The sequence below is a fragment of the Rhizobium sp. BK316 genome (genome assembly GCF_014193695.1).
In the GTDB taxonomy this organism is placed as follows: domain Bacteria; phylum Pseudomonadota; class Alphaproteobacteria; order Rhizobiales; family Rhizobiaceae; genus Rhizobium.
The window spans coordinates 898,008-1,012,091 of the sequence record NZ_JACHZR010000001.1; the positions used below are offsets into that span (position 1 = coordinate 898,008).

111 protein-coding genes (1 of these 111 cut by a window edge) are annotated in these 114,084 nt (G+C 60.3%); 65 read left to right on the top strand and 46 right to left on the bottom strand.

Translation table 11 applies throughout. From position 1 onward, the window contains the following. Positions 1–27 precede the first annotated feature (27 nt). From FHT87_RS03970 to FHT87_RS03995, 6 genes are all read left to right on the top strand, one after another. Complete coding sequence (locus tag FHT87_RS03970) at positions 28–912, top strand: helix-turn-helix domain-containing protein (protein ID WP_183725606.1); 885 nt, start codon at positions 28–30, stop codon at positions 910–912. A gap of 162 nt (positions 913–1,074) precedes the next feature. Continuing rightward, a complete protein-coding gene (locus tag FHT87_RS03975) occupies positions 1,075–3,237 on the top strand; it encodes a TonB-dependent siderophore receptor (protein ID WP_183725608.1) in 2,163 nt (720 codons plus the stop codon). 94 nt (positions 3,238–3,331) lie between these two features. Beyond that, positions 3,332–4,111, top strand: coding sequence for an ATP-binding cassette domain-containing protein (locus tag FHT87_RS03980; RefSeq protein ID WP_183725609.1), 780 nt, complete (start codon positions 3,332–3,334; stop codon positions 4,109–4,111). 3 nt (positions 4,112–4,114) lie between these two features. Continuing rightward, complete coding sequence (locus FHT87_RS03985) at positions 4,115–4,990, top strand: ABC transporter substrate-binding protein (protein ID WP_183725610.1); 876 nt, start codon at positions 4,115–4,117, stop codon at positions 4,988–4,990. Further along, positions 4,983–6,971, top strand: a complete 1,989-nt coding sequence (fhuB, locus tag FHT87_RS03990) for a Fe(3+)-hydroxamate ABC transporter permease FhuB (RefSeq protein WP_183801006.1) — start codon at positions 4,983–4,985, stop codon at positions 6,969–6,971. The genes FHT87_RS03985 and fhuB overlap by 8 nt, the downstream gene beginning before the upstream one ends. Then, on the top strand, positions 6,968–8,017 hold the full coding sequence (locus FHT87_RS03995) for a DUF2218 domain-containing protein (protein ID WP_183799626.1): 1,050 nt from the start codon (positions 6,968–6,970) through the stop codon (positions 8,015–8,017). The genes fhuB and FHT87_RS03995 overlap by 4 nt, the downstream gene beginning before the upstream one ends. Positions 8,018–8,024: 7 nt before the next feature. On the opposite strand, the gene mmsB is transcribed toward FHT87_RS03995, so the two are convergent. The 7 genes from mmsB to FHT87_RS04030 form a co-directional block, all read right to left on the bottom strand. Further along, on the bottom strand, positions 8,025–8,906 hold the full coding sequence (gene mmsB / locus FHT87_RS04000; RefSeq protein ID WP_183799629.1) for a 3-hydroxyisobutyrate dehydrogenase: 882 nt from the start codon (positions 8,904–8,906) through the stop codon (positions 8,025–8,027). Positions 8,907–8,915: 9 nt separating this feature from the next. Further along, on the bottom strand, positions 8,916–10,511 hold the full coding sequence (locus FHT87_RS04005; RefSeq protein WP_183799632.1) for a GMC family oxidoreductase N-terminal domain-containing protein: 1,596 nt from the start codon (positions 10,509–10,511) through the stop codon (positions 8,916–8,918). Between the two features lie 110 nt (positions 10,512–10,621). Next, complete coding sequence (locus tag FHT87_RS04010; protein WP_183799635.1) at positions 10,622–11,611, bottom strand: branched-chain amino acid ABC transporter permease; 990 nt, start codon at positions 11,609–11,611, stop codon at positions 10,622–10,624. 1 nt (position 11,612) lies between these two features. Further along, positions 11,613–12,500, bottom strand: coding sequence for a branched-chain amino acid ABC transporter permease (locus FHT87_RS04015; RefSeq protein ID WP_183799638.1), 888 nt, complete (start codon positions 12,498–12,500; stop codon positions 11,613–11,615). Positions 12,501–12,504: 4 nt separating this feature from the next. Beyond that, complete coding sequence (locus FHT87_RS04020) at positions 12,505–13,206, bottom strand: ABC transporter ATP-binding protein (protein ID WP_183799641.1); 702 nt, start codon at positions 13,204–13,206, stop codon at positions 12,505–12,507. Further along, positions 13,206–13,991 carry an ABC transporter ATP-binding protein gene (locus tag FHT87_RS04025; RefSeq protein ID WP_183799645.1) on the bottom strand — a complete coding sequence of 262 codons (786 nt, stop codon included), beginning with the start codon at positions 13,989–13,991 and terminating at the stop codon, positions 13,206–13,208. Before FHT87_RS04025 ends, FHT87_RS04020 begins: the two co-directional genes overlap by 1 nt. A 3-nt stretch (positions 13,992–13,994) precedes the next feature. Continuing rightward, positions 13,995–15,206, bottom strand: a complete 1,212-nt coding sequence (locus tag FHT87_RS04030) for an ABC transporter substrate-binding protein (protein WP_183799648.1) — start codon at positions 15,204–15,206, stop codon at positions 13,995–13,997. A gap of 251 nt (positions 15,207–15,457) precedes the next feature. Between FHT87_RS04030 and FHT87_RS04035 the strand changes: the two genes are divergently transcribed. Next, positions 15,458–16,411: a LysR family transcriptional regulator gene (locus tag FHT87_RS04035; protein ID WP_183799651.1), complete on the top strand. Its 954-nt coding sequence runs from the start codon at positions 15,458–15,460 to the stop codon at positions 16,409–16,411. Here the strand turns inward: FHT87_RS04035 and FHT87_RS04040 are convergent, their stop codons facing one another. Further along, positions 16,412–16,750 carry a cupin domain-containing protein gene (locus FHT87_RS04040; protein WP_183725626.1) on the bottom strand — a complete coding sequence of 113 codons (339 nt, stop codon included), beginning with the start codon at positions 16,748–16,750 and terminating at the stop codon, positions 16,412–16,414. 202 nt (positions 16,751–16,952) lie between these two features. On the opposite strand from FHT87_RS04040, the gene FHT87_RS04045 reads away from it, so the two are divergent. The 4 genes from FHT87_RS04045 (at position 16,953) to FHT87_RS04060 (ending at position 20,671) form a co-directional block, all read left to right on the top strand. Further along, positions 16,953–18,140, top strand: coding sequence for an acyl-CoA dehydrogenase (locus FHT87_RS04045; protein WP_183725628.1), 1,188 nt, complete (start codon positions 16,953–16,955; stop codon positions 18,138–18,140). 96 nt (positions 18,141–18,236) lie between these two features. Further along, the gene (locus FHT87_RS04050; RefSeq protein WP_183725630.1) at positions 18,237–18,695 is read left to right on the top strand and encodes a DUF4126 family protein; all 459 of its coding nucleotides are present in this window, start codon (positions 18,237–18,239) and stop codon (positions 18,693–18,695) included. Next, positions 18,695–20,056 (top strand): FAD-containing oxidoreductase, encoded by a 1,362-nt coding sequence (locus FHT87_RS04055; RefSeq protein WP_183799655.1) that lies wholly within the window; start codon positions 18,695–18,697, stop codon positions 20,054–20,056. The genes FHT87_RS04050 and FHT87_RS04055 overlap by 1 nt, the downstream gene beginning before the upstream one ends. A 45-nt stretch (positions 20,057–20,101) precedes the next feature. Beyond that, on the top strand, positions 20,102–20,671 hold the full coding sequence (locus FHT87_RS04060; protein WP_183799658.1) for a DedA family protein: 570 nt from the start codon (positions 20,102–20,104) through the stop codon (positions 20,669–20,671). 7 nt (positions 20,672–20,678) lie between these two features. Here the strand turns inward: FHT87_RS04060 and FHT87_RS04065 are convergent, their stop codons facing one another. Then, positions 20,679–21,719, bottom strand: coding sequence for an NAD(P)-dependent alcohol dehydrogenase (locus tag FHT87_RS04065; protein WP_183799660.1), 1,041 nt, complete (start codon positions 21,717–21,719; stop codon positions 20,679–20,681). A 240-nt stretch (positions 21,720–21,959) separates the two neighbouring features. Here FHT87_RS04065 and FHT87_RS04070 point away from each other — a divergent pair, with 240 nt between their 5' ends. From FHT87_RS04070 to FHT87_RS04115, 10 genes are all read left to right on the top strand, one after another. Next, positions 21,960–22,160, top strand: a complete 201-nt coding sequence (locus FHT87_RS04070) for a hypothetical protein (protein ID WP_183799662.1) — start codon at positions 21,960–21,962, stop codon at positions 22,158–22,160. A 75-nt stretch (positions 22,161–22,235) separates the two neighbouring features. After that, a complete protein-coding gene (locus FHT87_RS04075; protein ID WP_183725638.1) occupies positions 22,236–22,598 on the top strand; it encodes a copper resistance protein CopC in 363 nt (120 codons plus the stop codon). 393 nt (positions 22,599–22,991) lie between these two features. Continuing rightward, complete coding sequence (locus tag FHT87_RS04080) at positions 22,992–23,081, top strand: K(+)-transporting ATPase subunit F (RefSeq protein WP_007825856.1); 90 nt, start codon at positions 22,992–22,994, stop codon at positions 23,079–23,081. A 52-nt stretch (positions 23,082–23,133) separates the two neighbouring features. Then, positions 23,134–24,837 (top strand): potassium-transporting ATPase subunit KdpA, encoded by a 1,704-nt coding sequence (gene kdpA / locus FHT87_RS04085; protein WP_183799664.1) that lies wholly within the window; start codon positions 23,134–23,136, stop codon positions 24,835–24,837. Positions 24,838–24,847: 10 nt separating this feature from the next. Beyond that, positions 24,848–25,003, top strand: a complete 156-nt coding sequence (locus FHT87_RS04090; RefSeq protein ID WP_183799666.1) for a hypothetical protein — start codon at positions 24,848–24,850, stop codon at positions 25,001–25,003. 45 nt (positions 25,004–25,048) lie between these two features. Then, on the top strand, positions 25,049–27,109 hold the full coding sequence (gene kdpB, locus FHT87_RS04095; RefSeq protein WP_183799668.1) for a potassium-transporting ATPase subunit KdpB: 2,061 nt from the start codon (positions 25,049–25,051) through the stop codon (positions 27,107–27,109). A gap of 12 nt (positions 27,110–27,121) precedes the next feature. Beyond that, on the top strand, positions 27,122–27,691 hold the full coding sequence (gene kdpC, locus FHT87_RS04100; RefSeq protein ID WP_183725646.1) for a potassium-transporting ATPase subunit KdpC: 570 nt from the start codon (positions 27,122–27,124) through the stop codon (positions 27,689–27,691). Between the two features lie 64 nt (positions 27,692–27,755). Further along, a complete protein-coding gene (locus tag FHT87_RS04105; RefSeq protein WP_183799670.1) occupies positions 27,756–30,467 on the top strand; it encodes a sensor histidine kinase KdpD in 2,712 nt (903 codons plus the stop codon). Beyond that, positions 30,464–31,156, top strand: a complete 693-nt coding sequence (locus FHT87_RS04110; protein ID WP_183799673.1) for a response regulator transcription factor — start codon at positions 30,464–30,466, stop codon at positions 31,154–31,156. Before FHT87_RS04105 ends, FHT87_RS04110 begins: the two co-directional genes overlap by 4 nt. Positions 31,157–31,184: 28 nt before the next feature. Further along, positions 31,185–31,640, top strand: coding sequence for a PTS sugar transporter subunit IIA (locus FHT87_RS04115; RefSeq protein ID WP_183725651.1), 456 nt, complete (start codon positions 31,185–31,187; stop codon positions 31,638–31,640). A gap of 90 nt (positions 31,641–31,730) precedes the next feature. Here FHT87_RS04115 and FHT87_RS04120 read toward each other — a convergent pair whose 3' ends face one another. Further along, on the bottom strand, positions 31,731–32,762 hold the full coding sequence (locus FHT87_RS04120; protein WP_183799675.1) for a porin: 1,032 nt from the start codon (positions 32,760–32,762) through the stop codon (positions 31,731–31,733). 355 nt (positions 32,763–33,117) lie between these two features. Between FHT87_RS04120 and FHT87_RS04125 the strand changes: the two genes are divergently transcribed. The 5 genes from FHT87_RS04125 to FHT87_RS04145 all read left to right on the top strand — a co-directional run bounded on the left by FHT87_RS04125 (position 33,118) and on the right by FHT87_RS04145 (position 37,896). Beyond that, positions 33,118–34,143: a sulfate ABC transporter substrate-binding protein gene (locus tag FHT87_RS04125; protein ID WP_183799678.1), complete on the top strand. Its 1,026-nt coding sequence runs from the start codon at positions 33,118–33,120 to the stop codon at positions 34,141–34,143. A gap of 8 nt (positions 34,144–34,151) precedes the next feature. After that, a complete protein-coding gene (cysT, locus tag FHT87_RS04130) occupies positions 34,152–35,009 on the top strand; it encodes a sulfate ABC transporter permease subunit CysT (RefSeq protein WP_183725657.1) in 858 nt (285 codons plus the stop codon). Further along, the gene (cysW, locus tag FHT87_RS04135) at positions 34,999–35,877 is read left to right on the top strand and encodes a sulfate ABC transporter permease subunit CysW (protein ID WP_183725659.1); all 879 of its coding nucleotides are present in this window, start codon (positions 34,999–35,001) and stop codon (positions 35,875–35,877) included. Before cysT ends, cysW begins: the two co-directional genes overlap by 11 nt. Before the next feature lie 10 nt (positions 35,878–35,887). Then, positions 35,888–36,928 carry a sulfate/molybdate ABC transporter ATP-binding protein gene (locus FHT87_RS04140; protein WP_183725661.1) on the top strand — a complete coding sequence of 347 codons (1,041 nt, stop codon included), beginning with the start codon at positions 35,888–35,890 and terminating at the stop codon, positions 36,926–36,928. Between the two features lie 158 nt (positions 36,929–37,086). Then, positions 37,087–37,896, top strand: coding sequence for a cell wall hydrolase (locus tag FHT87_RS04145; RefSeq protein ID WP_183725663.1), 810 nt, complete (start codon positions 37,087–37,089; stop codon positions 37,894–37,896). 79 nt (positions 37,897–37,975) lie between these two features. Here FHT87_RS04145 and pepT read toward each other — a convergent pair whose 3' ends face one another. From pepT to FHT87_RS04185, 8 genes are all read right to left on the bottom strand, one after another. Further along, on the bottom strand, positions 37,976–39,208 hold the full coding sequence (gene pepT / locus FHT87_RS04150; protein WP_183799680.1) for a peptidase T: 1,233 nt from the start codon (positions 39,206–39,208) through the stop codon (positions 37,976–37,978). A gap of 106 nt (positions 39,209–39,314) precedes the next feature. Beyond that, complete coding sequence (locus FHT87_RS04155) at positions 39,315–40,067, bottom strand: metallophosphoesterase (RefSeq protein ID WP_183799683.1); 753 nt, start codon at positions 40,065–40,067, stop codon at positions 39,315–39,317. A gap of 72 nt (positions 40,068–40,139) precedes the next feature. After that, on the bottom strand, positions 40,140–41,198 hold the full coding sequence (ugpC, locus tag FHT87_RS04160) for a sn-glycerol-3-phosphate ABC transporter ATP-binding protein UgpC (protein ID WP_183799686.1): 1,059 nt from the start codon (positions 41,196–41,198) through the stop codon (positions 40,140–40,142). A 4-nt stretch (positions 41,199–41,202) separates the two neighbouring features. After that, on the bottom strand, positions 41,203–42,033 hold the full coding sequence (locus FHT87_RS04165; RefSeq protein WP_183799689.1) for a carbohydrate ABC transporter permease: 831 nt from the start codon (positions 42,031–42,033) through the stop codon (positions 41,203–41,205). A gap of 3 nt (positions 42,034–42,036) precedes the next feature. Then, a complete protein-coding gene (locus FHT87_RS04170; RefSeq protein WP_183799692.1) occupies positions 42,037–42,972 on the bottom strand; it encodes a sugar ABC transporter permease in 936 nt (311 codons plus the stop codon). A 94-nt stretch (positions 42,973–43,066) separates the two neighbouring features. After that, positions 43,067–44,326: a sugar ABC transporter substrate-binding protein gene (locus FHT87_RS04175; protein ID WP_183799695.1), complete on the bottom strand. Its 1,260-nt coding sequence runs from the start codon at positions 44,324–44,326 to the stop codon at positions 43,067–43,069. Positions 44,327–44,361: 35 nt separating this feature from the next. Beyond that, complete coding sequence (locus FHT87_RS04180; RefSeq protein WP_183799698.1) at positions 44,362–45,528, bottom strand: PLP-dependent transferase; 1,167 nt, start codon at positions 45,526–45,528, stop codon at positions 44,362–44,364. After that, positions 45,525–46,247, bottom strand: a complete 723-nt coding sequence (locus FHT87_RS04185; RefSeq protein ID WP_183799701.1) for a FadR/GntR family transcriptional regulator — start codon at positions 46,245–46,247, stop codon at positions 45,525–45,527. Before FHT87_RS04185 ends, FHT87_RS04180 begins: the two co-directional genes overlap by 4 nt. A gap of 371 nt (positions 46,248–46,618) precedes the next feature. Here FHT87_RS04185 and FHT87_RS04190 point away from each other — a divergent pair, with 371 nt between their 5' ends. The 4 genes from FHT87_RS04190 (at position 46,619) to FHT87_RS04205 (ending at position 51,274) form a co-directional block, all read left to right on the top strand. After that, positions 46,619–48,127, top strand: a complete 1,509-nt coding sequence (locus FHT87_RS04190) for an alpha-N-arabinofuranosidase (protein ID WP_183799704.1) — start codon at positions 46,619–46,621, stop codon at positions 48,125–48,127. A 58-nt stretch (positions 48,128–48,185) separates the two neighbouring features. Beyond that, positions 48,186–49,460 carry an extracellular solute-binding protein gene (locus tag FHT87_RS04195; protein WP_183799707.1) on the top strand — a complete coding sequence of 425 codons (1,275 nt, stop codon included), beginning with the start codon at positions 48,186–48,188 and terminating at the stop codon, positions 49,458–49,460. Between the two features lie 90 nt (positions 49,461–49,550). Continuing rightward, positions 49,551–50,435: a sugar ABC transporter permease gene (locus FHT87_RS04200; protein WP_183725685.1), complete on the top strand. Its 885-nt coding sequence runs from the start codon at positions 49,551–49,553 to the stop codon at positions 50,433–50,435. Then, complete coding sequence (locus FHT87_RS04205; RefSeq protein ID WP_183725687.1) at positions 50,432–51,274, top strand: carbohydrate ABC transporter permease; 843 nt, start codon at positions 50,432–50,434, stop codon at positions 51,272–51,274. Before FHT87_RS04200 ends, FHT87_RS04205 begins: the two co-directional genes overlap by 4 nt. Before the next feature lie 51 nt (positions 51,275–51,325). On the opposite strand, the gene ugpC (FHT87_RS04210) is transcribed toward FHT87_RS04205, so the two are convergent. Then, on the bottom strand, positions 51,326–52,402 hold the full coding sequence (gene ugpC, locus FHT87_RS04210; protein ID WP_183725689.1) for a sn-glycerol-3-phosphate ABC transporter ATP-binding protein UgpC: 1,077 nt from the start codon (positions 52,400–52,402) through the stop codon (positions 51,326–51,328). Between the two features lie 308 nt (positions 52,403–52,710). Here ugpC (FHT87_RS04210) and FHT87_RS04215 point away from each other — a divergent pair, with 308 nt between their 5' ends. After that, entirely contained in the window at positions 52,711–53,637 is a 927-nt protein-coding gene (locus tag FHT87_RS04215; protein ID WP_183725691.1) for an ArsR family transcriptional regulator, read from the top strand. A gap of 190 nt (positions 53,638–53,827) precedes the next feature. On the opposite strand, the gene queE is transcribed toward FHT87_RS04215, so the two are convergent. From queE to msrA, 4 genes are all read right to left on the bottom strand, one after another. After that, a complete protein-coding gene (gene queE, locus FHT87_RS04220; protein ID WP_246699557.1) occupies positions 53,828–54,556 on the bottom strand; it encodes a 7-carboxy-7-deazaguanine synthase QueE in 729 nt (242 codons plus the stop codon). Then, entirely contained in the window at positions 54,553–54,909 is a 357-nt protein-coding gene (queD, locus tag FHT87_RS04225; RefSeq protein ID WP_183725695.1) for a 6-carboxytetrahydropterin synthase QueD, read from the bottom strand. The genes queE and queD overlap by 4 nt, the downstream gene beginning before the upstream one ends. Beyond that, complete coding sequence (queC, locus tag FHT87_RS04230; protein WP_183799713.1) at positions 54,909–55,619, bottom strand: 7-cyano-7-deazaguanine synthase QueC; 711 nt, start codon at positions 55,617–55,619, stop codon at positions 54,909–54,911. The genes queD and queC overlap by 1 nt, the downstream gene beginning before the upstream one ends. A gap of 309 nt (positions 55,620–55,928) precedes the next feature. Continuing rightward, entirely contained in the window at positions 55,929–56,438 is a 510-nt protein-coding gene (msrA, locus tag FHT87_RS04235; RefSeq protein ID WP_183725699.1) for a peptide-methionine (S)-S-oxide reductase MsrA, read from the bottom strand. Positions 56,439–56,758: 320 nt separating this feature from the next. Between msrA and FHT87_RS04240 the strand changes: the two genes are divergently transcribed. Next, positions 56,759–57,757 carry an aminoglycoside phosphotransferase family protein gene (locus FHT87_RS04240; protein ID WP_183799717.1) on the top strand — a complete coding sequence of 333 codons (999 nt, stop codon included), beginning with the start codon at positions 56,759–56,761 and terminating at the stop codon, positions 57,755–57,757. On the opposite strand, the gene FHT87_RS04245 is transcribed toward FHT87_RS04240, so the two are convergent. Then, a complete protein-coding gene (locus FHT87_RS04245; protein ID WP_183799721.1) occupies positions 57,735–58,838 on the bottom strand; it encodes an NADH:flavin oxidoreductase/NADH oxidase in 1,104 nt (367 codons plus the stop codon). The two genes, FHT87_RS04240 and FHT87_RS04245, sit on opposite strands and share 23 nt — an antisense overlap. Positions 58,839–59,200: 362 nt before the next feature. Between FHT87_RS04245 and FHT87_RS04250 the strand changes: the two genes are divergently transcribed. Further along, a complete protein-coding gene (locus tag FHT87_RS04250) occupies positions 59,201–59,527 on the top strand; it encodes a hypothetical protein (RefSeq protein WP_348649348.1) in 327 nt (108 codons plus the stop codon). Positions 59,528–59,636: 109 nt separating this feature from the next. Next, complete coding sequence (locus FHT87_RS04255; protein ID WP_183799724.1) at positions 59,637–60,533, top strand: LysR family transcriptional regulator; 897 nt, start codon at positions 59,637–59,639, stop codon at positions 60,531–60,533. Positions 60,534–60,586: 53 nt separating this feature from the next. Here FHT87_RS04255 and FHT87_RS04260 read toward each other — a convergent pair whose 3' ends face one another. Further along, positions 60,587–61,561, bottom strand: a complete 975-nt coding sequence (locus tag FHT87_RS04260) for an alpha/beta hydrolase (RefSeq protein WP_183799727.1) — start codon at positions 61,559–61,561, stop codon at positions 60,587–60,589. Between the two features lie 295 nt (positions 61,562–61,856). Between FHT87_RS04260 and FHT87_RS04265 the strand changes: the two genes are divergently transcribed. The 9 genes from FHT87_RS04265 to FHT87_RS04305 all read left to right on the top strand — a co-directional run bounded on the left by FHT87_RS04265 (position 61,857) and on the right by FHT87_RS04305 (position 70,532). Beyond that, positions 61,857–62,102, top strand: coding sequence for a diguanylate cyclase (locus FHT87_RS04265; RefSeq protein WP_348649357.1), 246 nt, complete (start codon positions 61,857–61,859; stop codon positions 62,100–62,102). Between the two features lie 38 nt (positions 62,103–62,140). Next, complete coding sequence (locus FHT87_RS04270; protein ID WP_183799730.1) at positions 62,141–62,494, top strand: hypothetical protein; 354 nt, start codon at positions 62,141–62,143, stop codon at positions 62,492–62,494. Between the two features lie 146 nt (positions 62,495–62,640). Continuing rightward, the gene (locus FHT87_RS04275; RefSeq protein WP_246699558.1) at positions 62,641–63,705 is read left to right on the top strand and encodes a LacI family DNA-binding transcriptional regulator; all 1,065 of its coding nucleotides are present in this window, start codon (positions 62,641–62,643) and stop codon (positions 63,703–63,705) included. Between the two features lie 41 nt (positions 63,706–63,746). Continuing rightward, complete coding sequence (locus tag FHT87_RS04280) at positions 63,747–64,985, top strand: sugar ABC transporter substrate-binding protein (protein WP_183799733.1); 1,239 nt, start codon at positions 63,747–63,749, stop codon at positions 64,983–64,985. An 81-nt stretch (positions 64,986–65,066) separates the two neighbouring features. Further along, positions 65,067–65,981, top strand: a complete 915-nt coding sequence (locus tag FHT87_RS04285) for a sugar ABC transporter permease (RefSeq protein WP_183725717.1) — start codon at positions 65,067–65,069, stop codon at positions 65,979–65,981. Then, complete coding sequence (locus FHT87_RS04290) at positions 65,981–66,844, top strand: carbohydrate ABC transporter permease (protein WP_183799736.1); 864 nt, start codon at positions 65,981–65,983, stop codon at positions 66,842–66,844. The genes FHT87_RS04285 and FHT87_RS04290 overlap by 1 nt, the downstream gene beginning before the upstream one ends. 27 nt (positions 66,845–66,871) lie before the next feature. Then, on the top strand, positions 66,872–68,800 hold the full coding sequence (locus tag FHT87_RS04295; RefSeq protein ID WP_183799739.1) for a glycoside hydrolase family 127 protein: 1,929 nt from the start codon (positions 66,872–66,874) through the stop codon (positions 68,798–68,800). A 1-nt stretch (position 68,801) separates the two neighbouring features. Continuing rightward, positions 68,802–69,881, top strand: a complete 1,080-nt coding sequence (ugpC, locus tag FHT87_RS04300; RefSeq protein ID WP_183799742.1) for a sn-glycerol-3-phosphate ABC transporter ATP-binding protein UgpC — start codon at positions 68,802–68,804, stop codon at positions 69,879–69,881. A gap of 108 nt (positions 69,882–69,989) precedes the next feature. After that, positions 69,990–70,532 (top strand): transcriptional regulator, encoded by a 543-nt coding sequence (locus FHT87_RS04305; RefSeq protein WP_183799744.1) that lies wholly within the window; start codon positions 69,990–69,992, stop codon positions 70,530–70,532. A 3-nt stretch (positions 70,533–70,535) separates the two neighbouring features. Here the strand turns inward: FHT87_RS04305 and FHT87_RS04310 are convergent, their stop codons facing one another. Beyond that, positions 70,536–71,426 carry a LysR substrate-binding domain-containing protein gene (locus FHT87_RS04310; RefSeq protein WP_183799747.1) on the bottom strand — a complete coding sequence of 297 codons (891 nt, stop codon included), beginning with the start codon at positions 71,424–71,426 and terminating at the stop codon, positions 70,536–70,538. Positions 71,427–71,700: 274 nt separating this feature from the next. Here FHT87_RS04310 and FHT87_RS04315 point away from each other — a divergent pair, with 274 nt between their 5' ends. Beyond that, positions 71,701–72,696, top strand: a complete 996-nt coding sequence (locus FHT87_RS04315; protein WP_183727211.1) for an aldo/keto reductase — start codon at positions 71,701–71,703, stop codon at positions 72,694–72,696. A 7-nt stretch (positions 72,697–72,703) separates the two neighbouring features. Here the strand turns inward: FHT87_RS04315 and FHT87_RS04320 are convergent, their stop codons facing one another. Continuing rightward, complete coding sequence (locus FHT87_RS04320) at positions 72,704–73,534, bottom strand: SDR family oxidoreductase (protein ID WP_183725729.1); 831 nt, start codon at positions 73,532–73,534, stop codon at positions 72,704–72,706. A gap of 110 nt (positions 73,535–73,644) precedes the next feature. On the opposite strand from FHT87_RS04320, the gene FHT87_RS04325 reads away from it, so the two are divergent. Then, complete coding sequence (locus FHT87_RS04325; protein ID WP_183725731.1) at positions 73,645–74,550, top strand: LysR family transcriptional regulator; 906 nt, start codon at positions 73,645–73,647, stop codon at positions 74,548–74,550. Positions 74,551–74,564: 14 nt separating this feature from the next. Here FHT87_RS04325 and FHT87_RS04330 read toward each other — a convergent pair whose 3' ends face one another. Further along, on the bottom strand, positions 74,565–75,497 hold the full coding sequence (locus FHT87_RS04330) for an AraC family transcriptional regulator (RefSeq protein WP_183799750.1): 933 nt from the start codon (positions 75,495–75,497) through the stop codon (positions 74,565–74,567). Between the two features lie 120 nt (positions 75,498–75,617). Between FHT87_RS04330 and FHT87_RS04335 the strand changes: the two genes are divergently transcribed. Continuing rightward, positions 75,618–75,956: a carboxymuconolactone decarboxylase family protein gene (locus FHT87_RS04335; protein WP_183727212.1), complete on the top strand. Its 339-nt coding sequence runs from the start codon at positions 75,618–75,620 to the stop codon at positions 75,954–75,956. Between the two features lie 72 nt (positions 75,957–76,028). Next, complete coding sequence (gene tehA, locus FHT87_RS04340; RefSeq protein WP_183799753.1) at positions 76,029–76,985, top strand: dicarboxylate transporter/tellurite-resistance protein TehA; 957 nt, start codon at positions 76,029–76,031, stop codon at positions 76,983–76,985. A gap of 14 nt (positions 76,986–76,999) precedes the next feature. On the opposite strand, the gene FHT87_RS04345 is transcribed toward tehA, so the two are convergent. The 3 genes from FHT87_RS04345 to treZ all read right to left on the bottom strand — a co-directional run bounded on the left by FHT87_RS04345 (position 77,000) and on the right by treZ (position 81,288). Then, on the bottom strand, positions 77,000–77,824 hold the full coding sequence (locus FHT87_RS04345) for an endonuclease/exonuclease/phosphatase family protein (protein WP_246699559.1): 825 nt from the start codon (positions 77,822–77,824) through the stop codon (positions 77,000–77,002). A gap of 93 nt (positions 77,825–77,917) precedes the next feature. Further along, positions 77,918–79,381 carry a phosphatidylserine/phosphatidylglycerophosphate/cardiolipin synthase family protein gene (locus FHT87_RS04350; RefSeq protein WP_183727213.1) on the bottom strand — a complete coding sequence of 488 codons (1,464 nt, stop codon included), beginning with the start codon at positions 79,379–79,381 and terminating at the stop codon, positions 77,918–77,920. Positions 79,382–79,458: 77 nt separating this feature from the next. Next, positions 79,459–81,288, bottom strand: coding sequence for a malto-oligosyltrehalose trehalohydrolase (gene treZ, locus FHT87_RS04355; protein ID WP_183725739.1), 1,830 nt, complete (start codon positions 81,286–81,288; stop codon positions 79,459–79,461). Positions 81,289–81,406: 118 nt separating this feature from the next. Here treZ and FHT87_RS04360 point away from each other — a divergent pair, with 118 nt between their 5' ends. From FHT87_RS04360 to FHT87_RS04390, 7 genes are all read left to right on the top strand, one after another. After that, entirely contained in the window at positions 81,407–82,048 is a 642-nt protein-coding gene (locus FHT87_RS04360) for a UdgX family uracil-DNA binding protein (protein ID WP_183799758.1), read from the top strand. A gap of 142 nt (positions 82,049–82,190) precedes the next feature. Next, the gene (locus FHT87_RS04365) at positions 82,191–82,535 is read left to right on the top strand and encodes a DUF2934 domain-containing protein (RefSeq protein WP_183725743.1); all 345 of its coding nucleotides are present in this window, start codon (positions 82,191–82,193) and stop codon (positions 82,533–82,535) included. 328 nt (positions 82,536–82,863) lie between these two features. Then, entirely contained in the window at positions 82,864–83,037 is a 174-nt protein-coding gene (locus tag FHT87_RS04370) for a hypothetical protein (RefSeq protein ID WP_183725745.1), read from the top strand. A 157-nt stretch (positions 83,038–83,194) separates the two neighbouring features. After that, positions 83,195–85,912: a response regulator gene (locus FHT87_RS04375; RefSeq protein WP_183799761.1), complete on the top strand. Its 2,718-nt coding sequence runs from the start codon at positions 83,195–83,197 to the stop codon at positions 85,910–85,912. A gap of 241 nt (positions 85,913–86,153) precedes the next feature. Next, positions 86,154–86,468, top strand: a complete 315-nt coding sequence (locus FHT87_RS04380) for a plasmid stabilization protein (protein WP_183799764.1) — start codon at positions 86,154–86,156, stop codon at positions 86,466–86,468. A 63-nt stretch (positions 86,469–86,531) separates the two neighbouring features. Continuing rightward, positions 86,532–86,822 (top strand): DUF3175 domain-containing protein, encoded by a 291-nt coding sequence (locus FHT87_RS04385; protein WP_183799767.1) that lies wholly within the window; start codon positions 86,532–86,534, stop codon positions 86,820–86,822. Between the two features lie 16 nt (positions 86,823–86,838). After that, positions 86,839–87,573 carry a glutathione S-transferase gene (locus FHT87_RS04390; protein WP_183799769.1) on the top strand — a complete coding sequence of 245 codons (735 nt, stop codon included), beginning with the start codon at positions 86,839–86,841 and terminating at the stop codon, positions 87,571–87,573. Between the two features lie 151 nt (positions 87,574–87,724). Here the strand turns inward: FHT87_RS04390 and FHT87_RS04395 are convergent, their stop codons facing one another. From FHT87_RS04395 to FHT87_RS04425, 7 genes are all read right to left on the bottom strand, one after another. Beyond that, positions 87,725–88,735 (bottom strand): DNA topoisomerase IB, encoded by a 1,011-nt coding sequence (locus FHT87_RS04395; RefSeq protein ID WP_183799772.1) that lies wholly within the window; start codon positions 88,733–88,735, stop codon positions 87,725–87,727. Positions 88,736–88,752: 17 nt separating this feature from the next. Further along, positions 88,753–90,909, bottom strand: a complete 2,157-nt coding sequence (gene glgX / locus FHT87_RS04400; RefSeq protein WP_183799775.1) for a glycogen debranching protein GlgX — start codon at positions 90,907–90,909, stop codon at positions 88,753–88,755. An 82-nt stretch (positions 90,910–90,991) separates the two neighbouring features. Beyond that, on the bottom strand, positions 90,992–91,786 hold the full coding sequence (locus FHT87_RS04405; RefSeq protein ID WP_183799778.1) for an SDR family oxidoreductase: 795 nt from the start codon (positions 91,784–91,786) through the stop codon (positions 90,992–90,994). 216 nt (positions 91,787–92,002) lie between these two features. Continuing rightward, a complete protein-coding gene (gene pcaF, locus FHT87_RS04410) occupies positions 92,003–93,205 on the bottom strand; it encodes a 3-oxoadipyl-CoA thiolase (RefSeq protein ID WP_183799781.1) in 1,203 nt (400 codons plus the stop codon). 10 nt (positions 93,206–93,215) lie between these two features. After that, positions 93,216–93,905 carry a CoA transferase subunit B gene (locus FHT87_RS04415; protein WP_183799783.1) on the bottom strand — a complete coding sequence of 230 codons (690 nt, stop codon included), beginning with the start codon at positions 93,903–93,905 and terminating at the stop codon, positions 93,216–93,218. Then, the gene (locus FHT87_RS04420; protein ID WP_183725765.1) at positions 93,902–94,609 is read right to left on the bottom strand and encodes a 3-oxoacid CoA-transferase subunit A; all 708 of its coding nucleotides are present in this window, start codon (positions 94,607–94,609) and stop codon (positions 93,902–93,904) included. Before FHT87_RS04420 ends, FHT87_RS04415 begins: the two co-directional genes overlap by 4 nt. Before the next feature lie 738 nt (positions 94,610–95,347). Next, on the bottom strand, positions 95,348–95,770 hold the full coding sequence (locus FHT87_RS04425; protein ID WP_183725767.1) for a YbaN family protein: 423 nt from the start codon (positions 95,768–95,770) through the stop codon (positions 95,348–95,350). 174 nt (positions 95,771–95,944) lie between these two features. On the opposite strand from FHT87_RS04425, the gene FHT87_RS04430 reads away from it, so the two are divergent. Together FHT87_RS04430 and FHT87_RS04435 are read left to right on the top strand one after the other, a co-directional pair. Further along, positions 95,945–96,856 carry an acetamidase/formamidase family protein gene (locus FHT87_RS04430; protein WP_183725769.1) on the top strand — a complete coding sequence of 304 codons (912 nt, stop codon included), beginning with the start codon at positions 95,945–95,947 and terminating at the stop codon, positions 96,854–96,856. A gap of 96 nt (positions 96,857–96,952) precedes the next feature. Next, positions 96,953–97,708, top strand: coding sequence for an IclR family transcriptional regulator (locus FHT87_RS04435; RefSeq protein WP_183799787.1), 756 nt, complete (start codon positions 96,953–96,955; stop codon positions 97,706–97,708). An 18-nt stretch (positions 97,709–97,726) separates the two neighbouring features. Here FHT87_RS04435 and FHT87_RS04440 read toward each other — a convergent pair whose 3' ends face one another. The 5 genes from FHT87_RS04440 to pcaQ form a co-directional block, all read right to left on the bottom strand. Next, positions 97,727–98,311: an rRNA adenine N-6-methyltransferase family protein gene (locus FHT87_RS04440; RefSeq protein ID WP_246698026.1), complete on the bottom strand. Its 585-nt coding sequence runs from the start codon at positions 98,309–98,311 to the stop codon at positions 97,727–97,729. 71 nt (positions 98,312–98,382) lie between these two features. Then, positions 98,383–99,753 (bottom strand): HAMP domain-containing sensor histidine kinase, encoded by a 1,371-nt coding sequence (locus tag FHT87_RS04445; RefSeq protein WP_183725773.1) that lies wholly within the window; start codon positions 99,751–99,753, stop codon positions 98,383–98,385. Continuing rightward, positions 99,750–100,427, bottom strand: a complete 678-nt coding sequence (locus FHT87_RS04450; RefSeq protein ID WP_183725775.1) for a response regulator transcription factor — start codon at positions 100,425–100,427, stop codon at positions 99,750–99,752. The genes FHT87_RS04445 and FHT87_RS04450 overlap by 4 nt, the downstream gene beginning before the upstream one ends. Before the next feature lie 82 nt (positions 100,428–100,509). Continuing rightward, a complete protein-coding gene (locus FHT87_RS04455; protein ID WP_183725777.1) occupies positions 100,510–101,403 on the bottom strand; it encodes an NAD(P)-dependent oxidoreductase in 894 nt (297 codons plus the stop codon). Between the two features lie 64 nt (positions 101,404–101,467). After that, entirely contained in the window at positions 101,468–102,406 is a 939-nt protein-coding gene (pcaQ, locus tag FHT87_RS04460; RefSeq protein ID WP_183725779.1) for a pca operon transcription factor PcaQ, read from the bottom strand. 93 nt (positions 102,407–102,499) lie between these two features. Here pcaQ and pcaD point away from each other — a divergent pair, with 93 nt between their 5' ends. The 7 genes from pcaD (at position 102,500) to FHT87_RS04495 (ending at position 108,565) form a co-directional block, all read left to right on the top strand. Continuing rightward, a complete protein-coding gene (pcaD, locus tag FHT87_RS04465; protein ID WP_183725781.1) occupies positions 102,500–103,303 on the top strand; it encodes a 3-oxoadipate enol-lactonase in 804 nt (267 codons plus the stop codon). After that, positions 103,300–103,698, top strand: a complete 399-nt coding sequence (gene pcaC, locus FHT87_RS04470) for a 4-carboxymuconolactone decarboxylase (RefSeq protein ID WP_183725783.1) — start codon at positions 103,300–103,302, stop codon at positions 103,696–103,698. The genes pcaD and pcaC overlap by 4 nt, the downstream gene beginning before the upstream one ends. Before the next feature lie 10 nt (positions 103,699–103,708). Next, on the top strand, positions 103,709–104,458 hold the full coding sequence (gene pcaH / locus FHT87_RS04475) for a protocatechuate 3,4-dioxygenase subunit beta (protein WP_183799790.1): 750 nt from the start codon (positions 103,709–103,711) through the stop codon (positions 104,456–104,458). Position 104,459: 1 nt separating this feature from the next. Further along, positions 104,460–105,071 (top strand): protocatechuate 3,4-dioxygenase subunit alpha, encoded by a 612-nt coding sequence (gene pcaG, locus FHT87_RS04480; RefSeq protein WP_183799793.1) that lies wholly within the window; start codon positions 104,460–104,462, stop codon positions 105,069–105,071. Between the two features lie 121 nt (positions 105,072–105,192). Further along, entirely contained in the window at positions 105,193–106,239 is a 1,047-nt protein-coding gene (locus FHT87_RS04485) for a 3-carboxy-cis,cis-muconate cycloisomerase (protein ID WP_183799796.1), read from the top strand. A gap of 62 nt (positions 106,240–106,301) precedes the next feature. After that, positions 106,302–107,069, top strand: a complete 768-nt coding sequence (locus FHT87_RS04490; protein ID WP_183799799.1) for an SDR family oxidoreductase — start codon at positions 106,302–106,304, stop codon at positions 107,067–107,069. A 665-nt stretch (positions 107,070–107,734) separates the two neighbouring features. Next, on the top strand, positions 107,735–108,565 hold the full coding sequence (locus FHT87_RS04495; RefSeq protein WP_183725793.1) for an MBL fold metallo-hydrolase: 831 nt from the start codon (positions 107,735–107,737) through the stop codon (positions 108,563–108,565). Here the strand turns inward: FHT87_RS04495 and FHT87_RS04500 are convergent. After that, complete coding sequence (locus FHT87_RS04500; protein ID WP_183725795.1) at positions 108,547–109,314, bottom strand: polysaccharide deacetylase family protein; 768 nt, start codon at positions 109,312–109,314, stop codon at positions 108,547–108,549. The two genes, FHT87_RS04495 and FHT87_RS04500, sit on opposite strands and share 19 nt — an antisense overlap. Further along, the gene (locus tag FHT87_RS04505) at positions 109,304–110,398 is read right to left on the bottom strand and encodes a glycosyltransferase family 4 protein (protein ID WP_183799802.1); all 1,095 of its coding nucleotides are present in this window, start codon (positions 110,396–110,398) and stop codon (positions 109,304–109,306) included. The genes FHT87_RS04500 and FHT87_RS04505 overlap by 11 nt, the downstream gene beginning before the upstream one ends. A 192-nt stretch (positions 110,399–110,590) precedes the next feature. Here FHT87_RS04505 and FHT87_RS04510 point away from each other — a divergent pair, with 192 nt between their 5' ends. Then, positions 110,591–112,306, top strand: a complete 1,716-nt coding sequence (locus FHT87_RS04510) for an adenylate/guanylate cyclase domain-containing protein (protein WP_183799805.1) — start codon at positions 110,591–110,593, stop codon at positions 112,304–112,306. After that, on the top strand, positions 112,306–113,184 hold the full coding sequence (locus FHT87_RS04515; RefSeq protein ID WP_183799808.1) for an FkbM family methyltransferase: 879 nt from the start codon (positions 112,306–112,308) through the stop codon (positions 113,182–113,184). The genes FHT87_RS04510 and FHT87_RS04515 overlap by 1 nt, the downstream gene beginning before the upstream one ends. Positions 113,185–113,251: 67 nt before the next feature. On the opposite strand, the gene FHT87_RS04520 is transcribed toward FHT87_RS04515, so the two are convergent. Beyond that, on the bottom strand, positions 113,252–114,084 hold the 3' portion of the coding sequence (locus FHT87_RS04520) for an NAD(P)/FAD-dependent oxidoreductase (RefSeq protein WP_183725803.1). 73 nt of this gene lie beyond the right edge of the window; only the last 833 of its 906 coding nucleotides appear in the window; the start codon falls outside the window, past its right edge — the gene reads right to left on this strand; it ends in the stop codon at positions 113,252–113,254.

Genomic DNA, 114,084 nt, shown 5'->3' on the forward strand with positions numbered 1-114,084 from the left:
GCCATCTGGCCGGAGGCGGAAGTGGGAATGACATTTCAACCGCGCATGCAGAACAAGATTCACGGTTTTTCCGTCACCAAAGGCGTCAATCGCCGGGTGTGGAACGGCATCGTGGCCGATGTCTGGGATGTCGAATGCGCCTCCCATTGCGGCGGCTACTACGTATCGCAAGACCCGCGGCTTTTCATCCTCCTCGAAAAGCGCGGGCCTGGCAATTCGCGGGTGAAGCTCTCGCCGCGTGCCCATGGCACAGTGCAGGACACCGAAAAACGGCCGATCTCCTATGTTCCGGCCGACATGGAGGTCTGGGCCGATCTGGTGGACGTGCATTCCGTGCGCCATCTCGACATCCATTTCGATGTCGAGACCATCAGCCGAAGGCTCGGCGACGAGCTCGATCCGCAGCGCCTCGCCAATGCGCAACTGCAGTTTTCCGACGAGCGCGTGCTGTCGCTTGCCCAGTTGATCGCCGCCGAATGCGCTAATCCGCAGCCGCTCCATGATCTCTATGGCGACGGCCTGGCGCTCTCCCTCATCATCGATGTGTTGAAGCTCACTCAGGTACAGCCGCGCAAGCGCAGCAAGCTTGCCGCCTGGCAATTGCGCCGTGCCATCGAATTCATCGAGGAAAATTGCCTGCGCAATATCCGCCTCGAAGAAGTGGCGGCGGTCACCGGCCTGTCGCAATCGCATTTCAGTCACGCCTTCAAGGCGTCCACCGGCGTGGCACCGCATCAATACCAGACCAACGCTCGCCTCGAGCGCGCAAAACATCTGCTGGTCGGGAGCGAATATCCTCTGACGACCATCGCGGTGGAAACCGGCTTTGCCGATCAGGCCCATTTCACCCGCGTCTTCCGCAAGAATTTGGGTACCACGCCGGCGAACTGGAAGAAGGCGCAGATTGCCTAATTGCAACACGTCTGAACGTTTGCTCACAGCACGGAAAATTACCCAAGAACGTTCAATTTCCACTCGATCGCGACAATCCGGCCAATTAAAATTGAGTTAAACACTCGACTTATTCAAGGCCATACCGTGGCAAGCGAGGCCGCGGCACGAGTGGGGTAAATCATGCGAGCGCAGACCAAAGGGCTCATCTTCAGGGCATATCTACTGGCAGGAACGGCATTCGCCGGCAACATGGCGGTCTCTTCCGCCCTTGCTCAAGATGCCAATCCGACACAATTGGCGCCGATCGTCATCCAGGGCGGTGATGACAGCGCCACCGGTCCGGTCAAAGGTTATGTCGCGAAGAACTCGTCTGTCGGATCCAAGAGCGATACGCCGATCAACGAAATCCCGCAGTCGGTTTCCGTCATCGGCAGGCAGGAAATGGATGATCACGGCATCACCAACAAAGTCGACGAAGCACTCCTCTACACACCTGGCGTCACAACCCAGCCCTTCGGCAATGATCCCGATACCGACTGGTTCTATATCCGCGGCTTCAACGCCACCCAGACCGGCGTCTTTTTCGACAACCTGAACCTCTTCAGCTACGGCTTCGGCGGTTTCCAGATCGATCCGTTCATGCTGGAGCGTGTCGAGGTTCTGAAGGGGCCGGCCTCGGTTCTTTACGGCGGCGCCAATCCCGGCGGCATCATCAATCTCGTACGCAAGCGCCCGCTCGACGAGCCGCTTTATTACACCGATATCGGCATCAACAGTAACGGCAACGCCTTTACCGGCTTCGATATCTCCGACAAGGTCGGCTCCAGCGATACGATGACCTACCGGATCACCGGCAAGGTCTCCGGCGGCGACAACTACTCCGATTTCTCTCATGATTTCCGCGGCTTCATCATGCCGCAGCTGAGGGTCGCCCCTGACGATGCGACGAACCTCACCGTCTGGGGTTATCTCGCAGGCCTCGATCAGGTCCACACCGGCAACGGCTTCTTCCCCTATGAGGGCACGGTCGTGGACGCGCCCTTCGGCAAGATCCCGCGCGACGCCTTCTACGGCGAGCCTGATATCGACGACGGCAGCTATGTGCAGAAGATGGTCGGCTACGAATTCGAGCACGAATTCGACAACGGCGTGAAATTCACCTCGAACTTCCGTTATGGCCGCCTGGATAAACATGAGCAGGGTCCGTACCTCAACGGCTATGTGGGTGGCGTCCCAACAGCTCCAGATTACGCCCTTGCCCGTATCGGTTTCGAAGGTCGGTCCGGCGTCGATTCCGTTGGCATCGACAACCGCGTAGAGGGCGAGGCCGAATTCGGTGGCGCGACGCATAACCTGCTCGCTGGTATCGACTACAAATATTACCGTCTGGACAACTGGCAGGCTTGCTGCGGCTCGAACCCGATCAGCGCGACCGACCCGGTCTATGGCACGCCGCAGCGCGCCAACTTCGTTTACGCTGACGGCATCGTGACCATGAAGCAGATCGGCATTTACGCTCAGGACCAGATCCATTTCGGCGACGGCTGGCTTCTGACACTGAATGGCCGCTATGACCATGTCGATATCGATTCCGATGCCGCGATCGGCACGAGCTACAGCTTCGACGACGGCGCGGCCAGCGGTCGTGCCGGCCTCGCCTACGAGTTCGACAACGGCCTGACCCCCTATGTCAGCGTGGCAAGCTTCTTCAACCCGTTGATCGGCACCGGCATTTCTGGCCCCCTCAAGCCTGAAGAAGGCTATCAGATCGAAGGCGGTGTCAAATATGAGCCGACCTTCTTCGATGGCGTGATCACAGCCTCCGTGTTCCAGATCGACAAGCGGAACAATGCCGTGACCAATCCGATCACCTTCGAACAGAGCCAGCTCGGCAAGGTACGTTCGCGCGGCTTCGAACTCGAAAGCAAGGTCAACGTCAACGACAACTGGAAAGTCACTGCGGGTCTCGACTATACCGACATGGAAGTGTTGGAAAACGCGGCCAACCCGCTTCTCGTCGGCAAATCCCCCTATATCACACCGAAGGTCAAGGCTTCGCTCTGGGTTGACTACCTGGTCACGACGGGTGCGCTGGAAGGTCTCAGCCTTGGCGCCGGCGTTCGGCATCAAGGTTGGTCATGGGCGGATGAACAGAATACCGAAAAGGTGCCATCGGCGACGGTTTTCGATGCAGCTATCCGCTACGAGAAGGAAAACTGGGCCGCATCGCTCAATGTCGCCAACCTCTTCGACAAGGAATATGTGTCGAGCTGCCAAGGCCTTACGGTCTGCGGTTATGGCGATGCACGCACGGTCACTTTCAAGCTCAGCAAGAAATGGTAAGTTGACAAATAGAGTTTAGTTTTTCAGGAAGCTGCGATAAAGGGAGGGTTAGGGTTTCTCCCAAACCCTTTTGCAGCCAAGCCGGAGTTTCCTCGTGTCCACGCCCTTCCTGACCCTTACCGGGATCGATTATGCCATCGGCACCAGACCCATCCTCAATGGCATTGATCTGACGCTCGAGGCTGGCCGCATCTACGGCCTGGTCGGCCCGAACGGTTCCGGCAAGAGCACGCTCCTGAAGATCATCGCGCGACAGATTGCCCCAAAGAGCGGTGCGATCGCCTTCGACGGCAAAGCTGCCGCCAACTGGGGCAGCCGCGCCTTCGCCCGCCATGTCGCTTATATGCCGCAGTTCACGCCGGCGACCGACGGCATGACCGTGCGGGAACTGGTGGCCCTTGGCCGTTTCCCTTGGCATGGCACGCTTGGCCGCTTCAGCGCCACAGACCGTGAGATGGTCGAGGAAGCGATTGTCCGCACGGAGCTTGAGGATTTCGCTGATCGTCTTGTCGCCAGCATGTCCGGCGGCGAGCGTCAGCGCGCCTGGATCGCCATGATGCTTGCACAGAACGCCCGCTGCCTGTTGCTTGATGAGCCGACCTCGGCGCTCGACCTCGCGCATCAGGCAAGCGTCCTGTCGCTGGTGCAGGAGCTCAGCCACGAGCGCGGCCTCACCGTCATCATCGTCCTGCACGACATCAATCTCGCGGCGCGCTATTGCGATGCCATCATAGCCCTCAATCGCGGCCAGATCACCGCCGAAGGTGCGCCGGCCGATATCATGCAGGCCGATAAGCTCCAGTCGATCTTCGGCGTCGGCATGGGCGTCTTCCCGCATCCGGTTCGCAACGAGCCGGTCAGCTACCTGTTGTAGGCCATGGCATCTTTCTCCCGCAGGCGTTTTCTAGCCGGCGCCGCAGCCACGCTGTCGGCTCCCGCGCTTCTGCGGGCAGCCGACAGCCCGCGCGTCGCGACCCTCGACTGGGCCTTGCTCGAAACCCTACTGGCGATCAGCGCCAATGTGGTCGCCGGAACGGAGCTGCGGCAGTTCCGTAAGGTGGCGGTCACGCCTGTCGTTCCCGGCGGCGTCACCGATCTCGGCCTGCGCGGCACGCCGAATTTCGAGGTGCTGCGCTTCGCTCGCCCGGAGCTGATCCTCAATTCGAATTTCTACGCCTGGGCGGATGCTCGCATGCAGCCGATCGCCCCTGTCGAAAGCCATGCGATCTACAGGCCCGGTGAAAGCCCCTATGCGCTGGCAGAACAGACAACACTCGCCATCGGCGAGCAGCTGCAGCTTGCTGCTGCAAGACAGCTTACCGAAAAGCTCTCCACCAAACTTGAGCGTTACAAGACGGCTTTTGCTGGGGGCGATGGCAGGCCGGTCATCCCGATTAATCTCGGCGATGCCAGGCATTTCCGCGTCTTCGGTTCCGACAGCATGTTCGGCGAGGTGCTGAAGCGTGTCGGCCTAACCAATGCCTGGCAGGGAGCGACCAGCTATTCGGCGGCCGCTCCCGTTGGCATCGAAACATTGGCCTCGATGCCGGACGCCTGGATCGTCATGATCCCGCCCCATCCGGCCGATGCAATCGAGGAACTTTCGACCAGCGCTTTCTGGAACGCATTGCCTGCCGTGCGCGAGAAGCGCGTGCTGACGCTCGGCTCCATCAATCCCTATGGTGCGCTCCCGGCTGCCATGCGCTTTGCCGATCTTCTGCAGGAGGGTCTTGACGATGCATGGAATGGTTAGTCTCGCCAGGCCCGCCCGCAACCTCGACATTCCGTTTGCCGCTGTCGCGCTGCCGGTGCTTTGCATCACTGCCTTCGCGCTACTGATCGCAACACGCCCGCAGGTTCCCGGCGACATCGCTCAAGCCGCCGTGCTTGATGGCGTTCTGCTCTGGAACAGCATCATGCCGCGCGCCGTACTGGCGCTGATTGCCGGTGCCGCCCTTGGCCTTTCCGGCACGCTGTTGCAGCGGGTATTGCGCAATCCGATCGCCGACGCCTCAACGCTCGGCATTGCCTCGGGCGCGGAACTGGCGATGACGGCAGCGCTCAGCTTCTCGCCGCTGCTGCCAGGTTTGTCGCGAGAGATCATCGCCTTTGGCGGTGGGCTCGGCGCCGTCGCGATCGTGCTCGCTTTAAGCTGGCGGCGCGGGCTCGATCCGGTCACCGTCGCACTCTCGGGCATGATCGTCAGCATGATCGCCGCCGCGCTGAGCGTCACACTCATCCTGGCGCGCGGCGAATATGCGATGTCGATCTATATCTGGGGCGCCGGTTCGCTGAGCCAGCAGGATTGGAACGGCGTGCTTTCGCTTGGTCCCCGCCTTGTCCTCGGCTTTGCCGCCGCCCTGATCCTGGTGCGGCCGTTGCGCATTCTGACGCTGGATGACAGCAGCGCCAGGAGCCTCGGCCTTGCATTGCATTCTGCCCGCTTCGCCATCCTTGCGCTCGCGATCTGGCTCGCTGCTTCGGTCACGGCAGAGGTCGGCATCATAGGTTTCGTCTGTTTGGCAGCGCCGGCAATCGCCAGGCTTCTCGGCGCACGCAGCACCGGAAGCCTGATGATCGCGGCACCGCTGACCGGCGCCGGTCTGCTTTTCCTCACCGACTGCCTGACCCAGATCCTCGGCCCCGGCTTCACAGATCTGGCGCCAACAGGGGCTGCGACAGCCTTGCTCGGCGGCCCATTGCTGATTTTCCTGCTGCCGCGCGTGCATTCCGTCGCGGCCACGCCGGCCCAATCGACGCGGCCGCTCACGAGACTATCAAAGCCGCTTGTTGCCCTTGCCGTGCTCTGCGCCGCGGCTGTGCTGCTCTTCGTCGCCTTCCTCACGCTCGGCCCGGCCGATGACGGTTGGCATCTCGCGTCCGGCACCCTCTTCACCGGCCTCCTGCCCTTTCGTCTGCCACGCATCATCGTCGCGGCCGGCGCCGGCGGCATGCTGGCCGCAGCCGGCTTCATCATGCAGCGGATGACCGGCAATCCGATCGCAAGTCCCGAAGTTCTCGGCATCAGCAGCGGCGCCGGGGCTGGGTTGACCGTGGCTCTCTTCTTGTTCGGCTTCCCCTCACCCGCCATCATGCTGCTCGCCATGGCACTTGGCGCGCTCGCCGCATTCGGGGCGATGATCGCCATTTCCGCCCGCACCCAATTCTCGCCGGAACGCATGCTGCTTGCCGGCGTCGGCATCGGCGCGTTCGCCATGGCGATCGTCACCATGGTGCTCGCTCAAGGCGATATGCGCGGATACATCCTGCTGACCTGGCTCTCCGGCTCGACCAATCGCGCCGGCGCTTTTGAAGCTTGGACGGCAATCGTCTCACTTGCCATCCTCGTCGCGCCGCTGCCCTTTCTCGGCCGCTGGCTGACGATGCTGCCGCTTGGCCGCAATTCCAGCCGTTCGCTCGGCCTTCGCGTCGGCGCGAGCCGTCTGATACTTGCCATTCTCGCCGCGCTGATGACGGCAATCGCCTCATTCCTCGTCGGGCCGCTCAGCTTGGCCGGGCTCATCGCCCCACATCTTGCGCGGCTTGCCGGCTTCCACCGGCCGGGGCACCAGCTTATGGCGAGCGTTCTCTTCGGCGCTGGCGTGCTGATGACAGCCGATTGGCTCTCGCGCGTCGTTATCTACCCTTATCAGGTCCCGGTCGGCCTCTTCGCGGCCTTGATCGGCGGTCCCTACCTCATCTGGCTGCTTTCGCGAAAGAACATCAAACAATGATGGCTGCACCTTTTACCGCATCCGGCATCGCAATCGCCGTCGATCCCGGCAGGATGCTCGACGAGCTTTGCGCTCATTTTGTCGAACACAGCACCGTCAGGCGTGATGGCGACCAGGTGACCCTGGAGATGATGATCGGCAAGGCCGATATCCGCCATGAAGGCCGCTCGCTTGCGATCGAGCTCTCCTGCAAAACTGCGCGCGCACTTCAAAATGCCCGCTCAGTGCTTGCCGAGCACCTCTTCCAGTTTGCCGGCGAGGACACCTTGGAGCTCACCTGGTCGGACGCGCCGAAATCCGACCGGCTGCCGGACCTGCGAGAAATCCGCGTCATCGGCGCCCGCAATATCAGCCCGCACATGCGCCGGGTAACCGTTGCCTGCGACGACACCAAGCATTTCGCTCATGGCGGACTGCATTTCCGCCTGCTCATCCCGCCGAAGGGTCGCGTGCCTGTCTGGCCGAAACTGCGCGCGGATGGGCGTATCGAATGGGCGAAAGACGAGGATGCGCTGACGGTGCGCATCTACACGTTCCGCAGCATCGATCTGGAGCGTGGCGAGATCGACATCGATTTCGTGCTGCACGAGGGCGAAAACATGCCCGGCGCGGAATGGGCGATGAATGCGAAGCCCGGCGATATCGCCGGTGCTCTGGGGCCTGGCGGCGGCGGAGTTCCCGATGCCACCACGATGATCCTCGCCGGAGACGAGACGGCGCTGCCGGCCATTTCGCGCATCGCCGCCGAAGTCCCGGCCGGAACACGGCTACGCATCTTCCTCGAAGTCGATGGCCCCGCGGAAGAACTGCCCCTGCCGTCAATCGGTGTGGTCGACCTTGTCTGGATGCATCGCAACGGCGCGCCGGCCGGCACCATGGGTCTCATCGAAAACGCCATCAAGGATGCGTTGGCTGACGCCGATGCGGACACTTTCGTCTGGGCCGGCTGCGAGCGGTCCGAGGCCAAACGCATTCGCGATTTTCTCAAGACCGAACGCGCCCACGATCGCCAGAAGATGAGCATCGGCGCTTACTGGGAGCGCTAGACGCTCTTCACATCTTTTCGCGGAACATCTCGATGATGGCGGAAAAATCCTTGCCGCCGTTGCCGAGCTTTTCGAAGAGCGCGTAGAGTTGTGCCGCCTCCGCCCCAAGCGGCGTGGATGCACCGCTCACCAGCGCCGCCTCCTGCGACAGCCTGAGATCCTTCAGCATCAGCGCTGCGGCAAAGCCTGGCTTGTAGTCATTATTGGCCGGCGAGGTCGGCACCGGCCCCGGCACCGGGCAATAGGTATTGATCGACCAGCACTGGCCGGATGAGGTGGAGGCGACATCGAAGAGCGCCTGATGCGAGAGGCCGAGCTTTTCGGCCAACACGAAGGCCTCGCAGACGCCGACCATGGAAATGCCGAGGATCATGTTGTTGCAGATCTTCGCCGCCTGACCAGCGCCTGCCTCGCCGCAATGGACGATCTTCTTGCCCATGGCCTCGAGGATCGGCTTCGCCTTGGCGAAGGCTTCGTCGGAGCCACCGGCCATGAAGGTCAGCGTGCCGGCGCTTGCCCCGCCCGTGCCGCCGGAAACAGGCGCATCGAGCGACAGGCAGCTCGCGGCCTTGGCCATCTCATGTGCCTTGCGGCTGCTTTCGACATCGATCGTCGAGCAGTCGATGACGAGCGTGCCCTGCGCAGTCGACTGCAGGATATCGGTCCAGGCCGTCAGCACGTGTTTACCCTGCGGCAGCATGGTGATGACGATGTCCGCGTCCTTGACCGCCTGGCTGGCATGGCTTGCCGGCTTCACGCCGCTTTCTTCGGCTGCCTTCAGTACAGGAGCAGCGAGGTCGAAGCCCAGCACTTCGTGATCGGCTTTGACGAGATTGGCGGCCATCGGCCCGCCCATATTGCCGAGACCGATAAATGCGATCCTTGCCATGGTCATCTCCTATCTGTTGTCCTCGATGATCATGACCGCCGCCTTTTCGGCGATCATGATCGTCGGCGAATTGGTATTGCCCGAGGTGATGGCGGGCATAACCGAGGCATCCGCGATCCTGAGCTTGGCGAGCGCCCGCAGCCTGAGCCGCGGGTCAACCACGCTGTCCTTGTCCACGCCCATGCGGCAGGTGCCGACGGGATGGAAGATCGTCGTGCCGATATCGCCCGCTGCCTTCTCCAACTCCACCTCGCTCTGATAGCTCGGCCCCGGCTTGAACTCCTCCGGGTGGAAGCGGGCGAAGGAAGGCTGCGCCACGATCCGGCGCGTCAGCTTTATTGAACGAACAGCTATGTCGCGATCGCGCTGCGTCGAGAGGTATCTTGGCGCAATGACGGGTTGGGCAGCAAAATCCGGGCTGGAAACATGCACTGAACCGCGGCTTTCCGGCCGGAGATTGCAGACACTCGCCGTGATCGCCGGAAAGGGGTGGACGGGATCTCCGAACCTGTCCAGCGATACCGGCTGGACATGATACTGCAGATCAGGCGTTTCCTTATCGGGACCGGAGCGGGTAAAGATACCGAGCTGGCTCGGCGCCATCGCCATCGGGCCGGAGCGGCGCAGGAGATATTCAAGCCCGATCGCCGCCTTGCCGATCAGCTTGGACGCTTTTTCGTTGAGCGTCGGCACGCCGGTGACCTTGTAGGCAAGCCGAAGCTGCAGGTGGTCCTGCAGGTTTTCACCGATACCCTTCACCTCGGTCAGCACATCGATACCGGCCTGATGCAGAATCTCACCGCGGCCAATGCCGGAGAGTTCGAGAATATGTGGCGAACCGATGGAGCCAGCCGATAGCACGGTCTCCCTCGCCGCATAGGCCCGCTTCGCCGTGCCGCCATGCTGGAACTCGACACCAACAACAGCGCCCTCCTCGATAAGCAGCCGACGCACCTGTGCCTTGGTCATGACAGTGAGATTGCCGCGTTTCATCGCGGGGCGCAGGAAGGCCTTCGTCGCATTCCAGCGGATGCCGGAGCGCTGGTTGACGTCGAAGTAGCCCGAACCCTCATTGCTGCCGCGGTTAAAGTCAGCCGTTTCGGGAATGCCGGCCTCCTTGGCGGCCTGCTGGAAAGCGTCGAGCACATCCCAGCGCACCCGCGCCTTTTCCACGCGCCATTCGCCGCCAGCGCCATGCATATCGTCCCCACCCTGGTAATGATCCTCCGACTTGCGGAAAAAGGGCAGCACGTCATCCCAGCCCCAGCCGGTGCAGCCCATCTGCCGCCAGAGATCGTAATCGCGCGCCTGGCCGCGCATATAGATCATACCGTTGATCGAGGAGCAGCCGCCAAGCACCTTGCCGCGCGGGTAATTCAGCGCCCGTCCGTTCAGCCCGTCCTCGGGCGCGGTCGTAAAACACCAGTCGGTGCGCGGATTGTTGATGCAGTAGAGATAACCGACGGGAATATGGATCCAGTGGTAGTTGTCGTTGCCGCCCGCCTCCAGCAGCAGAACCCTGGTGTTGCGGTCGGCCGACAGCCGGTTCGCGAGCACGCAGCCGGCGCTGCCGGCGCCGATGATGATATAGTCGTAGCGATCCATGGATCGTGCACTCCGAAATGGCTGCGTCCCGCCTCCCCGGGGTCGGGGAAGCGGGATTTCGCGCCGCCGCTGCACATCTTCTCCCGTTGCAGGAAAAGCGGTCCGCCCATTCAGCGGCGATAGACAAAGCCCAGTTTACGCCCGAGTCGAGAGGCGTAGAATTCGCCGATAATGCCGCGACGGAAGATCAGCACGCAGATCATGAAGACCACACCGGTAATGATGGTCACCGGAAATTCCGAGGTGGCGAGATAATTCTGCAGTGTCACGACCAGACCGGCGCCGAAGACCGGGCCGATCAAGGTGCCGATGCCGCCGAGCAGAGTCATCAGGATCACCTCGCCAGACATCTGCCAGGCGACATCCGTCAGCGTCGCAAACTGGAAAACCAGCGCCTTGACCGATCCGGCAAGCCCGGCAAGCGCCGCGGACATGACGAAGGCGCCGAGCTTGTAGCGCGCCACGGAATAGCCGAGCGAGATCGCCCTTTGCTCGTTCTCGCGGATCGATTTCAGGATCATGCCGAAGGGTGAGTTGATGAAGCGCCAGATGATCAGCAGGCCGATCAGAAATACCGCCAGCACGAAATAATACATGTTGGTCGAACTGTTGAGATCGATGAAACCGAGGAGATGGCCGCGCGGCACGGACTGGATGCCATCCTCGCCCTCGGTGAATTCCGCCTGCAGACAGAAGAAGAAGAACATCTGCGACAGCGACAGCGTGATCATCGCGAAATAGATGCCCTGCCGGCGGATCGCGAAGAAGCCCATGACGAGGCCGAGAAGTGCTGCCCCGAGAACGCCAACGAGAATTCCGAGCTCCGGCGGAAAGCCCCAGGATTTCACCGTATAGGCAGTGAAATAGGCCGCCCCGCCGAAAAAGGTCGTATGGCCGAAGGAGAGCAGACCGGTATAGCCGAGCAGCAGGTTGAAGGCACAGGCAAAGAGCGCGAAGCATAAGAGCTTCATCAGGAAGATCGGGTAGAAGAAGAAGGGGGCAAGCAGCAGAAGCAGCAGCCCGATGATCAGGAACCCGGTCTGCACCGACATCGCGGTGCGGCTCTTTTCCGTGCGGATCGTTTCGGTGATGTCAGCCATGTCACGCATCCCGGCCGAAGAGGCCCGCGGGCCTGATGAGAAGCACGATCGCCATGATGACGAAAATGACGATATTGGAGGCTTCCGGATAGAAGACCTTCGTCAGGCCCTCCGCGATACCAAGCACATAGCCGGTGATGATGGCGCCCATGATCGACCCCATGCCGCCGACGACGACCACCGCAAAGACGACGATGATCATGTTCGAGCCCATCAGCGGCGACACCTGATAGATGGGTGCTGCCAATACACCGGCAAAAGCGGCAAGGCCGGCACCGAGCGCATAGGTGAAGGTCAAGAGAACCGGCACATTGACACCGAAGGCCTGGACGAGAGTGGCATTTTCCGTTGCAGAGCGCAGATAGGCGCCAAGCTTGGTCTTTTCGATCAGCAGCCAAGTGCCGATGCAGACGACGAGCGAAACGATCACCACCCAGCCGCGATAGATCGGCAGGAACATGAAGCCGAGGTTCATTCCGCCGGCTAGCGCCGGTGGCGTCGCATAGGGCTGGCCTGACGAGCCGTAGAGATAACGGAACGTCCCTTCGACGGCGAGCGCCAGCCCGAAGGTGAAGAGCAGGCCATAGAGCGGATCGAGATCGTAGAGCCGGCGCAGGAAGAGCCGTTCAATGACGGCGCCGGCAAGGCCGACAATGACGGGCGCCAGGATCAGCGACGGCCAGTAACCTATACCGAGATAATTCAAGAGCAGATAGGCGACGAAAGCGCCGAGCATATATTGGGCGCCGTGCGCGAAGTTGATGACCCGCAGCAGGCCGAAAATGATCGCAAGCCCGAGGCTCAGCAGCGCATAGAAGGACCCGTTGATCAGGCCGACCAGCAGCTGGCCGAGCAGCGCCTGCAGGGGAATGCCGAAGATCATCGTCATCGCGTCACACTCCCAGAACCTGGTGCAACAGATCCATGCGCTGTGGCAGTTCGCCAACAGGGAATTCCGAGACCATCTGCCCATGATCCATCAGATAGAAGCGATCGGCAATACGGCTTGCGAAGCGAAAATTCTGCTCGACCAGCACGATCGTCATGCCGCGCTCCTTCAGCGTTTTCAGAACTTCGCCGATGCGCTGCACGATAACGGGCGCCAGCCCCTCCGTGGGCTCATCGAGCAGCAATAGGCGCACGCCGGTGCGCAGAATGCGGGCGATCGCCAGCATCTGCTGCTCGCCGCCAGAGAGCTTGGTACCGGAGCTCGTGCGCCGCTCGTAGAGGTTCGGGAAAAGCTCGTAGATTTCATCCAGGCTCATGCCGCCTGGCGCCACGACGGGCGGCAGCAGCAGGTTTTCCGAAACCGTCAGCGTCGAAAAAATGCCGCGCTCCTCGGGAACGAAGCCGATGCCTTTGTGCGCCGTCTTGTGCAGTGGCACTTGCATCATGTCCGTACCGGCAAAGCTGATCTTTCCCTTTCGGGCACGCACAATGCCGGTGATGGTGCGCAAAGTCGTCGTCTTGCCGACGCCATTGCGGCCGAGAATGGTGATCATCTCGCCCTCGCCGACCGTCATGTCGATGCCGTGGAGGATGTGACTTTCGCCGTACCAGGCATTGAGGCCCTGGATTTCGAGAAGCGGTACCATCAGTGGTGCTCCTCCGTACCCATATAGGCCTGGCGCACACGCTCGTCCTGGCTGACGGTCGCATAGTCCCCCTCGGCGAGGATTTCGCCACGTTGCAGCACGGTGACATGCTGGCAGATATTGGCAACGACGGAGAGATTGTGCTCGACCATCAGAACCGCACGATCGCGTGCAACATCGCGGATGATGGCGGAGACGACGCCGACATCCTCCTGCCCCATACCGGCCATCGGCTCGTCGAGCAAAAGCACTTTCGGATCGAGCGCCAGCGTGGTGGCGATCTCAAGCACACGCTTGCGGCCATAGGAGAGATCGGCGGCGATATGATCGCGCTCCTTGGAAAGTCCGACGCTGGCAAGCAATTGCTCGGCCCGCTCATTCAGGCTGTCGAGCGCCGAAAGCGGCCGCCAGAATTGCGTGGAAAGATTGTTCGGCCGCTGCAGGGCGACCCGCACATTGTCGAGCACCGTAAGGTGCGGAAAGACCGCCGAGATCTGGAAGGAGCGGACGAGGCCCATGCGCGCCACCCTGTCCGGCGGCGTCCTGGTGATGTCAGTGCCCATCAGGGTAATCGTGCCCGATGTCGGCTGCAGGAACTTGGTAAGCAGATTGAACACCGTCGTCTTGCCGGCGCCATTCGGCCCGATCAGCGCATGGACGCTCGCATCATGCACATCGAGATCGACATTCTTGACGGCCGTAAAGCCGCCGAAATCGCGCTGCAGGCCGCGGGCGGAAAGCACCACCCGCGGCTTGGCCTGAGTTTCAATTGCGGAAACCGCCATCGTTCACTTCACCAGATCGCAGCCGCTCTTGGCGGGGTCGATATAGGCTTCCTTGCCTGGGATGGTGGCGAGAACGTTGAAATAGTCCCACGGCTCCTTGCTTTCCGAGGGCTTCTTGACCTGCAGCAGGTACATGTCATGGATCATGCGGCCGTTCGGGCCAACCGTGCCGCCACGGCCGAAGACGTCGTCGACAGGCATTTCGTGAAGCTGCTTGGCAACGGCGTCCGTCTCGTCCGTGCCAGCCTTCTGAATCGCCTTCAGATATTGCAGAACGGCCGAATAGGTGCCGGTGTGGACCATGTTCGGCATCTTACCGGTGCGGGCGAAGAACTTCTTGGCGAATTCCCGGCTCTGGTCATCGCGGTTCCAGTAATAGCCTTCCGTCAGTGTCAGTCCCTGCGCGGCCTCCATGCCGAGGCCATGGACTTCGGCAAGCGTGAAAAGCAGCGCCGCCAGATGCTGGCCGCCCTGAGTGATGCCGAATTCTGCGGCCTGCTTGATGGCGTTCGACGTATCAAGGCCGGCATTGGCAAGGCCGATGACCTTGGCGCCTGATGATTGCGCCTGCAGCAGGAAGGACGAGAAGTCCTGTGTCGACAGGGGATGGCGCACCGACCCGACGACCGTGCCGCCGCTCGCCTTCACATAATCGGTAGTCTGCTGTTCCAGCGAATAGCCGAAGGCATAGTCCGCCGTCAGAAAGAACCAACTGTCACCGCCCTGTTTGACCAGTGCACCCCCGGTGCCGACGGCCAGAGCATGGGTGTCATAGGCCCAATGGAAGCCATAGGGCGAGCAGGCCTTGCCGGTGAGATCGGTTGTCGCAGCACCGGTAACGATATCGATCTTCTTCTTTTCCTTGCCGATAGCCTGCACGGCAAGCGCCACCGAAGAGGTCGTCAGCTCCATGATGGCATCGACCTGTTCGGTGTCATACCACTGGCGCGCGATGTTGGAGGCGATATCAGGCTTGTTCTGATGGTCGGCATCGACGATCTCGACCGGCATGTCGAGTACTTTGCCGCCGAAATCCTCGACCGCCATCTTCGCAGCCTCGACAGAGGACTTGCCACCGAAGTCGGCATAGACGCCCGACTGGTCGTTCAGAATACCGATCTTGACCTTTCCATCGGAAATGGCTGCGCTCTGGGCAAACACGGCAGTGCTGCTTGCAAGCAAAAATGCAACGGACGCAATGAAATTCTTTCGCATAGTCTCTCCTCCCAGAGATTGGCCAGATTGCGAATCTGTTCAAATTTGGCGACCCGCCCTCCTCAAAGCGGCCACTCCGCCCTTACGATCACGGAATTTCCTCCATGAGGCAACTGGCGGTTTACATCTAATTCCAAACAGTATCTGTTCGTTTTTGAACAGAACCCGTCACAAGCCGCTCCGGCGACAGTCGCAGCGCGCTCCTTGACGGGCGGCATTAGACCAAAGACGTAGACGGATAGGCGACGCCGATGAGCCACGCTTCGCAATTTACCTGGGACGATCTGCAGTTTTTTCTAGCCGTTGCGCGCACCGGTCAACTTTCGACGGCGGCGCGGCAGTTGCGCTCCAGCCATGCGACCGTCTCGCGACGCATCGACAGGCTGGAATTTGCGCTGAAAGTGAAGCTTTTCGAGCGAAATCCGCGCGGCTACGTGCTGACCGCCATGGGCGCGCGCTTTGTCGAAACCGCCGAGAAGATGGAGCAGGAGACGGAGCGCCTGCGAGCCGATCTTTCCGATGGCTCGCTAAGCCAGCGCGGACTCGTGCGGCTGAGCGCGCCGGAAGGCTTTGCCAACTTCTTCTTTGCGACGGTGCTGCCACAATTTGCCGCGCGCCATCCACATCTCGCGCTGGAACTCGTCACCATTCAGCAGATCATGTCGCTGTCGCGCAAGGAGGCGGATATTTCCGTTGTCCTCGACGAGCCGAAGGGCGGGCCTTATTTTGCGGAGAAACTCACGGATTACCATCTGCAGGTCTACGCTTCACGCGACTATCTGGCGCGCGCCGAGCCGATCAGCACGCGCGACGACCTGCTGAAACATCCTTTCATCAGTTATATCGAGGAAATGATCTTCGCGCCGGGACTGGATTATCTCGGCGACGTGCATCCGCGCATCAAGCCGCAATTCCAGAGTTCAAGCATCTTCGCGCAGCTGACGGCCACCAGAAACGGCCTCGGCCTCGGCATCCTGCCCTATTTCTTCGCCTGCCGTTATCCTGAGCTTGTGCGCGTGCTGCCCGACGAAATCGACCTCAAGCGCCACTACTGGATCACCTGCCATCGGGATCTCAAGCAGGCACCGCGCGTGCGCGCCGTCATCGACTTTCTGCGGGAAACCGTTCGCAGCGAGGATGCCGGTTTCATCCCGCCTTTTATCAGCGTGTCAGGCGCGATACGGAAGGCGAAGGCCGAAACCTGACTATTTCAGGAATTCGGCGCGGTGCGGGGTGAAGGTGTCGATCAGCCGGCCCTTTTCCAGCGCCTTGACGCCGTGGACGAGATTGGGCGGAACGATGAAACTGCCGCCCTGCTTCAGCACTTCGGTGCGGCCGTCGATCGTTACCTCGAAGCTGCCTTCGGCAACATAGCTTGCCTGGATATGCGGGTGAAAATGCGCAGCCCCCACGGCGCCCGGCTCAAAGGCGACTTCCACCATCATCATCTCGGGCAGATAGGTCATGATACGACGGGTCACACCTGGCTCGGGGTTCACCCACTCGGCGCTCTCGGCCGATACGAAAAGATCGCTTGATGACATGTCTGCCTCCTCACTCCAGAATTCACCTGGCCAGAATCTATCTAGCGAGAATCCGTCGCGCGCAAACTGGCGCACCGGCCGTCATTTGAAAAGATGACTTGCGCATCTTTGGTGCAATAGTCGCTTCTGTTGACGCCGTCAGCCGGCAGGTCTATGGCGACCTTAAATCAGGCATGCCTGAACACTGGCGAGGAGACTGGACATGCAGCATACGCGCGAGGTTTTCGACTGGGCCGATCCCTTCCGGCTCGTAGAGCAACTGACCGATGAGGAGCGCATGGTGCAGGATACTGCCCATTCCTATGCGCAGGAAAAGCTCGCGCCACGCGTTCTCGAAGCCTTTCGCCACGAGAAGACCGATCCGGAAATTTTCCGCGAGATGGGTGAACTCGGGCTGCTCGGCCCGACGATCGATCCGGAATATGGCGGCGCCGGTCTTGGCTATGTCGCCTATGGCCTCATCGCCCGCGAGGTGGAGCGCGTCGACAGCGGTTACCGCTCGATGATGAGCGTGCAATCCTCGCTCGTCATGGTGCCGATCGACGCCTTCGGCTCCGAAGAACAGAAGAAGAAATACCTGCCGAAGCTTGCGACCGGCGAATGGATCGGATGTTTCGGCCTGACCGAACCCAATCATGGGTCCGATCCCGGTTCCATGGCGACGCGGGCAAAGAAGGTCGACGGCGGCTATAGCCTGACCGGCTCCAAGACCTGGATTTCGAATGCGCCGATCGCCGATATCTTCGTCGTATGGGCCAAGACCGAGGACGGCCTCATCCGCGGCTTCATCCTGGAAAAGGGCTGGAAGGGTCTCTCTGCCCCGAAGATCCAGGGCAAGGTCGGGCTCCGCGCCTCCATCACGGGCGAAGTCGTGATGGACAACGTCTTCGTGCCGGAAGAGAACCTGCTACCGAAAGTCACCGGCCTCAAGGGTCCTTTCACCTGCCTCAACTCCGCCCGTTTCGGCATTGCCTGGGGGGCGCTCGGTGCAGCCGAGGCCTGCTATGCCATGGCCCGACAATATACGCTCGACCGCAAGCAGTTCGACCGTCCGCTTGCCGCCAACCAGTTAATCCAAAAAAAGCTTGCCGACATGGCGACTGAGATCTCGCTCGGGCTTCAAGGATGTTTGCGGCTCGGCCGCATGAAGGAAGAGGGTCATCCGCCGGTCGAATTGACCTCGATCCTGAAGCGCAATTCCTGCGGCAAGGCGCTGGATATCGCCCGCGCAGCCCGCGACATGCTGGGCGGCAACGGTATTTCGGATGAGTTCGGCGTTGCCCGTCACCTCGTCAATCTCGAAGTGGTCAACACCTATGAGGGAACGCATGACATCCATGCGCTGATCCTTGGCCGCGCCATCACCGGCATTGCAGCCTTTTCCAACTGAATCTGCCGCGGATAAGGCGAATTGCAACGGAGTTAACAATGTGCAACTTTTCCTCTACCGCGGCAGGCAAGCCGGCGGCTCAAGAGGGATTGGCCTATGTTTCTGCTGCTCGCACTCCTGATCGGCATCGTTGCCGGTCTTCGCGCAATGACTGCACCGGCCGCCGTCGCCTGGGGCGCAGCACTCGGCTGGTACGATCTTTCTCAGACGCCGCTTGCTTTCATGGGCTACCGGTGGACGCCATGGATCTTCACGTTACTGGCTGTCGTTGAGCTCATCACCGACCAGTTGCCCACCACGCCGTCACGCAAGGTGCCGATCCAGTTCGGCGCCCGCATCGTCATGGGTGCGCTTAGCGGCGCCGTGATCGGCGCGGCCAGCAGCTTGCTCTTCGGAGGCCTGATTGCCGGCGTCATCGGGGCCATCATCGGCACGCTTGGCGGGGCTGCCGTACGCGGCAGGCTCGCAGCCTCGTTCGGCCAGGATCGCCCGGCAGCCTTGATCGAAGACGCCGTCGCCATCATCGGCGCCATCATCATCGTGGCAGCGGTCTGATGAAGACCTTCGACGCAATCTTCATCGGCGCCGGCCAGGCTGGCCCGTTCCTCGCCGCCCGCATGGCGGAAAAAGGCATGAAGGTGGCGCTGATCGAACGCAAGTTCCTCGGCGGCACCTGCGTCAATGCCGGCTGCATGCCGACGAAGACGCTGGTGGCAAGTGCGCGCGCCGCCCAGGTGGCGCGACGCGGCGCCGAATACGGCGTGCAGATTCCGGGCGAGATCGGCATCGACATGAAGATCGTGCGCGGTCGCGCAGAGACGATCATCATGAATGCCCGCAATGGGCTGGCCGGCTGGTTCGACGGCATGAAAACCATGACGGTCATCTACGGTCATGCCCGCTTCACGTCTCCCAAGGAAGTCGCCGTCAACGGCGAGACGCTGACGGCGCCGAATATCTTCCTCAATGTCGGCGCGCGGCCGACGGTTCCCGACATGCCGGGCCTTGCCGATATCGATTATCTCACCAGCACCGGCATCATCCATCTCGACAGCCTGCCCAAACATCTCGCCATCATCGGCGGCAGTTATATCGGCCTGGAATTTGCGCAGATGTATCGGCGCTTCGGCTCGGAGGTAACGGTGATCGAGCGCGGCCCCAAGCTCGCCTCGCGCGAGGACGAGGATATTTCCGATGCGATCGCCGATATCCTCCGATCCGAGGGGATAAAGATCCATACTGACGTCAAGGACATCCGCTTCGCAAAGAGTGCTGATGGCGCGGCCGTCACGATCGACTCTGAGACGATCGAGGCAAGCCATGTGCTTATCGCCACCGGCCGCACGCCGAATACCGACGATCTCGGCCTCGATGCCGCGGGTGTGGCCATCGACAAGCGCGGCTACATCAGCGTCGACGACCGGCTTGCCACCAATGTGGACGGCATCTGGGCGCTTGGCGACTGCAACGGCCACGGCGCTTTCACCCACACGTCCTACAATGACTTCGAGATAGCAGCCGCCAATCTGCTCGACGGCGGCGATCGAAAGGTATCGAACCGCATTCTTGCCTACGCCCTTTATATCGATCCACCGCTCGGCCGTGTCGGCATGAGCGAGAAGCAAGCGCGCGCCTCGGGCCGCAAGGTCATGGTCTCGACGCGGCCGATGAGCCGGGTGGGCCGCGCCAGCGAACGCGGCGAAACCAAGGGCTTCATGAAGGTGATCGCCGATGCCGGAACCAAAGAAATCCTGGGGGCGGCGATCCTCGGCATCGAAGGCGACGAGGCGATCCATGGTTTCATCGACGCCATGAATGCCGGCACGACCTATCCCGTATTGCGATGGTCCGTGCCGATCCACCCGACGGTATCGGAATTGATTCCGACGTTGCTCGGAGATTTGAAGGCTGTCTGATCTGCACCGCCGACAGATGCATCGCAATCAGCCGGAGGCCGGCCATTGAATATCGAACTGCTGATCGAGAATTACGGCCTCCCGGCGATCTTTCTCGGCACCGCTTTCGAGGGTGAGACAGCGGCCTTTCTGGGCGGCGTCATCGCGCACAGAGGCCTTCTGACATATTGGGCTGCCTCGATGGCGGCTTCGGCGGGATCCTTTGCTGGCGATCAGATGTGGTTCTTCGCCGGGCGTTACGCTGCCCAATGGAGCTTCGTTCGCCGCCTGATGGAGACGCCGGCGCTGGCGAGGGTAACGCACCTTCTGGAAAAATACCCGACGGGTTTCATCTTCGTGTTCCGCTTCCTGGTGGGATTGCGAACGATCAGCCCCATCGTCATCGGCACGACACGCATATCGACGCAGAAATTCCTCGTCATCAACCTGCTGGCGGCGCTGGTCTGGGGCCAGCTTTTTACCGCCCTCGGCTATGCCTTCGGACATGGAGTAGAACAGATGCTCGGCCGCCTTCCGCTACACAACCATCTGCTCATTGCGCTTACCGCCGCGGCCATCATCGCGGGCGCGGCGCTGCTGCTTCACAGGATGAAACCCGGCATAAGGCACCCGTAAGGGCGCCTTATGCCATGACGATCTGCAGTTTGACGTCTGTCGGACGTGCTTCGACCGCACGATCGAATGCCTTGATCGAATCCTCGAAGGTAAAGGTCTCGGAAATCAGCGGCTTCAGGTCGACGCGGCCCGATCCGAGAAGGGCGATCGAGCGCTCGTACTGGTGCGCATAGCGGAACACCGTCTCAATGCGGATTTCCTTAGTGGAAGCCGTAGAGACGTCGAAGCCAACAGGATTGACCGGCAGGCCGACGACGACAATGACGCCGCCCGGACGTGGCAGGGCCATGATCGTCTCCCAGGCCTTCGGTGAACCCGAGCATTCGAACACGACATCGGCACCCCAGCCATCGGTCAGCCGGCTGACTTCTTCGGCCAGGTTCTCGCGGATATTGACCGGAATGACGCCCTGATACTGTGCGGCAATATCGAGCTTCGGCTGGGCGAGATCGGCAACGATCGCGCGCGCGCAGCCGCCGGCAAGGGCGGCAATCGCCACCATGGTGCCGATCGGTCCGGCACCGAGAACGACGGCCGTATCGCCGGGCGTGATCTTCGCCTTGGTCGCCGCCTGCATGCCGACCGCGAAAGGCTCGACCATCGCGCCCTCGGCGAAACTGACATTGTCGGGCAGCTTGAACGTGTAGTTGGCGGGATGCACGACTTCAGGCGTCAGCACGCCATGGATCGGCGGAGTCGCCCAGAAGGTGACGGCCGGGTCGATATTGTACATGCCGAGACGGCTTGCCTTGGAATTGGGATCGGGAATGCCTGGTTCCATGCAGACGCGATCACCGATCTTCAGATGCGTTACACCCGCGCCGACTTCGACCACCGTGCCTGCCGCTTCGTGGCCGAGCACCATTGGCTCGTTGACGATGAACGGGCCGATCTTGCCGTGCGTGTAATAGTGCACGTCGGAGCCGCAGACGCCGACGGTATGGATCTTGATCTTCACCTGCCCCGGTCCCGTCTCCAGAGGCAGATCAATATCGCGAAGCGCAAGCTCATGCTGGCGCTCCAGTACCAGAGCACGGACTTTAGTCATGATCGGTTTCCTTCCCTATGGCTCCCACGATTCATGGGGCGCCGTTGCGGCGACTATAAGACCGTAAGGCGCACCAATTCAATCATATCCGGCAGGCTTTTGCTCAATGCGTGACAAAATGCTCACATACCAATCACCCGAAAGATAAGTACTCCCTAGACGTCCGTATGATTCCGGAAAGACCCGGCGAGGACTACACTTGTCCCTAACCACCACGATAACGTGGGAAGGAGAAAAGCGATGAAGCACGACAACGATAACGTCGGCAGGAACCCAGCTTCCAACTCGCGGATCACAAAACAGCTCCGCGAATTCTGGCACAACCTGGTGGATGAGGCCATCGCCGTACTCCGGCAAGGCCGCCAACCGCAACCGCTGCTTCAGCCGGTGCGGGTTATTGCGCAGGCGCGGGATCGAAATCGCCCCCAGCAGCGTTATTAGGCATGCACCGGCATGGCGTGGCGGAGGCATGACGCCTCCGACACCATGCGGATCGGCAATTTAAGGAAGACCGTCATGAAATCGATTGTGTCATTCTGCCTGTTCGCATCCCTTCTCCTGGCCGCAAACGAGGCGTTTGCGGCGATCGAGGAAGCATCGCTTCCGCCGGCACAGCAGGAAGAAAAGCTGGTGCCGGCCAACCTCGAACTCACCTTTACCGGACCAGTCGATCTCGCCCACTCGACGGCTATCCTGCTGGATGAGCAGGGTACGGCGCTGCCCACGGGCAAACCATTCCTCTCCGGCCCGGAAGGATCCGTCTTCAAGATCCCGCTCGATCCCGCCATGGCGCCCGGCTTCTACACGCTCAACTGGCGTGTCCTCTCGATGGACGGCCGCAGCGCCGAAGGGCAGTACCAGTTCAAGGTCGACCCTTAAGCTTTCCGACATTGCACCATCTGATATCGCGCCGTGCCTCGAGGCACGGCGTTTTGTTCGTATCGACCTGCCGATGGCGCCACAATTCCGACTTCGGGCGCATAAAGGCATTTATAAGATTTTTATATTGATGCCTCTTGCCCAATCTCGAACCTTTATGCGCTTCGGTCTCATATTAATGTCCGAGAGATCGCAAAGATCATCTCCACGCCAGAAAGCATAAAAGGTGCCGCTTCCACTGAGCTGGCACCCTTTGTCTTGTCTGACTCCAAGAATAACAAACCGGAGTCAAGATCGATGATGGATATAATTCTACTCGGCACTGCAGTCATATTTTTCGGGCTTTGCTTTGCCTATACGCGCGCCTGTGACAGGCTTTGACAGGAGAAAACGATGACCCTCGATTATGTCTTGAGCGGTGCCGTGACCGTGTTTCTCACCGTCTACCTCACCTACGCTCTCATCCGCCCAGAACGTTTCTGACAAAACCGGCGCTTCTCATTCAGAAGCAGCCGGGTACTGAAAGTTTCCTCCCATGACCCTCAACGGATGGCTTCAGATCCTGCTTTACTGCGGGATCGTCCTCGTGCTCGTCAAACCGCTCGGCGGTTACATGACGCGTGTCTTCAGCGGCGAGCGCACATTCCTTTCACCAATCCTCGTTCCGATCGAACGGGGACTTTACGCTGTTGCCGGCACCAGCGAACGCGAAGACCAGCACTGGACCTCCTATGCCTTCGCCATGCTGATGTTCAACCTGCTCGGCGTCATCGTGCTTTACGCGCTGATGCGTCTGCAAGGCGCGCTGCCCTATAACCCGGCCGGCATGGCCGCAGTGCCCGAAGAGCTTTCGTTCAATACCGCCGTCAGCTTTGTCACCAATACGAATTGGCAGAATTACGGCGGCGAAAGCACGATGTCCTACCTGGTGCAGATGATGGGCCTGACGGTTCAGAACTTCGTCTCGGCTGCGACCGGGATGGCGATTGCCGTTGCCTTCATCCGCGCCTTCTCGCGCGCATCGGGCAAGGCGATCGGCAATTTCTGGGTCGATATGATCCGTGCAACGCTCTACATCCTGCTGCCGATCTGCATTGTGCTGACGCTTGCCTATGTTTGGCTTGGTGTGCCCCAGACGCTCGGCCCCTATGTCGATGCGACGACGCTCGAAGGCGCCAAGCAGACGATCGCCGTCGGCCCTGTCGCCTCGCAGCTTGCCATCAAGATGCTCGGCACCAATGGCGGCGGCTTCTTCAATGTCAACTCCGCCCATCCCTTCGAAAACCCGAACGCGATCTCGAACCTCATCCAGATGGTCTCGATCTTTGCGATCGGCGCGGCACTGACCAATGTCTTCGGCCGCATGGTCGGCAATCAGCGTCAGGGCTGGGCGATCCTGGCTGCGATGGGCGTCCTCTTCATCGTCGGCGTCGGCATCACCTATTGGGCAGAAGCTGCCGGCAACCCGCTGATGCATGCCTTCGGCCTTGAGGGCGGCAACATGGAAGGCAAGGAAGTGCGCTTCGGCGTCGCCATGTCCTCGCTGTTTGCGGTCATCACCACGGCTGCTTCCTGCGGCGCGGTCAATGCCATGCACGGCTCGTTCACTGCGCTCGGCGGCCTGATCCCGCTCATCAACATGCAGCTTGGCGAAATCATCGTCGGCGGTGTCGGCGCCGGCTTCTACGGCATTCTGCTCTTCATCATCGTCGCCGTCTTCGTGGCGGGTCTGATGGTCGGCCGCACGCCCGAATATCTCGGCAAAAAGATCGAGGCGAAGGAAATGAAGATGGCTGTTCTCGCCATCCTCTGCCTGCCGCTTGCCATGCTGGTCTTCACTGCCATTGCCACCGTGATGCCTTCGGCTGTCGCTTCCGTCGGCACGGCCGGCCCGCACGGCTTCTCCGAAATCCTGTATGCCTACACGTCGGGCGCGGCGAACAACGGTTCGGCTTTCGGCGGCCTGACGGGCAACACGCCCTGGTACAATATCTCGCTCGGCATCGACATGCTGATGGGTCGTTTCCTTGTGATCATTCCTGCACTTGCCATTGCCGGCTCGCTGGTTGCGAAGAAGACGGTTCCGGCCTCGGCGGGCACTTTCCCGACGGACGGCCCGCTCTTCGTCGGCCTGCTCGTCGGCACGATCCTGATTGTTGGCGGCCTTACCTTCATGCCGGCACTGGCTCTCGGTCCGGTTGTCGAGCATCTCGTTGGCCTTGCGGGCCAAACATTCTGAGGGCTCAGCCATGCTCGTGCGCCACAGGCTCCGAAAAGCCTTCCATCCACATCCCGGTCTGCCGGGGCGTGGAGCCCAGCGGACGCCGCGCGCCTCCGACATCATCCTGGTGATGATGGCAGGCCTGCTCGTCGTCGTCTGCGCCATCAGAATTTTACAGGGCTGACCGGATGTCCGGTTCGCCGTCCTCGTTTCAAAGCTGGAGTCTCTTATGAGCCAGGCAAAATCCGCGAGCATCCTAGATTCTCGCATCCTCATTCCCGCGATCGGCGCCGCTTTCACCAAGCTGAACCCACGCACCCTTGCCAAGAACCCGGTCATGTTCGTCGTGGCTACGGTTTCGGCACTGACCACCGTTCTGTTCTTGCGCGACCTCGTCTCAGGCAACGGCAATCTCGGCTTCTCCTTCCAGATCAATCTCTGGCTCTGGTTCACGGTGCTCTTTGCCAACTTCGCCGAAGCCGTCGCCGAAGGCCGCGGCAAAGCGCAGGCCGACTCGCTGCGCAAGGCGCGTACCGAAACCCAGGCAAAGCTGCTGACCGCCAATAACGGCAGCGGCTACCGCATGGTGCCCGGCACGAGCCTGAAGGTCGGCGATCTCGTTCTTGTCGAAGCCGGCGACATCATCCCCTCCGACGGCGAAGTCGTCGAAGGTGTCGCCTCGGTCAACGAAGCGGCCATCACCGGTGAATCCGCTCCCGTCATCCGTGAATCCGGCGGCGACCGCTCGGCCGTAACCGGCGGCACACAGGTTCTTTCCGACTGGATCCGCGTGCGCATCACGGCGGCTGCCGGCTCAACCTTCCTCGATCGCATGATCTCGCTCGTTGAAGGCGCCGAACGTCAGAAGACGCCGAACGAAATCGCGCTCAACATCCTGCTTGCAGGCATGACGCTGATCTTCGTACTCGCCACGGCGACGATCCCGAGCTTTGCCTCCTATGCCGGGGGCTCGATCCCGATCATCGTGCTCGTTGCCCTCTTCGTCACGCTGATCCCGACGACGATCGGCGCCCTGCTTTCGGCGATCGGTATCGCCGGCATGGACCGCCTCGTCCGCTTCAACGTGCTCGCCATGTCCGGCCGCGCCGTGGAAGCCGCCGGTGACGTCGACACGCTGCTGCTCGACAAGACCGGCACAATCACGCTGGGCAATCGCCAGGCGACAAGCTTCCGCCCGGTGCGTGGCGTCCCCGAACAGGATCTCGCCGATGCAGCCCAGCTTGCTTCGCTCGCCGACGAAACGCCTGAGGGGCGCTCCATCGTCGTGCTCGCCAAGGAAAGATACGCGATCCGAGGCCGCGACATGGCAAGCCTGAAGGCCACCTTCGTGCCCTTCACCGCCCAGACCCGCATGAGCGGCGTCGACCTCGAAGGCTCGTCGATCCGCAAGGGTGCCGTCGATGCGGTACTCACCTACGTCAATGGGGACGCTTCCTCGAAGAACGGCGCCGAAGTCGTTCGCGAACTGCAGTCGATCTCAGACGAAATCGCCAAGGCCGGCGGCACGCCGCTCGCCGTTGCCCGCGGCGGCAGATTGCTCGGCATCATCCAGCTTAAGGATATCGTCAAGGGCGGCATCCGCGAGCGTTTCAACGAGCTGCGCCGTATGGGCATCCGTACAGTCATGATCACGGGCGACAACCCGATGACGGCAGCCGCCATTGCAGCCGAAGCCGGCGTGGACGACTTCCTCGCCCAGGCAACGCCTGAAAACAAGCTGCAGCTGATCCGCGAGGAGCAGGCGAAGGGCAAGCTGGTCGCCATGTGCGGCGACGGCACGAACGATGCCCCGGCCCTTGCACAGGCCGACGTCGGCGTTGCCATGAACACCGGCACCGTTGCGGCCCGCGAAGCCGGCAACATGGTCGACCTTGACTCCGACCCGACGAAGCTCATCGAAATCGTCGAAATCGGCAAGCAGCTCTTGATGACCCGCGGCGCGCTGACGACCTTCTCGATCGCCAACGACATCGCCAAATACTTCGCCATCATTCCGGCGATGTTCCTGACCTTCTACCCGCAGCTCGGCGTGCTCAACATCATGGGTCTCGCCACACCGCAGAGCGCCATCCTATCGGCGATCATCTTCAACGCGCTGATCATCATCGCGCTGATCCCCTTGTCGCTGAAGGGTGTCCGTTACCGCCCGATCGGGGCCGGCGCGCTGCTGTCCCGCAATCTGCTGATCTATGGTCTCGGCGGCATCATCGTCCCCTTCATCGGCATCAAGGCGATCGACATCATCATCACGGCCGCCGGCCTCGCCTAAGGAGTAAAGTCCATGTTGAAAGAACTTCGTCCGGCAATCGTCATGATCGTTGCCACCACTGCCATCACCGGCCTCCTCTATCCGCTCGCCATGACGGGGGTCGCCCAGGCGCTGTTCCCTTCCCAGGCGAACGGCAGCCTCATTGAAAAGGACGGGCAGGTCATCGGCTCCAGGCTGATTGGCCAGGCCTTCACCAGCGACAAGTATTTCCACGGCCGGCCGTCTGCCGCCGGCGATGGCTACAATGCCGCCTCTTCCTCCGGCTCCAACCTCGGCCCGACCAGCCAGAAGCTGATCGACCGTGTGAAGGGCGACTATGATGCGGCCAAGGCAGCCAACCCGAATGCCGAGGTTCCTGCCGACCTCGTCACCGCGTCGGGCAGCGGCCTCGACCCGCATATCTCGCCGGATGCCGCCTACTTCCAAGTGCCGCGCGTCGCCAAGGTGCGTGGTGTCGAAGAAGCCAAGGTCAAGGCGCTGGTCGATGCGGCCGTGGCCGACCGCGAACTCGGCCTGCTCGGCGAGCCGACCGTCAATGTTCTTGCGTTGAACCAGAGCCTTGATGCTTCTATGACTCAGTAAAGGTTGAGAGCCCCGGAGCGCTGCAGGCGGGCCGGGGCTCGCTCGTGAAGAAAGACCGAACCGCATGCCAGACGACAACCGCGACCAGGCCGGCAGGCCCTCGCCCGATGCGCTCCTTGAAAAGGCCCGGGCGGAGTCGCGGGGGCGCCTCAAGATCTTCCTCGGCGCTGCACCGGGCGTCGGCAAGACCTATGAAATGCTCGTCTCCGGCCGCGCCAAGATGGCCGACGGCTTCGATGTCGTTATCGGCGTTGTCGAGACCCACGGCCGCAAGGAAACCGAGGCGCTGCTCGCAGGTTTTGAAATCATCCCTCGCATCAAAGTCGCCTATCGCGGCCAGTCGCTCGAAGAGATGGACCTTGATGCCATCCTTGCCCGCAAGCCCGACCTTGTTCTTGTCGACGAGCTTGCCCATACCAATGCCGAGGGCAGCCGCCATCCGAAGCGCTATCTCGACGTCAAGGAGCTGCTTGACCGGGGCATCGACGTCTATTCGACGCTGAACATCCAGCATGTCGAAAGCCTGAACGACGTCGTTTCGCAGATCACTCGCATCCGGGTGCGTGAGACGGTACCGGATTCCGTGATCGACATGGCCGACGATATCGAGATCATCGACCTGACGCCCGACGACCTCATCAGGCGTCTTCACGATGGCAAGGTCTATGTGGCAAAGACCGCCGAGCGGGCGCTGACCAACTATTTCACCCCCGGCAACCTGACGGCATTGCGCGAACTTGCACTGCGAAAGACCGCCCAGCGGGTCGACGACCAGCTGCTGACCCATATGCAGGCGCATGCCATTTCCGGCCCATGGGCTGCCGGCGAGCGCGTGCTGGTGTCGATCGACGACCATCCCCGCTGCGCCTCGCTCGTCCGTTACGCCTCACGCATGGCTGCGCGCCTGCGCGCGCCCTGGGCTGCCGTCTATGTCGAGACCAACCGCTCCATCAATCTCTCGGAAACGCAGCGCGATACGATCGCCGCCACGCTCCGGCTGGCCGAACAGCTCGGCGGCGAGGCGATCACCATTCCTGGCCGTGAGGTGACCGAGGAACTGGTGCGCCACGCCACTGCCAACAATGTCACCCACATCGTCATCGGCGCACCGAGGAAGCCGACATGGCGCGAATGGTGGTGGAGCCGCTCAACGACCGACGAGCTAATCCGCCAGGCCGGCGACATCAGCGTTCATGTCATTTCCGGAAACGAGAAGGACATGGCTTCGCAGCGCGGCGTCAAGGCGGCCCCGAGCGCCCCGGCGCTGAATTTCAGGGCCTATATCGTCTCGACAGCCTATGTCGCGATCGCGCTGGCTGTCAGCGTGGTGCTCGATCAGGTGCTCGACGTGCGCAACCTGGCGCTCGTTTTCCTGATGGCGGTTCTGACGTCAGCGGTCATCCACGGGCTGAGGCCGGCACTCTATGCCTGTATCCTCAGCGCTCTCTCCTTCAACTTCTTTTTCCTGCCGCCACGCTACACGCTGACGATCAGCGACCCCGAAAGTGTGCTGGCGCTGTTCTTTTTCCTCGGCGTCGCCATTATCGCCTCAAATCTCACGGCAACGGTGCAGCGTCAGGCGGCAGCGGCTCGTCAAAGGGCGCGAACGACCGAAGACCTCTATCTCTTTTCCAAGAAGCTCGCCGGTACCGGCACACTGGATGACGTTCTCTGGGCGACCGCCTTTCAGCTTGCCTCCATGCTCAAGGTGCGCGTCGTTTTGCTCCTTCCGGAAGAAGGCTCCATCGCGGTCAAGGCCGGCTATCCGCCTGACGATACGCTCGACGATGCCGATATTGCCGCCGCCCGCTGGGCCTGGGAGCATAATCACGCCGCCGGACGCGGCGCCGATACGCTGCCGGGCGCCAAGCGTCTCTATGTGCCGCTGCGCACCGGCCGCACGGCCGTCGGCGTCATCGGACTGGACAGCGACCGTCGCGACGGCCCGCTGCTGACGCCCGAGCAGCAACGTCTTCTGGACGCCCTGGCGGATCAGGCAGCACTCGCCATCGAGCGCGTCCAGCTCGTCGCCGATGTCGATCGCGCCAAACTTGCGGCGGAGGCAGATCGCTTGCGTTCGGCCCTGCTGACCTCGATTTCGCATGATCTGAAGACGCCGCTTGCGGCGATCCTCGGCGCGTCCGGCACGCTGCGCGACTATTTCGATTCCATGACCGCGGAGGACCGCACCGACCTTCTCTCGACCGTCGTCGATGAATCCGAGCGCCTCAACCGCTTCATCGCCAACCTGCTTGACATGACGAAGATCGAATCCGGTGCCATGGAGCCGAACTATGCGCTGCACTATGCCGGCGACATCGCCGGCAGCGCGCTGCGCCGCGCTGCCAAGATTCTCGACCGTCACAGAACGGAAATGACGATCCCCGCAGACCTGCCCATGGTCCGCGTCGATCCCGTGCTCTTCGAGCAGGTCCTCTTCAACCTGCTGGACAATGCCGCAAAATACGCGCCCGAGGGCTCGGTCATCCACATCGAGGGTTGGGCGGACGCCGATCATGTCGTCGTCCAGGTCTCCGATGAAGGCCCGGGCATTCCCCCTGCAGACCTCACCCGTGTCTTCGACACCTTCTACCGCGTGCGCAAGGGCGATCAGGTCCGCGCCGGCACTGGCCTCGGCCTGTCCATATGCCGGGGCTTCATCGAGGCGATGGGCGGAACGATTATCGCCGGCAACCGGACCGACCGGTCCGGGGCCGTCTTCACCATCCGCCTTCCCAAACCGAATGACATTCCCAAACTGGATGAACTCAGATGACCGGTTCAGCCGTCAAGATTCTCGTTGTGGACGACGAGCCTCCGATCCGTAAGCTTTTACGCGTCGGCCTTACCGCACAGGGCTACGAAGTCCATGAAGCGCCGAATGCCGGTGCTGCCCGCCAGTCCGTCAAGGAAGACCGGCCCGATCTCATCGTGCTCGATCTCGGTCTTCCCGATATTCCGGGCCATGACCTTTTGCAGGAATGGCGCGAGGATGGGCTCACCATGCCCATCGTCATCCTGTCGAGCCGCACCGACGAAGCCGGCATCGTCAAGGCGCTGGAAATCGGTGCCGACGACTATGTGACCAAGCCCTTCGGTATTAACGAGCTCGGCGCACGAATCCGCGTGGCACTCCGCCATCGGCTGCAACAGCAGGGAGAAAAAGCGGTTTTCCAGACAGGTGGCCTGTCGATCGATCTCGTCAAGCGCATCGTCAAGGTTGACGGCAGTGAGATCAAGCTGTCGCCGAAGGAATACGACATCCTGCGCGTGCTCGCCCAGCACGCCGGCAAGGTTCTGACACATCAGTTTCTTCTGAAGCAGGTATGGGGTCCGGCGGCGGACGTGCAGTATCTGCGCGTCTATGTGCGCCAGCTGCGGCAAAAGGTCGAGCAGATTCCCGACCAGCCACACTATATCACCACCGAGACCGGCGTCGGCTATCGGCTCCGCGAGCCTGACTGATACAAGTCGAAACAGCATCGAGACTGAAATGAACCTCTCCAACATCATCCGGCCGGAGCACACCTTCATCGGCCTGTCGGTGACGACCAAATGGCGCGCGTTGCAGGCGATCTCCGAAAAGGCCGGCAAGGCTTTCGAAATTGACGGCCAGACCGTGCTGAAAGCGCTCGAATCCCGCGAGAAGCTCGGCTCTACCGGCATCGGCAACGGCATTGCCGTTCCGCATGCGGCTATCGACGGCATGACGAGCCCGCGGGGTCTCTTGATCCGTTTCGCCCAGCCGCTGGATTTCGATGCGATCGACGATATCCCGACGGACATCGCCTTCGTACTGCTCTTCGGGGAAAACAATCGTGGGGAATATCTGAACGTGCTTGCCGCCATCGCCCGCAGGCTTCAGTCGGAAGGTGTCCTTGCGGCCATGCGCAAAGCCAGAAACGTCGATGAATTCTATTCGGATTTCATCGCGGATTCGCGCGAGTGAGGAAAAATTCACTTCGCGCTTTCGACCTTCTCCCCGCCGTAGCGGGGGGAAAGCAAATCGAAACAAAGAGGCCGCTTCGGCCCCTTTTTATTAGAAGTCGCGCTGAAGACGCAGGAAACCGGAGGTTTCGTCGTCGCCGTCTTCTTCGTCGTAATACTGAACGCTGAGCTTGCTGCGCAGATTTTCAGCGATCTGGTAGTCGACGGTGACGCCGGTGGTATAAGCACTGCCGCCGGTGAAGTCGCCATTAGCATCGAGATCGATCTTGTCAAAGTACTGGAAGGCCGGGATAACGGCCCACTTGTCGGTGAGCTTCACCTTGTATTCGGCAGCAACCGTCCACTCGGACTGTTCATAGTAGTAGTTAGCACCGCTGGCCCAGATGCCAGCGAGGCCGAGGGTACCGGGGCCGATGTCGGCGTACAAGATTGCGCGGATAGCGCCTTCTTCGTTGTCGCTGTCGTAACCACCGAGCAGGTAACCGCTGAATGCGCCGCTCTTGAAGGAAACCTGGGCTGCAACGCCGAAGTTGTTCGGACCTTCGCCCGGCTTCTCGTCGTAGGCTTCTTCAAGTTCGTCGATCGAGATACCGGCTGCGAAGCGGTCGGTCTCATACTGATAGCGGATCGAGTTGTGGTTCGTCTCGTTGCTCGAGAGCGTGTCCGTCTCGCCGCTCAGATCGTCATCCCACCAGCTGTACTGCTTACCAACGCGGAAGCCGGCGATGTCGATGTAACCTTCGTCGAGCGTCGTCGTCTGGTTGGTAGCGTTGTCAGCGTTGGTACGCAGCGTGATAACGCCGGTCAGCGTGCCGTACTCGGTGTCGTTCTTGGTCTGGAAGGTGACCTGACCACGGGTAACGGCATCCCAGTCGGAATCGTTCGGGTTGGTTGCGGAGGCGCCGGGATTCTCGCCGGCGTTAAGTTGGAAACGGATGTAGCCTTCGATTTTCAGGCAGGTTTCGGTGCCAGGGATGTAGAAGTAGCCAGTCCCGTAGGCGTCGCAAACGCGAACATATTCTACGGGCTCCGGCTCGGCGGCGACGATAGCGTCGGCTGCATGTGCTCCGGAAACCGCTGCAAGGGCGGCAACAGAGCCAAGGAGGATAGTTTTAATAGACATCAGAAAGACCTTTTACGGTTTGAAGAAGGCAAGCAGTGCTTCAAGGGCACCCCTGCCGCCGGTCGCCGAATCCCAACGACCGGAAGTCCATGTAGGCACTCGAAAACGTCGGCGCTGCAAAAGAAGGCTGAAAATCGACACGCCAATGTCACTTTGGCGGTCAAACTGTGGCAGAAAAAACACGGCGCGGCGCGGCGCCACAATTGGCCGCGGCCGACTGTCAGCACATCCCGTTCGCAATCACCCGCTGAAAATGGGATGGCTTTCTAAGGTTGGTCCCCGGAACCGGAACAATCTTCGTTTCATTATACGACTTAGTTGATAGAGTTTAGCGCATAATCACGGAGGGTTCCCCATGCAGACTTCAAGGCTCACCCGGCTCATCGCGGCCGCGGTCATGGCAGGCAGCTTTGCGATTGGCAGCGTCGCGCCCGCATTCGCCGACCAGACGCTTCTCAACGTATCCTATGATCCGACGCGCGAATTGTATAAGGATTTCAACGCCGCCTTCGCTGCAAAGTGGAAGACCGACACTGGCGAAGCCGTAACGATCCAGGCCTCTCACGGTGGTTCCGGCGCCCAGGCGCGATCGGTCATCGACGGTCTCGATGCCGATGTCGTGACGCTGGCCCTCGAAGGCGACATCAACGCCATTGCCAAGGCGACAGGCAAGATTCCAGCCGACTGGAAGACCAGGCTCCCTAACAATTCAACCCCCTACACGTCGACGATCGTCTTCCTCGTGCGCAAGGGCAACCCCAAGGGCATCAAGGATTGGAACGACCTGATCAAGGACGACGTGCAGGTCATCACGCCGAACCCGAAGACTTCAGGCGGCGCCCGCTGGAACTTCCTTGCCGCCTGGGCATGGGCCAAGCAGGCGAACGGCGGCGACGAAGCCAAGGCACAAGATTACGTCACCAAGCTCCTGCAGCACGTTCCGGTTCTCGACAGCGGCGCACGTGGCGCGACGACCACTTTCGTCCAGCGCGGGCTCGGCGACGTACTGCTCGCCTGGGAAAACGAAGCCTATCTCTCGCTCGAAGAGCTCGGTCCCGACCAGTTCGAGATCGTGACCCCATCCTTCTCGATCCGCGCCGATCCGCCGGTCGCAATCGTCGACGGTAACGTCGACAAGAAAGGCACCCGCAAGGTCGCAGAAGCCTATCTGAGCTACCTTTATTCGGATGAGGGCCAGAAGATCGCGGCGAAGCACTATTACCGCCCGATCAAGCCGGAAGCAGCCGATCCGGCCGATATTGCCCGCTTCCCGAAGCTGACGCTCGCGACGATCGATGACTTCGGCGGCTGGAAGGATGCACAGCCGAAATTCTTCGGCGACGGCGGCGTATTTGACCAGATCTACAAGCCGGCCCAATAATAGATCTTATGAGCGCACATAACCCCACACGGTGGCGGTTCAAGCGGCCGAGCGTCATTCCGGGTTTCGGACTGGCGCTCGGCCTTACCTTGATCTGGCTTACCCTTATCGTCCTCATTCCCCTGTCCGGCCTTGCCTGGCGGTCGAGCGCACTCGGCTGGGAGAAGTTCTTCGGCATTGCATTCGACCAGCGGACATTGAGCGCGCTGCGCATCAGCTTCGGCTGTGCGTTCATCGCTGCCTGTCTCAATGTCGTCTTCGGCGTCATCCTTGCCTGGGTTCTGGTGCGTTACCGGTTTCCCGGCAAACGCATTATCGACGCCATGGTGGACCTGCCCTTCGCCCTGCCGACGGCCGTCGCCGGCATAGCACTGACCACTCTCTACGCTCCGAACGGCTGGGTCGGGCAATTCTTGACGCCGCTCGGCATCAAGATCGCCTTCACGCCTGCCGGTATCGTCGTTGCCCTCATCTTCGTCGGCCTGCCCTTCATCGTGCGAACGGTCCAGCCGGTCATGGAAGAGATCGACAAGGAAGTAGAGGAAGCCGCCGCCACGCTTGGCGCCAACCGCTTCCAGACCATCGCGCGCGTACTGCTGCCGGGCCTTGCCCCGGCGGTACTGACGGGCTTTGCGCTCGCCTTTGCCCGCGCCGTCGGCGAATATGGTTCGGTCATTTTCATCGCCGGCAACCTGCCGTTCAAATCGGAAATCGCCCCGCTGCTGATCGTCATCAAGCTCGAAGAGTACAATTATGCGGCTGCGACGGGCATTGCGGCGATCATGCTGATTATCTCCTTCGCGATGTTGCTCGTCATCAATCTCATCCAGAGCTGGAGCAGACGGAGGTACGGTTATGGCGTCTGATACCATCCAATCGACCGAGCCGCACAAGCTCCATTCGGCGGTCACCGAAAGCAAGGTCGCCCGCGTCACGCTGGTCGCCATCTCGCTCGTCTTCCTGCTTTTGATCCTGCTTCTGCCGCTGGCGGCGGTTTTCGTCGAGGCCTTCCGCAAGGGTGCCGGCTCATTTTTCACATCGCTTCAGGATGCCGAAACCTTCTCGGCGATCCGCCTGACGCTGATCGTCGCCGGCATCAGCGTGCCGTTGAACCTGACCTTCGGCGTCGCCGCCGCCTGGGCCGTCGCCAAGTTCGAATTCAAGGGCAAGGCGTTCCTGACGACGCTGATCGACCTGCCCTTCTCGGTTTCGCCGGTCATTTCGGGCCTCGTCTTCGTGCTGCTCTTCGGGGCCAACACCTGGCTCGGCCAGTGGCTGAGCGCCAACGACATCAAGATCCTGTTTGCAGCGCCAGGACTGATCCTCGCCACCATGTTCGTCACCTTCCCCTTTGTCGCGCGCGAGCTCATTCCGCTCATGCAGGAACAGGGAACGCAGGACGAGGAGGCCGCCCTTTCGCTCGGTGCCAGCGGCTGGCAAGCCTTCTGGCACGTCACGCTGCCGAACATCAAATGGGGCCTGCTCTACGGCGTGCTGCTCTGCAATGCCCGCGCCATGGGTGAATTCGGTGCCGTGTCGGTCGTGTCGGGCCATATTCGCGGCCAGACCAACACGATGCCGTTACAGGTGGAAATCCTCTACAACGAATATAATTTCACCGGGGCCTTTGCGGTCGCTTCGCTTCTGGCCTTGCTTGCCCTTGTCACGCTTGTTTTGAAGACGCTGCTGGAAATGCGCTATAGCGCCGAAATCGCCGCCAGCCGGCGGCACTGAAGGAAATAGAATGGAAGTACGCGTCCAGAACCTACGCAAGGAATTCGATCGCTTTCCGGCACTGCACGATGTCTCGCTCGACATCCGCTCCGGCGAACTGATTGCATTGCTCGGTCCCTCCGGCTCCGGCAAGACCACGTTGCTGCGCCTCATCGCCGGCCTCGAAAGCCCGACCGAAGGCCAGATCTTCTTCGGTGACGAAGACGCGTCGAGGAAGACGGTCCAGCAGCGTAATATCGGCTTCGTGTTCCAGCATTATGCGCTGTTCCGCCATATGACGGTGCTCGACAACGTCTCCTTCGGCCTGAAAGTGCGTAATTCATCCCGCCGTCCGCCGAAGGCGGAGATTCGCAAACGGGCGCTGGAACTGCTCGATCTCGTGCAGCTCTCGGGTCTTGAAAAGCGTTATCCGGCACAACTTTCCGGCGGCCAGCGGCAGCGCGTGGCGCTCGCCCGCGCCATGGCGGTCGAGCCGAACGTTCTGCTGCTCGACGAGCCCTTCGGTGCGCTTGATGCACAGGTTCGCAAGGATCTGCGCAAGTGGCTGCGTGAAATCCATGATCGTACCGGCCATACCACCGTCTTCGTTACCCATGATCAGGACGAAGCGATGGAGCTTGCCGATCGCGTCGTCGTCATGAGCCAGGGTGCGATCGAGCAGGTCGGCACGCCGGACCAGGTCTATGACAGTCCCAATTCGCCCTTCGTCTTCGGCTTCGTCGGCCAGTCGAACTGCCTGCAGGTGGAGGTCGCCGGCGGCGATATTCACTTCGAAGGCCGTTCGCTGGGCCTCAACGCCGAGGATGAGGCCGATGGCGCCGCCCAGCTCTATTTCCGTCCTCATGATGTCAGGCTCTGCGAATCGGCGGAGAACTGCATTGCCGGCCAGCCGGTTGCCAGCCGCCGTGTCGCGGGCACCCGCCATATCGAGCTCGATATCGGCAAGGACCGCCCGCATATCGAAATCGAGCTTCCGCCGAGCGAAGCCGACCGGCTGGACCGCACGCGTGTCGCCTTCAAGCCGACACGCTGGAAGCTCTTCCGAGGCTGATATCATCGCAGCACCGGTTCCCGCCAGAATCGTATTCCGGCGGGAACCCATTGGATTTTTTGTTATCTCCGGTTGTTTGTATTTTTGTCACATGCCGGGTAAAACGTTTTCGCTGAATCGAAAAGGGCTGGACTAATTCCAATAGGAGGCACCTGGCGTTGAGGGCGGAGATTTCCTTTGGAAAATCCCTGGTCGGGATTTTATTCGTAGGACTGGCAGCCGCGAGCTGCACGACGACACCGAAACCGGCGACAGCGCCGGTCAAAGCCAAACCGAAACAGTTTCAACCGGCAAAGGTCACTTTCAATTACACCACCAAGGATCGCGACTGCCTGAAACGGGCGATGTATTTCGAATCCGAGCATTCGGATGAGGCCGGCTATATGGCCGTCGGCAGCGTCGTCATGAACCGCCTGACCTCCGGCGCCTATGCCGACTCCATCTGCGGCGTCGTGGCCCAGAAAAGGCAGTTTGCGCCAGGCGTTATGACTCGCGAGGTCAAATCGCAGGCAGAGCCCGAGCTTGCGACCGCGGCTGATGCGATCCTGAGCGGCGAGCGCCATCCCGCAGTGAAGGACGCAATGTTCTTCCACACCGCGGGGTTGAAGTTCCCCTACAATAACATGCATTATGTGACGGTTGCAGGCGGCAACGCCTTTTACGAGAAGCGTGATGAAGACGGCGCGCTCGAGACCCCGCCGCCCCTGCCTTCTTACGAAGTCGCAATGAACTATGTACCCGGCGAAAGCATGCTGCCGCCACAGTTCGAGGTGCTGATCCCGTCAGCCGTTCCGGTGCCGATTCCAGCTCCCGATCCCATGGCGACGGCGAGCACACAACCGATACCGGTAATTGAGCCAGTGACGTCGATCGAGCCGGAGCCCGGAATGCCGATTGCGATTCCGACACCTCGCCCCGCCTATGACAATGTGATGCTGCGCGGAAGCATTCCGGCAAACGGCAGCTGATCCCGGAAGAATGAAAAGCGCCACAGCATCGGCCCGGAAATCGGAATCGATTTTCGGGCCGACACTTAGATTCACGGCGCTAGGCGCGCTCTTCCCAGATCTTCGCAAGCTCCACGATCGTCCCGACAGCCTTTTCCATATCCTGGCGGCTGATCCATTCGAGCGGCGAGTGGAAGGCATGGCCTCCGGCAAAGATATTCGGGCATGGCAGGCCCATGAAGGAGAGACGTGAACCATCCGTGCCCCCGCGGATGCTGCCACGCACCGGTGTCATCCCCACCTTGCGCACCGCCTCGACGGCGTTCTCGACGATCTCAGGGTGACGGTCGAGCACCACCTTCATATTGCGGTACTGCTCCTTCACCTCAAAGCGATAGGTCGAGCCTGGATAGGACTTCATCACATCCTTGACGATCGCTTCGAGCATGGTCTCCTTTTCGGTAAGGCCTTCGTCGGTGAAATCGCGAATGATGAGGCTGATCGCTGCCTTTTCCATCGAGCCGGCGACACCCGTCGGATGAATGAAGCCTTGCTTTCCCTCGGTTGTCTCCGGCGCGATATCCTTCGGCAGCCGGTCGATGATGGCGCCGGCGATCTTGATGGAATTTTCCATCCGGTTCTTGGCAAAACCCGGATGGATGGCGACGCCGGCAATGACGATATCGACGCTGTCGGCCGAGAAGGTCTCGTCCTCGATATGGCCGGCGGTCTCGCCATCCATCGTATAGGCGTAATCGGCGCCGAGCTTCTTCAGATCGACCTTGTTGACGCCTCGGCCGACTTCCTCATCAGGCGTAAAAAGGATCTTGATCGTCCCGTGCCTGATCTCCGGATTGTCGACGAGGATCTTTGCCGCGGCAATGATTTCCGCCAGCCCCGCCTTGTCGTCGGCGCCGAGCAGGGTCGTACCATCCGTGGTGATGATGTCGTTGCCGATCTGGTTCTTCAGCTGCGGATGCTCGGAGACACGGATCACCCGGCTCGGATCGCCGGGAAGCTGGATATCCCCGCCGGCATAGTTCTTCACCATCTGCGGCTTGACGTTCTTGCCGGTGAAGTCAGGTGCAGTGTCCATATGCGAGCAGAAGCAGATGACCGGCACCTTCTTATCGGTATTTGCCGGAATGGTCGCATAGACATAGCCGTGCTCATCGAGATGAGCATCCGAAAGGCCGATCTCCAGGAGTTCCGCAACCAGAATCCGGCCGAGATCCTTCTGTTTCTCGGTGGTCGGCTGCGTGGATGAGGCAGGATCGGATTGGGTGTCGATGACGACATAGCGGAGAAAACGGTCGAGAACGGTACCTGTCATAATATCCCTTCCAGCATGATCATCATCTGATGATATAGCGTCCGAAAGCTCTGTGATGAAAGCTATTTCCGCCGGCAGCGGGCCGGCATTCACCGCTCAATCCAACTCATCCACCCTCGGCGAGCGACCGCATCGACACAATATGCGACAACAGCCGGTCGTTCCTGACCTCGTGCACCAGAAAGGAGGAGGCGTCGAGAACGGGAAGATCGCCCCGATCTCCCAGCAGCAGCGGATTGGGCGGACAAAGCGAACCGCATGTCTGAAGGACGATCGATCCCGTTCTGCTGAGAACGGGCCGGTGAACATGGCCGCAGAGAATGCCAAGTGGTGGACGTTCCACCGCTTTCAAAGCCTCAAGAAGTGCATCACCATTCCTACATCCGACCTGATCCAGCATCTCTATGCCGATCTCGAACGGTGGCTGATGCATAAAGACGAGAACGGGTGTCGCCGCATCGGCAAGCGTACTTCCCAGCCACGGCAGATGCGGCAGGATGTCACCATAGCTTTGTCCGGCTACCGTTACATCGATCCCAACAAGGGTCACATCAGCGAGAGCTGCATGGAAATGCATCGGGACGGATGTGCCAGCCCAGTTGCCGATCCCGGCAAGTTCGCCCCGCATCACGGATTGATCATCGCCATTGCCCGGCAACAGATAGACAGGAAAATCCAGCGATCGCAGGCTTTGCGCAATGCGGCGATAGCCCTCCCGCCATCCGTCATCCACCAGATCTCCGGTCAGGACGAGGGCATCGGGCCGGAATGCCTTCAGCCAATCGATCGCCCTTTCGAATACAAGCAGCGACGGACTGTCCGGTCCGGCATGGATATCGGATATCTGTGCAACAAGCATATCGTGCCCCTCGATTCCCAAGGAAGGCAGTATGCCGAAAGCGACCGTTGCATTCTATCGCCTTCCCTCCGTTCAATCGACGCGATTGCCCTCGCCGTTGAACACATGCAGGTGCTTGGCCGGAAAGGCGACGTTGACCTTTGGTCCCGCGCTCAGCGCCTCGCGATCGAGCGTGAAGATCTTGAACGGCAGGCCATGCAGCGAAAGATGCAGGATGATGCCGAAGCCCGTCGGCTCGACGAGCTCGACATCGGCGGCAATTCCGGCTCCGTCATTCGTCATGACGACATGTTCCGGCCGGATGCCGAGCGTCACCTTCTCGTCGTTCGACAAAGGCAGCGATCTGTTGAGAGGCACGATCGTGCCGTCCTTCAGCTTCACTCCACCGGCATCGTAATTTGCATCCAGGAAATTCATACCTGGAGAGCCGATGAAACCGGCGACGAAGAGATTGGCGGGCCGGTCGTAGAGCTCCAGAGGGCTGCCGACCTGTTGCACGACCCCGCCATGCATGGCGACGATCCGGTCCGCCAGCGTCATCGCCTCGATCTGGTCGTGGGTCACGTAGATCGAGGTTGCCTTGAGGTCGCCATGCAGTTTCTTGATTTCGGCGCGCATTTGCTCTCGCAGGCGCGCATCAAGGTTCGAGAGCGGCTCGTCGAACAAGAAGGCTTTCGGCTGGCGCACGATGGCACGGCCCATGGCGACGCGCTGACGCTGGCCGCCGGAGAGCGCCTTCGGTCGGCGCTCCAGCAGCGGATCGAGGCCGAGCTTGGAGGCGGCACTCGCCACCGCACTGGCGATCTTCTCCTTCGCCGTCTTCCTGAGCTTCAGGCTGTAGCTCATATTGCCGGCGACGTTCATGTGCGGATAAAGCGCATAGGACTGGAACACCATGGCGATGTCGCGGTCCTTCGGATGCAGCTCGTTGACACGGTTGCCGGCGATGCGGATCTCGCCGGCTGTGACCTCTTCGAGACCTGCGATCATGCGCAGCAAAGTGGACTTGCCGCAGCCGGACGGGCCGACCAGCACGACGAATTCGCCGTCCTTGATCTCCAGGTCGACGCCGTGCAGCACCGGGAAATGGCCGTAGGATTTCTTGATATTCTTGATGTCGATCGATGCCATGTGACTAACCCTTGACCGCGCCGGCCGTCAGGCCCTGGACGAGATAACGCTGGATGAGCAGGAAGAAGAGGCCGGCCGGGATGAGCGCCATGATGCCCGCTGCCATCATCTGCCCGAAATCCACGGAGAATTTGGAGACGAAGGTGAGAAGACCGACCGGGAAGGTGGCCGCGTCATTGCCGTTGATCAGCATCAGCGCGAAGAGCAGCTCGCTCCAGGCCGCCGTGAAGACGAAGCCGAGGGTCGCCGCAATGCCCGGCAGCGTCAGCGGCAGGATGATCTGCCGGAAGGCCGTGAACTGGGTGGCACCGTCGATCATCGCCGCCTCTTCCAGATCCTTCGGAATGCCGTCGAAGAAGGACTGCATGAGGAAGGTCGCGAAAGGCACGTTGAAGGCGGTGTAGACGATGACGAGGCCCGTCAGGCTGTTTGTCAGGTGCAGCGGCGACAGGATCTTGAAGATCGGTGCCACCAGCATGACGAGCGGAAACATCTGGGTCAGCAGCATCAGTGCGATGATCCAATATTTCGCCCGGAAGCTGAAGCGCGACAGCGCGTAGCCGGAGAGCGAGGCGCAGATCGTCACCGCAATAGCCGTCGAAGCCGAGACGATCAGGCTGTTCTTGAAGAAGGTCGGGAAGGCGCTGTGCTCCAGCACGAAGCTGTAGTGCTCCCATGTGGTCCGCGACGGCCACATGCGCACGCCCTCCGTATAGAGCAGGTCGTTTGGCGTAACCGAGACCTTCAGCAGCCAGAAGAGCGGGAAAAGCGCGAAAACGACATAGACGAGGATCGCCAGACGGTGCGCGATGATGGGAAGAATGGATCGTCTCATGGCTCAATCCTTGGCAAGCAGGCTCTGCCGCAGCAGGATGATCAGCATGGAATAGGCCAGAAGCAGGATCAGCAGCACCAGGGCGATCGCCGAGGCATAGCCGAAATCGAGGCGCCTGAAGGCCTGGGTGAAGATGTAGCTCGCAACGATCTGGGTACGATCCGCCGGCCCGCCGCCGGTCATGACGACGATCAGATCGGCGAAGTTCGAAATCCAGACGGTACGCAGCATCACGGTGATGGCGATCGTCGGCGCCAGGAACGGCAGGGTGATCGACCAGAAGCGCTGGAACCAGCCGGCACCATCGATCGAGGCCGCCTCATAGAGATCGCGCGGGATTGCCTGCAGGGCGGCGAGCAGCGTGATGGCGAAGAATGGAATGCCCCACCAGACATTGGCGATGATCGGTCCCCACATCGCATATTGCGGATCGGAGAGGATATTGCCCGGCTCGCTCATCAGCCCGAGCGCAAAGAGCCAATGCGGGATCGGCCCGATGACCGGATTGAAGAGCCAGGCCCAATTCAAGCCAGCGAGAAAGGACGGCACGGCCCAGGGCAGGAAGACCAGCGCCTGGATAACACCCCTGCCCCAGAAAGGCTTGTCGAGCAGAAGGGCCAGGATGAGGCCGAAGACAAACTGCAGGATGACCGAAGCGCCGGTCCACCAGAGCGTATTTCGCAAGGCGCCATAAAAGGCCTTGTCCTGGGAGAGTTCGCGGAAATGCTCTAGCCCGACGAAGCCGCCGGAAAAGGGATTGAGAAGCTGGATATCGCGGAAGGCATAGGAAACGCCGACCACCAGCGGCACCAGCATGACCGCGATGATCAGGATCAGCGACGGCGCGCTGTAGAGATAAGGCTCCGAGGCATCGGCCAGACGGCGCAGCCATGGCCGGCGGTCGGGGCGTAACTCGAGCGTATGGGCGGTGATGGTCATTAACCCGATGCTTTCCCTCGCGACGCTTCGAGGCGCCGTCTGTCGTTGAATGAGCGGCGGCGGAAGAATTCCGCCGCCGTTTCAGTAGCCTGCCTTACTTCTTGGCAAGGAACTTCTGCTGTGCCTTGGTGAGGTAGTCGGCCCACTGATCGGCAAGGTCCTTGGCAGAGATGTCGCCGAGCAGCGCCTGCTGCGAGGTCTTGATCGCCATGGAATCCTTGAAGAAGGCGAATTCCTCAAGATAGGTCGGCATGACCGTCGGGACGGTGTCCTTGTCGGCCAGTTCCTCGAACCAGCCTTTGAACTGGTCACCAGCATAGAAGGGATCTTTCTCGGCTGCCGTATAGGCCGGCAGAGCGCCGATCTTCTTGTTCCACTCGATGTTGCCATCAGGCCCTTCGAGGGTAGCGATCAGCTTCCAGGAGAGATCCTTGTTCTGGCTCGTCGTGAACATCGACCAGCCACCGTAGCCGATGGTCGGATAGGACTTGCCAGCCGGCCCCTTCGGCAGCGGCATGACGCCGAAATCTTCCTTCTTCATGCGTTCGGCAATCGCGATCAGCGCATCCGGATCCTGGTCGAGGAAGGCGCAGGTGCCGGAATAGAAGCCGGCGACGACTTCGTTGAAGCCCCAGTTGACGCTGTCCTTCGGCGCATAGCCCTTCTTGTAGAGATCGACCATCCACTCGATGCCCTTTGCCCAGCCTTCGCTGTTCATGGTCGAGGTGCCGTCTTCCTTGAAGTACTTGTTGTCGCCGGCCATGGAGGCGGCGAAGATCATCCAGCCGTTCAGACCGCCCGGGCCGCCGCGCATGCAGTAGCCATATTTACCCGAGAGCTTGGAGACGGCTTCTGACGCCTTGGTGAAGTCCTCCATCGTCTTCGGCGGTTCCTTGACGCCGGCTTCCGCGAGCAGCTTCTTGTTGTAGAACATGGCACGTAGATAGAAGCCGTAGGGCAGCATATAGGCCGTGTTGTTGACGTCGCGGCCGAGTTCAAGCGCGCGCGGCGTCAGTTCCTTGGTGTGCTCCCACTTTGCGAGATAGGGCTCAAGGCTTTCGAGCATGCCGTTATTGGCATAGAGCGACAGCCAGGTATCGGGCATTTCCATCACGTCGGGCACATCGCCTGCCGAGACCATGGTCGCGAACTTCTGGAACGCTTCGTTCCAGGGCAGCGAGATGATATCGACCTTGGTGCCGGGATTGGCGGCTTCGAACTTGCCGACGATCGATTTCAGCGTCTCGGTACGCTCAGGACTGGTGATGACCTCCACCAGCTTCAGCGTCGTATCCGCAAAAGCCGTGCCTGCCATCATCGTGGCGAAGAGCGTTGAAATTATAAGCTTTTTCATTTTAGTTCCCCTCCTGGTTGTTTGTGAGGTTTCGGTTACGAGGCGGCAGCTATCGCCTCCTCGATATCCCTCCACAGGGCCTCGGTTCCTTCGAGGCCGATATGAAGGCGCACAGATCGTGGGCTGATGCCGAAGGCTTGTGCGGAATTCGGCTGTGCCTTCTGCTGCAGCACCACCTCGCCCGGTACGATCAGGCTTTCATGTCCACCCCAGCTTACGCCCAGTTTGAAAAGCTTGAGGTGATCTGCGAAGGCTCTGATGTCGATGCCTTCGCGGAATATGAAAGAGAAGAGGCCCGACGTGCCGTTGAGTCCGGCAGGCAGGCGGTTGGCAAGGCCCGGATGGCAGACCTGCTCGACGACGTCGAGCGCCTGCAGGCGCTGCGCGATCGTCACGGCCGCCGTCTCATGCGCCCGCATGCGGATCGGCAGGGTGCGCAGGCCACGGATCAACAGCCACGCATCAAAGGGAGAGAGCTTGCCGCCGAGGTAAGGATAGGCTTCAGCCTTGATGCGGGCGATCATCTCCTTCGAGCCGGCCACAACGCCGGCAACCACATCGCTGTGGCCGCCGAGATACTTGGAGGCGGAATGGATGACGAGATCGACGCCGAGCGTCACGGGCCGCTGAAAGAACGGGCTCGCCCAGCTGTTGTCGATCATGGTGACGACGCCGTGTTTCTTTGCCAGGGCTGCCAGCCCGCCGACATCATGGGCTTCCATGACCCAGCTCGTCGGGCTTTCCATATAGAAGACCTTCGCACCGGGCAGCGCCTTGGCGACAGCCTCTTCGTCCCTGCCGTCGACATAGGTCACTTCGACCTTCATGCGCTTCAGGATCGTGCCGAAGAGGCGGAAGGCGTCGGGGTAGACATGCTTGACGGCGACGATACGGTCGCCCGGCTCCACGAAGCTCAGCACGGCCGAAGAGATCGCCGCCATGCCGCTTGCGAAACCCAGCGCATCCTCGGCCCTTTCGAGCTTTGCCAGCATCTCCTCGAACATGCGCACGGTCGGATTGAGGCCACGCGTATAGATCGGCCGTACCTTTTCGCCGCGATAGGAGGCGATCATGTCGTCATAATCTGAAAAAGTGAAAAGCGAGGTCTGGAAGATCGGCGGAACGACCGCTTCGGCGAAGTTTCCTTCGTCGTGGGCGGTGATCAGCGAAGCAAGGTCGAACGGTTCGAGGCCGTCAGTCATCGGGACATTTCCTTGATGTCTTCCTCGACCACGTCGAGGATTTTCAGCGTCTCACGCCGCGCCGCCTCGGTGTCCTGGGCGGCGATGGCATTGAAAAGGGTGCGATGAAAGGGAAAGGAGCGGCGGGCAAAATCCTGCCGATCGAAAGGGTGCGTCCAGAAGCGCTCGAAGGTCTCGCGCATCTGTTCGAGCAGCTGGCGAAACAACGGATTGTGGGTGGCGTCGTAGACGGCGAGGTGAAAGGCCAAGTCCTCCGGCCCGGATGTCCCCTTGGCGATATGCACCCGCTCCATGTCGTCGAGCTTCTCCTCGATGACCATGAGGTCCTTCGCCGTACGCCGCCGTGCAGCGACCATGCCAGCCTCGCATTCGATGCCCCGGCGAACTTCCAGCGTCTGCAGCAACACGTCACGCAGATGCGCGGTATCGAGCGACAGCGACATGTGGACCGTGTCCCGGGAAACCGGTTTCAGCAGATAAGTTCCACTGCCTTTGCGTGTTTCAATCACGCCAAGCGCCTGAAAATGCCGGATTGCCTCGCGAATGGTGGAACGCCCGACGGCAAGGGCAGCCATCAATTCGCGCTCCGCCGGTAGCCGGTCACCCGCCTGAAGCCGGGCATCCTCGACATAGTGCGCCAGCGCATCCGTCACTTGACGGGCGCGGTCAATCGCCGGAAGCGGCCGGATCACCGGCCTGTCGGTACCATTTGCCTTCATGGCTCCCCAAGCTCTTTTCTAAGGCAGCCGACCTTTAAAAATTGGTCTGACATCTTAGCATTTCTGAAAGCTGAAGCAGCGTCAAGGCGATATTTTTGGCAGCCCTGAAGTGGGCCGGAAGCGGGTTTCATGGCCCAAAAAGAACTCACTCACCACAACGCTGTTCGGGTTCGAAAGCGGCTTGGGAGTGATCACCTGCAATCTCGGCCACAGGCCGCCGGCGCAAGCGCCGCCTAACGATACACGCGGCATTTGTGCATTTTAGGGCCGAGCAAGTTGCGTTACCCTCTTGACGAACGCACACGCTCAGCGCTTACTATGCCTCTGACGGATATAAACCAAATAAACTGATATGAATGGTGGGGAGGAATATGGAGGCTCGAGTCACAGCGCACGCGCGTTATACGGTAGCCGATATCGACAAGAGATTGTACGGGTCGTTCCTTGAACATCTCGGACGGGCCGTCTACACGGGCATCTACGAGCCCGGGCACCCAACAGCCGACGAGTCTGGCATGCGCCAGGACGTCCTTGAACTGGTTCGCGCTCTTGATACGCCAGTCTGCCGCTATCCCGGCGGAAACTTTGTATCGGCTTACAATTGGGAAGACGGTATCGGCCCAAAAAGTGAGCGTCCGACACGGCTCGACCTGGCCTGGCGGACTTCCGAGTCCAATCAGGTAGGCATTCACGAATTTGCGGGTTGGGCGAAGGCTGCGGGCACCGAGATGATGCTTGCCGTCAATCTCGGATCCCGCGGGCTTGATGACGCTCGCAACTTCGTCGAATACGTCAACCATCCAGGCGGCAGCTACTGGTCTGACCTTCGTCGCAAAAATGGACAAGCCGATCCATGGAACGTCAAACTCTGGTGCCTCGGCAATGAGATGGACGGCCCCTGGCAGGTTGGGCACAAGACCGCAGTGGAATACGGCCACCTCGCAAACGAGACGGCCAAGGCGCTGCGTGCCTTCGACGATAGCCTGGAGCTCGTCGTCTGCGGCTCCTCACATTCCGACATGCCGACCTACCCCCAGTGGGAGGCGACGGTTCTGGAAGAGACCTACGATCAGGTCGACTACATCTCGCTGCATATGTATTTCGAGAACTACGAGAAGAAGACCTCGGAGTTTCTGGCCCTGCCAGAGAAACTCGATCGGTATATCGGCACGGTCGGTGGCGTTATCGATTATGTGAAGGCGAAGAAGCGCTCCAAGAAGAATGTTCGCATCTCATTCGACGAATGGAACGTCTGGTATCACGAGCGTCGTAGCGATGCCAAGCGAATGAAGGAGTGGGACTGGCCGCATGCGCCCGTGCTGTTGGAAGACATCTATAATTTCGAGGATGTGCTTCAGGTCGGCTGCATACTCAATACCTTCATCCGCCGATCGGACGTCGTCCGGATCGCCTGTATAGCGCAGTTGGTCAATGTCATTGCGCCGATTATGACCGCACCGGGCGGCGCTGCCTGGCGCCAGACCATCTACTTTCCATTCCAGTTCGCGTCGAATTATGGACGCGGCACCGCCCTTCGGCTCGATGTCGATTGCGCCAGGTACGACGCCGATATCGCCGCCGGTGTCTCCTACCTGGACATCGCCGGCGTTCATGACGGGGATGCGGGTACGCTGACCTTCTTTGCGATCAATCGCCACGGCGAGGAGGCCATGACGATCGATCTCTCTGTGGAGGGGTTCGGCAAAGTCCGCAGCGTCGAGCATACGCTGATCAAGCACGATGATCTGGAGGCTCGCAACACCAAGGATGCGCCGGACACAGTTGCCCCGATGAAGGTCGAGGGCGCGACCATCTCCAGCAATGGCGTGCAGGTCACCGTGCCTCCATACTCTTATTCGATGATCAGGATCACGCTTTGACTTTGTAGTGAAACATGTTGGCGGCGGGAGGCCGCGAGCAAAAAGGGAGGAAAATATCATGTTCAGAATGCTGAAGCTCGCTAAGTGCATTGTGGTCGCAACTGCACTGTGCGGGTCCGCTGCCCATGCACAGGAAACGGTCGCCTGGTGGGATTTTCTCAGCGGTGGTGACGGCGTGCGCATGAAGCAGATGATCGCCGATTTCAACAAGGCCCATGAAGGGAAAATCAAGATCGAGGCGACCACGCTGGAATGGGGCACGCCGTTTTACTCCAAGGTTCAGACCGCAGCCTCGGTCGGCGAAGCACCCGATATCATGACTTATCACGCCAGCCGGATTCCCCTGGCGGTGAAGCAGGGGATTCTCCAGGAAATAACTGCTGACGACTGGTCCAAGATGGGTCTTGCGAAAGATGACTATGCCGAAACCACGTGGGATGCCGTTACGATAGACGGCAAACAATATGCCGTTCCCTTCGACACCCATCCGATCGTGCTCTACTACAATAAGGATATCCTGGCTAAAGCGGGTCTGCTGACCGAGGACGGCAAGCCCAAGGGGCTCGACAGCCGGGAAAATTTCGAGGCAACTCTGCAGGGGCTGAAGAAAGCCGGCGTAAAATTCCCGCTTGGGTCGGTAACCGCCGATGGCAACTTCATGTTCCGGACAATCTACTCCTTGATGGGTCAGCAGGACGGAGAACTTCTGACCGACGGCGAATTCCTCGCGGGTGACAACGCGCAGAAACTGCAAAACGCGCTTGCCCTCCTCCAGGGGTGGACCAAGGAAAGCCTGCAATCGACATATACCGATTATCCCGCGACTGTCGCACTTTTCACATCAGGCGAGGCCGCAATGATGATCAATGGGGTTTGGGAAGTGCCGACCATGGTCGACCTTCACAAGCAGGGCAAACTCTTTGAATGGGGTGCCGTCGAGCTTCCCGTGCTTTTCAAGCATGCCTCGACCTACGCAGATAGCCATACCTTTGCCATTCCCGCCAACAAAGGAAAGGACATGACGGCGGACAAAAGAGCAGCCGTGCTGGAAGTCATTTCCTGGCTTTCGAAGAACTCGCTTTACTGGGCAAGTGCAGGCCACATCCCTGCCTATGGACCGGTCACCCAGAGTGCTGAATACAAAGCCATGCAGCCGAACGCTACCTATTCTCCTCTGACGGCCAACATGATCTTCGATCCAAAGACGCCACTCGCCGGCGTGGCCGGACCGATCTTCGATGTGATGTCCAACTACTTCGTTCCAACTCTCAACAATGAGATGGATCCGGCTAAAGCCGTCGAGGAGATCAAGACCGAACTCAACGATCTCTAACACCTTCTACGACAGGTCGCGGCACATTGCTCCGACCTGTCAGCAGCCCTCACGATCCCCTTATTGGAACGAAGGAAGCTTGCATTAATCATGCTCAGGAATAAACGAAGCGAGGCTTTGATCGCCGCGGTACTGGTTGCGCCTTTTGTGGCGATATACGGTCTGGTCTTTATCTACCCTTTGATCAGACTTTTCCTGACCAGTTTCACGGACGCTCCTCTGATCGGCAGCGGCGCGTATGTCGGTTTCGATAACTATGTGCGCCTCTGGGGTGAACGGCGTTTCGACACTGCACTGTGGAACACAGCCTATTTTGTCTTGCTAACGGTTGTACCTGGGACATTTACTGCCTTTGCCATTGCTCTCGGCATCAATCGGCTTGCAGGCCGGATGCAGGCCTTCGTCCTGGCGCTGTTTTTTCTGCCTTATATCCTGCCCGTGTCGGTCGTCTACCTGATCTGGGACTGGACTTTGAACTTCCAGTTCGGAATCGCAATGTATCTCTTTGACATGATAGGGATAAGCCGGGTCCCAGTTTTCAAGTCGACAGGCTGGTTTATGCCCGCCGTCGCCTTCATCACCATCTGGTGGACTGCCGGCTTCTCCATCCTTCTGTTTCTTGCCGGTCTTCGTTCAATCCCCGCCGAGATTTATGAAGCGGCCGCTCTCGACAATGCCGGCCGCTGGGCGACGTTCCGGCAAGTTACATGGCCGCTCATGTGGCCGATTACGGCCTTGGTGCTCACCATACAGTTGATCCTACAGCTAAAGATCTTCGACCAGGTCTACCTGTTTTCGACTGGTGGCCGCCCCAACGACAACCTTGTCCTGGTCTATTATGTCTTCCAACGCGCGTTCCAGTCCGACCAGGGAGGTCGTGCCGCCGCGGCTGCAGTCGTCCTTTTCGTGATCGTTATCGTCGTCTCGGTCATCAACTTCCAGCTCACACGTCTGTCGAAGGGAGGCGCGCGATGACCTCAACAACTGTCCAGCGCTTAAATGTGGCAGGTTTTGCGATCACGCTGGCGACCGTCGTCATCGCCGTGCTCTGGGCGTTCCCGCTCTATTGGGGCGTCGTCTCGTCGCTCAAACCGGAAGACGAAGTGGTAAGGCCCTACATCGAACTATGGCCAGACACCTTCACCCTCTCGCATTATGTCTTCGCACTGACTCAGACCCAGATCGGGACCTGGTATCTGAACTCGATCGTGACGGCACTGGCGATCACCGTACTGACCGTCGCTTCATCGCTTCTTTGCGGCTATGCGATATCGCAGCTCGAATTTCCGCTCCGCCGCCCACTCTGGTGGCTAATCCTGGCGAGTTTCATGGTCCCTATGCAAACCATGATCGTCAATCACTTCGAACTTGTGGCAAGCCTCGGGCTTCTCAACACATGGAGCGGCATCGTACTTCCGCAATTGATCCACCCTGTGATCATCATCGTCTACAAGCAGTTCTTCGATGGAGTGCCGAAGGATTTTCGCGAGGCCGCTGTCATGGACAATGCTTCTGAATGGCGCATCCTGACGCGGGTCTACATGCCAATGAACTGGGGTGTCACGGCGGCACTTGCGATCGTCACCTTTATCTGGTCTTGGAACGCCTTTCTCTGGCCCTTCCTTGCCGTGACGAAGACCGACATGATGACCATCACCGTCGGTATTACGCAGGTCAACGATGCCTTCGGGGTCTATTATGCCCGGCAACTCTCTGCAGCCGTGCTGGCCGGCCTGCCGGTGGCAATCGCCTATCTGGTGTTTCAGCGGCGCGTGACAGAAGCAATTACCCTGTCAGCCGGCATCAAGGGATGATACGGAACGTCAGCAAGAGCTGCCGTTCCGTATAAGAAGAGATTTTGCTCCTCAGTGTACGTGATGCGCCTTTCCGTCCTTGTCGAAGAGATGGACGGCAGTCATGTCGAATGAGATGAAGACGGTATCGCCCGGCTGAACATTGCAACGTCCTCCATCCTGTGCAATGACCTCGCTGCCATCCTTCAAGCTGCAATAGAGGAGCGTTCGATCGCCGAGCCGCTCCACGACACCGACTTTGGCCTCACTGCCCCGTGCGCTGGCACCTTCGCCTTCAACGGCCCGTACGGCTTCCGGCCGGATGCCGAGTTCGTAGCGACCCGGGCCTGACGGCGGCGGCGAGATCTTCAATTCGGCTCCGTCTCCTAGCCGCAAAATTCCTTCGGGTAGCAGGTCCACAGGGAGAAAATTCATTGCAGGACTGCCGACAAACCCCGCGACAAATCTCGATGCTGGCCTGAGATAAACCTCCATCGGCGTGCCGATCTGTTCGATCCTGCAATTGTTTAGTACAACAATACGGTCGGCAAGCGTCATAGCTTCAGTCTGGTCGTGCGTTACATAGATCATCGTCGACTTCATGCGCTGGTGAAGCTCGGCAAGTTCCACGCGGGTGCGTACGCGCAGCGCAGCGTCGAGGTTGGAGAGGGGCTCGTCTAAGAGAAAAGCTGTTGGGTCCTTGACGATTGCACGACCGATTGCGACGCGCTGGCGCTGGCCACCCGAAAGCTGGGCAGGCCTTCGCCCAAGTAGCGCATCCATCTCCAGCATCCGCGCCGCTTCGGCAACGCGCAGGTCGATATCCTTTTCTGGCATGCCTATGTTTCGCAAGCCGAAGGCCATGTTGTCCCGAACCGTCATGTGCGGGTAGAGCGCGTAGTTCTGAAAAACCATGGCCAGCCGGCGCTGACCTGGCGCCAACGTCTCGCTTCGCACACCGTCGATGCTCAAGGCCCCGCTCGTAATCGTTTCAAGCCCAGCGATCATCCGCAGCAACGTTGATTTTCCCGAGCCCGAGGGTCCGAGAAAAACCATGAGCTCTCCGGAACGGATCGTCAGGGATATATCTTCGATGACTTTGACATTGCCGAAGCTCTTGGTGACATTTTCAAGCCTGATTTCTGCCATGAAGTTCCTCCCGATTAAAACCATTCTTTCCGGTATATACCAGAAGTCAAGATATCAGTAGGTTACGACCATTCTGTTGTGACTTCTCTCCAGCCGCTCGCGAAACGGACACTCGAGTACCCGGTATACCGGCGACGTTGCGCAGTCTTAATCAAGGCTGGACGGGCTTGGCTGAGCGGCATTCGTACAGCAGCCGGATCGCACTGTTTGCCCTAAAATTCTATTCCTTGGGCCGCCTGACTAGCAGGCCGACCGGCGCCCTTGATACATCATAATTTCCGATATACACATGAGCAAAACATGGGGACATGATGGAGCGGGCGTTTTTAACAATTTTCGCTGGCGAGAACAGTGACGCTATACGCGCGCTCTCGGCACCCGCGAGGGTTGATATGCTTAAACTTCTTTGCGCAGAAGGGCCGATGAACATCAATGACATTGCGCGTGCCCTTTCCCTTCCCCAATCGACAGTTGCTACTGGAATACAGATTTTGGAAGACGCGAGGCTCGTCGAGTCCCGGCTCGCCAAAGCACGGAAAGGGAACCAAAAAATCTGCTCAGCGATCTACAGTGAGATCGTCATCAGTTTCGAAAAGACCGCGGCTCAACGGCTTGATGATGTTATCGAGGTCGAGATGCCGGTCGGGCTGTATACCAGTTGTGACGTTTACGCGCCGTGCGGACTTTGTTCCACCGAAAGCGTCATCGGTCCCCTTGACGTTCCGGATTACTTTCTTGATCCGCAGCGCATGCAGGCCGGGCTCATCTGGTTCGGCAGGGGATATGTGGAATACAAATTCCCCAACAATGCCAGAGTCCTTAACAAGGATATCCGTGCAATCGAGTTCTCTCTGGAACTCTCGTCGGAAGTGCCGGGCACGAACGCCGACTGGCCATCGGATATAACACTTTGGGTCAATGGAGTGGCCATCGGAACGTGGACTTCGCCTGGTGACAACGGCGATAAGCGAGGTGCGTTTACTCCACCATGGTGGAAGCTGGAGGGCTCGCAATATGGGATGCAGAAGACGTGGCATATATCACGTAGGGGGACCTTTGTTGACGGCGCTCCCGCATCAGAAGTGACGATAAACGATCTCGCGCTTGCCCAGCACTCTTCTATACGGCTGAGGGTCGGCATTGCGGAGGATGCCCGCCATACCGGGGGCGTTAACATTTTTGGTCGCAATTTCGGCAATTACGGTCGCGATATCGTTATGCGATTGCATGTCTGATCACGGTCGCCAGCAGGGTCTCCGACATTGTCCCCCCATCCCCTATGGCATGATAATACCGTTAGCCCAACTCTGAATTGGAGCATTTGCGGTCGCGCAAGCTGCGCGCCCATAGCCGATTCAAATCACACCAATAAATAGCAGTTTCGCTACCGCTTCTGCACGGGGCCGCAACCTTCCCCAAAGGTGATCACACACCCCGCATGTTTCCCCAGAGCAAGACGTGAAGCTGGGGAAGAACGCGAGCGTCGAACCACCGGTCCAAGGTAACCCTGTCGACCAGCCACCGCATGCGGTTCAGTATTCCTTCGAGATCGATCATGGCTTCTTCATCTACTGGCGGCGTGTGATTGCCGGGTTGCAGGAAGATCGGAAGCTCTTTGAAATCCTTTGCGACAGACCTTGCAAAGGCATAGTCGTCTTCATCGAATATGACGATCTTCATTGCGATCCTGGGGCCGTTGCGAGCCGCAGTTATGCAGTTTCTCAGTTCGCCCGGCTTGAATTCCATACCGCTGGACGGTGGTTTGGGACTGAGGATCAAATGATCAAGCTCTGCAAACCAGTCCTGGGCTATCGACCCCTGTGTTTCCAAGGCGAATTGATAGCCATCGTGCTTTCCTCGGGCGATCAGCGGCCCAAGCGGCTGGATCGCCGGGTTTCCACCGGACAGGGAAATCATGAGAGGAACGCCTTGAGAGAGCGATTCCACGTTCGACCAGACCTCATCGACCGACATTGGCGTCCACTCGTCGCGGAAGGCGCTGTCGACGGCGTGAAGCGTATCGCACCATTCGCAGCGATAGTCGCAGCCGCCCGTTCTGACGAAGACGGTCGGAAGTCCCATGAGCGGCCCTTCCCCCTGGATCGTCGGTCCGAAGATTTCGCTGATGCGGATCTTTTGTTCCTTGCCTGTCATGGGCGATATTCCGCCCATGTCTTCGGGGTCTCGCTTACCCTCACGGCGGAGGTTTCCGGCAGGCGCTGCTTGCACCAGTCATAAAAATGCTTGGCGAGCCATTCGGATGTCACCCGGTCATGGCCCAACGCGTCGTTGAGATGCCGGTGATCAAAGGTCTCATCGATGTATCGCTTGAGCGGCGAAAGCTCGTGATAATCACGGACGAAGCCGTCCTCATTCAACTCCAACGCGGCAAGCTCGACTTCCACGATATAATTGTGGCCGTGCAGACGTGCGCACTGATGGTCATCAGGAAGGTGGGACAGCTGATGCGAGGCGGAAAAATGGAACTCCTTGGTGATCCGGTACATCACTTCGCCTCTTCTGCCTTGAACGCACCCGTCGCAGCGATCCAGAAATCCGGGTCGTCATAAACGGTCGGATCCTCGACGCCTGCGAGATGGAAGGCCTCGCGGCGCTCGACGCATGTCCCGCATCTTCCGCAATGGAAACGACCGCCTTTGTAGCAAGACCATGTCTCTTCAAAAGGCGTTAGGTGTCTTGCGCCATCAGCGACAATGTCGGCCTTCGTCGCGTTTACATATGGAGCAAGTAATCTGACATCGGCATATCCCTCAAGAGCATGCTGCTGCATCGTCTCGAATGCTGAAATGAACCCCGGCCGACAGTCCGGGTAGATGAAGTGGTCTCCGCCATGGACGGCAATCGCCACGGCGTCTGCGTGACGAGCAGCAGCAAGCCCGAATGCGATCGACAGCATGATGGCGTTGCGGTTCGGCACGACCGTCGCCTTCATCGTCTCCTCGGCGTAGTGCCCATCAGGAACCTTGACATCGTCCGTGAGGGCGGAGCCGGTCAGGTGCTTGCCCACGTTCGATATGTCTATGATGTCGTGTGGCACGTCGAGCTTTCGCGCGCAGAGAGCCGCGAATTCCAGCTCTTTGACATGCCGTTGACCGTAGTTGAAGGAGATGAGGCCGATAAGTTCGTGGTTCGCCGCAATCTTGTATGCAAGCGAAATGGAGTCGAGACCGCCTGAGCAGACGACAAGTACTTTCATTGTAGGATCCCTTGTTTTGTTGAACCGGGTGGGCTGCGACCGGTTAGCGGGGCACCTACTAAACTTCCGAAGCCGGGATGTCCAGTAACTTTGCCGGCAAGATGGCGAGCGGCGATCAGCGTCTTGGGTGCGCGGCGCTCGAACGGTCATTTCATCTTGCAACCACATTATGATGACCTGCCCGGCAGTCCTGCTGATGGCTGCAAAGTGAAGTCTATAGTCTGCAATCGGATCGAACAGTTCCAAAAGAAAAGCGGCGGCCGAGGGGCCACCGCTGCGGAGGTCAACTTAGCTGGTAATAAAGCGAACTCAGGCGACGTTCTGCCGTTTCGGCAACTTCCAGCCGGGGCGAGCAAAATGGCATGTGTAACCATTCGGAATGCGTTCGAGATAATCCTGATGCTCCGGTTCGGCTTCCCAGAAATCGCCGACGGGGACGACTTCCGTGACGACCTTGCCCGGCCACAGGCCCGAAGCGTTCACATCGGCGATCGTGTCCTCGGCGATGCGATGTTGGTTCTCGTCCGCATAGAAGATTGCCGACCGATAGCTTGCCCCGATGTCATTGCCCTGGCGATTGCGGGTCGACGGATCATGGATCTGGAAGAAGAACTCCAGGATGTCGCGATAGCTCGTCTTTTGCGGATCGAAGATGATCTCTATCGCTTCGGCATGGTTGCCATGGTTGCGGTAGGTTGCATTGGGGACTTCACCGCCCGTGTAACCGACACGCGTTGAAACAACGCCGGGAAGCCGTCGAATAAGGTCCTGCATTCCCCAGAAGCAGCCGCCAGCAAGTACCGCACGTTCTGTCGTCATAGAGATGTCCTTTCCAAAGGCGCGAAATTGACGGGGATCGTCAAGGTCTGCTTCGCTGACGCCTATATGGGTACTCGGCTCAATGATCGCCAGTCCACTGCCGCGGCATCGGGACCTTCCCTGAACCACATTCCGGCTTCCAGGCTGCTCCCTCAGCCGAGGGTATAATTTCTGCGGAACGAGATTGACCGGTGAGACGGGTCAAAGCACTCTGAGCCGAATTTTGCGTCGTCTGTCATCCGGGCGGCATTCTCTGGTTCGCAATTTCCGGCACCGCCTCTCAAAATCGGCTGCGAGCGTCGCGCAAGGGAGCTTTGGACATGGCACCAGAAAGACGGACGACCATAGAGCTTGATGGAGAAACCGTTCAGCAGATCGTCCAGAACCTCGATCCTGGCCTTGTCGCCGGCGGCTTTGCCCGTCTGCATGGCGGCAGCACGGAAGTCTACAGGATCGACCTTGCCGGCGCTGACATCGAACCGCTGGTCCTCAAGATCTATCCTGACAAACCTGAATGGGGACCGGCGAAAGAGAAGCTTGTGGCGGGTTGGTTCACGGAGCTGACGCGGCTTGCGCCAAACTGGCTGGAGATCGACGAGTCGCGAAGCCTCCTGCCGTTGCGCTACGCCTTGCTGCCGCTGCTGCCCGGCCGCGCGCTGCGTGACTGGATGGCCGAGCCGGATATAGAGCAAGCCTATCGGCAGATGGGGGAGTTGCTGAGAGGCATTCATGCGATGGCGATGCCAGCCTATGGCTACGTATTCGGCCACGGGATCGACAGACCGATATCGACGAATGCGGACTATATGACATCGGCGTTCGAAGACGTGTTCCGGCGCTTTCGCGACCTAGGCGGCGATGCCGATCTTGGGCGCCGTCTGCGGCAGCTGGCAGAAGGAAACTTCGGCCTTCTGCAGCAAAGCAGCAATGCCGTGCTCTGCCACGACGACTTCCATCAGGGCAATGTACTGGCCTTGCGCGGCGATGCCGGCAGGCTTCAGCTCAGCGGGCTTGTCGATTTCGGCAATGCGCGGGCAGCAGACAGGCTCTTCGATCTTGCCAAAGCCCTCTTCTGCTCGGCACATGAAGATCCGCGCAGCTATAAGCCCATCCTTGAAGGTTATGGCCCTGTCGATCACATCGATATCGAACGAACGCTTTGGCTCTACACGCTTTTCCATCGGCTCAGCATGTGGTGCTGGCTGACGAAGTTCGGCCTGGATCCCGCAGCAGAGGATGGCCCCGGCGGGCTTCTCCGAGACCTCCACGCGATGGCGCGAGTATCAGACCTAGGCGTCACTTTGCAAACAGGGTCTTGAACTGCGACGGCTGGCACCGGAGATACTGGTTGGCCGCTTTCACTTGCCCGCCGAGCTCGGCAGCCGCGTGCCACGGCCAGCGCGGATCATAGAGGATGGCCCGGGCGAGCGCGATCAGGTCTGCATCGCCGGTTGCTACGATTGCCTCGGCCTGCGTTGGCTCAGTGATCAAGCCAACGGCGATAACCGGCATTTTGACCGCACTTTTAATCGCCCGAGCAAGCGGCACCTGATAGCTCGGGCTGATCGGGATCGACTGCGAAGGGTGCAGGCCGCCGCTCGATACGTGGATGGCGTCGCATCCGTGTGCTTCGAGCATCCCGGCAAATTCGACACTCTCGGAAATCTCCAAACCGCCTTCGACCCAGTCGGTGGCTGAAACGCGCATCGTCACCGGCCGATCAGACGGAAAGGCATCTCTCACGGCGTCCAGAACCTCCAGCGGAAACCGGGCGCGATTTTCCAGCGAACCGCCATATTCGTCGGTTCGCTGGTTCGACAAGGGCGACAGGAACTGATGCAGCAGATAGCCGTGGGCACCATGGATCTGAACGGCGTCGATGCCGATCCTTGCCGCCCGCCGTGCGGCAGCAGCAAAAGCATCGCGGACGCGCTTCATGCCATCGCGATCCAGCGCGGTCGGCGGCACGTAATTCGGATTGAAAGCGACAGCGGAGGGCGCTTCGGTCTGCCATCCGTTCGGATCGGTCGGCGGAAACTGACCGCCGCCTCTCCAGGGAACCTCAGTCGAGGCCTTGCGTCCGGCATGCGCCAATTGCACGGCGATCGGCATGTCCGACCATTTTCTGATGCTTTCGAGCGTGCGGGCCATAGCCGCCTCGGAAGCATCGTCATAGAGGCCGACATCGGCAAAGGTGATGCGTCCCTCGGGAACGACGGCAGTTGCCTCGATAGTCAGAAGCGCGGCCCCGGAAAGCGCCAGCTGTCCGAGATGAATCAGGTGCCAATCCGTCATGCAGCCGTCCACAGCCGAATACTGGCACATGGGCGCGATCACGATACGGTTGACGAGTTCGAGATTGCGCACGGTGAAGGGCGAGAACAGGACGGGCTGGGGCATGGCGTTCCTCGAAGCGGAATTCAATGGTCTCGGTTTATAGCATTCTGTCGGAGCTTTACGACGGTTAGCAGAGCCTCGACATGTCAGGAACTGTTCTTTGGTGTGGGTCCGCCTTGTGAAGCGGCTCCGTATGCCAGCTTCTTCCGATTGTTTCGCCACGCGGAAGAAAGCCTTCAGCACAACCTCTGTTCAGGCCCGGTGCGGCCGGATGTATTGATTGATCCATCGACGATATTCCGTCCGCGAACCGAATGGGCCTCCGATCGTTTCATCGGCCAAAGCGTCGCACGACATCTTTACCGACAGGCTCGAAACGGCGACCGACGAGACGAGCGCTGTTTGAGGCCTATGGAGAGAATACGGTGAGCAAAGATCTCATCACCCCGATCATGCGCATACAAATCGAACTTGCTATCGCAAACGCGAGAAATGATCTCAACGCTCTCCGATCTCTGGAGATCGAGGCGAAACATCTGGCGCTGAGCGGCGCGGAGATCGACGCCGCAAAACGCGGAGGCAGTTTCGACTTGCTTGCCGATATCACCGTGAAACTCGCGCTGGCGATCGAAGCAGGCGATGAGGAGGTGAGCACCGTCGCAAGACGACAGCTCACGGTTTTCGGTATTCCAGAGATCGCTACGGAACTGCTCGCCTTTGTCAAGGAGCTGGAACCACCGCCACCGAAATAAGATGCTTTCGCCCAGCAGCTTGCCTCTATGGGATCGATAGATTGCGATCGGGAGAAAAGCGCTTAAATCTCTGTCCGGGACTTAATCTTTTCAAGACAATGTGGATCGCATGGATCGATGGCAGGCAATGAGGGTCTTCGTGAAGGTCGCGGAGGCTGAGAGCTTTGCAGATGCAGGACGGCAACTCCACATGAGCCCTCCGGCCGTCACACGCATCGTGTCTGCCCTGGAAGACGCCATCGGGACGCGCCTTCTGACGCGCACGACCCGATCCGTCAGACTGACGGCAGCAGGTGCCCAGTATTTTGCGGATTGCCGGAGGCTTCTCGCCGATCTCTCGGAGGCGGAGGCTGCTGCTGCCGGCGCCTACGGCAAACCGACGGGCACGCTCACCGTCACCACTTCTGCCATGTTCGGGACAATGTTCGTCCTGCCGCTGATGACCGAATATCTCGATCTCTACCCCGATGTCGTCGGTCGCGGCCTGTTTGTCGACCGCATCGTCAGCATGATCGATGAAGGCATCGACGTTGCGATCCGTATTGGCCATCTGCCTGATTCCGGCCTCACCGCAACGCGCGTCGGCCAAGTGAGGCGTGTGATCTGTGGGTCGCCTGTCTATTTTGAGAAGCATGGCGTCCCGATGGACCCCGGCGATCTGTCGAAGCATCGCATTATCGCATCGACCAGTGCTTGGACCTCGCTCGAATGGCGCTTCGGGGTACAGAAGAAGTCTGCTATCCACGTCAATCCTCGGCTCTTCTGCAACACCAACGAGGCGGCAATTTCGGCGGCAGCCCGCGGCTGGGGCCTGACGCGCGTTCTGTCCTACCAGATTGCGCCGCAGCTTGAGGCAGGTGAATTGCGCACGATCCTGGCTAGTTATGAGGAGGAGGCGTTGCCGATCCATGTCGTCCATCCGGAAGGCCGGTACGCTTCGGCAAAGGTGCGGAGTTTCATCGATTTCGCAGTCGAAAAGCTGAGGTCCAACAGGCATTTCAATTAGCAGCGAAAGGCCCGCGTATTCATCGCTGAATGCGCGGGCTCTCATGAAGGCGATTATTGCTTTGCAATCTTGCGGTCGAGGAAGTCGTGAATAAGCGGCGCCATCTCATCCAGCTTGTCTTCAAGGGCAAAATGGCCGGTGTCGAGGATATGCATTTCAGCGGCCGGCAGATCACGCAGGTAAGGATGCGCGCCTTCCTCCGGAAAGATCTTGTCGTTCTTGCCCCAGACGATCAGGGTCGGCGGCTTGCGTTCGCGGAAGAAGGCCTGGAATTGCGGGTAGAGCGGAACATTCGTGCCGTAATCATGGAAGAGATCGAGCTGGATATCCTTGTTGCCGGGACGGTCAAGCAAGGCCTGATCATGCACCCAATTGTCGGGGCTGATGCGGGTGAGGTCCTTGACGCCGTCGGTGTACTGGAACTTGGTGGTTTCGAGGACGACGAGATTGGACAGGGCCTCGCGTTTCTCCTTTGAATCGTCGGCCCAGTAGGCCTTGATCGGATCCCAGAACTCGCGCAGGCCTTCTTCATAGGCATTGCCGTTCTGGACGATCAGCCCGCTTACCCGTTCCGGATGCTTGAGAGCCAGACGATAGCCAACGGGCGCGCCGTAATCCATGAGATACATGGCGTAGGTCTTGGCGCCGAGCTCAGTCATGAGCGTATCGACCATGTCAGCATAATGGCCGAAAGTGTAGGCGAACTTGGTGTGATCGGGTGCATCGCTCTGACCGAAACCCGGATAGTCAGGTGCGATGACATGATAACGATCGGCAAGCAGCGGAATGAGGTTGCGGAACATGTGCGAGGATGTCGGGAAGCCGTGCAGAAGCAGGACGACAGGACCATCAGCCGGACCGGCTTCGCGATAGAACATGTTGACGCCATCGATCTTGGCTGAACGATAATGAACGGTCACCGGCGCCTGCCGGGTCATCGCAACCTGCTTGGCAGGAGCAGCTGCGGCTTCAGAAAGGGGAGCGAAGCTGACGGTTGCCAGCATCAGGGAAAGGATCAGTCGGTTCATCTTGGTTCTCCGTTTTAACAAATCCGCCAACAACCCTTGCTGGCCTCGCCCCAACAATAGCCATTCACTCGAACCCGTTAATCGGCAGAATGTGGAAGTTATTATTCCCCTTATCGGAATAGTGAAATGTCTCGTTGTGAACCGGGACAGCGGCGCCGGCGGCGGCGATGAGACGATCTGCGCCGATGCGAAGCGGCTAACCGTTTCTTCACACCGGGCAGGTAGTTCAAGGTTTGGATAATCTGTTCTCGGCAGCGCCGGCGGCGAAGAGTTTGTTCTGGTTATTCCGAACACGATTCCCGAAGAGGCGGCGGAGATCGTCAATCGCATGCTGGTTGCCGTCAGGCAGTCTCGCCCGCTGGCCGATCACCTCAGCTTCCGCTACAGTTTTTCTGCAGGCATCGCCTGTGTCATGAGCGGAGACCATGCCAATAATATCTATCGAAGGGCCGATCTGGCGCTCTACGCGGCCAAGATGAGAGGTCGCGACCAGATCAGCATCGATCCCCATGCGCACCCGCTTGGGCGACAGACATCATAGCCAGGCCTGCCAGTCAGGCCATAGGCCAGGGAGTTTCAATGGTCGAAAAGATTGCGCCCACCTCGCCCACAGCAGCCCCCTCGGCCACGCATGTAAACCAAAGCACCTCCATAGGCTCCGAACCTGACAATGCCTGGGTCGCCGAGCGGCAAGCAAAGATCAGCGCTGGCAGTGGGAAAAAAGACGATCACCACACCGCTGTGAGCAATGAAGATCGTATCGATAGCGATGACGATCCGGCAGCGGAGCGGCATCTCGACCATCATTCCACCCATCCCCATGCGGAGAGTTCCGATCCGACCGAAGAACGCCTGTCCGGCGAGAGCGAGCGCATCGGTACCGGCACCCTGGATGAGGATGTTCCGTTCGGCAAGCACGTCGGATATCTGTAAGTGATTGAGCTCGCACGCTGACAAGCCTTGTGGTGCTCAGCTTCGATCAGAAGCCGGCTCATCGTTGACATCAATTCTCTCCTCTTCAACCAGCCCCGGATCGATTAGGGATAGATGAGAAAACCTTTTCTCACTTGACAATTTCCATGAGAAAAGGTTTTCTCATTGCGAGTTCGATGGAGGAGCGACTGGACACAACAGGAGGAAGAAAAGGCCGGATCACCATTCATGATGTCGCGGCGGCGGCTGGAATCAGCATCTCGACGGCGTCGAAGGCGCTGAACGATACGGGCCGGATGGGTCCGGAAACGCGCGAGCGGGTCAAGCGCATCGCGGCGGAGATCGGATACAGACCGAACGCTTTGGCAAGAGGCTTGCTCAGCAAGCGCAGTTTCACGATCGGGCTTCTCACCAACGATACCTATGGTCGTTTTACCCTGCCGGTCATGGCGGGCATATCGGATGCTCTCGTTGATCATGGTGTTTCGGTCTTTCTATGCGCGATCGAGGAGGATCCGGCACTCGGGCAGATTCATGTGGAGGCGATGCTCGACAAACAGGTCGACGGCATAATTGCGACAGGAAAGCGTCTGGACAGACGGTTGCCGGTCGATCTGTCGAATTTGAACGTGCCCGTGGTCTACGCCTTTACGGAGGGAGCGCCGGGAACCGTGACGTTCCGCTCCGATGATGCACAGGGCGCGCGGCTTGCCATCGAATGGTTGGTAAAGCTCGGGCGCAAGCGGATCGCCCATGTCACCGGACCGGAGAATTTCTTTTCGGTGCGCGAGCGGGCCGATGCCTATCGCAAGGTTGCGGGAGAGGAGCGGCCGGTTCTGTTTGGAGCCTGGTCGGAAAGCTGGGGCCACGAAGCGGTCGCGAGAATGTGGAGCGGCAACGGCGAAAAGCCCGACGGCATCTTCTGCGGCAACGATCAGATTGCGCGTGGTGTCATCGATGCGCTGCGCGAACGCGGCATCCGGGTGCCGCAGGATGTTTCGGTGGTCGGTTTCGACAATTGGGAGATTGTCGCCGCCCAGACGCGTCCGCCGCTGACGACGGTGGATATGGAATTGAAGGAACTGGGGCGGCAGGCCGGATTGACGGTTCTGGCGCTTGCGGAGGGACGTCCGGTAGAGCCAGGCATCAGGAAACTGCCGTGCCGTCTCGTCGTGCGGCAATCATGCGGGGGTGACACCCTCGGAATATAGCAACGGCGCGAAGGAGACGCGCCAATTTGGGAGGAGAGCCAATGATGAAGCGTCTAATGGTGGCAACCAGCCTTGCCACACTCTGCCTGGTTTCGACAGCTTCGGCTGCCGAAAAGATCGAAATGTGGGTCCGCACCGGTATCGGCGATTCCTTCAAGAAGGTTGTCGAGGCCTATAATGCGAGCCATGAAAACCAGGTCGTTACCACAGAAGTGCCCTTCGGCGAACTAGTGCAGAAATACGCAACCGCAATCGCCGGCGGCCAAGCGCCCGATGCCCTGTCGATGGACCTGATCTACACCCCGGCCTTCGCGGCGGCCGGTCAGCTCGAAGACCTGACCGACTGGGCCAAGAGCCTGCCCTATTTCAATTCGCTGTCGCCGTCGCATGTCAAGCTCGGCACCTATCAGGACAAGATCTACGGCCTGCCGCTTTCAGTCGAAACCTCTGTCTTCGCCTGGAACAAGGACCTCTACAAGAAGGCCGGCCTCGACCCCGAAAAGGCGCCCACGACCTGGGAGGAAATCGAAGCCAATGCCGAGAAGATCCGCAAGCTCGGTGATGACACCTACGGCTTCTACTTCTCCGGTGGCGGCTGCGGCGGCTGCATGATCTTCACCTTCACGCCGCTCGTCTGGGGTGCGGGTGTCGATATCCTCTCGGAGGATGGCAAGACCGCAACGCTCGATACGCCGCAGATGCGCAAGGCCGTCGGCTACTATCGTGACATGGTCAAGAAGGACCTCGTTCCGGCGAGTGCCGCGAGCGACAACGGCACGAACTTCCTGACCTTCACCAATGGCAAGATCGGCCAGCAGAGCCTTGGTGCCTTCGCCATCGGTACGCTCGTCACGCAATATCCTGATATCAACTTCGGCGTGACGCTGATCCCAAGCGTTGATGGCAAGGCATCGTCCTTTGCCGGCGGCGACAATTTCGTCATCACCAAGGGCACGAAGAAGCTCGATGCCGTCAAGGAATTCCTCGAATATATCTATTCGATGGATGGCCAGAAGGTCATGGCGAAATATGGAAGCCTGCCGACGCGTGGCGATATTGCCGACCAGGTGCTTGCCGGGCTCGATCCGCGCATGCAGGTGGGCCTGAAGGCAATCTCCGTTGCCAAGACACCCTATACGCTGCAGTTCAACGATCTGATCAATAGCGCGAACGGACCTTGGGCAACCTTCACCAACGCCGCGATCTTCGGCGATGACGTCGATGGCGCGTTCTCGAATGCCCAATCCGAGATGCAGTCCATCATCGACAGCGGCCAATAACTCTCCCGGCCGTGGCCGGGGGACGGTGGCAGTTCCCCGGCCGATCCACAGACTGATCATTCGTAAGATGCGGAGGTTTCGATGACCGGTTCCGGTCCGCAGCGCACGCGCGCTGTCCGAAAACGGCGGCGAAGGTCGCAATGGCGCGGCTTTCTTTATATCGCGCCCGCCATGGCGCTCGTCATTGTCTTCTTCGTCATGCCTGTGCTGTTCACCGGCTGGATGAGCCTGCACAACTGGCCGCTGATGGGTGCGGCGCGCTGGATCGGCTTTGCCAACTATATCCGCATGTGGAACGATAGCCGCTTCATGGCGGCCTTGAACTTCACCGCCTACTATACGGTCATCGTGACCATCGCGATCTTCGCAGTCGCCTTCCCGCTGGCGATCTTCGTCGAGAAGGAGCGACGCTTCGTCAGCACCTACCGAACGATCATCTTCCTGCCCGTCGTGGTCGGCCTGGCGACAGCGTCGCTGCTTTGGGTCTGGCTTGCCAATGTCGACAGCGGTTTTGTCGGCCCGGCCCTTCGCGCACTCGGCCTCGTCGAGCGAAGCCCCAATATCATGGCGAGCTTCGATACCGCTTTTGCAACCATCATCGTCATGGTCGTCTGGAAGATCGCCGGCTTTACGATGATCATCCTGTTGACCGGGCTTCAGGCCATTCCGTCCGAGTTGACGGAGGCAGCCCGCATCGATGGCGCCGGGCGCTGGCAGCGCTTTCGACATCTCACCCTGCCGCTGATGCGAAAGACGATTGCGCTGGCGCTGATCGTCTCGGTCACCGGCTCGATCCTCGCCTTCGACCAGTTCTACATCATGACCTCGGGCGGACCGCAGAACAAGATGATCTCCGTCGTCTACTACATCTTCAATCAGTCCTTCGTGTCCTTCAATCTGGGCTACGGATCCGCCCTTTCGATCGTCCTTCTGGCGATCCTCGTTGCGATCTCCGTCGTCCAGCTCTGGCTGCTGCGTGTCGGAGAGGAACGCTGATGATTTCCTCCCGTGAACGCCGCGCCCGCAAACGCTTCAGATCGCAATCGGCCTATCATGTCGCCGGGATCGCCGTTTCGGTCTTCTTCCTGGCGCCCTTCATCATCACGCTGCTTGCCTCCTTCCGGCACGGCACGGAGGCAAGCCTGCCGCCGCTGCCGCCATGGCCGACGACAGGTGTCAGCTTCGATGCCTATGCGCTGCTCGACACGTTCGGCGCCGGCATCTGGCGGCACATGATCAACTCGCTCTTCGTTTCGCTGGCGACGGTGTTGCTGACGGTCACTGTGAGCCTGCTCGCCGGCTACGGCTTCTCGCGTTATCGCTTCCCGCTGAAGAACGCCCTCTTCGTACTGATCATCGCGACGCTCATGATCCCGTTCCAGTCGATCCTGACGCCGCTCTTCATCATTCTGGCAAAGCTCGGCCTCAACAATTCGCTGCTGGGCCTCACCCTCGTCTACGTGACGCTGCAACTTCCCTTCTCCGTCTTCATGATGCGCAATGCCTTTGACGCCGTGCCGAAGGAGATCGAGGAAGCGGCGCGCATCGATGGTGCGCGGGATCTGAGACTGCTGATCCGCGTGCTTCTGCCGCTGGTGCTGCCGGGTATCGCAACGGTTGCGATCTTTGCCTTCCTCAATGCCTGGAACGAATTCCTCGCCGCCCTCGTGCTGCTCTCCAGCAACGAGAAATACACGCTTCCCGTCCTGATGACGGCGGTGCGCGCCGGCCGCCTCGGCGCCATCAACTGGGGCGCGGTTCAGGCCGGTGTCGTCGTCATGACGATCCCCTGCCTGATCGTCTTCCTGCTCCTGCAACGCTACTACATGCGCGGGCTGATGGCCGGCGCGGTGAAATGATGATCTTTCAACGAAATGGATGAGCCTATGAACAAGCTGAAAAGAGACCGCCAGTTCCGTCCCCTGCCCGTACCGAGCGTCGAGCTGCACGGCCTGTTTGGCGATCGCCAGGATGCGATCTGCGATTCCACCGCCGAAACGCTGCTCGACCGCTGCGTTGCGGCCGGTATGCTGCAGGCCATTGACGTGAACCAGCCGAGCCCCGGCGTGGTCATTCCGATCGGTCCCTGGGGCGGCACGACACAGATGTTCTGGGACAGCGATCTCGGCAAGTCTATCGAGACCGTGGCCTATTCGCTCTACCGCCGGCCCAATCCGCAGCTCGAAGCCCGCGTCGACGAGATTATCGACATGTATGAGAAGCTGCAGGACAAGGACGGCTATCTGAACGCCTGGTTCCAGCGCGTCCAGCCCGGCCGGCGCTGGACGAACCTGCGCGACCATCACGAGCTCTATTGCGCCGGACATCTGATCGAAGGCGCCGTTGCCTATTACCAGGCGACCGGCAAGAAGAAGCTGCTCGACATCATGTGCCGCTACTCCGATTACCTGATCACCGTCTTCGGCCACGGCCCCGGCCAGATACCCGGCTATTGCGGCCACGAAGAAGTCGAGCTGGCGCTGGTCAAGCTGGCGCGGGTCACGGGCGAGAAGAAATATCTCGACCTTTCGAAGTTCTTCATCGACGAGCGCGGCACCGAACCGCATTTCTTCACCGACGAAGCGGTCCGCGATGGCCGCAGCGCTGCCGACTTCCACCAGAAGACCTATGAATATGGCCAGGCGCACGCGCCGGTACGCGAACAGAAGAAGGTCGTCGGCCACGCGGTGCGCGCCATGTACCTCTATGCCGGCATGGCCGATATCGCCACCGAATATAATGACGACACGCTGACGGCAGCGCTCGAAGCCCTTTGGGACGACCTGACGACCAAGCAGATGTACATCACCGGCGGTATCGGTCCGGCAGCCGCAAACGAAGGCTTCACCGACTATTACGACCTGCCGAACGAAAGCGCCTATGCAGAAACCTGCGCCTCGGTCGGCCTCGTCTTCTGGGCAAACCGCATGCTTGGCCGCGGCCCGAACCGTCGTTATGCCGATATCATGGAGCAGGCGCTCTATAATGGCGCCATGGCCGGCCTCTCCCTCGACGGCACCCGCTTCTTCTACGAGAACCCACTGGAAAGCTCCGGCAAGCATCATCGCTGGATCTGGCACCATTGCCCCTGCTGCCCGCCGAACATCGCTCGCCTGCTCGCTTCCGTCGGATCCTACATGTATGCGATCGCCGAGGACGAAATTGCCGTCCACCTCTATGGGGAAAGCAAGGCGTGCTTCGATCTCGCCGGCGCCAAGGTCGAGCTTTCGCAACGGACGCGTTACCCTTGGGATGGCGCGATCCATTTCGACCTGGCGCTCGACCGCCCCGCTCATTTCGCGCTGTCGCTGCGTATCCCGGAATGGGCTGATGGTGCGACGCTCTCCGTCAACGGCGAAAAGCTCGATCTCGCATCCGTGCTGATGGATGGTTATGCCCGCATCGACCGCGACTGGAAGAGCGGCGACAAGGTCGATCTCTCGATCCCGCTGACGGCCCGCAAGCTCTTCGCCAATCCGCTGGTTCGCCAGGATGCCGGCCGCACGGCGCTGATGCGTGGTCCGATGGTCTATTGCGTCGAGGAAACCGACAACGGCGCCGGACTGAACGGCATTTCTCTGTCAGCTGATGTTTCGCAAGCCAAGACCTCCGAGATATCGGGTCTTCGCGGCGCGGTCGCCCTCGAACTTCCCGTCAGCCGTGATACGGCCGACTGGGGCTCGGCGCTCTACCGCACCTCGCCGCCTGCCACAAAACAGGCGAGCGCGCGTTTCGTGCCCTATCCTTTCTGGGACAACCGCGAACCAGGCGAGATGCTCGTCTGGGTCAGAGCCGGCGAGGCGCGCGGTGAATAAAATGGCGGATACGAGCGTTGTGCTGACCGAAATTCGCAAGAGTTTCGGCAATCTGGAAGTCATCCATGGCGTCGACCTGACCATCGCTGAGGGATCCTTCGTCGTCTTCGTCGGACCCTCGGGATGCGGAAAATCGACCCTGCTCCGCATGATTGCCGGGCTGGAGGATGTCACCGACGGCGAGATCGAGATCAAGGGACGCAATGTCACCGATCTCGACCCTTCCGATCGCGGCATCGCCATGGTCTTCCAGTCCTATGCGCTCTATCCGCATATGAGTGTGCGCGACAATCTCGCCTTCGGCCTGAAAATGGCTAGGACGCAGACCTCGGAGATCGAGGCCCGCGTCAAGGCAGCCTCGGCGATCCTGAAGATCGACCATCTGCTCGACCGCCGGCCGGGACAGCTCTCGGGCGGCCAGCGGCAGCGCGTGGCGATCGGTCGCGCGATCGTCCGCAAGCCGGATGTTTTCCTCTTCGACGAACCGCTGTCGAACCTTGACGCGGAGTTGCGCGTCTCGATGCGCATCGAAATTGCCAGGCTCCACCGTGAGCTCGGCAATACGATGATCTACGTCACGCACGACCAGACCGAGGCAATGACGCTCGCCGACAAGATCGTCGTGCTGCGCGATGGGTATATCGAACAGGCGGGAACGCCGCGCGAGATCTATGAGCGGCCGAACAATGTCTTCGTCGCGGGCTTCATCGGTTCGCCGCGCATGAACCTTCTCGACGCAAGTTGGACTGGCGACGGCAATATCATGGTATCCGGCAACCGAATCCGTTCGCCGATCGGCGGGGCTGGTTTGAGCCAAGGGCAGAAAATTACCCTTGGCATGCGCCCGGAGCATCTGAGGATCGCCTCAAGCTCACAGGATGAGACACTGCGGGCCACGGTCGATTTTGATGAATATCTCGGCGGCACTCAGTTCCTCTATTGCCAGCTTGGCGACGGCCAGCCGTTGACCGTGGAGTATAGGGGATTGTCTGACATCGCGACCGGCAGCCAGCTCGCCTTCACCTGCGATCCCGCTTGTTTGCACATCTTCAACGCCGACGGCATGCGGCTCGACAAATAAACTCTGCCGGCTGTAGGCTGCGTTCCTGTTCTTCGGTCGGGCGCCTGCGGCATCGGCCGATCGGCACAAAACTCTCGCTGGAGGACAGCACCCGCCTGTCGCGTTGCATTGATCGTTTTCCTGGATTTCGAGGCCTCGTCCCTCAGCAAGAAAAGCGTTCCGATCGAAGTTGCCTGGGTGTTCGAAGACGGCCGCTCGCGCTCGGCCCTGATCCGGCCAGCCGCCGACTGGGATGACTGGGCGGCCGATGCGGAAGCAATCCATGGGATTTCGCGGGAGTTACTGGCATCGAAGGGCGTACCGGTAGAGCAGATCGCTCATGAAATGATTGAGGTTTTGACGGGGCACGATCTCTATGCGAGCGCCCCTTCTTGGGATGGAAAATGGCTGAGCGTTCTCCTGCGCGCCGGCGGATTTCCTCGGCATGCCCTCCGGCTCGGCAAGTCGCGTGATGCCTTTATGGCCGCGGCGCGTGAATTAACAGGAGCGGCCATCACGGAGACAGAGCTATCGAAGCTCATCGACGGCATTGTCGAGGAAAGCAAGGCGGCAAACCCGGCGCATCGCGCATTGGCGGACGCCATGCTTGAGCTTACCCGATGGAAGCTTGTCCGCGAGGCGACCAAGAAGCGGATGACGACAGGAGGGTAGAGGTCAGCGCTTGTGAAGGCTCTCGGTCACCCAGCGTGCAAAATCCGCAGCCGGGGGTGTAAGGCGGTCGAAGCTGCGGGTAACCAGCCAGTAGGCGCCGTTCGGAACCGTGAGGTCGAAGAGTTGGCGCAAGCGGCCGGCCCGGATTTCCTCTTCTGCAAAGGCTTCATCCAGGAGCGCAACGCCCTGGCCGCGCAGCGCCGCCTGCAGCACGAGACCGTTATCAGCATAGACAGGCCCCCTCGCCGTCTGGGGCATGGCGACGCCGGCCGCCTCAAACCACCGGCTCCAGCCGTCGCGGGCTTCCTCATGCAAAAGCCCATAGGCAAAGATGTCATGCGGAGAGGAGATCGGTGGGCCACGCTCCAGGAGATCGGAGGCGATCACCGGCACCGCGCGGACATCGATCAGGTGCCGGCTTTCCGTCCGTGGCCATGCGGTGACGGTGGCGCTGTGCCTGATGGCAATCTGCGCCTGGCCGGTGCGGAATTCGATCGTCCGGGGATCGGCATCGATCGATACCTCCACGTCAGGATGAAGTCTGCGGAATTCCGGCAGGCGCGGCACCAGCCAGCAAGCGGCGAAGGAAGGTTCGACGCTGATCTTCAGATCCGAAGATACTGAAGCCCCGCGGATATCCTCCAGGCATTCGTCGATCCGATCGAAGGAGGGCGTCAGAATGGCAAGCAGCTTCCGGCCACTGCCCGTCAGAACGACACTTCGATGGCGCCGCTCGAACAGCAGCTCACCCAATAGCTGTTCAAGCTCACGGATCTGCCGACTGACAGCCGCCTGCGAGATGAACAGCTCCTCAGCCGCAAGCGTGAAGCTCTCGAGCCGTCCCGCAACCTCGAAGCTTCGCAATGCCGTCAGAGGCAGCCGACCGCGCTTCATCCCATAACCTCAAGTTATCAGAAGCCGACAATAAGCTCGTTTGAAGACCACACGCAAGACGAAGAGAACACTTGGGAAAGGAGAGAAGCCATGTGGAAGAAGATCGTCTCCATCCTGATCGATGCCCTTCACCTCGTCACTTTCACATCTGATGACAAAGACAACCGGCGCCACCGGGACTGCTGAACGCTCGCGCAGCTTATCGGGATTCTCGCGCATTCATAATCCTGCACCGGGGTCTATATAGACCTCTCCTCACTTGAGAAGCAGGAGCATCACGATGCGGAAGCGCAAACTCGGCAGTCAGGGACTTGAAGTATCGGCCATCGGCCTCGGATGCATGGGCATGAGCCAATCCTACGGGCCGGCCGATGAGACGGAATCCATCGCAACCCTTCACCGCGCCATCGAGCTCGGCTGCACTTTCCTCGACACAGCCGAGGTTTACGGTCCCTACAAGAATGAGGAACTGCTCGGCCAAGCTCTCAAGGGCCGGCGTGACGAGGTGACGCTCGCCACCAAGTTCGGCTTCCGCCTGAAGGACGGCAAACAGGTGGGCACCGAACGCGACAGCCGACGGGAAACCATTCGCAGCGCCATAGAAGGCTCGCTCAAGCGTCTTGCGACCGACCACATCGACCTCATCTACCAGCATCGTGTCGATCCGGCTGTGCCGATGGAGGACGTCGCCGGCACGGTCGCCGAGCTCGTCAAGGAGGGCAAGGTTCGTTACTTCGGCCTCTCCGAAGCCGGTGTCGCCAACATCCGCCGCGCGCATGCCGTCTTCCCGGTGTCGGCCGTGCAGAGCGAATATTCACTCTGGGAGCGCAATCTGGAGGCCGACGTCATCCCTGCTTTGAAGGAGCTCGGCATCGGCCTCGTGCCCTTCAGCCCACTCGGCCGCGGCTTTCTGACCGGGGAGGTCAAGCGCGCCGAAGACTATCCGGAAGGCGATTTCCGCCGTGGCGATCCGCGCTATCAGGGCGAGAACTACGACGCCAATGTCCGCGCGGCCGATGCCGTTCGCTCACTCGCATCCTCGCTCGGCGTCAAGCCCGGCCAGATCGCGCTCGCCTGGATCCTGCACAAGGGCAGCGACTTTGTGCCGATCCCCGGTACCAAGCGCCGCACCTACCTGGAAGACAATATCGCCGCCACCGCCATCGCGCTCAATGCCGAGCAGATGAAGGCGCTCGATGAAGCGCTTGCCCCCGGCAAAGTCTCGGGCAAGCGCTACAACGACACGATCATGTCGACGATCGATCGCTGAGGGTGGCTCACGCGTCGATATCGGTCGACAGCGTGATCTCCTTTTGCGCTTCCAGCTCGGCAAGCCGCTCGTTCAGGGCCTTGCGGATCGACTGATAGGTCGTGCTGCCAAGCGCAAGCCTTTTGGGCGCCGGCTGCGCCTCAGCCGCCGCGATCATCGCGTCGGCCATCTTCATGGGGTCGCCCAGGATCTTGAACGAGCCATCGGCGATTGCCTTGCGCACCTGGCCGGCTGGGGTGTCTTCGTAGACATCCGTCTGCGGCGGTCTGACGAGACCGGCTCCGAAATCCGTACCCGCCGGCCCCGGCTCGGCAATGGTGATGTCGATGCCGAAAGGGGCGACTTCCTGCGCCACGGCCTCGATGAAACCTTCAATCCCCCATTTGGTGGCGTGATAGAGGCTGAAATTCGGATAGGCGATCTGGCCGCCTTCCGAAGCAACCTGCAGGATGCGACCACCGCCCTGCCGGCGCAGATGCGGCAAGGCCGCCCGGATCACCTGGATGGAGCCGATCAGATTGGTATCGATCTGATGGCGGATCTGCGCATCGCTCACCTCTTCGGACGCGCCGAACAGGCCATAACCAGCATTGCTGACGACGACATCGACCCGCCCCATCTCTTCGAAAGCGGCGTCGACGACCGCATGAACGGCCCGGTCATCGGTGACGTCGAGGGTCGCGACCCAGAGCCGGCCGCCATACTGCGCTTCAAGATCAGCCAGGGCTTGGCGCTTGCGCAAGGTTGCGGCGACGCGATCGCCCCGCGCCAGCAGCTTCTCGGTCATGATCCGGCCGAACCCGGAGGATGTGCCTGTGATGAGCCATGTCTTTGTCATCGTCTGTGCCTTTCTGATGCCGGTGGATCGCAGCTTGATGACAGCAAAGATAGAGAGGTTTATTGATGTGATAATCCGTTCAAATCTGCATGAGCTGTTGAAAAATACCCATGAGTTATCGACCGACGCTTGATGACCTCAATTCCTTCGCGGCAATCGTCGCCCACCGCAGCTTCCGCAAGGCGGCCGGCGAACTCGGCCTGTCGCCGTCGACGCTCAGCCACATGATGCGCAATATGGAGGCGCGCATGGGCGTGCGCCTGCTGCATCGCACGACACGCAGCGTCGCGACTACCGAAGCCGGCGAAATGCTTCTCGACAGGCTAAAGCCGGTCTTGCGCGATCTCGATCTGGCGCTCGATGCCGTCGGCGAATTCGGCGGCCAGCCGAGCGGTACGCTACGCATCAACGCCAGCGAAATTGCCGCCCGCGTGCTGTTGAATGCCGCCGTTCCTCTCTTTCTCGAGCGCTATCCGGAGATATCGCTCGATATCGTTACCGAAAACCGGCTGGTCGATATTGTCAGCGAAGGCTTCGATGCCGGCATCCGCCTGCGGGAATCCGTGCCGCTTGATATGATAGCGGTCGAACTCGGTGGCGAGGCACGTTTCCTCGCGGTTGCCTCGTCAGCTTACTTGAAAGACCACAAGCGGCCAAAGACGCCCGAGGACCTGAAGCATCACCGCTGCATCCGCCTGCGTATGCCGAGCGGCAAACTCTACCGCTGGGAATTTGAGAAACACGGCCAGGAAGTGACTATCGAGGTATCGGGCGCCCTGACCCTCGATCATGTAGAACTGATGGCGGAAGCGGCGGTCAAAGGGCTTGGCATCGCCTATGTGCCGGAAAGGGTCGCGCGACCCTATCTTGCCAGCGGCGAGGTTATCTCTGTTCTTGACGACTGGTGCCCGCCAATCCCCGGACTCTGCCTCTATTATCCCGGTCACAGGCATGTGCCGCAAAGCCTCAGAGCCTTCATATCCGTGCTGACGGAAGTCGAGCGGCGAGGCGCTTAGCCTCCCCCCGCGCATCACCCCTGCCCATTCTGTCTCACCTTTTCCGCAGCGCGGAAGCGCGCCGGCGTTAGGCCACGTCTTGCCTTGAAAGCCTTGCCGAAGGCGGCTTCGGATTCATAACCGACCTCTGCAGCGATATCTGCAACCGTTCGGCGCGTCCTGAGCAACTGGTCGCTCGCCAGCATCATCCTGATATCGGTCAGGAACGCGCCGACCGTCATTCCGGCGCGCTCGCGAAATTGCCGGGCATAGGTAGCCCGCGACATGGCCGAATGACGGGCAAGATCACCGATCGTCCAGGCAAAGGCCGGCGAGGACATCATCGCCACGACGGATTTGCCGAGCCTCGCATCGCCAAGCAATTGCAGCAGCCCCGAAGATGCGACGGGCGAGACCTTGCCTGCCCTCACCGCCATGATAAAAAGCGAGAGACAGGTGGCGGTGATGATCGCCAATGCTCCCGGCTTTTCTTCAACCGTTTCCCTGTAGAGCATGGCGACGAGCGTCTTCAGCAGCTCCTCCGACTCCTCGGCGAGCGATACGTGAAAGACGTCAGGCAGGCTATCGAGCAGCAAGGCGGCCGATCCCGGCGCGCAATCGAAATGACCACAGAGCAGGTCGACATCGGCCTCGCCTTCGCCGTTTTCGCGCAAAGGCAGCATGTCACCCACGGCGATGCGCAGAGGCTGCGCTTCGCCGCTTGGCCGCAAGCCAACGATCGCATGCGCATCTCCGCGCGGCAACAGCAGGAAATCGCCGGAGCGCAAGATGATTTCACGACCGGAGCCGAGGCGAATGAGACAATCGCCGCCGAGGATCAGATGAAACGGCAACGTACCTGCAGCAACAGGTTCGTGGTCGATATGAAACGCGCCCTGCAACTGGCAGCGAATGTCGAGCGTTGGCTGCAGGCGGGCAAGCTCGATAAGGCGGCTTAAAACATCCATGAGACGATCGCGCTAGAAAATGACTTTTTTGAGCATTCAAATTATCACGTCTGAAGGTCATAGTCACGTCCAACAGTCGAGGCAATCACGCCGTCGCTGATAAGAGAAGGAATGATCTTCATGTTGGACTGGAAGGAATATCGCGGCGAACTCCTGGGCCGGATCGGCGAAATCGCCAAGATCGTGCCAGAGACGATCAAAGGCTATCAAACCCTTTCGACCGCCGGACGGAAGACCAACCATCTCGATGCCAAGCAGCGCGAGCTGATCGCCCTTGCCGTGGCCGTCACCGTCCGTTGCGATGGCTGTATTGCCGTACATACGACCGAAGCCCAGAAAGTCGGCGCTACCAAGGAGGAAATTGCTGAGGCCCTCGGTGTCGCGATCTCCGTCAATGCCGGTGCTGCTCTTGTCTATTCGGCCCGCGTGATGGACGCTGCCGATGCCGTTGCAAAGTAGAACGTCCAACGTGAACCGCTTGCCGCACCGGCAGGGTAAACGATCCTGCCGGATCAATTCGGAGAACCGAACATGTCGTTCCCCCGCATACCCGCTGCATTCTTTGGCATTGTTCTTGGCGTTGTCGGGCTCGGCAACAGCTGGCGCGCCGCCGCTGCCATCTTGCCGGTTCCGGCCAGCGTGGGCGAAGCCATCAGCCTTCTTGGCTTTGCCCTCTGGCTCGTCCTCATCCTCCTCTACACCGCGAAATGGTTTATCGCGCCGAAGGAGGTGACGGCGGAACTTGAGCATCCCATCCAGTGCTGCTTCGTCGGACTGATCGGCGTCGCGACCATGCTGGCGGGACTTGCGATCCTTCCTTATTCGCGCATCGCAACTGAAGTTCTGGCTCTGGCAGGATTCGCGATCACCCTGTTTTTCCTGCTCTGGCGAACCGGCCTGCTCTGGCGTGGCGGGCGGGATCCGGTCACCAACACGCCAGTCCTTTATCTGCCGACTGTTGCCGGCTCTTTCGTCACCGCCATCGCGGCAGGCACGCTCGGTTATGCCGACTGGGGCCAGCTCGCCTTCGGTGCCGGTTTCTTTTCCTGGCTGGCGATCGAATCCGTATTGTTGCACCAACTGCTGATGGCACCCGAGCTAGCCGTACCGCTGCGGCCGACTCTGGGCATCCAGCTCGCCCCACCCGCCGTCGGCAGCGCCGCCTATCTGAGTGTGACGACCGGCACGCCCGACATGCTCGTGCATGCCATGTTCGGTTATGCCATCCTCCAGGTCCTGATCATCAGCCGCCAGCTGCCCTGGATCATGCAACAACCCTTCGCCGGTTCCTATTGGGCCTTTACCTTCGGCCTGACTGCGCTTTCGACAGCAGCACTGCGCATGACGGCACGCGGCGACGCCGGCGCGATCAGCGAGCTGGCGCCTGTTATCTTCGTGCTCGTCAACATCGCGCTTGCGATCATTGCAGTCGGAACGCTCTGGCTGCTGCTGAGAGGCAAGCTTCTTCCCGCTCCCGTCCGGACCTGAGAACCTGCACGGCGCTAAGCCCCTACCACTTCCTGCTGCAGATCGACCACTGCCTTGATCGGCAGGTGGTCGGACGCCATGCGGGCGAGTGGAGTGTCATGCACCTCCACGGCGGAGATGATACCTTTCCGGTTGGCAATGATGCGGTCGAGCGCCAGGACCGGCAAGCCGGCTGGAAAGCTCGGAACGGCAGGCGGCAGCGGACCGAAGGCCATCTGAAAGGTGGTGAGGGACGAGCGGTCGCCGAGCCGCCATTCGTTGAGATCGCCAAGCAGGATGGTCGGCATCTCATGCCGGTCGCTGATGAGATCGACCAGCGTCTTTGCCTGTTGCGCCCGCGAGTGGCGCAGCAGGCCGAAATGCGCGGCGATGATACGCAGCTTCCCACCGGCTTCGAGCTCTATTTCCGCAACCAGCGCGCCGCGCGGCTCCAGCCCCGGCAGCTTCACCTGGTGGACATCATGCACGAGACCCTTGCGGACGAGCACGACATTGCCGTGCCAGCCATGCGCCTTCACCGCCCCTGAGATCGGAACCGGAACGAGCCCGGTTTCGCGCTCCAGCCGGGCGAGATCGAGAATGCCCGTACGCTCGCCGAAACGCGTATCGGCCTCCTGCAGCGCGATGACGTCGGCATCGATCTCATGGATGACACGGCTCGTGCGTTCCGGATCGAAGCGTCGGTCAGTGCCGACGCATTTATGGACATTGTAGGAGGCGATAAGAGTGCCGTCATTGCGCGGTTTTGGCCCCGCACGCCAGGTCTCGACGCGCTTCTTCCTATTCTTGATGGAAGCGATGATACTGGCGGGCAGACTGTCTTTCTTCTTGACTTGCATCGGAAGGAACGCCGGCTCCATTGCTCGAAAAGCTCTTTTCAGGATTATAGGCAGCGCAGCAAAACTTGCCATGCCGCAATCACGAAAACGCGGTCAAAGATATGGGGAACCCAGCCACAGCACCTTTTCAAGCAGCCGCACGAGGAAGGGCCGCGACCACAGCCCCTCGAGCGTAACCGGCGTGGCGGACTTGATGGCATCGTCGATGCGCTCATCGATTTCGGCAGCAAAGCCGGCATTCAGCACTTCGAGATCAACCTCGAAATTCAGCCGAAGCGAGCGCGGATCGAGATTGGAGGAACCGACATAGGCCCAGGTTCCGTCGATAGAGAGAAGCTTGGAATGGCTGAAGCTGCCGGTCGAACGCCAGATGCGGCAGTAGTTCTTGACGATCTGGTCGAACTGCGCCGTCATCGCCCGGTCGACCAGAACGAGATTGTTGGCGGCAGGCACAACGATATCAACCTCCACGCCACGCCGGGCCGCCGTCGTCAGCGCGCTGATCAGCTCCCGATCCGGCAGAAAGTAAGGCGACATAATACGGATCGACTGGCGCGCGACGGAAAAGGCACCTATCAGCATCTTGTGGTTCGTTTCCACGCTCCGATCCGGTCCGGAAGCGACGACGCGCAAGAAGACCGGGTCGCCGCGCTTGCGCTCCAGTCGGTCGCCGCGCCAGGCTTCGCCGTTCAGGACTTCGCCTGTCGTGAAACGCCAGTCCTCGGCCGCGACGTCGAAGAGATCGGCGACCGCCGGACCGCTGACGCTGAAATGCGTGTCATGGGCAAAACTCCCGCCGACCGCCTCCTCGCTGAAGCCTTCGCGGATATTCATGCCGCCCGTCAGTGCGATCTTTCCATCCGCGATCAGGATTTTGCGGTGTGTGCGCAGGTTCGCATAGGGCAACCTCAAGCCCATGATGACGTTGCCGTTGAAGACACTGACGGTCACCCCACCCTCCTTCAGGTATCCGAGAATGCTCGGCACCGAATAGCGCGCGCCGACTGCATCGATCAGCACACGTACTTCCACGCCGCGCTTGACGGCTGCAATCAGCGCATCGGCGATGCGCAGCCCGATCCTGTCACGGTCGAAGATATAGGTCTCCAGCAGGATACTGCGCTCGGCGCCATCAATTGCCGTCTTCATCGCCGCATAGGCTTCGTCGCCGTTTTCCAGCATATCGATCGTATTGCCCGTCGTCAGCGGGTAGCGCGTGATGCGATCACCAAGCGTCTGCAGGGCGGCAAAACGCCGGCCGAACTGGCTGATGACGGCATCGGTCTCCGCGTCGAACTTTTCGAGCTCATCCAGATCGGCAGCAGGCAGCAACGCGTCGCGGCGAAGGCTCAGCGACTTGCGGCGGATGCGGTTGATGCCGGCAATCATGTAAAGCAGCGCGCCGATGATCGGCGAGAGGATGATGACGCCCACCCAGCCGGTCGCGGCCCGGACCTCTTCCTTGGTCATGGTGGCATGGATCGCCGCCGCTGCCCCCATGGCAATGGAGATGACGAAGAGGATATGCGGCCAGTAGGTCGACAGCAGTTGAAACATCGCCACAGGATATAGCCGCGAATCGTCTGCGTTCAATCAGTCAGCGGCTCGCTCTCAACGCGAAATTTTTCAGATGCTTAATTCGCCGGCTCAATATCGATGGCAAAGATGACCGAATGCGGCGGCAGCGCGCCATTCTCGGCGGGCTTTGCTTCCTTGCCGTAGCGCTCATAGATCACAGTCCCGGCGACCGACGGCAAGACCAGTGCCTGCCCCGACAAATTGGCGCGCAGCGCCAGCGTCAGATTCGCGACCTTCCACCAGACGGCGATCGCTCCTTCAGGCGCTTCCAGCGCGCCGCTCTCGATGGCAGAGCTCTGCTTCAGCAGCGGTACGACATAGGTCTTGCGCAACTCCAGGAGCGCGGCGACGAAAGCCAAACTTTTCCGGCCCTCCTCGTTCTCCCGCCATTGCCAGTCGAGTTTCGAATTCTCGAAGGTCGAAAGGGCATTGGGATCGGGCAGATCGGCCACGGTCCTGCCGGCCTTCAAGCCGCCGAACCCCTCAGCTTCCGCCATGCGCCCATCGCGGACCATTCTGCCGAGCTCGCCCGTATAATCGGCAAAGAAATAGAAGGGCCGCCTTTCCCCATACTCCTCGCCCATGAAGAGGAATGGGATATGCGGCGAGAGCAGGAGTATCGCCGTCAGCGCATCCAGCATATCGGGATCGGCAAGGCTTATCAGCCGCTCGCCGAAGGCCCGGTTGCCGATCTGGTCGTGGTTCTGCAGGAAATCGATAAAGGCGGTCGGCGGCAGGTAACGACGCTCGCCGACAGGCAATTCCGGCGGATCGGTTCGATCAGGATAGATGAAGCCATGCTGAAGTGCCATGCGAAGCTTATGCCAGAGCTGATCGGCGAAAGGCTTGTAGTGGCCGATGGTTTCGCCGGTCGCGATGATGTGCGCCACATGATGGAAATCATCGTTCCATTCGGCCTCGTAAGCTTTGGGAGCGCCGTTCTCATCACGAATCAATAGCTCCACGAGATTGCGCTGGTCTTCGACGACGAGATGAACCTGCCTGTCGGCGAAGGTGGCTTTCACTTCTTCGGCCATGGCTGAAAGCACATGCTTTTCAGAGGTATCATGGATTTGCTCCACGGCATCGAGCCTGAGCCCGTCCAGCCGGAACTCGCCGATCCAGTAGAGCGCGTTCTCGATGAAAAAGCGCCGCACCGGCTCCCGCCCGAAATCGATCGCCGCCCCCCAGGGCGTTTCCCGATCTTTGCGGAAGAAGCCCGGCGCATAGCTGTGGAGATAATTGCCCTCGGGTCCGAAATGATTGTAGACGACGTCGAGCAGCACCATGATGCCGAGGCCATGCGCCGTATCGATGAAGGCCTTGAAATCGTCCGGCGTGCCGTAAGCGCAATGCGGCGCATATTGCAGCACGCCGTCGTAACCCCAGCCGCGATTGCCGGCAAATTGCGCAACGGGCATCACTTCGACAGCCGTGATGCCGATTTCCGCAAGATGCTTCAGCCTCTCCGCTGCAGCCCGAAACGTACCCTCGGGCGTAAAGGTGCCAATATGGATTTCGCTGATGACCACCTCTTCCCAAGGACGGCCGCGCCAGCGTGAGTTCTGCCATTGATAACCGGGATCGACGATCAGCGACGGACCATGCACATCCCCGGCTTGCCTTCGCGACGCCGGATCCGGCACGGTGTTTCCATCCGGGAGGACGAACATGTACTCATCGCCTGCGGACGCCTCGACCCCTGCCAGCTCGAACCAGCCGCCGCCTATGTTCTCCATGGGAGCATCGTGGCCGCGATGCCGCAGCGAGATCGCATCCGCGCTAGGCGCCCAGAGACGAAAACGCGCACGTCCGCCCGCGAGCAGCTCTGTACCCCAACGCCCCGTGCGTTCCGTGATCGTGCCAGTCTTTGAAATCTGGTTCATCCCTCACTCCGTGTGACTTCCAATCAGCATCAAATTCCTGAAGCTGCGGGTTGTTCCGAACGGGCAGGAACAATCCGCGGCGCGATCGGTTGAAGGTGAGAACCAAGAGATTGCCGTCATGAACGTTGCACAGAAATTTGGCCCTGCCTTCACGCTTGAAAGCGCCGACGCTGCCAGCCTCGATCAGCTCAGACATCAGGCGGAAGGCTGCACGCGCTGCGAACTCTACAAGAACGCCACCCAGCTCGTCTTCGGCGAGGGATCTCAAAAGGCGGATATCATGCTTGTCGGAGAACAACCGGGCGACAAGGAAGATATTGCAGGACGCCCCTTTGTCGGCCCTGCCGGTCGCCTGCTCGACATCTGTATGGAAGAGGCCGGGCTCGACCGCTCGCGATGCTATGTCACCAATGCGGTCAAGCACTTCAAGTTCGAGCCCCGCGGCAAGCGCCGCCTGCATTCGAAACCCAATGCCGGGGAGATCCGGCGCTGCTCCTGGTGGCTCGGTGCCGAAATCGAGATCATACATCCCAAACTCGTCGTTGCGCTTGGCGCGACAGCACTTTATTCCCTCCTCGGCGCGAAGGTGAAACTGACCCCCGAGCGCGGTCACGTCCTCACGCCAGAGGATCATCCGCCGGTTCTCGTGACCATCCACCCTTCCTTCCTCCTGCGGATTCGCGAGGAAGAGGATGTCGCGCGCCAGCGTGCGAATTTCATTGAGGACCTGCACCGCGCTGTCCAATATCAGGGCAACTAGAACGAGTTATTGCCTATAAATATTGCAACGCAAAAATATTCCCGATTTACTTGGCAAATCCACTTGAAACCGACCCCATAGTCTGGAACCTTTTCAACAGTATCGCGTTCGAACGACGGCATGTTGTGACTGGAGATCAGCGATGGCAGAAGCTCGGGAAGAGTGGATAAAAAAACGTGCATATGCCCTTTGGGAAGAAGAAGGGCACCCGACGGGGCGAGACTCCATCCATTGGGAACAGGCAAGGGCCGAGCATGATGCGCTCAAGGGGGCCTCGAAGTCTGGAAACGGGAAGGAAGTAAAGCCTCGAGCGAAACGGGCGACCGCCGCCAAGGCTGATACGCCGAAGGTAGCAGAGCCCACCAACGGTGGCGAAGCCAAGACGAAGGCCAAACGGCCAGCGACAAGCACCAAAGCCAAAGCCAAAGCCAACGACATCGTCAAACCGGCGCCGAAACGCGCGGTTGCTCGTAAGTCGGCTCCCTGACGAGAAATGTTCAGATTTTAATGAAAAAGGGCGCTTAACCCGCGCCCCTTAAACCTTTGTGTCATAAGTTTGAATTAGTTGCGCGCTATCAATTTCGTGAAGCGCCGGCTTCTATGCGGGGGGTGACCACAAATCGAATGAAACGTCCGTCTGGACAGACTTATAAAAAGCTGCGTCCGCCCCTCGAAACGGGGAACAAGAACGTCTTCCGTCTGTTAATGGGCAAACAGGGGAAGTCGCCGTGAACAGCCGTTTTGCTAATGCCATCAGCATCCCAGTTCCGGCGGCCCCTGGCCGAGCTTTCCCAGCGTTGGTGTGAGGGATGGAGATGTCGCTTCTTGTGATCGCCGCTTTGCTCTACATCGGTTTCGCGCTGGGGCTTATTCTTTTCGTCGATAATATAGTCGGCGTATTTTTTCGTGATCCGCGCAAACCGATCCAGCTTCGTTCCTTTGCTTTGAGCCGCACTTTTATCGCTTCGCAGAAGCTGGACCAGGAATAACAAATATAAACAGCCTCATTGCGAGTAATCGGACACTTTGCCCGGTTAACGATATTTGCAGCACGCCCTTTCCCTTATGTCCGATGCCTCTATTTTGTGGACTGGACCGGCAGACCCGGCGCGGATGATGCCGCATAAGGAATGAAAGCGATTTTTAATGGCACGGGTTGGAGGCCGCTGGCCGGAAGGCAACAGCGAAATCGGAAATTTGCTGCGCCGGAAAGGTTTGAACGCAGCCGGCATCGGGTCAGTTGAAGCATGGCCGAGTTCACTCCGACATATCGCGGAAATGGTCGTCAATTCACGCCAGCCGAAATTCGTCGCCTGGGGTCCCGAACTCGCTTTCATCTATAACGACGCCTATGTGGCGATCTTCCCAGAACGGCACCCTGCTGCTCTTGGAAGACCCTTCCAGCAGGTCTGGTCTGATATCTGGCCGCAGTTCGAACCGATCGTGCAGGCAACACTTGACGGCCAGTCGCAGCTCTACAAGGAACTTCTCGTTCCGATGCAACGCGAGGGCCAGACAGAAGACACCTGGTTCACCTTCTCCTACACGCCGTTGCGGGACGACGACGGGAAGGTCGCCGGCATTCTCTGCGCCACCATGGAAGTGACGGATCAGGTGCTCGCCAAGCGGCGCGAGCGCGCTGCGCTGGACGAGTCACGAGAGAAATCCGCCACACTGGCCGTCGTCAACCGCGCCGGCGCTGCGATCACCGCAGAACTCAATGTCGACCGCCTGACGCAGATCGCCGTCGATGCCGGCGTGGCGCTGGCTGGCGCCGAATTCGGCGCCTTCTTCTACAATGTCGACGATGGGGAAGGCGGCAGTTACATGCTCTATGCGCTGTCGGGTGTCGATCGCAAACATTTCGACCGGTTCCCGATGCCGCGCAACACCAAGGTCTTTGTGCCGACCTTCAATGGCGAAGGCGTAGTACGCTCCGACGATATCCTGCTCGATCCGCGCTACGGACACAATAAGCCGCATTCCGGCATGCCGAAAGGCCACCTTCCGGTGCGCAGCTATCTCGCCGTGCCGGTCAAGTCACGCGACGGCAGTGTGATTGGCGGGCTGTTCTTCGGCCACAGCGAGCCCGCCCGCTTTTCGGAAGCGGCGGAAGCAAGCCTCGTCAGCCTGGCGGGCCAGTCTGCCGTCGCGATCGATAACGCCCGGCTCATTCGCGCCGCCGAGGTCGAAATCGCTCAGCGGCGCGAGGCAGAGGATAAACTCCGCAAACTGAACGAAACGCTCGAGGCACGTGTCGCCGCCGAAATCCTCGAACGCCAGCAGGCCGAAGCAGCCTTGCAGCAGGCGCAAAAGATGGAATCGATCGGCAAATTGACCGGCGGGGTGGCGCACGACTTCAACAATTTGCTGCAGGTCATATCCGGCAACCTGCAGCTTCTCGGCAAGGACGTGGCGAATAACGGCCGGGCCACGGAACGCATCTCCAATGCGCTCTCCGCCGTCGAGCGTGGATCGCGTCTCGCCAGCCAGCTTCTCGCCTTCGGGCGCCGCCAACCGCTGGAGCCGAAGGTGATCAATATCGGCCGCCTCGTCTCGGCGATGGACGACATGCTGCGCCGCGCGCTCGGCGAGGAGATCGAGGTGGAGACCATGGTCTCCGGCGGTCTCTGGAACACCTTCGCCGATCCGATCCAGATCGAGAATGCGCTGCTCAACCTTGCCATCAATTCACGCGATGCGATGGATGGCACCGGCAAGCTCACGATCGAGGTTGGCAATGCCTTTCTCGACGATTCCTACAGCCGCACTCATCCGGAGGTCGCAGCCGGCCAATATGTGGTGCTCGCCGTCACCGACACCGGCTCAGGCATGGCACCCGAGATCATCGAGCAGGCTTTCGAACCGTTCTTCTCCACCAAACCGGAGGGCAAGGGCACCGGGCTCGGCCTTTCCATGGTCTACGGTTTCGTCAAGCAGTCCGGTGGCCATGTGAAGATCTACAGCGAGACCGGCGAAGGCACGACGGTGAAGCTTTATCTCCCCCGCTCACTCCGGAGCGAGGATCGAATTGCCACTGGCGACAATATTCCCACAACCGGCGGCACCGAGACTATACTGGTCGCCGAGGATGATGAAGGTGTGCGCACGACGGTCGTCGAGATGCTGACCGATCTCGGCTATTACGTGCTGAAGGCCAAGGATGCCCAGAGCGCGTTGACCGTGATCGAGAGTGGCGCGCATATCGACCTGCTCTTTACAGACGTCGTCATGCCCGGTCCGCTGAAGAGCCCGGAGCTCGCCCGCATGGCCCGCGAGCGCCTGCCCAATGTCGCCATCCTTTATACGTCAGGCTATACCGAAAATTCGATCGTTCATGGCGGGCGGCTCGATCCTGGCCTGGAGCTCCTCTCCAAGCCCTATACGCGGGAGGCCTTGGCGCGGAAAGTCCGCCACGTCCTCGTCAATCAGGCGCAACGCCGCCAGACCCATCCGGTGCCGCTGCCGGGCAGCCCACAGCCACGTGATATCGTCCAGGCCAGGCTGAAGCTTCTGCTGGTCGAGGATGATGCCTTCATCCGCATGGATACTGCAGAAATCCTGCAAGATCTCGGCTATGACGTGATCGCAGCCGACAGCGGCGAACAGGGCGTCGAACTCCTGCGTACGGCGGATATAGACATCATCGTTGCCGATGTCGGCCTGCCGGGCATGTCCGGCCCGGCCTTCGCAGCCCTCGCACGTGAGGCATTCCCTTCTGTCGGCCTTGTCTTCGCGACCGGTAACAGCAACCCGCCGGATGCGAACCGCTTTTCCGGTTCCGTGCTGCTGCCAAAGCCGTTTACCACCGCAGCGCTCGACAGCGCGGTGAAGAACGCTGCCCGCCAGCGCCCCATTGCTTAGCCCCGCCCCAGGACCGTCAACGAATGGCCATCTCCTCTTTGACACTGCGGCTGTAGTCTACGGGCGAACAAGCTCGCCTTTTCCGTCTCTCTGCTCCGCTGGGGTCTGCAGGATGCGGTAACGAAAACCGATCAAAGACTGCTTTGCACCTGACTTCTGAACACGTCATGGCGGCTGGAACGACTTCGGAACTTTTTGGACGGCCAGTGGTTGAGCCTCATTCAAACCACAGGAGGCAGCCATGCCACGAGGTGACAAATCCGCTTATAGCGACAAGCAGAAGAGAAAGGCCGAGCATATCGAGGAAGGCTATGAGGATCGCGGCGTATCCCACGACGAGGCCGAACGCCGGGCATGGGCAACCGTCAATAAGGAAAGCGGCGGCGGCAACAAGTCAGGCTCTGGCCGCGGCAAGAAGGATACGAACGAATCCTCCGAAAAAGGCGGCCGCATCGGCGGTCATGCTTCGGCATCTCGGTCGAAGGAGGAGCGCTCCGCTTCCGCCAAGAAGGCAGCCGCCACTCGCAAGCGCAACGAACACCACACCCATCACTGACGGCGCCGTCAAACACCAACAACCGGCAGGCGGCCTCACGCCGTCGCTTTAAGGACACTCACAATGGCGAAGAGCAAGACGAAATGGTCACAGGGCGTGACCGAAAACAGCGACGCCATGGACCTCAAGGAAGGAGTCTTCACATCTGACGATCCGAAGAAGATTGCCGATTCCCTCAAACACTCCGCCGAGAGCAGCCATCGGCGCAAATCGAGCCCGTTCCGCTCGGCCATGTCGATGCTGAATTTCTACATCAACCGCGCCGGAGACCAGTTGACGAAGAAGCAGAGGGGCACACTTGAAAAGGCGAAGGACGAGCTGCGCAAGGATTTCGGTCGCGAAACCAGGCATTAGAGAATCACGAGGGCAAATGACTTACGAGCTTTATTACTGGGACGGCATCCAGGGCCGCGGAGAATTCGTGCGACTGGCACTCGAGGAAGCCGGCGCCGATTATATCGACGTCGCCCGCCAGTCCGGCCGCGGGCGCGGCACCGGCGCGATGTTTGCCATCATGCAGAGCGACAGCGAAGCGCATATTCCCTTCGCCCCGCCCTTCCTGAAGGATGGCGATCTCATCATTCCGCATGTCGCCAATATCCTTCTCTACCTCGGCCCCAAACTCCGACTGGCGCCTGATGACGAAGGGATGCGCTATGTCGTAAACGGGTTGCAGCTCACGATCACCGATTTCGTGGCCGAGGTGCATGACACGCATCACCCGATCGCCACCTCGCTCTATTACGAGGACCAGAAGGAAGAGGCGAAGGCCCGTTCGGCTGATTTCATCAGGGAGCGCATCCCGAAATTCCTCGGCTATTTCGAACGCGTGCTGCAGCAAAATCCGCATGGCCCCAAACATATAGCCGGCAATGCACTGACTTATGTGGATCTGTCGCTCTTTCAGATCGTCGAAGGTCTGCTTTACGCCTTTCCGAAGGCCATGAGCAGCTACCGCAGCAAATATCCGCTGCTTGCCGCCCTCCAAGACAGCGTCGAGCAGCGCCCCAACATATCCCGCTATCTGAAATCCGACCGCCGCCTGCCCTTCAACACCGAGGGGATTTTTCGGCATTATCCAGAACTCGACATGGAAGCGTCCTGAGCCGCATTGCTCTCGATTTTCGGGAGCGATTGGCAGCGCCATCGGTTTTGCCTGCGATCCCGAATTAGAGATATCGGAGAGGCCACGAGAAGGGCGCCACCTGACGCTTACCTTCCTGTTAAGAACCCGCGGTTCCGGTCGTAGTTCTTTTTCATTCGGGAATGGTGTTGCGCGTCAGGAAATCCAGCATGCGGCTCTCAGCCGCCCGAAGCCCGCGCGGAGGCTCGGTACCGCCCTCCTCCAGCATCTCATTCTTGGCTGAAAGTGCAATGATCGCCGGGTGGATGTAGCTGGAGCGCGAAATTGACGGCGTATTGTGCAGGACCTCGGCTGCAGCCTCCGACATCTCCTCGACGGTCGGTCTGCGCCCTTCTGATATGGCGCCGCGCGCCGCGCCGAACGCGGCAAGCGAACCTGCCCAGGTGCGAAAGGTCTTGGCTGAGATGGCGATGCCGGAAATCTCCGCGAGATAGGCATTGAGCCGACCGGAATCGACCGGCTTCAGTGCACCGGTCTCGTCCTTCCAGACAAAGAGCTGCCTGCCCGGCAGGTCGGCGATCTCTTCCAGAATTTTCTGAAGACGAGGATGCCTGAGGCTGCGCTGCACGCGCTTGCCGCCTTTGGCGCGGAATTTCAGCTCGATACGACCATCGACGATCTTCAGATGGCGCTTCAGCAGCGTCGTTGCACCATAGGTACCGTTTTCCTTCACATAGGCCTGGTTGCCGACGCGCAGATGCGCTTCATCAAGCAGGGTCGTCAACGCGGCGAGTACGCCGTTGATATCTTCAGCACCAGTGTCGAGATGACGCAGGACCGTTCGCCGGATCGTCGGGAGCGCCCGACCGAACTCGATGAGCTGATAGAACTTGCCGGCACTTCGGAAGGATTGCCAATCCTTGTGGTAGCGGTACTGCTTGCGTCCGCGCGCGTCATAGCCCGTCGCCTGCAGATGGCCATTCTCGTAAATGCAGATCCAGACATTCTCATAGGCCGGCGGCAAGCCGAGCGCTTGTATGCGCGCCCGCTGGATTTCGTCGGCCAATGTTTTCCCATCCGGCAACGTATAGCTGAAGCCCTTGCCCTTTCGTCGTCTGCGAATGCCCGGTTCGGTATCGCTGACATAGATCAGGCCAAGCTCGGTGATGACGTCGGCATTCATTGCTTGTTATGGATCCGTCACCTGCTCCGCCGACCGAAGTGGAACCATCTGCGGCGTTCCGCCTTGGTTGCGTCTTTTGGCGGTTTGGTCTGCCCCTTCGGCGCAAAGACTGCAATGCTTTGGGCATAAACTATTACGGGACCCTCCTGCTCATGGAGCTTGAAAGCATCCTCCTCTGCGCCGGTATCGAGTACACGCGCCCATTGCTTCAGGCCGTTGACCTCCGGCAAACGTACCTCGCAGTCTCCGCCGGCGTTGAAGACCAGATAGAGATCGTCCATTTCTTCGGCATCGGGGGAATGCGCGCTCTTCGACAGATAGACGCCGAGCACTTGCAGCCCATCGTCATTCCAGGCGCCGTCATCCATGAAATTGGCGTCCGGTTTGTACCAGGCAATTTCAATACGGCCGTCCTCGGTACTGTCGCCCGTCAGAAAGCGCTCCTGCCTCAGCACCGGATGCGCCTTGCGGAAGGCGACGACCTTGCGGCAGAAATCAAGGAACGGATCGTCGAGACCGTCCCATTTCGTCCAGCCAATCTCATTGTCCTGACAATAGGCATTGTTGTTGCCGCCCTGACTGTTGCCGACCTCATCGCCGGCAAGAACCATCGGCACGCCCTGGGAGAGCATCAAGGTTGCCATCATGTTGCGGCGGCGGCGTGCACGTAGCCTGTTGATATCATCGTTATCGGTCGCGCCCTCGGCACCCATATTGTCCGAATGATTGTCTGAATGACCGTCCCTGTTGTCTTCGCCATTTGCCTCATTGTGCTTGTCGTCGAAGGAAACCGTATCCATCAGCGTGAAGCCGTCATGCGCCGACAGCAAATTGACTGATGATGTCGCCCCGCGATCCGAGTGATTGAACTGCACCGCCGAGCCGGTGATGCGCTGGGCGAGTTCCGACACCATGCCGCCGTCGCCCTTCCAGAAACGGCGTACATCATCGCGGAACTTGTCGTTCCATTCGCGGAAGGGATGCGGGAAGCCGCCGACCTGATAGCCGCCTTCGCCGACATCCCAGGGCTCGGCGATCAGCTTGACGCCGGCAAGGATCGGATCCTGGCGGATCGCGCCGAAGAACAGGCCCTGCCGGTCGAACTCCAGGTCCTGGCGGCCAAGCGTGCTGGCGAGATCGAAGCGGAAACCGTCGATATGCATGACGCCGACCCAATAGCGCAGGCTGTCGAGCACCATGCGCATCACCATCGGGTTGGCGACGTTCAGCGTGTTGCCGGTACCCGTCGTATCGAAAGTATGGCGCGGATCATCAGGCGAGAGGATGTAGTAGCTTGCATTATCGAGCCCTCGGAAGGACAGGGTCGGACCTTTCTCGCTGCCCTCGGCCGTATGATTATAGACGACGTCCATGATGACTTCGATGCCGGCGGCATGAAACCTCTTCACCATGGTCTTGATCTCGGTGATCTTGTCGCCCGAGAGATAGCGCGCCTGCGGTGCGAAGAAACCGAGCGTCTGATAACCCCAGTAATTCGTCAGCTTCTTCTCTTCGAGATAGCGGTCGTTGGGGAAGAACTGGATCGGCAGCAGCTCGATCGCGGAAATGCCGAGTTTGACGAGATGATCGATGATCGGATCGCTGCACATGCCGAGAAAGGTGCCACGCAGCCTGTCGGGCACCTTGGGATGCAGCATCGTCAGTCCACGAACGTGCGCCTCATAGATGATCGTCTCCGGCCACGGCCGCCGTATTGCTTCTTCACCCGCCCAGTCGAAATCCGGATCCTGAACGACGCCCTTGACCATGTAAGGCGCGCTGTCACGCTCATCGAAGGAAAGGTCGTCCTTGCCGATCGTATAGCCATAGAGCGCATCGTCCCATTGGAGATCGCCAAGCACTTGCTTGGCATAGGGATCAAGCAGCAGCTTGTTCGGATTGAAACGATGCCCATTCTTCGGATCGTAAGGGCCATGGGCGCGATACCCATAGACCGTACCCGGCCCGATGCCGGCAATATAGCCCGACCAGATGTCGCCTTCTCGCTTCGGCAGCGGCAGCCGGGCGACTTCCTTTTTACCGTCGGGAGAAAAGAGGCAGAGCTCAATCTGCTCGGCATGAGCGGAAAAAACCGCGAAATGCGTGCCTGTGCCGGTATATTCCGCCCCCAGCTCCGGTTTCAGGAAGTCGAGTTCGGAAAAGGAAAAGCTCATGACGCCCCCCACTTGATGAATGGCAAGCGGGAAACGTCATTGCGGTGCGAAAGTTCCGTAAACTACGATCTTTCCGGCCCCATCAGGGCATCAGCTGACCGCCATTGACCTCGATGATCTGACCCGTGATGTAGCCGGAGAGCGTCGGCGAGGCGAGGAAAAGATAGGCACCGACACAGTCTTCCGGCGTGCCGACGAAGCCCATCGGAATAGACTTGCGCTGCAATTCCATCTGCTCGTCATTCGTATAGCGCTCGTGGAAGGGTGTCGCGATGACCCCCGGCGCAACTGCATTGACGCGGATCCTGTCGGCGACGAATTCCTTGGCGTGGCCATGGGTCATCGTCGAAACGAAACCCTTGGAAGCCGCATAGAGAATTGCACCATTGCCGCCGCCGTTGCGCGCCGCAATCGATGTCGTGTTGATGATGAAGCCGCCCTGCTTCTTCAGCCAGGGATGAGCAGCACGCGTGGCTGCAAGCACCGAACGGGCATTAAGGTTCATGACCTTCTCATAATGCTCGTCGGTATATTCCGACGTCGGCTTGCGGCCGAGCATGCCGCCGGCATTGTTGATGAGACCGTCCAGATGGCCGAAGGTCTTGGCCGTCTCTTCGACGACGCGCTCCGTCTCGCCTTCCTTCGATACGTCACCATGCACCAGATGCACCGTGCCGCCGGCTGCCCTGATCTCGTCGGCGAGCTGTTCGGCCGGTTCGCGGCTTGAATTGTAGTGTACGCCGACCTTGGCGCCCTGCGCCGCAAAGGCGCGCGCAACGGCCGCACCGATGCCGGTGGAAGCACCCGTAATCAGCACGGCCTTGCCGGCAAGATCGGGAATTTTGATGGATGCAAGCAATTGAGCAAGATCTGCCATGGCGACGATAGCCTCCCGAAAAACCAAGAACATAGGTGATGACGTGATATGCGCCAGTCTTAGCAGGGGAGATTGGTGAAGGGCAATGCACGAAAGAGCGAGATGGATACGCTTGCGGCACCAGTGCCGCCGTTGACAAATGACCGGCAGGCCATAGTCTCGGCCTTGCCCTACGCAGCGCAATTACGATGCAGTCGATCTCCGAATAGGCCGCTCTCAGACCCGTTCGAGCGCCACAGCAATACCCTGGCCGACGCCGATGCACATGGTCGACAGCGAATAACGACCGCCGGTTTCACCAAGCTCCAGTGCCGCGGTGCCGGTGATGCGGGCACCCGACATGCCGAGCGGATGGCCGAGTGCAATCGCGCCGCCATTGCGGTTTACGCGCTGATCGTCATCGGCAAAGCCGAGCTCGCGCAAAACAGCAAGCCCCTGGCTGGCGAAGGCCTCGTTGAGCTCGATCACATCGAACTGTTCCTGCTTCATCGCAAGCCGCGCCATCAGCTTGCGGGAAGCCGGGACAGGTCCAATGCCCATGACGCGCGGCGGGACGGCTCCAGCCGCACCGCCGAGAATACGCGCAATCGGCGTCAGGCCATATTTCTTGGCCGCCGCTTCCGACGCGATGATGAGTGCAGCCGCTCCGTCATTGACGCCCGAGGCATTACCGGCTGTCACCGTGCCGCCCTGACGGAAAGGCGTCGGCAACTTGGCGAGCGCTTCCATGCTGGTCGCACGTGGATGTTCGTCTTTCTCTACGATAACAGGGTCGCCCTTGCGTTGGGGGATGGTCACCGAGGTGATTTCCTTGGCCAACCTGCCGCTTGCCTGGGAGGCCGCAGCCTTCGCCTGCGAACGCACGGCAAAGGCGTCCTGGTCCTCACGGCTGACCTTGTAATCCTCGGCAACGTTCTCGCCTGTTTCCGGCATGGAATCGACGCCGTACTGCTTCTTCATTAGCGGATTGACGAAACGCCAGCCGATCGTCGTGTCATGGATTTCGGCAGCACGCGAAAAAGCGGTATCAGCCTTCGGCATCACGAAAGGCGCACGCGACATGCTTTCCACGCCGCCGGCGATCATCAGCTCAGCCTCGCCTGATCGGACGGCGCGGGCTGCGGTAATGACGGCATCCATGCCCGATCCGCAGAGCCGGTTGATCGTCGTACCCGGCACAGAGACCGGCAGGCCGGCGAGCAGCAGCGACATGCGCGCGACATTTCTGTTGTCCTCGCCCGCCTGATTGGCGCAGCCGAAGATCACGTCGTCGACGGCTTCCCAATCGACGGACGCATTCTTCGCCATCAGCGCCTTCAGCGGAATGGCGCCGAGATCGTCGGCGCGCACGGAGGAGAGCGAGCCGCCATAACGGCCGATCGGCGTGCGGATATAATCGCAGATAAAGGCTTCGGTCATGGACTTGTCCTCAAAGTTGGGGAACGACGAGGTCGGCAACCGGCCCCTCGATATGAAGCTGCGCGCTGGTCATGGCCTGCAGTTCTTCGACAGACATCGCGGCAAGCTTCTCGCGCAGCACGAAACGTCTGTCCTTGATGTCGATGACGGAATGGCTCGTATAGATGCGGGTGATGCAAGCCACTCCCGTCAGCGGGAAGCTGCATTTATCGACCAGCTTCGGCTCGCCGTTCTTGGTGACGTGCTCGGTGATGACGCAGACCTGTTTGGCGCCGTGCACCAGATCCATGGCGCCGCCGACAGCCGGCACGCCCTTGGCGCCGACGCGCCAGTTGGCGAGATCGCCGTTCTGGGCAACCTGATAGGCGCCGAGGATCGCGACATCGAGATGACCGCCGCGTACCATGGCAAAGCTGTCCGCATGGTGGAAGAAGGCCGCACCCGGCTTCAGCGTCACCGCTTTCTTGCCGGCGTTGATGAGATCCCAGTCCTCCTCGCCCGATGGCGGCGCCTCGCCGAAATTGAGGATGCCGTTCTCCGTGTGGAAGATCGCCTGCCGGCCCGGCGGCTGATAGCGGGCAACCATTTCCGGAAAGCCGATGCCGAGGTTCACATAGGCACCGTCGGCGATGTCCTGCGCTGCCCGCCAGGCGATCTGTGCGTTGGAGAGCTTGATATCTTCTCTGGTGTCGACGGTCATATGTAGGCCACCCCGGCTCGAATGAGCTCTTCTTCCTGTTGCGGATTGGCGATCTCGACGACGCGATCGACGAAGATGCCGGGTGTGACGACATGCTCAGGATCGATGCCGCCGGCCGGCACGATCGTCGAGACCTGCGCGATCGTCTTGGCAGCCGCCATGCACATCAACGGATTGAAGTTGCGGCCGGCCTTGTTGTAGGTGAGGTTACCGTGGACATCGCCGACATGCGCCTTGACGATGGCGAAGTCAGCTTTCAGCCAGCGTTCCTGCACGTAGTGGCGGCCATCGAATTCGGCGATGACCTTGCCTTCGGCAAGCTCAGTCCCGTAACCCGTCGGCGTATAGAAGGCCGGGATGCCGGCTCCGCCGGCGCGGATGCGTTCGGCGAGCGTGCCTTGCGGCACCAGCTCGAGTTCGATTTGCCCTGCAAGATACCTGTCGGTGAAGGCGCGCGGGTCGGATGAGCGCGGGAAGGAGCAGATCATCTTCCTGACCATGCCGGCATCGATCATTGCGGCGATGCCGATGCGGCCATTGCCGGCATTGTTGTTGATGACCGTGAGATCTTTCGGCCCTCTGTCGATCAGGGCGTGAATGAGTTCGATCGGCGCACCCGAGCCACCGAAGCCACCGATCATCACGGTCGCGCCGTCGCCGATTTCGGAGACGGCGTCCGCCGCCCTCCCGATTGTCTTGTCCATGCGGGATCTCTCCTTGCCGGCTGAGGCTTCCTCGTGCCCCAATGAGAAAAGCATAAAGTGAGAGCCATCCGGACGGCAAGAGTTTTGTGCGCTATTTTATATTTGTTCGTATATCGCACATAGGTGACGTGCAAATATTCTCGGCGGTCGACCGGCCCGCATGGAAAAGCAATCGTGCGTCGGTGGGCCAGCGGCCATCCGGCAGCGTTCGCAGAAAGCCGGTTTTGCGATGAGGTTAGATTGTCGGCAGGGCAGGTCGCAGCGAGACCCGCAGAGAGAGAATGCTCGAGAAGAGGCAAGACACGGTTGCCATGCAAGGATCCCAAGCGGACTGGAGCTGCCCCCTTGCGGGGGCGCTTTCAACCGTGTCGTACCGTCAGGCTTAACGTCCTTTGCTTTCCCGCGATGCCGGCAGTGTCGTGCTTTCCCAATGCCACTCCACATTTCCGGGTACAAATCCGAGCTTGAGGTTTCTGCGACCAATAATTCGACGGCTTCCGGTGTTCGGCGCAAGATGGTCGATATCTGTCAGGAACGCGTCAAAACTGTCGCGCCAGCGTGGATCTATGTGATGGTCGGACGCAAGCATGCGGCGATACTGTTCCCGCAGGAACTTGTGCTTATGGGTTTTTGGCATGGTGCTCGGGTGGGAATGCTGGGGGTGTCGGAGCAATAGTGAGCGGGCCGTATAATTTGACTTTACGTTCGTTGTAAAGTGCCTCTTGTCGGCAAAGCAGATTAACCGTCACGTTCATCCGGCTCGTTGCGACTGGCGGAACCCGGACGCGAAGCGACATAGGCGGCGCAAGCCAGGATCAGTGCACCGACAATGATCACGAGCGGAACAGACGGCTTGGAGGTAACGAGGAATATTGCGTATCCCGCCGACATCCCCATCAAGGCCAAATTCTTGGACTTGCGGGAAATCGCGCCATTCTCGCGCCAGTCACGCAGCGAGCCGCCAAATCGACTGTTCATCAGATAGGCCTCCAGGCGCGGAGATGACCGGCTGAAGAACCATGCGGCCAGGATCAAGAAGATCGTCGTCGGCATGAGCGGCAGAATGGCGCCGACAATTCCAAGGCCAACCATCAACAGACCGAGGCAAAGGTAGACAGCCCGTCGGAACGAACTGCGCGATGGATCTGGCGTAGAACTCAATTCACACACTCCTGTCGGGTCGTCAGGTACCTGAGATAATCGAGGTCCTGTTCGCCATCCATTCGCGGAAGCATCAATTTTGACGTCGACGGTTGCCCAGCTGACGCGTAAGTTCGCCGAACCACACGACTATCTCGCGCAACACATTCCAAACATCTGAGCGGAACCTCTACCATGACGACCCACGATTTCGTCGCGACTGCCTTTTACAACGTTATTGGCACCTTGCCTCCTGCTTTGAAAATCATGAGCGGCGATACGATCGTAACCCGCACGCTCGATGCAGGGGGCTACGACGAGAATGAGGTCCAGCGGGCGCACGGTCCAAATCCTATGAATGGGCCGATCTTCATTGAAGGTGCCGAACCCGGAGATGCCCTCAAGGTCGAGATTCTGGACATGAAACCGACGCGTGACATGGGCTTCACTCGCAGTGTGCTGGCGGCAAATGTCATCGACCCCGAGGCGGCTCGCGATCTTCCGAGGTCCGAAAAGACGCTGTGGGACATCGACCGGCAAGCCATGACGGTGAAGCTGAAGGAGCAGGTTGCCGGCATCGAAAACCTCGTCCTACCGCTATCGCCGATGATCGGATGTTTCGGCGTTGCGCCGAGCCACGGCCAGGCGATCTCAACGGCGACCAGCGGCGCGTATGGTGGAAACATGGACTATCGCTTGCTCGGTCCAGGCGCGACGATCTGGTTTCCGGTCTTTGCGCCCGGCGCGTTGTTCTTTCTCGGGGATTGCCATGCGGTCCAGGGTGACGGCGAAATCGTCGGCACCGGCGTCGAAACGACATTCGAGGTGACGGTCCGGCTGACCGTCGAAAAGGCAAGGCCGATGTCCTGGCCGAGGGCCGAAATTGCCGATGACATCATCACCATCGGCAATGCGAGGCCGCTGGATCAGGCTCTGCAGCATGCGACGACCGAAATGCTGACCGTGCTCGTAGCGGACTACGACCTGACGAAGGTCGCGGCCAGCCATCTGCTCGGCCAGGTGGTCCGCTACGATATTGGCAACGTCTTCGATCCCGCCTACACGGTCGCCTGCCGGGTTGCGAAGAAATGGCTTCCGGCGCGCTGAGCAATGCCGGCCGCACAAAGGCTGCGATCGGGACCTCACCCATCATCGATCCGGCAACCGAACTTCTGAGCCACGATGAAGGAGCCAGACAAGTCCATGCGCGAAAGCGATTTCGTCAGCGGCTTCGCCCGCGGCCTCAAGGTAATCGAAGCTTTCGGTGAAATGCATCGCCGCCTATCCATCACCGATGCGGCGAAGCTCACCGGCCTCGACCGCGCCACAGTGCGCCGCTCGCTGCTGACGCTCGCCGAACTCGGCTACGCCAATTACGATGGCAAGTTCTTCACGCTGACACCGAAGATCCTGCGGCTCGGGCATGCCTATCTGGAGGCGACACCGCTGCCGGTGCTCATTCAGCCGCATCTCGATGCCCTCTCCGAGAAGGCTGGCCAGAGCGCATCCGCTTCGGTGCTCGACGGCAGCGAGATCGTCTATGTCGCCCGCGCCTCGCAGCGCCGCGTCATGTCGATCAATCTCACGCCCGGCAGCCGTCTTCCCGCCTATTGCGCCTCGATGGGCCGCGTGCTGCTTGCCGCCCTCCCTGAAGGCGAGGCACGGGCGGTTCTTTCCCGAAGCGAGCTGAAGGCGAACACGCCGAATACGAAGACCGATCCTGGGGAACTGATGGCGGAGTTCCGCAAAGTTCGCGCACAGGGCTATGCTCTCATCGACCAGGAGCTTGAAATCGGCCTCTGCTCCATCGCCGTACCGGTCGAGAACGACCGCGGTCAGACTGTAGCCGCCATCAATATCGGCGCACCGGCCGCCCATGTGCCGGCGGCCGAGATGGTCGCGCGCTACCTGCCGCTACTCAAGGAAACGCAAACCACACTGCGGACCGTGCTGCGCTAGAGCCGAAGCCATCAGCCGTCACTCCGGCCGGCGCGAAATGCGAAAGACGCTGGCGGGCGGAATATTCAGGCGCACCCGGCCGAGCCTCTCCGCCCGCAGGCCCAATTCCGCAAGCACATCTGGTGGAACGGAACAGGATTGGCCGTAGGTGAACTGGTAGAAGGCGCCGCCACGTTCCAGCAGGCTGAACCCGCCGCCGACGATGGCGGTGATGACCTCGATGGGCATGTTGCGAAAAGGCAGGCCGCTGACGATTGCGGCCTGCGGCCCGAACTCGGTCCTGCAGGCAGAAAGCTCGCACGCGTCTCGCTGGAGGATGGTCACGTCAGGAAAGCGCTGCCGCAGTGGAGCGATGAAGCGGGCTTCGAGCTCCACTAGGGTCAGGTCTCGCGCCGCTAGGCCGCGTTTGAGAAGCGCCTCGGTGAAAACCCCGGTGCCGGGGCCAAGCTCCAGCACCTTGCCGGCCGAAGGCTCGATCTCGCTGGTCATCAACCGCGCCAGCCGCCCTCCCGAGGGCACGATCGCGCCGATTTTCCTGGGCTCGGCGAGAAGCGCACTAAAGAAGGCGGCCAGTGGCGGCTGTTGCATGCGGGTCTCCGGCATCGATTTTCCAATTCCGGTATTCCCCTTTCAAATGATGTGAGCATGACGTGCACTCGCAGCATCGGAGAGATTCATACAGTCTGGACCGTCGGCTCGAAGCTCATGTTGAAGCTCGCGCCGCCGCCCTCCGCATCCGACACCCATACGCGCCCGTGGTGCAGCTTGACGATCTCGCGCACGAGGTGCAGGCCGAGCCCGATGCCCTGGCTGCGCCCGTTGGCGCGCTGGAAGGGCTCGAAAATCCGTTCCCGGTCCTCAGGCGCGATACCGCGGCCTTCATCGCTGACGGAAATCTGTGCGGGGCGCTCCACGGCTATGGTGATCGTGCCGCTCCTGCCGCCATGCTGGATGGCATTCTGCACCAGATTGGCGATCGCCCGCTCCAGCGCGGTCTCGTCGCCGAGAATGCGTTCGGGCATCGAGCGCAGCTCGAAATTGGCCTGATAGCCGGCAGCGATGATCAGCGGCGCAAGTTCCGCGGCCTGCCGTCTGGCGACCGTCGCAAGGTCGATGGAGCAATCCGGCACCGGCTCCTGATTGAGCCGCTGCAGGTCGAGCAATTGCTGGGCGAGCGTCGAGAGACGAGCGACATCCTCCAGCAGCCGGTTGGTTGCTTCCGTCGGCGGCATGGTTTCCAGCCGGTTCTGCAATATGGCGATTGGCGTGCGCAATTCATGGGCGGCCGCCAGCATAAAGCGCCGCTGCTTGTTGTGGTCGTCATCGAGGCGCTGCAGCGTCTCGTTCATGGCAATGACCAGCGGTGCGACTTCCTCCGGCACGTTTTCGAGCGGCAGGCGATAACCGCGTGTGGTGCCATCGATGCCCTGTGCTGCCTGCGCCACCTCATTCAATCCGCGGTGGATGCCGCGCGCAACGAAGGGCGTGACCGCCAGTGTGATCAGGCCTGTCAGCAAGATCACCGGCAGCACGACGCCGGAGGCGATCGCCACGAAGACGACCAGAAGTTTGCCGGCCGAGAGACTGCCCTGACGTCCGACGATGACGAGAAGATCCCCGTGATCGGTCTTCACCTTTTGCAGGCGCGCGGCAATTGTCGCCGGATTGTCCTCATCCCCGTTGAAACGCGCCTCGGCGATATCCGTGCCCGAGTTCGCAATGGCGAAATATTGCGCCGGCACATTCCCGTCGGTCAGCATGTGCCCCTGCTGATCACGCACCAGGAACCAGAAATCGGCTGCCTTATCGCGCTGGTAGTCCAGTGCGTCCGTGCTCGTGGTGCGCATCGAACCATCGGGATTCCAAGCGATCGATTCCGTCACCGCATCAATTGCATGCTCGTCGGGAGCGAAAATCCCGCTCATGCCCGAGATCCAGAAGACGAAGGCAAAGGCGATCGCGATCAGCACCAGGGTTGCGGCCTGCAGCGCCACCAGCCGGCGGATCAACCGCCATTTCAGCGAATAGAACTTCATCTTCTTCATGGCCGGGCCTGCCGGATCAGATAACCCACCCCGCGGATCGTATGGATCTCGACCCCAGCACATGCCGCATCGAGCTTGCGGCGCACGCGCGAGACATGCGCATCGAGTGCATTGGACTGGATCTCGTCATCCATGCCGTAGACGGCCTCTTCCAGACTGGAGCGCTCCACCGTGCGGCCGGCGCGGCGCATCAGCGCTTCCAGCACCAGCAATTCTCGGCGCGGCAATTCGAGCGCCACGTCGCCGACACGCGCCTCGCGATTGCGCAAGTCGAAATGCAGCCGGCCGAGGCACAGGCTTTCGATCTCGATATTGCCAGGGCGGCGCAGGATAGCTCTCAGCCGCGCCATCAACTCCTCTACGGCGAAGGGCTTGGCAAGATAGTCGTCGGCGCCGAGATCAAGCCCCTCGATCCGGTCTTTCAGATCGCTGCGCGCCGTCAGCATGATGACGGGAACGGTCGGCTGGATGCGGCGCGCTTCGGCGATCAGTTCCAGCCCGTCGCCGTCAGGCAGGCTGCGGTCGAGCAGCAGGGCATCATAACTGTTCAGCCGCACGGCCTCCTCGGCCGCCTCGATCGTTGAAACGTGGTCCGCGATGATGTTGTTGTTGCGGAGCGCCGCCGTAAGCACAGCGGCCATTTCCGGTTCATCTTCCGCCAGCAAGACGCGCATTCGATCGTCCAACTTCAAAAGCCGCTCTCTGCACAGGCAAGATTGCGTCAGCATGACGAAAATTACCAGAGCGCCCTGACGTTCAATCGCCGAAGGGCAGGGCAAGCGCCTCCGTCCGCGCTTCAAGGGCGCGGATGACAGCCGCCATGTCTTCACGGCCGAAACCCAGGCTTTCGGTTTCGGCATAGAGCGCATGGCAAGCATCGAGCAGCGGCGAGGCGATGCCCGCCTGCCGGGCCGCTTCGGCCACCAGCCTGTTGTTCTTGAGCGCGTCGGAGATCGCCGCCTGCACTGAGAAATCCCGCTCCACCAGCTTGCCGCTCTTGATCCGCGATATGCCGCTCGCCATTTGGCCGGCATCGACGACAGCTTTGAAAAGTCCCATGTCTAATCCCTGTCGAGCGGCAAAGTGCGCCGCTTCGGCGAGCCCCGTGACCGTCGTGATCAGAAATATATTAACGGCAAGCTTCATCAGGAGCGCATTCGGCACGGCGCCGCAGACAACCGTTTCCCTACACATGGGCTTCAAAAGCGGACGAACCTCTTCGACGACGTCCGCATCTCCCGCAAGCATGACCACAAGCTGGCCTTCCTCCGCCGGCCGGCGCGAGCCTGAAACAGGCGCCTCGACATAATGGCCGCCGGCGGCACGAATATCCGCCTCAAGCGCTTTCGAATATTCGGGCGCGGTGGTCCCCGTGTGGATAACGACATGTCCGGCGACCCGTTCGACAAAACCTGGTGTGCCGCGCCCGAGAACCGTGTCGATCACCGCTGCCGTGGCGAGCATCAGGATGACGGTCCGGGCTTTTGCAAACACTTCGTCGACATCCGCGGCCACTTCGGCACCGGCTGTCCGTAGCGTGTCAGCGCTTTCCGGCGACCGGTTCCAGACGATGAGGTCGGTGCCTGCCCGCGCGAGATTGAGCGCCATCGGCGTACCCATCACGCCGAGACCGATGAAGCCTGTTTTCATTTTGCCGTCTCCTCGGATAGCCAGGAGCGAAGTCTACGAACAAAGGCGACAGTTGTCTTGAAGGTTAGTGCGCAGGTGCGGGCTGCCCCGAAGTTTCCAGCGCTGCCTCACGGATCGTCTGCATGAGAATCGACAGCGGCAGCGAAGGGACGGCATCGGTACGCACCGTCAATCCAACCGGACCCTTCGTCTCGCTCGTATCGACCGGCAGGGCGACAAGCACGCCGTCGGCAATATCCCGCGCAACCACGCCGTTGGAAATGATCCAGATCGCGTCGCTATCGCGCACGAAAGCGCGGCCGAAGGCATCGGAGACGGTCTCGATCTGGCTCGGCAGGCTGGCGACACCATTGGCGATCAGGAAATTTTCGACCACCGGCCTAATGATCGAACCGCGGGTCGGCATCAGAAGCGTGTAGTGGCCGAGTTCGGTGAAGAACGATTTGCCGGCGCCAAGCAGCGGATGGCCGGCGCGCACGGCAAAGACCACTTGCTCGGAATAAAGATGCTCGAACGAGAAGCTGGCCATCCTTTCTGCTCCCGCGAGACGGCCGACGACGAGATCGAGATCGCCGACACGCAGCTGCTCCAACAGTACGGCATTGTCGCCGGTGACGATCTTCACCCGGCTCCAGGTATTTTCCTTCAGAAACAGGTCCATCGCCCGCGGCATGATGCGTGTCGAGACCGTCGGCAGAGCACCGATACGGATCGGCGGGGCATCGCCAAATTGCTCCTGCGAGACGGAATCGAGCCCCTGCCGGAGTGCTGTCAGCGCAGCACCTGCATGGCGCAGGAAGACCTCGCCGTACCGCGTGATGCGGATGCCGCGTCCTTCCCGCTCGAAAACCCCGACGCCGAGCGCCTGCTCCAGCTCGCGGATCGTCTTCGTCACTGCCGGCTGGCTGACATGCAGAAGTTCGGCGGCCTTCATCACGCTTTTCTGCCGCGCCACCTCGACAAAGGTCTGCAGATGGCGAAACTTGATACGACTATCGATCATTGCTTTCATAACTCATGGGTTATCGGAAAGCTGGAAAATATCATTTTACTTAACCGGTTCAACTCACCAAATTGGACGTGGAGGAGATTTAAAGTGCAATTCGCCAGTATCAACGACGTAACGATCCACTACCAGCTCATCGGCGCGCCGGCTGACCGGCCGGTCATCGTCTTTGCCAATTCGCTCGGCACGGACTTCCGGATCTGGCGCGATGTGATCGTGCGTCTTGCCGGCGATTTTGCCATCATCCTCTATGACATGCGCGGCCATGGGCTTTCCGATGTCGGCCAGGTGCCCTACGCCATGGAGGATCATGCGACCGATCTTGCCGGCCTGCTTGATCTGCTTTCGGTCAAGGATGCCGTCATCTGCGGTCTCTCGGTGGGCGGCCTGATTGCCCAGTCGCTCTACCAGCGCCGCCCGGATCTGGTGAAGGCGCTGATCCTTTGCGATACCGCCCACAAGATCGGCACGGCCGACAGCTGGAACAGCCGTATCGCCACCGTCGAGAAGAGCGGCATTGCCAGCATCGTCGACATGGTCATGGAGCGCTGGTTCACGCCGGCGTTCCGCCGACCTGAAAACATCGCCTATGCCGGCTACTGCAACATGCTGATCCGCCAGCCGGTGGAAGGTTATGTCGCCACATGCGCTGCGATCCGTGACGCCGATTTCACCGAGGCCGCGGCCAGGATCAAAGTGCCGACCATTTGCGTCGTCGGTGATCAGGATGGTTCGACACCGCCGGATCTGGTGCTCTCGACAGCAAAGCTGATCCCTGACGCGCGCTATGAAGTCATCAAGGACTGCGCTCATATTCCGCCCATCGAGCAGCCGGAAGCGCTGACAGCGATCATCCGCGCCTTCCTCTCATCCATCGGAGACAAGAGCCCATGAGCGACACCGCGTCCGAACGCTATCATCAAGGCATGACAACCCGCCGCGCCGTTCTCGGCGATGCCCATGTCGACCGCGCCCAAGCCGCTGCGACGGAATTCGACAAGCCGTTCCAGGAGTTGATCACCGAGGCCGCCTGGGGCCATGTCTGGTCGCGGCCGGAGCTGACGAAACGCGAGCGCTCGATGATCACGATCGCCCTGCTTGCAGCCCTTGGCCAGGACGAAGAGGTGGCGATGCATGTGCGCGCCACCGCCAATACTGGCGCCTCCCGGGAGGATATTCGGGAGGCGCTGCTGCATGTGGCAATCTATGCCGGCGTGCCGGCGGCCAATCATGCAATCAAGATCGCAAAACAGGTTTTCGAGCAGATGGACGCCGGCAAGGCAGCCTGAGGGGGAGAGAATGTCCGACTTACCGAACCGCAAGCCAGAAACCGGAGCTTTCTTCGCCCGCGACCGTGCCTGGCATCCGCCGGCCTATGCGCCGGGTTACAAGACCTCGCTCCTCCGTTCACCGCAACGCGCGCTGCTTTCTCTCGATGGCACGATTTCGGAAATCACCGGCCCGGTCTTCGGCCATTCGATGATCGGCGAGATGGATAACGACCTGATCCATAATTTCGCGCGGCCCGGCGAGAGCGCCATCGGCGAACGCATCATCGTCCACGGCCGGGTGCTCGATGAGCGCGGTCGTCCGCAGGTTGGTGTCCTCGTCGAATTCTGGCAGGCCAATGCCGGCGGCCGCTACCGCCACAAGAAAGAAACCTATCTCGCCGCAATCGACCCGAATTTCGGCGGCTGCGGCCGCTTCGTTACCGACGAGGAAGGCCGCTATTTCTTCCGCACCGTGCGGCCCGGCGCCTATCCCTGGCCAAACGGCGTCAACGACTGGCGCCCGGCGCACATCCATTTTTCGATCTTCGGCCACGGCTTCTCGCAGCGCCTCATCACCCAGATGTATTTCGAAGGCGATCCGATGATCTGGAAATGTCCGATCGTCGGCGCGATCCCGGACAAGGCGGCGATCGAGCAGCTCATCGCCCCCATGGATTGGGGCAATACGATCCCGATGGACAGCCGCGCCTACAAGTTCGATATCGTGCTGCGCGGCCGCCGCTCGACCATGTTCGAAAACAAGCTGGAGGGGAACTGACATGCAGGAACTCGGCTATCTCAAGGAAACCCCGTCCCAGACCGCCGGCCCCTATGTGCATATCGGCCTGACGCCGAACTTCTGCGACATCACCGGCGTTTTCGACAGTGACCTCGGTACGCGGATGGTCAATGACAAGACGCTCGGCGAGCGCATCACCGTCAGCGGCCGTATTTTCGACGGTGCCGGAGCACTCGTTCGCGACGCCGTCATCGAAATCTGGCAGGCAGACAGCGCCGGCCTCTACAACAGCCCCTCGGAAATGCGTGGCACGGCAGACCCGAACTTCACCGGCTGGGGCCGCTGCCCCACCCGCGCCGAAGACGGTGTCTATAGTTTCGAAACCATCAAGCCCGGCAAGGTTCCCTTCAAGGACGGCCGCAAGATGGCCCCGCATATCACCTTCTGGATCGTCGCCCGCGGCATCAATATCGGCCTGCACACGCGCATGTATTTCCCGGAAGAGCAGGATGCCAATGCGGTGGACCCGGTTCTGGCGCGTATCGAGCACCGCGAGCGCGTGGCAACGCTGATCGCTGCGCGCGATGGCGCGAAGCTGAGCTTCGACATTTACCTGCAGGGACCGAAGGAAACGGTGTTCCTGGACATTTAAGCTATCTCGACTGGCTACTTGCCCGCGATCCGTCGGGCAAGTAGCGTCGGCTTCGCCCTGCCCTATCTGGGTCGAGATAAGCCGACAGGCAGACCGGGATTGCGATGAAACGAGCTGCCACATGACCACATCCCCTTTCGACCATCCCTTCCTTTCCGGCCTGCTCGGAGACACTGAAATCGTCGCCTACTTCTCAGTCGAGGCTGATATCAGGGCGATGCTCTCCTTCGAAGCGGCACTTGCACGCGCAGAAGCGACGCATGGCATCATTCCGGCGGAAGCCGCGCGAACAATCGGCGAGATCTGCGCTGGCTTTACCGCAGATGTGCAAAGCCTGAAGGCTGCAACGGCTCGGGATGGGGTCGTCATTCCGGACCTCGTCAAACAGCTCAGGAAGGTGGTCGGCAGCGAGGCCGCCGAACATGTTCATTTCGGTGCGACCAGTCAGGATGCCATCGACACCAGCCTGATGTTGCGGCTGAAGTCCATCACCTTCCTGTTCGGCGGAAGGCTGCATGCCATCGCGACGAAACTGGCGGCGCTCGAACGCCAGTTCGGCGCCAACCGCCTGATGGGCCATACACGCATGCAGGCCGCAATCCCGATTACCGCCGCCGACCGCATTGCCGCCTGGCGGATGCCGCTGGAGACCTATCGCGACCGGCTGACGGAGCAGACCTTCCCCGTGCAATTCGGCGGTGCGGCCGGTACACTCGAAAAGCTCGGGGCCGAGGCATCCGTCGTGCGCGCCTCGCTGGCGCAGGAGCTGGGATTGGCCGATGAGCCGCAATGGCAGAGCCGCCGCAGCCGCATTGCCGATCTCGCCAATCTCTATTCGCTCATCTCCGGCAGCCTCGGCAAATTCGGGCAGGATATCGCCTTGCTCGCCGAAGCCGGCGGCGAGATCGAGCTTGCGGGTGGCGGCGCTTCCTCGGCCATGGCCCATAAGCAGAATCCGGTCGCCGCCGAAACGCTGGTCGCGCTCGCCCGCTTCAACGCAACGCAGCTCTCGGCCATCCATCATTCCCTCGTTCATGAGCAGGAGCGCTCCGGGGCGGCCTGGACACTCGAATGGCTGGTGCTGCCGCAGCTGGTCATGGCAACCGCCGCCTCGCTGCGGCTGGCGGCGGAACTTATCGGCAATATCAAGCGTCTGGGGACAGGCTGATCGCCTTTGCATGAACGCGGTAAAACCGGCTATGCAGAGGCGTTGATTTCAGGAGTGATCCCGTGACCTTTCCCCTCTTCGATCTTTCCGGCCGCCGCGCGCTCGTGACGGGCTCCAGCCAGGGTATCGGTTATGCGCTGGCACTCGGGCTTGCCGAACACGGCGCCTCCATCATCATCAACGGCCGCAACGCCCAGAAGGCGGAGGCCGCCGCCGAGACGATCCGCGAGCAGAAACGCCATGCCGTCAGCGCAGCCTTCGACGTGACTGATGCGGAGGCCTGCCGCTCGGCGATTACCTATATCGAAGCCGAGATCGGCCCGATCGATATCCTCATCAACAATGCCGGCATGCAGTTCCGCACGCCGCTGGAGAGTTTTCCGGTCGAAAAGTGGGACGAACTCTTTCGCACCAATGTCTCCAGCGTCTTCTACGTCAGCCAACCGGTCGCGCAGGCGATGATCAGCCGCGGCCGTGGCAAGATCATCAACATCGCCTCGGTTCAGGCCGAACTCGCCCGGCCAGGTATCGCGCCCTATACGGCGACCAAGGGTGCTGTGCGCAATCTCACCCGTGGCATGGCAACCGACTGGGCAAAGCATGGCCTTCAGGTGAACGCGATTGCGCCCGGCTACTTCAAGACGCCGCTCAACCAGCCACTTGTCGATGATCCGAAATTCTCCGGCTGGCTCGAAACCCGTACACCGGCTGGCCGCTGGGGCAATGTGGAAGAGTTGGTTGGTGCGGCCGTCTTCCTGGCGTCGAACGCATCGTCCTTCGTCAACGGCCATATGCTGATGGTCGACGGTGGGATTACGGCGTCGCTCTGAGGTTAATCGCCTCCACCGTCACCACCGCCGTCGCCTCCATCACCGCAATCAAAACTCATTTCGAGGCCGCCTTCGGCTTGGCCACGAACGGAACGCCTGGAAAACCGAAGGTGCGCCCACCAAACAGGGTTCCAGGACAAGAATACGGCAAATGCGACGATGAGGATGAAAACGATCACGAGGCCTATAAGGATTGCAGTGACTGGAGCCATGTTCACTCCAAAGGTTGCGCAAGGAAATTATCTCAGCGATTTCCGCGAGAAACAAGAACATCTCGATTTTGAGCACGATATGACAAAGACGAGCTTTCGCTGCCGCGAGCGTGCTTCGGCTGCCGGCCATCTCCGACGCGGTTTCCTTGCCGTTTCGCGGCTTTAGCATCGCCAAAAACAGGCGGATTTGCATTTTCGGTCGCGCGCAACCATTTAAGATGCATGATCCGCGGAAATGTCGCGACCTCGCTCACGCCGGAACGTTTACAGAAAACGAACCATACCGGCTTGCATTCTGAGCCAAAAGCCGATTGCTTAGGAAAATCTACTTCTTCTTCGGCTAGCCGTTGGAAGAGTGCGAGGGGATATAGGCAAACCCGTGGAATTCTGCAGCTTCGCATCGGGATCGATGGTGACTACGATGACGAAGCGGGAAAGCTGGTTTGAAGGAAGATGAGTAACGATCTGTTTCAGGTAAAATTTTGGGGCGTACGGGGGAGCATTCCCGTGTCAGGCCCGGAATTTGACCGCTATGGAGGCAACACCTCCTGCATTGAAATCCGCTGCGGCCAGCACCGGATGCTGTTCGACGCGGGCTCTGGCCTGCGTGAAGCCGGCCTGTCGCTCATTGCTGATGAAGTCCACGATGTGGATCTCTTCTTCAGCCACTGCCACTATGATCACATCATCGGCCTGCCCTTCTTCAAGGCGATCTACTACCCGTCGATCAACGTCAACATCTGGTCCGGCCATCTGGACGGCAAGATGACCACGCGCGAGATGGTCGAGCAGTTCATCAGCCCGCCCTGGTTCCCTGTGAAGACCGACATCTGTCAGGCGACGATGAATTTCCGTGATTTCCATGCCGGCCAGACACTGACCCCGCATGATGGTGTGGAGATGCAGACCTATATGCTGAACCATCCGGGCGGTGCGATCGGCTATCGCATCCATTGGAAAGGGCGCATCATATCGCTGATCTACGACATCGAGCACACGCCGGGTAGCTACGATCCGGTGGCGCTGGAGATGATGAAGGACGCCGATCTCGTCGTCTACGACTGCACCTATAATGAAGACGAGATGCAGCGCTTCAAAGGGTTTGGCCATTCCACGTGGCAGCACGGTACCGAACTTGCAAAAATGGCGGGCGCGAAGCGCTTCGCCCTGTTCCATCATGCGCCCTCGCGCACCGATGAACAGCTCGCTGTCATGGAAAGCCAGGCGCAGGCCGCCTTTGCCGGTGCCTTTGCCGCCCGTGACAATCAGGTCATCGACATCTGATCCTGTACGAGCGCGGCTGCCGAGACCCATTCTACTGCGGGATGGCCCGAAGTCGCCTCGAAGAGCTCGGCAAGGAAATCCCACGCCGCCGCATCATGCACCAAGTGATGCGCGAGCACGCCGATCGGTTCGCTGCTGCCCTCGAACCTGTCCTGCAATTCGGCAACCAGTTCGCCGATCAGGTCTGCCATGGGCCGGCCGCCGCGCGTACCGTGCCAGTCCATGAGGTCGACATGGGAATTGACGATGGCGAGCGGGCTTTCTCCCTTGACGCGTCCGTAAGTCGAAAGGGCTTCAAAGCCGAGCGCCGGCAGCTTGGGAATGAGGCCCTTGTCGATGCGGTTCCAGGGCGGAACCAGCATGGCTAGAAAGCGTGTCGGGTAAAGACCCTTCAGCTTCAGGAAGCCTTCGTAGAGTTCACCGAGAATGGTTTCTTCCAGACGCGCTCCGCCGAGCTCCTGCTTCTTGTCGTCAGGTCCGGCATGATTGTGATGCGCCCAGCCGTGAACCGCCACGCTGACATGCGCTTCGCCCGCAAGCCGCTGAGCCAGCGGCGCGTCGGTAAAGGCCGGAATGACCGCAAGCGTGACGGGGATGCCGTAGCTTTTCGTTTCGGAGAGCAGCCGCTCCAGCGCCGCCGTCGGCTCGATCGCATCGTCATCCCGCAGCCAAAGCCGCGCCACGCGGCCAGCGGCGCGCCAGCGCTCCAGTTCCCGATACAATGGCTCGTGGATGGTGCTATCGATCATGTGCAGCTCCTGCATGATTGCATAGGATCAAATCCAGTTCTTTCGCCGCGCCGGCTAGCGAACGCTCGTCGATGACGAAGCGACGGGCCGCGGATGCCATGGCGTCACGGCGCCCCCGGTCATCCAGCAGTCCGGCAATGGCCCGCGCATAGGCTTTCATATCGCCATCAGGCGTCAATAGGCCGGTCATATCGGCCTCCACCACGGCAGGCACGCCGGCGGTCTTCAGCGCCACAACAGGAAGGCCCGCCGCCTGCGCTTCGAGATAGGCAAGTCCATAGGCTTCGCCGCAACCCGGCCAGACATAGATGCTGCCCTTCGCCAACAGTACGGCAATCTCTTCCGGTTCCCTTTGGCCAAGCCAATCGATACGGCCGGGCGCAAAGCCGGCAAACAGGGCCTCTACCTCAGCCCGCAGCGGACCGTCACCGATGATGCCGAGTGTCCATGGACGCTCCGCGATCATGGAGAGTGCCGTGGCGAGCATCTTGTAGCTCTCCATCTTGTCGCCGGCCCGCATCATGGCCACGGTCATCAAGCGTTGCGGATTGGGGGCGGGCGTTATCGCCTCGAAGAGCGTTGTGTCGATGAAGGGCTTAATTCCGGCGACACGCGCTTCGGGAAAGACGTCTTCCAGTCCTTTCCGGTCGCGTTCGGTGAAGGCGATATTGACCGCCGCCTGACGGATCGCGTCCCCCACCGGTTTCTGGAAGAAGGCCCAGCCCAGCCCATCACGTTTGCGCGAGTAGGAGGCTTCGGCCGTGACATAGGGAATGGCGAATTGCTCCGCGATGGCGGGGCCGAGGAGATCGGGGGATTTGTAATAGGGATGATAGCAGAACCAGAGTTCCGGCCTCGGCTCCTCCCGCCATTTGCGCCGCAGCCGCTCGAGTTCGCCATCCGCCTTCGCCAGAACCTCAGCCGCCGCCTCCGGCGTGCCGGCATGGACACGGAATTCGGACACGACCTCGACAGAATGGCCAGCCATCCCCAGCGCCCGGATCAACAGCCGCGCCATCAGCCGGTCGCCTGAGGGCACTGGATGATCAGGCGATTTCATCGGCGCGTAGAAAGCGATCCGCATCGCGACACTCCGCTGACGACAGTGTGTTTCCAATCGGCGCTCGCGCCGTAAGCGAAAATTTCCGCTATTGTCACTATCCTTGAACGATACAGGCAGGCATACCGAAGCGATCGTGATTAGACGAGACGATAATTCCGCCCTTTTTCGTCTTCTCTAGTGCATTTGCGATTTGAGCTTCAAGAACAGGAATTGATGACGACGGTCTTGGCCACAGGGGTTTTTTCGGAGCGCACGATCAGGAAGGCCAGGCTCGGTTCCGGCCTTGTCTTGTTCGTCTTCATCATCCTGCATATGTCGAACCATGCATTGGGACTCGTTTCGCTGACGGCAGCTGATGATGCGCGCCGGCTGTTTCTGGCGATCTGGCGCAATCCGGTCGGCACTATTCTCTTCTACGGCGCGGTCCTCGTCCATATGACGCTGGTGCTGCGCGGGCTCTATATGCGCCGCAGCCTCGTCATGCCGAAAAACGAGATGGCACAGATCGTTCTCGGCCTTTTGATCCCGCTGCTGCTCATCGACCATGTCGTCGGTACGCGTATCGTCCATGCACTCTACAGCTATACCGACAATTACGAGACGATCGTTCGCACGCTCTGGATCAACGCCCCTGATAATGGCGTGCGCCAGACTTTCGCGCTGCTCGCCGTCTGGATCCACGGCTGTATCGGCATACATTTCTGGCTGCGCTATCGGCCCTGGTACGACAATTCCTCATCGCTGCTTCTGGCGATCGCCATCCTTCTGCCGGTGCTGGCGCTGCTCGGTTTCGTCGAGATGGGCCGCACGCTGTCCGATCCCTCCTACATCGAGTCAGAATCCGGCCACTACGAAGAAGCGATCAATACCCGCTATTACAACGATCCCGAGGCGCGCGAGCAAATCGCGACGATTCGCGCCGGGCTCTACGGCAGCTTCTCCGCAACGCTGGCCCTCGTCATCCTGGCACGGGCGCGCCGCAGGCTGAAAGAGCGGGCGAACCAAGTTGCGGTTCACTATCCCGGCGGCGAGACGGTGCGCGTGCCCCGCGGCTTCACCGTGCTGGAAGCAAGCAGGCTTGGCGGTCTGCCGCACTATTCGGTCTGCGGCGGCAAGGGCCAGTGCTCCACCTGCCGCGTGCAGATCCTCGGCGATTACTGGACCCTGCCGCCGCCCGACAAGCTGGAGCAGACGACGCTGAAGCGCATCAATGCGGCATCCGATGTGCGCCTCGCCTGTCAGCTCCGCCCGGATAAGGACTTGACCGTCGCGCCGCTGCTCGTGCCGCAGACAGAGGCTGCCCTTCCCGCCAACAGCCAGGAAACCAGCCCCGGCCGCGAGCGCGAGATCGCCGTGCTCTTCTGCGACATGCGCCATTTCACTACGCTGACCGAAACCCGCCTGCCCTTCGACGTCGTCTTCCTGCTCAACCGCTATTTCGGGATCGTCGGCAAGGCAGTGGAACAGGCCGGCGGACGGCTCGACAAATTCATCGGCGACGGCGCTATGGCACTCTTCGGCCTCAACACCACGCCTGAGGAAGCCTGCCGGCAGGCGGTAGCAGCCGCAACCACGATTGTTGCCGAGGTGGAGAAGCTCGCCGCCGAACTTTCCGACGAACTGCCTCTGCCGCTGCAGATCGTCATCGGCATCCATGCCGGCCCGGCCGTGGTCGGCACGATGGGCTATGGGCGTGTGCGCAGCCTGACTGCCGTCGGCGATACGGTCAATGTGGCAAGCCGCCTGGAAACCGCGGCCAAGGAACTCAATGCCGCTATCGTCATTTCCGAGCCGGTCGCGATGCGCGCCGGCATCGATCCGGAAACGGTCGAAAGCTGCGAAATCAATGTGCGCGGCCGGGCACTCCCCTTGAAAGTCTATGTCGTTCCGAGAGAGAAAGCGGCTGAACCGCTCAAGGAAAGACAATAATGTCCGGCCAGGCATGGCTTACCGCCAAATATTGGAAGCGCCGTTTGCGCAAGGCGCGCGATGCGCTGGCCACGCGTTTCTTCAATACCCGCTTTGGCCGCCGGCTGCTGATCGAAAATATCGGGCCGCGCGTCACCTCGATGACGGTCGATGCCGGCGATCACCTGATGAGTTTTTCACCTGCCGACTATATCGGCCGCAAGGTCTTCCGGAAGGGCCATTTCGAACGCGAGGCCGTCGACCGGCTGCTCGTGATCCTGCGCGAGCGCGGCCTGCTGAAAAAGGACAGCATGCTGCTGGAGATCGGCGGCAATATCGGCACACAGACAGTCTATTTTGCGCTTGCCCGCGCATTTGCTGGAATCGTCAGCGTCGAGCCGGACCCGCGCAATTTCCGTCTTCTGGAACAGAATATCCGCCAGAACGGCCTTATCGACACGGTGCGCCTCGTCAACTGCGCCGCCGGCGAAGGTGAAGGCCAGATCGACTTCTTCCTGAACGGCGCCAATCACGGCAAGAGCAGCGCCATCCGCCAGAGCGCCAGCGACCGGAAGATCACCGTTCCGGTGCGGTCTGTGACCGGCATCCTCGACAGACTCGGCATCGACCAAGCGGCCATCGGCCTCGTCTGGATGGACATCGAAGGGTATGAGCCGGTTGCCTGCCGCTCGATGCTGCCGCTGCTTGCCCGCCGCGCGCCTCTCTATATGGAATTCACGCCGCTCTTTTACGGCCCCGAGGGCACGAAAGCCTTCATTCGTACGCTCGCCGGCTTCTACGAGGATTGTCTCGTCGTCTTCGAGGACGGCGAGAAGGAGATGAAAGTCCGTGATCTGCCGGGCGAATTCGATCAATATGACGTGCTGTTCCTGCCTTAGACCGAAGAAGGGCATGTCGTCCGAAAACCGCTCACGCTTTTCGGCGTCGTGCTCCAGGCGCCAGAGGCTACGGTGCAGACTGCATCACCAGCGATTGATGGCAATGTACACCGGCGAGGACGCCTGAGGCGGAGGCGAGCGTGGCGTTGTGCATGGCACTTGCCGCATCGCCGGCGGCAAAGACGCCTCTGACGGTCGTCTCTTTGTTATCGCCGGTCCGGATGACCGGCCCGAGCGGACCGTCGTCGAAGGCACAGCCAAGCTGCTCGGCAATCGGGCTTGCCATCGCCGTTTTCGCTGCGACAAAAACGGCGTCCAGCGGCACGACCCGGCCGTCGGTCAGGCGGACGGCCTCAAGCTTCGGATTGTCGCCCAATAATTCGACGATAGGACTGCGCTCGATCCGAACACCGCGCGCGGTCATCCGCGCCAGTTGCTCTTCATCGGGCTCGAACAAGGCCTGGGTGAAGTAGGTCGTTTCTCCCCAGTCGGGAAGCAGCATGGCCGCATGCGCTGAAAGCGGAAGGGTTGCGAGAACGCCAAGTGCACCGCCACTCACTTCATAACCGTGACAATAAGGGCAGTGCAGCACGGAACGGCCCCATCGATCCCGCAGGCCGGGGATCTCAGGCAGTGAGTCGCTGATACCGGTCGCCAGGACGATGCGCGCGGCCCTTTCTTCGCCACCACCCTTGATGCCGATCACGAATTCATCTCCATCGGCGCGCGCCTGAACAACTTCCCCGTCGCGGATAGTGATGGTCGGATAAAGCGAAAGCTGCCGCTTTCCCTCCCGCATGATCGCCGCCGGTGTCTGGCCGTCCTGGCCCAGGAAGCCATGTGACGCGTGCGAAAACCGATTGCGCGGTGCGCCTGCATCGATCAGCAGAACACGGCGTC

Coding starts and splice junctions, on each gene's coding strand:
- ugpC (WP_183725689.1), bottom strand. CDS start 52,402: ATGGCAGAAATCAGGCTTGAAAATGTCACCAAGAGCTTCGGCAATGTC.
- FHT87_RS04320 (WP_183725729.1), bottom strand. CDS start 73,534: ATGACAAAGACATGGCTCATCACAGGCACATCCTCCGGGTTCGGCCGG.
- FHT87_RS04360 (WP_183799758.1), top strand. CDS start 81,407: ATGAACGTTGCACAGAAATTTGGCCCTGCCTTCACGCTTGAAAGCGCC.
- FHT87_RS04405 (WP_183799778.1), bottom strand. CDS start 91,786: ATGGCAGATCTTGCTCAATTGCTTGCATCCATCAAAATTCCCGATCTT.
- FHT87_RS04260 (WP_183799727.1), bottom strand. CDS start 61,561: ATGAACCGACTGATCCTTTCCCTGATGCTGGCAACCGTCAGCTTCGCT.
- ugpC (WP_183799686.1), bottom strand. CDS start 41,198: ATGGCATCGATCGACATCAAGAATATCAAGAAATCCTACGGCCATTTC.
- FHT87_RS04165 (WP_183799689.1), bottom strand. CDS start 42,033: ATGAGACGATCCATTCTTCCCATCATCGCGCACCGTCTGGCGATCCTC.
- ugpC (WP_183799742.1), top strand. CDS start 68,802: ATGGCGGATACGAGCGTTGTGCTGACCGAAATTCGCAAGAGTTTCGGC.
- FHT87_RS03985 (WP_183725610.1), top strand. CDS start 4,115: ATGGCATCTTTCTCCCGCAGGCGTTTTCTAGCCGGCGCCGCAGCCACG.
- FHT87_RS04385 (WP_183799767.1), top strand. CDS start 86,532: ATGGCGAAGAGCAAGACGAAATGGTCACAGGGCGTGACCGAAAACAGC.
- FHT87_RS04295 (WP_183799739.1), top strand. CDS start 66,872: ATGAACAAGCTGAAAAGAGACCGCCAGTTCCGTCCCCTGCCCGTACCG.
- FHT87_RS04435 (WP_183799787.1), top strand. CDS start 96,953: ATGCGCGAAAGCGATTTCGTCAGCGGCTTCGCCCGCGGCCTCAAGGTA.
- FHT87_RS04010 (WP_183799635.1), bottom strand. CDS start 11,611: ATGGCTGACATCACCGAAACGATCCGCACGGAAAAGAGCCGCACCGCG.
- pepT (WP_183799680.1), bottom strand. CDS start 39,208: ATGACAGGTACCGTTCTCGACCGTTTTCTCCGCTATGTCGTCATCGAC.
- FHT87_RS04500 (WP_183725795.1), bottom strand. CDS start 109,314: ATGATCGATAGCACCATCCACGAGCCATTGTATCGGGAACTGGAGCGC.
- FHT87_RS04195 (WP_183799707.1), top strand. CDS start 48,186: ATGTTCAGAATGCTGAAGCTCGCTAAGTGCATTGTGGTCGCAACTGCA.
- FHT87_RS04290 (WP_183799736.1), top strand. CDS start 65,981: ATGATTTCCTCCCGTGAACGCCGCGCCCGCAAACGCTTCAGATCGCAA.
- kdpC (WP_183725646.1), top strand. CDS start 27,122: ATGTTGAAAGAACTTCGTCCGGCAATCGTCATGATCGTTGCCACCACT.
- FHT87_RS04420 (WP_183725765.1), bottom strand. CDS start 94,609: ATGGACAAGACAATCGGGAGGGCGGCGGACGCCGTCTCCGAAATCGGC.
- FHT87_RS04190 (WP_183799704.1), top strand. CDS start 46,619: ATGGAGGCTCGAGTCACAGCGCACGCGCGTTATACGGTAGCCGATATC.
- FHT87_RS04005 (WP_183799632.1), bottom strand. CDS start 10,511: ATGGATCGCTACGACTATATCATCATCGGCGCCGGCAGCGCCGGCTGC.
- FHT87_RS04185 (WP_183799701.1), bottom strand. CDS start 46,247: ATGAAGGCAAATGGTACCGACAGGCCGGTGATCCGGCCGCTTCCGGCG.
- FHT87_RS04035 (WP_183799651.1), top strand. CDS start 15,458: ATGAGCCACGCTTCGCAATTTACCTGGGACGATCTGCAGTTTTTTCTA.
- FHT87_RS04140 (WP_183725661.1), top strand. CDS start 35,888: ATGGAAGTACGCGTCCAGAACCTACGCAAGGAATTCGATCGCTTTCCG.
- pcaG (WP_183799793.1), top strand. CDS start 104,460: ATGCAGGAACTCGGCTATCTCAAGGAAACCCCGTCCCAGACCGCCGGC.
- FHT87_RS04415 (WP_183799783.1), bottom strand. CDS start 93,905: ATGACCGTCGACACCAGAGAAGATATCAAGCTCTCCAACGCACAGATC.
- pcaC (WP_183725783.1), top strand. CDS start 103,300: ATGAGCGACACCGCGTCCGAACGCTATCATCAAGGCATGACAACCCGC.
- FHT87_RS04280 (WP_183799733.1), top strand. CDS start 63,747: ATGATGAAGCGTCTAATGGTGGCAACCAGCCTTGCCACACTCTGCCTG.
- kdpA (WP_183799664.1), top strand. CDS start 23,134: ATGACCCTCAACGGATGGCTTCAGATCCTGCTTTACTGCGGGATCGTC.
- FHT87_RS04075 (WP_183725638.1), top strand. CDS start 22,236: ATGAAATCGATTGTGTCATTCTGCCTGTTCGCATCCCTTCTCCTGGCC.
- FHT87_RS04445 (WP_183725773.1), bottom strand. CDS start 99,753: ATGAAGAAGATGAAGTTCTATTCGCTGAAATGGCGGTTGATCCGCCGG.
- FHT87_RS04090 (WP_183799666.1), top strand. CDS start 24,848: ATGCTCGTGCGCCACAGGCTCCGAAAAGCCTTCCATCCACATCCCGGT.
- FHT87_RS04070 (WP_183799662.1), top strand. CDS start 21,960: ATGAAGCACGACAACGATAACGTCGGCAGGAACCCAGCTTCCAACTCG.
- kdpB (WP_183799668.1), top strand. CDS start 25,049: ATGAGCCAGGCAAAATCCGCGAGCATCCTAGATTCTCGCATCCTCATT.
- FHT87_RS04495 (WP_183725793.1), top strand. CDS start 107,735: ATGAGTAACGATCTGTTTCAGGTAAAATTTTGGGGCGTACGGGGGAGC.
- FHT87_RS04380 (WP_183799764.1), top strand. CDS start 86,154: ATGCCACGAGGTGACAAATCCGCTTATAGCGACAAGCAGAAGAGAAAG.
- FHT87_RS04200 (WP_183725685.1), top strand. CDS start 49,551: ATGCTCAGGAATAAACGAAGCGAGGCTTTGATCGCCGCGGTACTGGTT.
- msrA (WP_183725699.1), bottom strand. CDS start 56,438: ATGACGACAGAACGTGCGGTACTTGCTGGCGGCTGCTTCTGGGGAATG.
- FHT87_RS04430 (WP_183725769.1), top strand. CDS start 95,945: ATGACGACCCACGATTTCGTCGCGACTGCCTTTTACAACGTTATTGGC.
- FHT87_RS04440 (WP_246698026.1), bottom strand. CDS start 98,311: ATGCCGGAGACCCGCATGCAACAGCCGCCACTGGCCGCCTTCTTTAGT.
- FHT87_RS04395 (WP_183799772.1), bottom strand. CDS start 88,735: ATGAATGCCGACGTCATCACCGAGCTTGGCCTGATCTATGTCAGCGAT.
- FHT87_RS04205 (WP_183725687.1), top strand. CDS start 50,432: ATGACCTCAACAACTGTCCAGCGCTTAAATGTGGCAGGTTTTGCGATC.
- FHT87_RS04335 (WP_183727212.1), top strand. CDS start 75,618: ATGTTGGACTGGAAGGAATATCGCGGCGAACTCCTGGGCCGGATCGGC.
- FHT87_RS04040 (WP_183725626.1), bottom strand. CDS start 16,750: ATGTCATCAAGCGATCTTTTCGTATCGGCCGAGAGCGCCGAGTGGGTG.
- FHT87_RS04510 (WP_183799805.1), top strand. CDS start 110,591: ATGACGACGGTCTTGGCCACAGGGGTTTTTTCGGAGCGCACGATCAGG.
- FHT87_RS04120 (WP_183799675.1), bottom strand. CDS start 32,762: ATGTCTATTAAAACTATCCTCCTTGGCTCTGTTGCCGCCCTTGCAGCG.
- FHT87_RS04045 (WP_183725628.1), top strand. CDS start 16,953: ATGCAGCATACGCGCGAGGTTTTCGACTGGGCCGATCCCTTCCGGCTC.
- FHT87_RS04450 (WP_183725775.1), bottom strand. CDS start 100,427: ATGCGCGTCTTGCTGGCGGAAGATGAACCGGAAATGGCCGCTGTGCTT.
- FHT87_RS04175 (WP_183799695.1), bottom strand. CDS start 44,326: ATGAAAAAGCTTATAATTTCAACGCTCTTCGCCACGATGATGGCAGGC.
- FHT87_RS04285 (WP_183725717.1), top strand. CDS start 65,067: ATGACCGGTTCCGGTCCGCAGCGCACGCGCGCTGTCCGAAAACGGCGG.
- FHT87_RS04505 (WP_183799802.1), bottom strand. CDS start 110,398: ATGCGGATCGCTTTCTACGCGCCGATGAAATCGCCTGATCATCCAGTG.
- pcaF (WP_183799781.1), bottom strand. CDS start 93,205: ATGACCGAAGCCTTTATCTGCGATTATATCCGCACGCCGATCGGCCGT.
- FHT87_RS04125 (WP_183799678.1), top strand. CDS start 33,118: ATGCAGACTTCAAGGCTCACCCGGCTCATCGCGGCCGCGGTCATGGCA.
- pcaH (WP_183799790.1), top strand. CDS start 103,709: ATGTCCGACTTACCGAACCGCAAGCCAGAAACCGGAGCTTTCTTCGCC.
- glgX (WP_183799775.1), bottom strand. CDS start 90,909: ATGAGCTTTTCCTTTTCCGAACTCGACTTCCTGAAACCGGAGCTGGGG.
- FHT87_RS04115 (WP_183725651.1), top strand. CDS start 31,185: ATGAACCTCTCCAACATCATCCGGCCGGAGCACACCTTCATCGGCCTG.
- FHT87_RS04245 (WP_183799721.1), bottom strand. CDS start 58,838: ATGCCCCAGCCCGTCCTGTTCTCGCCCTTCACCGTGCGCAATCTCGAA.
- FHT87_RS04105 (WP_183799670.1), top strand. CDS start 27,756: ATGCCAGACGACAACCGCGACCAGGCCGGCAGGCCCTCGCCCGATGCG.
- FHT87_RS04270 (WP_183799730.1), top strand. CDS start 62,141: ATGGTCGAAAAGATTGCGCCCACCTCGCCCACAGCAGCCCCCTCGGCC.
- FHT87_RS04345 (WP_246699559.1), bottom strand. CDS start 77,824: ATGCAAGTCAAGAAGAAAGACAGTCTGCCCGCCAGTATCATCGCTTCC.
- FHT87_RS04275 (WP_246699558.1), top strand. CDS start 62,641: ATGAGAAAAGGTTTTCTCATTGCGAGTTCGATGGAGGAGCGACTGGAC.
- FHT87_RS03995 (WP_183799626.1), top strand. CDS start 6,968: ATGATGGCTGCACCTTTTACCGCATCCGGCATCGCAATCGCCGTCGAT.
- pcaQ (WP_183725779.1), bottom strand. CDS start 102,406: ATGATCGATAGTCGTATCAAGTTTCGCCATCTGCAGACCTTTGTCGAG.
- FHT87_RS04215 (WP_183725691.1), top strand. CDS start 52,711: ATGATGGAGCGGGCGTTTTTAACAATTTTCGCTGGCGAGAACAGTGAC.
- FHT87_RS04050 (WP_183725630.1), top strand. CDS start 18,237: ATGTTTCTGCTGCTCGCACTCCTGATCGGCATCGTTGCCGGTCTTCGC.
- FHT87_RS04375 (WP_183799761.1), top strand. CDS start 83,195: ATGGCACGGGTTGGAGGCCGCTGGCCGGAAGGCAACAGCGAAATCGGA.
- treZ (WP_183725739.1), bottom strand. CDS start 81,288: ATGAACCAGATTTCAAAGACTGGCACGATCACGGAACGCACGGGGCGT.
- cysW (WP_183725659.1), top strand. CDS start 34,999: ATGGCGTCTGATACCATCCAATCGACCGAGCCGCACAAGCTCCATTCG.
- FHT87_RS03970 (WP_183725606.1), top strand. CDS start 28: ATGACATTTCAACCGCGCATGCAGAACAAGATTCACGGTTTTTCCGTC.
- FHT87_RS04025 (WP_183799645.1), bottom strand. CDS start 13,991: ATGGCGGTTTCCGCAATTGAAACTCAGGCCAAGCCGCGGGTGGTGCTT.
- FHT87_RS04485 (WP_183799796.1), top strand. CDS start 105,193: ATGACCACATCCCCTTTCGACCATCCCTTCCTTTCCGGCCTGCTCGGA.
- FHT87_RS04390 (WP_183799769.1), top strand. CDS start 86,839: ATGACTTACGAGCTTTATTACTGGGACGGCATCCAGGGCCGCGGAGAA.
- FHT87_RS04180 (WP_183799698.1), bottom strand. CDS start 45,528: ATGACTGACGGCCTCGAACCGTTCGACCTTGCTTCGCTGATCACCGCC.
- fhuB (WP_183801006.1), top strand. CDS start 4,983: ATGGTTAGTCTCGCCAGGCCCGCCCGCAACCTCGACATTCCGTTTGCC.
- cysT (WP_183725657.1), top strand. CDS start 34,152: ATGAGCGCACATAACCCCACACGGTGGCGGTTCAAGCGGCCGAGCGTC.
- FHT87_RS04455 (WP_183725777.1), bottom strand. CDS start 101,403: ATGAAAACAGGCTTCATCGGTCTCGGCGTGATGGGTACGCCGATGGCG.
- queC (WP_183799713.1), bottom strand. CDS start 55,619: ATGAAAGTACTTGTCGTCTGCTCAGGCGGTCTCGACTCCATTTCGCTT.
- queE (WP_246699557.1), bottom strand. CDS start 54,556: ATGACAGGCAAGGAACAAAAGATCCGCATCAGCGAAATCTTCGGACCG.
- FHT87_RS04065 (WP_183799660.1), bottom strand. CDS start 21,719: ATGACTAAAGTCCGTGCTCTGGTACTGGAGCGCCAGCATGAGCTTGCG.
- FHT87_RS04330 (WP_183799750.1), bottom strand. CDS start 75,497: ATGGATGTTTTAAGCCGCCTTATCGAGCTTGCCCGCCTGCAGCCAACG.
- queD (WP_183725695.1), bottom strand. CDS start 54,909: ATGTACCGGATCACCAAGGAGTTCCATTTTTCCGCCTCGCATCAGCTG.
- FHT87_RS04020 (WP_183799641.1), bottom strand. CDS start 13,206: ATGGTACCGCTTCTCGAAATCCAGGGCCTCAATGCCTGGTACGGCGAA.
- FHT87_RS04030 (WP_183799648.1), bottom strand. CDS start 15,206: ATGCGAAAGAATTTCATTGCGTCCGTTGCATTTTTGCTTGCAAGCAGC.
- FHT87_RS04255 (WP_183799724.1), top strand. CDS start 59,637: ATGGATCGATGGCAGGCAATGAGGGTCTTCGTGAAGGTCGCGGAGGCT.
- FHT87_RS04515 (WP_183799808.1), top strand. CDS start 112,306: ATGTCCGGCCAGGCATGGCTTACCGCCAAATATTGGAAGCGCCGTTTG.
- FHT87_RS04155 (WP_183799683.1), bottom strand. CDS start 40,067: ATGCTTGTTGCACAGATATCCGATATCCATGCCGGACCGGACAGTCCG.
- tehA (WP_183799753.1), top strand. CDS start 76,029: ATGTCGTTCCCCCGCATACCCGCTGCATTCTTTGGCATTGTTCTTGGC.
- FHT87_RS04310 (WP_183799747.1), bottom strand. CDS start 71,426: ATGAAGCGCGGTCGGCTGCCTCTGACGGCATTGCGAAGCTTCGAGGTT.
- FHT87_RS04055 (WP_183799655.1), top strand. CDS start 18,695: ATGAAGACCTTCGACGCAATCTTCATCGGCGCCGGCCAGGCTGGCCCG.
- FHT87_RS04365 (WP_183725743.1), top strand. CDS start 82,191: ATGGCAGAAGCTCGGGAAGAGTGGATAAAAAAACGTGCATATGCCCTT.
- FHT87_RS04370 (WP_183725745.1), top strand. CDS start 82,864: ATGTCGCTTCTTGTGATCGCCGCTTTGCTCTACATCGGTTTCGCGCTG.
- FHT87_RS04240 (WP_183799717.1), top strand. CDS start 56,759: ATGGCACCAGAAAGACGGACGACCATAGAGCTTGATGGAGAAACCGTT.
- FHT87_RS04015 (WP_183799638.1), bottom strand. CDS start 12,500: ATGACGATGATCTTCGGCATTCCCCTGCAGGCGCTGCTCGGCCAGCTG.
- FHT87_RS03975 (WP_183725608.1), top strand. CDS start 1,075: ATGCGAGCGCAGACCAAAGGGCTCATCTTCAGGGCATATCTACTGGCA.
- FHT87_RS04325 (WP_183725731.1), top strand. CDS start 73,645: ATGAGTTATCGACCGACGCTTGATGACCTCAATTCCTTCGCGGCAATC.
- mmsB (WP_183799629.1), bottom strand. CDS start 8,906: ATGGCAAGGATCGCATTTATCGGTCTCGGCAATATGGGCGGGCCGATG.
- FHT87_RS04350 (WP_183727213.1), bottom strand. CDS start 79,381: ATGTTTCAACTGCTGTCGACCTACTGGCCGCATATCCTCTTCGTCATC.
- FHT87_RS04080 (WP_007825856.1), top strand. CDS start 22,992: ATGACCCTCGATTATGTCTTGAGCGGTGCCGTGACCGTGTTTCTCACC.
- FHT87_RS04110 (WP_183799673.1), top strand. CDS start 30,464: ATGACCGGTTCAGCCGTCAAGATTCTCGTTGTGGACGACGAGCCTCCG.
- FHT87_RS04170 (WP_183799692.1), bottom strand. CDS start 42,972: ATGACCATCACCGCCCATACGCTCGAGTTACGCCCCGACCGCCGGCCA.